The organism is Vibrio sp. 2132-1, from assembly GCF_033344315.1.
In genome coordinates this window covers 1-99590 of record NZ_JAWPON010000020.1, presented here as the reverse complement: position 1 = coordinate 99590, position 99590 = coordinate 1, and the positions used below count along the sequence as shown (strand labels likewise).

Genomic DNA, 99590 nt, shown 5'->3' with positions numbered 1-99590 from the left:
AGCGTTCAATCTGAGCCATGATCAAACTCTTCAATTTAAGATTTTGTTCGGCTCAATGAATACTGAACATTACATAAAGTAATGTTTGAATTGACTGTGCTCTTATTGGTTTTTACTTTTGAAAAAGTAAAACAAAACAGCTCAAGGCTGCTTCCCAATTCGAATGGTCACTTCGTTTCATTGAAACCTAATTTGATACCGCTTTCCGTTAAGAAAGAAATATCTAATTGGATTATCATCAACGAGTGCCCACACAGATTGATAGGTCTATATTGTTAAAGAGCTTGCTTTGCGAGAAGTTTTTCTCTCAAAGCGGAGGTGCATTCTAGCGATTTAGTTGTTAGTGTCAAACACTTTTTTAAACTAATTTTTTGTAGAAGCTTTTTACCTCTTCGACCCTGCTGAAGCCTTGTGACGTCTGCTGTGTCGATGGATGCGCATTATAGGGAGAAGATTTTCTTTGGCAATACTAAAAATGCATTTTTTCTAAAAAAACATGCCAAATGGATACTTTCCATCCAACTCTAAAATTACCCAGAAATAACACTCAGGATTTATACAATTTACCCACAAAAAGCTGTGGATAACTACTCATCACTATCAAAGAAATAAGAAATACGCGAACGCGGATTTAGATACTCTTTTACTTTATCCGGTAATTTTGACGGATGAATCGCGTTAACTATCTTTATATCTTTTGAGGCAAGATCAATGATTGGCGCTTGAGTCCGTGGTACTGATGGATCGTAAACCAAGACATTCGGGAATAATAAATGCGATGCATTCACTGAGATAACCAGGCCGACCATATTATTAGAAAGCTGAACTACGGTACCCGGAGGAAACACGCCCATAAACTTAATTAGGATGTTCAGGTTCTCTTCTTTATATAGGTGTTTACAGTTCTTATATAAATGAGAGAGTGCGGTATAAGGAATCTTTTGATCTGAGACTATCGGTGTATGACACAAGTTATCAAACGCATTGGCTACAGCAATAATTTGAGCAAACTCGTTGATCTCATCTCCTTTCAGGCCTTTAGGATAACCAGACCCATCTCTTAGCTCATGGTGCTGCGCGATCACAATTCTCGCGACTTCGGGAAAAGCCTCGATTTGACTCGCAAGATCGACGCCATATTTAGTGTGCAACTTTAAGTAGTTGGTTTCTGGCTCTGTTAGAGGTAGTTGCTTTCTTAATATTGCAGTCGGGATTTTTATTTTCCCGATATCATGGAATAGTGCGGAGAAGGAAAGCTCTTTCAACTGTGCTGCTGAGTACCCTTTAGCACGGCCAATCATCATCGAGATAACAGCCACGTTCAATGAGTGGAAATAAATATCTTCAAACTCATTTTTTCCGTTCATCAGATGTAACGTAACATTATCATCGCACATTAACTTCTCGACGATATCTTCAATAAGAAGCTTTGCTTCATCAACTGCTGCTGTCGGACGGTTACGGATTTTAGTCATGACTGAACGCATACGTGCCAGAGAGCGCTCAAACTCTTTTTCACACTGAATCACGCGTCGACGGTATGCACTTAACTTTTCTATGCGGTTCTGTTTTTCTTGCCACATTTTTTGAGTTTCATGATCTAACGACGCTTCATTTGTTACTCTGTCAGCTTGTCTTTGATCAACAGGGAGTGGAACGGCATCGCTTTGCTCTGGATTAAAGTAAACGAACTTTACTCCGAGGTGGCGGATCATCTCGACTTGCTCTTGGTCTTTAATCTTAAAGCTATTGAGTAGAAAGGGGTGATCGTTCCACTTTAGCGGAAGACGGATATGTAATCCGGGTTGAATACGGTCGACCGTTAGTTTAATGGCTGCCACTTATTCACTACTGATTTATATTTCTTAAGAGAGTTAGAATACTAGTAAATTTTGTGAATAAATTCATCAGTAACTAGCAAAACATCAAACCGTTATTTCTAAGCGACTCACTTAATTAGATAGAAGTAAGCTACTTTAAGGAGCGATCTGCTTTGCGTATTTTAAGCTTGGCCTCGAACACTGGCTTGTCTATTACTTCTTGCTCTTTGACTAGCCCCATTAACGTTTGTACCGCTACACGGGCCATGTCACTGATAGGAAAGTGCACTGCTGATACTGTAGGGTAAAGACTTTCACAAAGATCAACACTGTCAAAGCTAGTTAATGAGATTTGCTCTGGTACAGAAATACTGTGCTCGTGTAAGTATTGCATTGCGCCAACCGTCATTTCTTCACTGCATGAAAAGACAGCCGTCACATCAGGGTGTCGTTGTAAAATTGCAGCCATTGCATCATAACCACTTTGCCGGCCATAATTCCCTTCTTCACACCAGCTTTCATCAATATCTATACCAGCATCCTTCATTGCATCAATATACCCAAGCTTTCTCAATACACTGTTATGACGTTGGGATGGACCGGCAATACAAGCAATCTTTCGATGACCACCAGCTAAAAGGTGCTCAACGGCAATACGGCTTGCATGATGATGGTTAAAGGTAACACAACGCTCTTCTATTCCTTCCACGTAGCGATCCAGGAGAACGAAAGGTGTTGGCTGTTTAGCTAATTCACGTAAGTCATCATCTGACAAATAACGACTATGAAGTACATAGCCGTCACAACGTAAATCATTAAAACGCTGAATTGCCTCTTTTTCACCTTGTGCAGAATGATGGCCTTGAGCTGTAATCAAAAACTTCTTATGAATATCCAGCTCGGTCTGAACCTGCTCCATCATCTCGCCAAAGAAGCCCCCCGTATAGTAAGTCACCAATAACCCAACCATATTACTGGATGAGGTTGCGAGTGAACGAGCAATTGCACTAGGACGATAATTCAATTGCGCCATAGCTTGCTCTACTTTTTTTCGAGTTTCCTCGCGAAATTTCCCCTCTCCATTAATAATTCGAGAAACGGTAGAGCGATTTACACCGGCGAGTTCGGCTACATCTTTAATCCTTGCCATAATGCTATTGGGTCCAACTGCAATTGTTATTAAATATTCGTTTGTGTAGAACGGCTGCCAGCAATTCGTAAGGTGCTATAGGGGGCGAAGCTGGCAGCCTTTAATCATACACCGACCATTTGATTGGTAGAAACAAGCTCAGAGTAATCCGTAACAGTTATACCATGATGAGCTAACTGTTCTTTTAAAATGGGAGAGGTAAGAACTTGTAACTCTAGCTCTCGCTGAAGCGCATAGCCACTCTTTAAGATAAGCGCCTGATCGGCCTCTGCCGGGTGGCACATCACCTCAACCAAGTCATAGTCAGCTTTTAAGCTCAATAGATGTGCCATTAAGCCATCCAAGCTCACTTTTTGATCATAAAACTCATCAGTAAAGATATACCTGATTGTCATCGATTCTTGACACAAGCCACTGCCCCGCAGTGGCACTCGGTATTCATTCGCTACTTCTTTAATAACGGGCAAAATTTGAGGGTGAGTATGCGCGTGATGATGGCTATCTAAGTGGCTTAGCTCTAACCCAAGCGATAGAAAATGTTCCACCTGAGCTTTTGCTTCATCATAAACGACCTGAGTTTCGAAGTCCTGCTTACTCCAAAGTTCGTCATAATTGATAAAGTGCGCTCGGCCGTTGGTCAAGTTAGGATGCTTCGTTATAGGCACACCTGCTGTAAACCTAAGATGAACGCCAATTTTCAAGTCTGGATTATGGCGAGCTAGTTCTAAGGCATGTTGCTCAGCATCCATACCCACCATCATGGTGGTTGAATGAACCACACCTTGCTGATGAGCTTTAACGATGCCGCTATTTACACCTCTCGTTAAACCAAAATCATCAGCATTAAAAATGACTTTCATCGGCGCCCTTCCTTAGTCTTACAACGTCGTTAGTTTAAATTGAGGTAAATACGGAGCGTTCACCGCCAGAATATCATCCAGGATTGACTTGGCGCGGCCAATGTCAGGCACCAATGGGTTATTGGTTAATGCCATAAGCGCCTTGTCATAATTACCTTCGACAGCAGCTTCTATTGTTAGCTGCTCATACGCTTTAACTTGATGGAGTAATCCTTTGATATTGTTTGACAACTCGCCAACCGCAAGAGGTTTCGCCCCCCAGCTACCAATCACGGCACTACATTCAATCACAGCATCGTCAGGTAGGCCGTTGATCGCTCCATTATTTAAAACGTTAACAACATGAATACTATTACGATTGTTATAAATTGAATCAACTAGGTTCAGTGATGCATCAGAATAATAAGCACCACCCCGCTCCTCTAACTCTTTCGGCTTATGATCGAGGGTAGGATCTTGATAGAGCTTAAATAGCGCATTTTCTGTTTCCATTACCTGCTCAGCACGAGTGCCTTTTTCATCGGCACTTTGTTTCTCTTCAGCAAGCATGGCATCAGTTTGGTAGAAGTAACGATGATAAGGACATGGTATCGCCCCCAGTGCTTTTAGAAATGCCGGATCCCACGGCTCTTCCCAGATATTCTTCATACTGAAGTTGGCACCATCACCGACTTTCTCTAATACCGTTTGAGTAATATCTTCCCCATTGAACCATGCTTTGTGTACCCACACGAGATGGTTTAACCCAGCAAACTCAAGTTGCAGCTCTTTTGGCTCGCACTCCATCATTTCTGCAATCATCATTTCCATTGAAACGGGCACATTGCATAAACCAATACTCTTTACTTTGGTGTACTTACTGACCGCTTCGGAAACTAAACCCGCTGGGTTGGTGAAATTGAGCATCCATGCGTTTGGAGCCAACTCTTCAATGTCTTTACAGATATCAAGAATGACCGGAATGGTTCGCAGTGCTTTAGCAAAACCACCAGGGCCCGTTGTTTCTTGGCCGATGACGTCGTACTTGATTGGGATTCGCTCATCGTTAGCGCGTGCAGCAAGGCCACCAACACGAAACTGCGTCATCACAAAATCCGCATCTTTTATCGCAGCACGGCGATCGAAACCGGCTTTTATCTCAATTTTTGCTCCGGCTTTATCGACCATTCGCTGAGCCAATCCTTTGATGATCTCAAGCTTCTCAGCTCCTGACTCAATGTCCACAAAATGGATTTTCTTAACGGGTAAATATTCTAAGCGCTTAATAACCCCTTCAACCAATTCCGGGGTATAGCTACTACCACCGCCAATAATGGCAAGTTTGATCGCCTCTCTAGACATTTTCATCCCCCTTTATTTGTTCGAGATTTTTTTGTTCAGTGCGACGATTTCTACAGCCATCTCTTGAGCCAAAATCGTAGTCATCAGGTGATCTTGAGCATGCACCATCACTAACGTCATCGGGACTTTCCCTTCTCCCTGATCTTCTTCAATAAGCTGAGTCTGTATTAAGTGGGCTTTATTAATGCACTCTCTTGCTTGAGAGAGCCTCTCATCAGCCGCTTCAAAATCTTGTTCTCGAGATAAACGCAATGCCTCGTAGCTTAAACTTCTGGCTTCACCAGCATTGCAAATGATCTCCATTACAACCAATTCTTGTTCCATCATTTTCTCTCCGAAAATCGGGCCGCGGTAATTGCGGCCCATTAAGCACAGTTAAGCAGTAACGCCTTCGCCTGACGGCTGCGTATCACCTTTAGTTTCCTTCGTCGTTGGTAGTTCTTGCTCCAACATTTGCTTCTCAAACATTTTGAAGAATGGGAAGTAGATGATTAGATCAAGAATTAATAAACCAATGACGAGCAATACTGGCGCAGAGGTCCAACCGCTACCCCACGAAGCACCTATCAGTGCCGGTGTTGTCCAAGGTGTTGTAGCGACACCCATACCCACAAAGCCGACATGCACAGCAAAATACGCAATCGTAGCGTTGATGACTGGAGCGAAGACGAACGGGATAAACAAGGTCGGGTTCATCACAACTGGGCTACCGAAGATCACTGGTTCGTTGATTTGGAAAAAGCCAGGCACCGAACTCATTCGACCAATGCTCTTAAGGTGAACAGAACGGCTAAACGACATCAGCATAACAAGAGCAAGTGTTGCACCAGAGCCGCCAATAAAGATGTAAAAATCCCAGAACGGTTGAGTAAATACATTTGGAATCGGTTCACCTGCAACAAAGGCTTCAATGTTGGCACCAATGTTGGTCAAAAAGATTGGAGAAAGCAGTCCAACAACAATTGCAGCACCATGAATACCCGCAAACCAAAGCAGCTGGCAAAGCAATAAAGCGCCAATAATGGCAGGCAATGAGTTAGACGCACTAATTAGCGGTTTAAAGATAGCCATAACAGCATCTGGAATCAGCATGTCGTACTGGGTTTGTACGAAAAGGCTAAGTGGATATAAGGTAATGAATATCGCTAAGACTGGTAGCAATACTTCAAATGATCGCGCAATCGCCGGTGGCACCTGCTCTGGCATGCGAATCGTAATATTGTGCTTTTTCATAAAACGGTAGAGCTCCACCGAGAAAAATGCACACATCACTGCGGTGAAGATCCCGGTTCCGCCCATGTGAGACATAGACAACGCGCCATCTTTAGCTGGGGCCGCAATGAGTAAAAAAGACATTAGTGACAATACAGCACTCGTGATCCCATCCATCTTGTAAGCCTTCGCTAAACTATAAGCAACGCCCAGCGAAACAAAAATGGTCATGATCCCCATCGACATGTTGTAGGGCATCATTATGGTATCAAAATGTGTAGTGGCGAAATCGAGCCAAATTCGACCAAAAGTAAAGGTTGTATCTTCGGCAAATGGGGGGAATGCAAAAATCAAAATGAAACTACCGACAATAATAAACGGCATTGCGACAATAAAACCGTCTCTCATTGCGCGAACATGGGGCTGATTCCCCACTTTAGCTGCTATAGGGGCTATATGCTTTTCGACTGCGCCTATAATTGCGTCATAAAGCTTCATAGAATCCATCCTTATTTTAGGCAAAAGAATCCCGCATCAAATATTTATATTTGATGTACAGTTATCTTTTTAATTTAAAACTATAGTTTAGTTAATTAATTCTAATGCTTGCTCTAGTACTTCTTCTCCCTTCATCATTCCATAATGCTGAGGAGAAATAGCATCAATGTTTTTACCATGCTCTTGCGCCGTTTTTCTTAGCTCTTCTAGCTGAAAACGTACTTGAGGCCCGAGAAGACAAACATCGTACTCTTTAATTACATCTTCAAACGCATTCACTGACATTGCATCAATTTTGCACTCAATTCCTTTATTTTCAGCAGCTTGCTCCATTTTCTTAACAAGCATACTGGTTGACATCCCTGCGCTACAGCATAAAAGGATCTTTTTCATAGCCTTACTCCCGTTGTGTAAATTTCAACCTGTAAAAACTGTAGCAAAAATAACCAAGACAAAAAAGCGCAACCGGTTGCATTATTCGTGAACACAATCCCAATTTAGAAAATACCACCTATTTTTTTGTAATTATTTAGGTCTAGGATAAAAGTCATAAAATAATTTAAGACATCACATTAAGTTTCAAATTATCAATATTTTACTACTGACAACGTCGTTATTAATTTCTTAAAAGGAATAGAGAATGAAATTTAATAAATTGGCTATTGCAGCGCTTGTAAGTGCCGCACTATCACAGCACTCATTTGCTCAAACCGACTCTAAAGGCACCATTTATCTAACGTTTGATGATGGACCAATCAATGCATCTATTGACGTTATTCAAGTACTTAACCAGGAAGATATCAAAGCGACGTTTTACTTTAATGCTTGGCATTTAGATGGAATTGGTGATGAGAATGAAGACCGTTCGCTAGAAGCCTTAAAGCTCGCATTAGACACTGGTCATATTGTCGCGAACCATAGTTACGATCATATGGTTCATAATTGCGTTGATGAGTTTGGACCGAACAGTGCTGCGGAGTGTAATGCGACCGGGGACCACCAGCTTAACTCGTATCAAGACCCTGTTTACGATGCCTCAATGTTTACGGAAAACTTATCTGTGTTAGCAAAGTATTTGCCGAACATTACAAGCTACCCGAACTACAAGGCAACAGAGTTTGCTAGACTGCCCTACACCAACGGTTGGCGCGTGACGAAAGACTTCAAAGCAGATGGGTTATGTGCCACGTCTGATGACCTGAAACCTTGGGAACCAGGATATGTATGCGATACATCCAACCCATCCAACAGTGTAAAAGCAGCTATCGAGGTTCAAAATATCCTAGCGAATAACGGCTATCAAACTCACGGTTGGGATGTGGACTGGGCACCTGAAAATTGGGGCATTGAAATGCCAGCAAACAGCCTTACAGAAGCAGAAGCATTTCTTGGATATGTGGATTCCGCGTTAAACACTTGTGCACCAACAACGATTAACCCGATCAACTCCAAAGCTCAAGAGTTCCCATGTGGTACACCTTTACACGCCGATAAAGTTATCGTTTTAACTCACGAGTTCCTATTTGAAGATGGTAAGCGTGGCATGGGGGCAACGCAAAACTTACCTAAGCTCGCTAAGTTTATACAGTTAGCAAAACAAGCGGGTTATGACTTCGACACAATGGATAACTACACACCGAACTGGCAAGTTGGTCATAACTACGACGCTGGCGATTACGTCTTACACCTAGGTACTGTATACCAGGCTGTAACAAACCATACTGCACAACAAGATTGGGCACCGTCTCCAACCTCTAGCCTCTGGACAAATGCAGACCCAGCCACTAACTGGACTCAGAATGTTTCCTATAAACAAGGTGATGTGGTCACTTATCAAGGTTTGCGTTATCTAGTTGATGTACCGCACGTGTCCCAAGCAGACTGGACTCCGAACACTCAAAATACCTTGTTCACAGCTCTATAGGCTGTTCTTACTATCACCATGTAGTAGTTTGCGCGAGGCATACCCCTCGCGCTTTTTTTGTTTTGAAGATCCAGATACAACAAAGCCCCGACTTCCATCGAGGCTCTGTCTTAAAATATGGTACCTACGAGTGACTTGACTGGCAGGCACTCCTGACGCCACCGGGAAGGCAACGCTAACTTTCTTTTGATATTTACGAACACCTAAAACGACGAAAGGCCGCTATAAAAGCGACCTTTCTAATATGGTACCGGTGGGCGGACTTGAACCGCCACGCCCGAAGGCAACGGATTTTGAATCCGTCGTGTATACCAATTTCACCACACCGGCATCTTTGGGCTATTGCCCTTTGATGGTTGGCATTATACGTAAGCTTTTGACCTGCGCAAGCAGAAATACCTTAAATAACTATCGTTTGCTGATAATTTCGCCACAAAGTGTGACAAAGCTGTACTCATAAGAAACGTACGCTCCATTTTCTACTACTCTTCCAGATGAAAGTGAGTATACGAAACTCTTTTTAAATTCTATTCACTGTAATATCAGAAACATAACCATTCCCAATGCTCGACAACGCATTATGGAGCATCTCTGCGGCATCTTCTGCTTGCATGAAGTAACTCGTGTCCATCGTATTGCCGCTTGTTTTCCAGAATTCCGTATCCATTCCACCAGGATAAACCGCGATAATTTTCATAGGTTTTCCTTTTAGCTCCAAACGAACCGACTCAATTAATCCTTTGACGGCCCATTTCACTGCACAATACGTAGACTCTTGCGCTTTAGGTTGTTGCGCGGCTGTGGACATGATCATGACCACTTTTATTGGATGATCTTTGTAACGCTTTACTAACTCTCTTAACACATGAATCGCAGAATTCAGGTTGTTATCAATCAACTTTTGAATCTCTTTCGGCTCCTGCTCTTCCAGTAAGCCAAAATAACCACTTCCTGCACTATGAATGACCATTTCAGGCGGCTGTTTCATCCCATCAAAGAGCTGTTTCACACCTTGATGTAATGAGAGGTTGCAAGCTTGATAGCCGACGTTATGAGAGAGTTGTTTTGCTAGTGCGGATAGTTTTTCTGTATTTCTTCCTATTACATACGTCTCTTTGCCTTCCGCATCATAACGCTTTGCTAGTTCCGCCCCTAAGCCGCTACTTGCACCTGTAATTACAATCATGCGCTACCTCTTTTCAATCACATACTTTTAATTCATCTATCAATTAAGGTAACAGAATCGTGGTAATTCACACCTCAAGAGCACCATTCTTTGAAGCAAGCAGCTTTCTTACTTTCGTGATGCATGAAATATCAAGCAGAACGACGGGCATTTAACCTATGCTTAAGCAAGAATAACTTTCTGAATTTTCTATCGACTTTCTAGTGAGAACTGAATAGGAGCAAAGAATGACTGGGTCAAAATGGCAGTGGTTACTGAAACAGATGACACGAAAACTGTGGGTCCGGACGTCACTCTACGCATTACTAGCTGTTGCTACCGCCTTAATGTCGATTGTTTTAAACCAGTTCATTACTCTGCCCCCTGCCATCAACGTCAGCAAGGATTTGTTGAACAACATATTAAATATCCTCGCAACCTCCATGCTTGCAGTGACTACATTCTCTCTCAATATTATGGTCTCAGCGTACAGTGCCGCTAGTGCAGGGGTAACGCCGCGAGCGACAAAACTGTTGATGGAAGACAGCACAACACAAAATGCCTTAGCAACCTTTCTTGGCTCTTTTCTATTTAGTTTGGTAGGAATTATCGCGCTAGGTATTGGGGCCTATCATCAACAAGCACAAATTTATCTATTCATCGTGACTATCGCCGTAATCGTGATGATCATACTCACTCTGTTACGTTGGATTCAGCACCTTTCCGTACTAGGAAGGGTCAGTGAAACCACTTCATACGTAGAGCAAGCCTTGTTAGATGCGATAAGAAAACGGGGTAAAGAGCGCTGGCTAGGTGCTCACCCGTGGAGCCACCCAGAACATAAACCCAGAGGAAGTAAACCTATTTTGAGCCAAGAAATTGGCTACTTACAGCATGTTGATATGCATCATCTCGATAGTATTGCTGAAGCAAACCAATGCACCATCTACCTTGAGCGACAACCGGGAAGTTTTGTGTACGTAGGTCAACCATTGGCTTGGGTTTGTGGAGAATTGCCAGACGAAAGCGAAGTAACGGCAGCCTTCACGATTCGAACGGAGCGTTCATATGATCAGGACCCTCGCTTTGGTTTAGTCGTTATGGCGGAAATCGCCTCACGAGCACTATCTCCGGCTGTAAATGATAATGGCACCGCGATTGACGTTCTTGGGCGTTCTGTACGAGCACTTTCATTATGGGGAGACCTACTCAGTGAGCCGCCAGCCAAAACTCGATATCCTAGACTATTTGTGCCCGCATTGAGCTACCAGGATTTGTTTGATGATGTCTTTTTGCCGATAGCACACGATGGTGCAGCGCAACTCCAAATACAGATTCGCCTACAAAAGGCCTTGCTAGCTCTCTCTAGTATGCACCCTAAGTTATTTTTGTCACCAGCAATCAAGCTGTCAGAAAAAGCTTTAGAGCTTTCATTAAGCCAACATTATACCGAAGATGAGAAACACCAACTCTCTCAGCTATCTAATCTGGTCACAGACCAAAAAGCCAATGGTTAAGAGAGTCGAATTCAGTTGAAACATATTGCTGCACGGCCTCGTGTATCATGACATGTGCTGATAACGTAGGGCAGAAAAGTCTCTTCGTTTATACACAATTAAAGACTCTGTGCGTTAGGTCTCTTTTCTCTTAGTGAGGGAATCTATATTCTGACGCACAATTTTTAAGGTAAGTGATGGAATAATGACAACGTCTACAACTCTTCCACCTGCTGGTCTCTTTCGTCGACTTGCAGCGTTGATTTACGACACATTGATTATTATCGCAATTGAAATGATGGCCGCTGGTATTGTTATGGCCGTTGTGTTTGCACTAAATGCAGCAGGATTGTTGAGCTATGGCGAGTACGCTGATGCCGCAGATATGCTCGGAAAGCACCCTGTATTGAGCCCTCTATTTACACTTTATCTTGCGGGTGTGTGGATATATTTCTTTGTGTTCTTCTGGACGCGAGCAGGACAAACTCTTGGGATGCGCGCTTGGAAGCTTCGAGTTCGCAATGCCAAAGACGGTGCACCAATTACGGTAACTCAAGCTCTAATTCGTATTTCGACATCTGGCTTTGGCTTGGCAAATCTGACTGTACCGATTGATCCGAAGAAACGTGGTTTCCACGACATTTGGGCCAAAACAGAGGTTGTTGTATTACCGAAGGCAAACTAACTTGTCTAGGAACACAAAAAAGGAAGGCGTAATGCCTTCCTTTTACATTTGGTTCGGTAAAACTTGGTTTATTCGATGATGCTTCAGTTATAGCTTTCTTCGTAGCAGTGCAATCGCAATAGCTAAGAACACCAAACTCGGGGCCAAAGCACCAAACACTGGGGATATGCCATACACCAAGCTTAATGGGCCAAAGAACTCACTGGATATGTAAAAAGTAAACCCGGCAACCACGCCCGACAATACCCTTGCCCCCATGGTCACGCTTCTGAGTGGACCGAAAACAAAAGATAGCGCCATTAACATCATCACAGCAATTGAAAGCGGCTGAATCAACTTACGCCAAAACGCCAACTCATAGCGAGATGCATCTTGTTCCGATGCTTTTAGGTAAGTCACATAATCATACAAACCGCTCAGTGACAGTTCTTCTGGCTTCACGGTCACCACAGCTAGCTTATCTGGTGCCAAAGAGGTGTGCCACTCCATCTGTTCGATGTCTTGCTTTGAAATTACGTTTTCATTTTCCATGTCCGTAATTTGTACGTAGCGCATCAGCCAGTTGTTATCTTGTTGGTAGTCGACTTCTTCGGCGAAAATAACTTTTTGTAGATTCTTATCATCATCAAAACGCCACATATTTAAAGCATAAAGCTTGTCGTCTTCGACTTTACCTATAAAGATAAAGTCGTTTGCGTCACGAGCCCACACACCTGAGCGCACAGACACAATGCTACCACCTGATATCGCAAACGCACGTAAGTCACGGGCCATCTTCTGGGCCTCAGGAGCGCCCCATTGACCTAACGCCATAACGACAATCATGAGCGGGACGGCCGTTTTTAGTACCGATAACCCGATATCCAGCTTAGAGAAACCAGCAGCTTGCATCACCACCAGCTCAGAGCTTGAAGCCAACATACCTAAGCCGATCAGGGCACCGAGTAATGCCGCCATTGGAAAGAACATTTCGATATCACGCGGCACACTGAGTAACACAAAGTACAACGCATGAGTGAGGTCGTACACACCTCGCCCTACTTTACGTAGCTGTTCTACATATTTGATGATGCCCGATAAGCCAACAAACGTCGCTAAAACCAAGGCAGTGGTAGAGATGATGGTTCTACCGATGTAAAGGTCTAAGATTTTGAACACAGCTTACGCGAGCCTCTTCTTGCGGAATTTGTCTTTTATTCGTCTAGCAGCAACGCTGTCCATCATATTCGCCATGATAGCAACAATCAGCAACATCGCATTGATTGGCCACATACCAATAGCAGCCGGGATGTCACCATCTTCTAATGCAGATTTGGTTGCACTGATCGCCAAGAAATACGCTAGATAGATCAGAATCGCAGGCCCCATTTTGGCAAACCGTCCCTGACGCGGATTCACCGAAGACAAAGGAATAACGAGCATTGTTAAGAGTGGAATACACACAAATAACGAAATTCGCCATTGTAGCTCCGCTTGCGCCTCTGGATCTGGGTGACCTATCAAGTCAACCGTTGGGTATGCTTCCCAGTCTCGCCCTTTCTTTTTGACCTCACGTTGGCCGATAACACCTTCGTATTCATCGAATTTCGTGATCATATATTCAACGCGAGTAGGCACACCTTCATAACGCGTACCTTCTTTCATAGTGATGATCTGACGACCGTCCGAAAGCTCTTTTACTTCACCAGAAGATGAGAACATCACACTCGGTAACACTGAATCTCGAGGGCGCATCTGCGCAACAAAAACGTTGCTCAAGGTATTATCTTTAATGTCATCGATGAACACAACCGATGAACCGTCTGGTGTACCTTGGAACTGACCTTTTTTAAGTAGGTCAACGCTGTTTTCTGACGCTACCTGCTCATAAAGCTGCTCAACGCGGTCTTGAGACCACGGCGATAGCCACAACGCATTGAAAGCCGCCACCGCTGAAGTAATCAACGCTAGGTATAAGGCCGCTTGAACCAAGAATTTATTACCAATACCTGTCGCGTTCATTACGACAATTTCGCTCTCTGCATACAGACGACCAAATGTGATCAATATGCCGATATACAGACTTAAAGGCAGCATTAACAGACCCATTGCTGGCATGTTCAAACCAACAATCGAGAAAATCAATCCAGCAGGAATATCCCCATCAGAAGCATCAGCAAGAACACTTATGAATTTCTGGCTTACAAACACCAAAAAAAGCACGAAAAAAATCGCAAATTGGCTCTTGAGTGTTTCGCGGATCAAATATCTAACAATAATCACGCTGAAATTACCTATACAAAACTTGTTTTTTTGGTCGAATCACTATAGTTTCCCGTTGAACCATTTATTTTTTTAAAAATTATAAACTAGATGTTAGTCGCTTAATCAGCTCTGCATGTAAGCCTGGAGCTAAAATTCAACAAGTAAGCGATCATTATCTAACATTTAGAGCAATTTGTCTTCAGGATGTAGGAGTACGCATGGAGTTCAGTGTAAAAAGTGGCAGTCCAGAGAAACAACGTAGCGCATGTATCGTTGTTGGTGTGTTTGAACCACGTCGCCTTTCTCCAGTAGCCGAACAACTTGATAAAATCAGTGACGGTTACATCAGTTCACTACTTCGCCGTGGTGATCTAGAGGGTAAACCTGGTCAGATGCTGCTACTGCATCAAGTACCAGGTGTTTTGTCAGAGCGCGTTTTACTTGTCGGTTGCGGCAAAGAGCGTGAACTTGGCGAGCGCCAGTACAAGGAAATCATTCAAAAGACGATCAGCACACTTAACGAGACAGGCTCAATGGAAGCGGTATGTTTCCTAACTGAACTGCATGTTAAGGGTCGTGATACATACTGGAAAGTGCGCCAGGCTGTAGAAGCGACTAAAGATGGTCTATACACATTTAATCAATTCAAGAGCGTGAAGCCTGAGACTCGCCGCCCACTGCGCAAGCTTGTTTTCAACGTACCAACGCGTCGTGAATTGAACTTGGGTGAAAAAGCAATCACTCATGGTCTTGCTATTGCATCAGGTGTCAAAGCCTCAAAAGACCTTGGCAACATGCCGCCAAACGTAGCTAATCCAGCTTACCTTGCTTCTCAAGCTCGTCGTCTAGCGGACGATTACGAAACCGTAACCACCAAAATCATTGGTGAGCAAGAGATGGAAAAACTGGGTATGACCTCTTACCTAGCAGTAGGCCGTGGTTCTAAAAACGAATCTATGATGTCTATCATCGAGTACAAAGGTAACCCTGACTCAGATGCAAAACCGATTGTGCTCGTAGGTAAAGGTCTAACCTTCGACTCAGGCGGTATCTCTCTAAAGCCGGGCGAAGGTATGGATGAGATGAAGTACGACATGTGTGGTGCGGCATCGGTATTCGGTACAATGAAAGCGCTGGCGAAGCTAAACCTACCAATCAACGTTATTGGTGTTCTAGCAGGTTGTGAAAACATGCCTGGCAGCAACGCTTACCGTCCAGGTGACATCCTAACGACCATGTCTGGTCAAACTGTAGAAGTTCTGAACACGGATGCTGAAGGCCGTCTTGTTCTTTGTGACGCACTGACTTACGTAGAGCGTTTCGAACCAGACTGCGTGGTTGACGTTGCAACGCTAACTGGTGCTTGTGTTATCGCACTAGGCCACCATATCAGCGGCGTAATCTCTAACCACAACCCTCTTTCTCATGAGCTAGTAAACGCTTCTGAGCAAGCGAGTGACCGTGCATGGCGTCTACCAATGGCAGACGAGTACCACGAACAGTTGAAAAGCCCGTTTGCGGATATGGCAAACATTGGTGGTCGCCCTGGTGGCACAATTACTGCGGGTTGCTTCTTATCTAAGTTCGCGAAGAAGTACAACTGGGCACACGTCGATATCGCAGGTACCGCGTGGAAATCAGGCGCAGCGAAAGGCTCAACGGGCCGTCCTGTCTCAATGCTTGTCCAATTCCTTTTGAACCGCAGCGGCCAAGAGACAGAAGAGTAATTTCTGAACAACATCTAAAAGGGCCGCAAGGCCCTTTTTTATTATCCTAATTTTCTAAAATGAAAGTGGGACTTAAGATGGTCTTAGGAAGAGACCCAAGGCAAGTGAGAGAATGATGCAAACTGCAACCTTCTACATCATTAACGAAGAGAGCCCGCAAGCAACGGTGGCTGGCTTTGAAGAATACATCGTGTTTTTGGCTCAGCACTTTGCTCGCCAAGGCGCTAAAGTGTATTTAAACTGCCAAGACAAACCACACGCCGAGCAGCTCGCTGAAGCCTTTTGGCAAGTTGATGCAGACAAGTTCATGGCACATAACCTCGTAGGCGAGGGACCGAAATACGCCACCAACATTGAAATCGGCCATGAAGGTGTAAAACCTAATTGGAACCGTCAGCTGGTAATTAATTTGGCGGAAAATGAGACAACCTTTGCGAACAAGTTTGCTCAAGTGGTAGACTTCGTGCCCTGCGAAGAAAAAGCTAAACAACTCGCAAGAGAAAGATATAAAATTTACCGTCAAGCAGGTTACCAGCTGCAAACGATCGAAATTCAATATCCTTAACGGTCAATCCTTATAGTTAAGGCGATCTTGTTAAGATCCCTCACTTATAAAGATTGACTAAGATTCAACCATCAACGTATCCATTAAAAGAGCGCTATGGAAAAGACATACAACCCAACTTCAATCGAACAAGCTCTGTATCAGACTTGGGAAGAGAAAGGCTACTTTAAGCCACACGGTGACACTACTAAAGAATCATACAGCATCATGATCCCGCCACCGAACGTCACTGGTAGCCTACACATGGGCCACGCGTTCCAAGATACGATCATGGATACGCTTATCCGTTGTGAACGTATGAAGGGTAAAAACACCCTTTGGCAAGTAGGTACTGACCACGCTGGTATCGCAACTCAGATGGTTGTTGAGCGTAAGATCGCTGCAGAAGAAGGCAAAACAAAACACGATTACGGTCGTGAAGCTTTCATCGACAAAATCTGGGAATGGAAAGGCGAATCTGGCGGCACTATCACTAAGCAGCTTCGTCGTCTTGGCGCATCTGTAGACTGGGATCGTGAACGCTTCACGATGGACGATGGTCTATCTAACGCCGTTCAAGAAGTGTTCGTACGTCTATACGAAGACGATCTAATCTACCGCGGTAAGCGTCTAGTTAACTGGGATCCAAAGCTACACACAGCGATTTCAGATCTAGAAGTAGAGAACAAAGACACTAAAGGCAACATGTGGCACTTCCGCTACCCACTAGCAGATGGCGCAAAAACAGCGGATGGCAAAGACTACATCGTTGTTGCAACGACTCGTCCAGAGACCGTGCTAGGCGATACAGGTGTTGCAGTTAACCCAGAAGATCCACGTTACAAAGATCTTATCGGTAAAGAAATCATCCTTCCTATCGTTGATCGTCGCATCCCAATCGTGGGCGATGAGCACGCAGATATGGAAAAAGGTACTGGCTGTGTGAAAATCACACCTGCGCACGACTTCAACGACTACGAAGTAGGTAAGCGCCACCAGCTACCAATGATCAACATTCTGACTTTCGACGCGAACATCCGCGACTCAGCAGAAGTATTCAACACTAACGGCGAAGCAAGCGAAGCTTACAGCACTGAACTACCAGCTAAATACCACGGTATGGAGCGTTTTGCCGCTCGTAAAGCTATCGTTGCTGAATTCGACGAGCTAGGTCTACTTGAAGAAGTGAAAGATCACGATCTACAAGTTCCTTACGGCGACCGTGGTGGCGTGGTTATCGAACCAATGCTAACTGACCAATGGTACGTGCGTACTGCGCCTCTAGCGAAAACTGCAGTTGAAGCAGTAGAAAACGGCGACATCCAATTCGTTCCTAAGCAATACGAAAACATGTACTTCTCTTGGATGCGTGACGTTCAAGACTGGTGTATCTCTCGTCAGCTATGGTGGGGTCACCGCATCCCAGCTTGGTACGACAACCAAGGTAATGTTTACGTAGGTCGCACTGAAGAAGAAGTTCGTAAGAACAACAACCTAGAGTCAGTCATTGAACTGCACCAAGACGAAGACGTACTGGATACATGGTTCTCTTCTGCACTATGGACGTTCGGTACTCAAGGTTGGCCAGAGCAAACTGACGATCTGAAAGTATTCCACCCTTCAGACGTACTAGTAACTGGTTTCGACATTATCTTCTTCTGGGTTGCGCGCATGATCATGATGACCATGCACTTCGTGAAAGACGAAAACGGCAAACCACAAGTACCATTTAAGACAGTTTACGTTACTGGTCTAATCCGTGACGAAAACGGCGACAAGATGTCTAAGTCGAAAGGTAACGTCCTTGATCCAATCGACATGATCGATGGTATCGACCTAGAGTCTCTCGTAGAGAAGCGTTGTGGCAACATGATGCAGCCTCAACTAGCGAAGAAGATCGAGAAGAACACTCGTAAGACGTTTGAAAACGGTATCGAAGCATACGGTACAGACGCACTGCGTTTCACTCTTGCAGCAATGGCATCGACAGGTCGTGATATCAACTGGGATATGAAGCGTCTTGAGGGTTACCGTAACTTCTGTAACAAGCTATGGAACGCAAGCCGTTACGTAATGATGAACACAGAAGAGCAAGATTGTGGCTTCAACGGTGGTGAGATTGAATACTCACTAGCAGACAAGTGGATCGAGTCTCAGTTTGAACTAGCAGCGAAAGCGTTCAACAACCATATCGACAACTTCCGTCTAGATATGGCTGCGAACACGCTTTACGAATTCATCTGGAACCAATTCTGTGACTGGTACCTAGAGCTTACTAAGCCAGTTCTATGGAAAGGTACTGAAGCACAACAGCGTGGTACTCGTCGTACATTAATCACGGTTCTTGAGAAGACTCTACGTCTAGCTCACCCAGTGATTCCTTACATCACTGAAACTATCTGGCAAAGCATCAAGCCATTAGTTGAAGGTGTAGAAGGCGAGACAATCATGCTGCAAGCACTGCCTCAATTCGACGAAGCAAACTTCAACCAAGAAGCGCTAGACGACATTGAATGGGTGAAAGCGTTCATTACCAGCATCCGTAACCTACGTGCTGAATACGACATCAACCCTGGTAAGCCGCTTGACGTTATGCTGAAAGCAGCAAATGCAGAAGATGCCTCTCGTCTAGAAGCAAGCAAGCAAGTACTGATGTCACTAGCGAAGCTAGAAGCAGTACGCGTGCTTGAAGCTGGCGAACAAACTCCAGCGTGTGCAACGGCACTGGTTGGCAAGTCTGAGCTGATGATCCCAATGGCAGGTCTGATCGACAAAGATGCTGAGCTTGCTCGTCTAGATGGCGAAATCAAGAAGACTCACGGCGAAATCAAGCGTATCGAAGGCAAACTAGGTAACGAAGGCTTCGTAGCGAAAGCACCTGAAGCAGTTGTTGCTAAAGAGCGTGAGAAGCTTGAAGGCTACAAAGAAACGCTAGCTAAGCTAGAAGAGCAGAAGACAACGATCGCTGCGCTTTAAGCCTCAGTGAAAGAGAAGAATTAGCACTTCTCACTTTTTGGTTCAAAAGGTTGGTCATCATGGCCAACCTTTTTTGTATACATTTCACCAAAACCATCATCAATAGCTTCCCCCTATCACAACAATACTCATTACCCATTAGCATTAATGAGAATTATTATCGATAATAAGCTCATCGAAACAAACACGATTGAGTAATTATCATGAAAAAGACACTAACTTTCGCAGCACTGCATTTTACTATCGCATTTAGTGTCGCTTACGTACTCACAGGCGACATTCTAATTGGTAGTTTAATTGCCATGATTGAGCCTTCAGTGAACACCGTAGCCTTCTACTTTCATGAAAAGGCATGGGCAAAAGTCCCAGCACTTAAAGCTCGTCAGTGGATGACCAAATTAAAAACCGCAAGCTTTGCGACCGTGCACTTCAGCGTCGCTTTTACCGTGGTTTACTTACTAACAGGTGATGCATTCGTCGGCGGCGTAATGGCAATGCTAGAGCCGAGTTTGAACACGGTGGCTTACTACTTCCACGAGAAAGTATGGATGCGTAAATCATCAGAAAAAGCTCCAGCACCGCAGTTTTGTTTACATCACCACGCTTAAATATGGAGGCTCACTACGTCTCCTAACGAGAAAAATGACATTTACCATTGACAAGGTTGCGCACCGCAATTAATTTAATTGCGGTGCGCAACTTTATTTTTAGAGGTAAGTGATAATGAACGCTCGTCAACTTCGACACTACTCCCGTCAAGCCGTCCGATTGCTTGGTATGCTTGATAAACAATGCGGCGATGTCGCTCTCACTCCAGTGCAAGCGCACGCATTGGGTGAAATCCAATTGCAGCCATTGACCATCAATCAGCTGGCACAGCAGCTTAATGTCGACAAGTCCAACGCGAGCCGAACCGTTACTGGTTTGATTAAATTAGGTTTGGTCGAGAGCATCGAAAACCCAAAAGACAAACGTAGTCAACTCGTAGCGATTACAGAGCAAGGCCAACAGGCGTTATCACAACTGGACCAACAGCAAAACCACTTCTTTGAACAACTGCTTACCCAACTCGATGACAGCGAGCAAGAGCAACTCAAACTTGGTCTAGAGACTTACCTAAAAGGGCTAACAAAAGTGTGTCAGGCTGAGGAATACGTTCTTCGACCTCTTACTAAAGCAGACAACCCGCAAGTCGCAGATGTGATTCGTAAAGTCTCTGCAGAATACGGCTTAACCGCAGACAAAGGTTATGGTGTGGCCGATCCAACGCTTGATGATATGTATTCGGTGTACAATCAAAACAGGGCCGCCTATTGGGTCATTGAACATCGCGGAGAGATCGTTGGTGGCGGTGGCTTTGCCCCTTTAGCTGGCGAGCCAAATGTGTGTGAACTACAAAAGATGTACTTCTTACCTCAAACACGAGGACACGGTTTAGCCAAACGCATCGTCGCATTGAGCTTACAATTGGCGAAACAATTTGGGTATCAGCAGTGCTATTTAGAGACAACTGAATGTCTGAGAGAAGCGGTAAGCTTGTATGAAAAGCTAGGCTTTGAGCATCTCGATGCCCCGCTTGGACAAACAGGGCATGATGCATGTGAAGTCGTAATGCTTAAGATGCTGTAATAGATAATATTATTAGACGTTAAAGCACAACATGGGTAACACAAAGCTCCTGGCTCAAGGCAACAGTGAAGTTTTGGTGCTGCCCATCCAACTCAACAGACAACTGGTAGAGATCACTTGGATCAGGATCAGTAAGATCGGCATACTTTGGCGCTTCGATCTGGAATAAAGCGCTCGCATGCTCCGCTCGGACATCAATAGGAATATGGTAAGTCATGCCATTGAACTTAACCGATGCCGATACTAAACCCGGCGCAAAAGTTTGGTAGTACAAATCCACCTTAAACTCACAACCACCACCGTGGTGCCAAATCTGCTCGGTTGCCACGCGGTCTAAACGTACATTGCGAATGAACTGCAGATACGGTTCTTGCCATACCCCTAAGCGCTCATCACTTTTTTTATATTCATGATCGGACAGAGAGCACAGCTCAGGTTTATCTTCATCAAACAGAAGATCCTCTTCTTCCTCTAAGAACAAAATTTCAAAGCGGTTACGCCCCATTTGCATGAACGGACGAATGTCTTTCTTGTAGACATTTTGAGAACCGTCACAGTCGAACAATGCTACTCCGTTCAAACGCACTTCTGCATGGTAATCCACACCACCCAACACCATTTCTACCGCTGGGAATGCCATCATGGATTCGTCCACTTCAATGTCATGCATCAGGTGCCACTCTTGCTGACGAATTGCTTCTTCTGTCAGTTCAGCTGGCAATACCTGACTCAAAGGAGCAGGGAAAGTAATGTCATCCTGTGGGATAGAAAGGTCCGTCAGTGGAGAGACTTGCCATAAACCGGCGAGTGAGAGTTGCATATACACCTTGAGCTAGATCAATTTTCACGCATTATAGGGAGAAATCCCCTATAAACTCAATGTGAATTATTTATCGTCTCCACATTCGTCAGTTTTTCAAGGTATAAAAAAACCAGCGTTAAACGCTGGTTTTTCCAAAAGTAGTGAGCTTTGATTACTCGCCGTCTTCATCTTCTTCAGGGTAAAGCGCATCTTCGCCTTCGTAGTACGTACCCCAACCGTCATAGATGATGTCGTATTTTTCTGCCAAGTGAATCAATTTTTCAACTTGCGCATCAATCGCTTCTGCGTCTAGTGCGGACTCCATAGTCGCATCACAGCAAAGCAACTTGTTACCATCTTCATCTTCAGTTTCTTCTGCTTCAAGAACTTCAAAGCCCATCTTGAATGCTTCAACTACCGCTTTTTCTAGCGTGTCAAAATCTTCGGCAAACAGGTGGTGCTCAATTTCGTATAGCGAATCTGGATCGCTGCCATCTTCTAGCAATGCTGCAATGATATCGCGAGTCTCTTCCTTTTGAATCTCAATTAATTCTTCTACTGATAGATATTCATCTTCGTGAGACATGTTTTGGCTCCAGATTAGTTACTTGATGGAAACACAATACCCGATACTGAGTATGCTGATCCGGTGAAATATGGCATGGATTGCGATGAAAAGCCACAAACAAACATCATACCACTGCGATTCTTATCGGTTATTTGAATCTAAATATTAAACCGACCACACAAAGAAACAAAAAATTAACAAAAAATGGCATTTTTTAATATTCAGAACATCCTAATTGACACTTAATGTGGTTATTTTCTCTTTCTATGCGTGTTTATGATGCTTTCTTGAATACACTCACGTGTAAAACGAAGAAGTATAACGAATAAATTCACTTTAATAATGCATAATTTAGAATAAAAATGCACGTTTTATGCACTGTGCGTGTATTCTTTCTCAACGGGAAAATTAGAATAAAAACGCACGCACTCTAATTTTAGTAAAATAGCATTTATATCTAATAACAAATTTCATAAGAATCAAAATAAAAATAAAAAACTCACAAAACCAAAAACACCAGAATATAAACAAAGCTTGATAACTTGCATCTTTCTAGGAAGCTTGTCATAACTAATGGCTGGAAAATTTGTAAGGATACAAAATGAGCAAGCTGTACGTTGGATCAGAAGTTGGTCAACTTCGACGAGTTCTATTAAATCGCCCTGAACGCGCCCTAACCCACTTAACTCCGTCAAACTGTCATGAGTTGCTATTTGATGACGTTCTTGCTGTAGAAGCGGCAGGTGAAGAGCACGATGCATTCGCACGTACGCTGCGCGAGCAAGACGTTGAAGTGCTTCTCCTCCACGATTTACTGGTCGAAACCCTCGCTGTTCCAGAAGCAAAACAATGGCTGCTGAACACTCAGATTTCTGACTTTCGTTACGGGCCAACATTTGCGCGAGACCTACGCCAATACTTTTCAGAAATGGATGATGAACATCTTGCCTGCATATTTTTAGGTGGCTTAGCTTACTCAGAGCTACCGATCTCCTCATCTTCTATGCTGCCAAAAATGAAGCGTCCTCTCGACTTTGTTATTGAGCCACTGCCTAATCACCTCTTTACTCGTGATACCTCATGTTGGGTTTATGGCGGCGTTTCTCTTAACCCGATGATGATGCCTGCACGTCAACGTGAAACAAACCACCTACGTGCGATTTATCGTTGGCACCCAATTTTTGCTGGCCAAGATTTTATCAAATACTTCGGTGACGATGATCTGCATTATGATAATGCGAATGTCGAAGGCGGTGATGTGTTGGTTATTGGTAAAGGTGCAGTTCTTATCGGTATGTCTGAGCGTACGACTGCACAAGGTGTAGAGAACCTTGCAGCGAGCCTATTTAAAGCAGGCCAAGCGACCGAGGTTATTGCAATTGATCTGCCTAAACACCGCTCATGTATGCATTTAGACACTGTGATGACCCATATGGATGTAGATACTTTCTCTGTCTACCCAGAGATCATGCGCAAAGATCTCGACACATGGCGCTTAACACCAAAAGGCAACGGTGAAATGCATGTTGAAGCCTCACATAACTATCTGCACGCGATTGAGTCCGCTCTTGGCTTAGATCAGCTGAAAATCATCACCACTGGTGGCGACAGCTATGAAGCGGAACGCGAACAATGGAATGACGCCAATAACGTTCTAACTGTAAAACCGGGCGTAGTAATTGGTTACGAACGCAACGTATACACCAACGAAAAATACGATAAAGCTGGCATCAAAGTACTGACAGTACCTGGTAACGAGCTTGGTCGTGGTCGCGGTGGCGCTCGCTGTATGAGCTGTCCAATAGAACGAGACGATATATAACTTACTCGTCCCTTTACATTAGGTGAATCAAAACTAAGGTTGATGTGAATACATCAACCTTTTTTAGCTTTATTTAAAAATAATTATTCACAATAAAAGCATTTATATGTTTTAATAAATTCTATTAATCTAATCACATGTACTAAGGGACGAGCTATGGCTTTCAATTTACGTAACCGCAACTTTTTGAAGCTATTGGACTTCTCAACCAAAGAAATCCAGTTTTTGCTCGAACTGTCTGCAGAGCTGAAAAAAGCTCAATATGCAGGAACAGAGCAGAAGACACTTCAAGGTAAAAACATCGCACTAATCTTTGAGAAATCTTCGACTCGTACCCGATGTGCGTTTGAAGTCGCTGCCTTTGACCAAGGTGCTCAAGTCTCTTACATCGGCCCTTCTGGCTCGCAGATCGGTCATAAGGAATCTATGAAAGACACCGCTCGTGTTCTTGGTCGTATGTACGACGGGATTGAATACCGAGGCTTTGGCCAATCCATTGTTGAAGAGCTTGGTACTTATGCTGGTGTTCCAGTGTGGAATGGTTTAACGGATGAGTTCCACCCAACCCAGATCCTTGCTGACTTCCTGACCATGCAAGAGCACGGCCGTGGTAAACAGCTACATGAAATAACCTTCGCTTACCTAGGTGATGCACGCAACAACATGGGTAACTCACTTATGGTGGGCGCAGCGAAAATGGGCATGGATATTCGCCTTGTCGCGCCAAAAGCGTTCTGGCCTGAAGAACAGCTCGTGGCAACTTGTCAAACTATCGCGCAACAAACCGGAGCAAAAATCACGTTAACAGAAAGCGTTGAGGAAGGTGTGAAAGGTTGTGACTTCCTATACACCGACGTTTGGGTGTCTATGGGTGAGTCTGCCGAGGCATGGGATGAACGTGTAGCGTTAATGACACCTTATCAAATCAATATGGACGTGATTAAGCAAACGGGTAATCCACATGTGAAATTCATGCACTGCCTTCCAGCTTTCCACAATGATGAAACCACCGTCGGCAAAGAAGTCGCTGAAAAATACGGTATGAAAGGCCTTGAAGTAACAGAAGAGGTATTTGAATCGGAATACTCCATCGTATTCGACGAAGCTGAAAACCGTATGCATACCATCAAAGCCGTGATGGTTGCGACGCTAGGAAGCTAAACCAGTGCGCAAAAACAGCCGATAAAAACCATGATGTAATCGCTTGCGCTCACGAAAGTTAAGCGTATAATGCTCGGCAATTTGTCTGAGGATTAAGAAATGACCACGCTGATTGCTGACGTAAAAACGCGATTTGCTCTCGCTAAGCGACTACGCTTACGTGGTGTTATTTTCGTTAATTCTATTGAATTTTAAAACCTCCCCATTGGGGAGGTTTTTTTATGTCCAAAATTCCTTTCGGTTATTTGGATGTAGTCATCAATGTTATAGGGAAGAAGATCATGGCGAACTCGCTTTACCAGAAGCACATCATCTCTATTCCAGAGCTTTCACGCGAAGAACTGGAACTTATCGTAGAAACAGCAGGTAGCCTTAAAAAAGCACCTCGACCAGAACTGATTAAAAACAAAGTCGTTGCAAGTTGTTTCTTTGAACCATCAACACGTACACGTTTATCGTTTGAAACAGCGATTCAGCGCATTGGTGGTGACGTGATTGGCTTTGATAATGATGGTAATACCTCTCTGGCGAAAAAAGGCGAAACACTCGCAGATTCAGTACAAGTCATCTCTTCTTACGTCGATGCCTTTGTGATGCGTCATCCACAAGAAGGCGCCGCTCGCTTGGCCTCTGAATTTTCAAATGGCGTGCCAGTGATCAACGCGGGCGACGGTGCAAACCAACACCCAACTCAAACGCTACTCGACCTATACACCATCGCGGAAACACAAGGGCGTCTAGACAACCTGAACGTCGCATTCGTAGGTGACCTAAAATATGGCCGCACAGTGCACTCACTGACTCAAGCCTTAGCAAAGTTTAACAACATCCGCTTCTTCTTTGTTGCACCAGATGCGCTGGCAATGCCAGATTACATCTGCGAAGAACTAGACGAAGCTGGCATTCAATATAGCCTACACACAGACATGGAAAGTGTGATTCCTGAACTGGATATTCTGTACATGACACGCGTACAGAAAGAACGTTTTGACGAATCGGAATACGCACATATTAAGTCGGCTTACATCCTAACGGCGGCACTACTAGAAGGCGCGCGTGAGAACTTGAAAGTGCTGCACCCACTACCACGTGTGGATGAAATTACAACTGATGTTGATAAAACGCCTCATGCTTACTTCTTCCAGCAAGCTCAAAATGGCGTGTATGCTCGCCAAGCACTGCTGGCGCTTGTTCTAAACGAAACACTGTAATCGAGGGGAAAAATCATGGCTAAAGAAACTCAATTGCAGGTAGAAGCAATCAAAAATGGTACGGTCATCGACCACATCCCTGCGCAAATCGGCATCAAAGTATTAAGACTGTTCGATATGCACAATTCATCACAACGCGTAACGATTGGACTGAACTTGCCATCATCAGCACTCGGTCATAAAGATCTACTCAAAATCGAAAATGTGTTTATCAATGAAGAGCAAGCGAGCAAGCTAGCGTTGTATGCTCCTCACGCGACCGTGAATCAAATCGAGAATTATGAAGTGGTGAAAAAGCTCGCGTTAGAGCTTCCTGAGCGCATCAATGATGTATTTGAATGCCCGAATTCAAACTGTATTTCTCATAATGAACCAGTAGAAAGCAGCTTTAGCGTGTTCGAGAAGAAACAAGAAATCCGCCTAAAGTGTAAATACTGCGAGAAAGTGTTCTCACGCGAGATCGTAACCGAGCGATAAACACGCCGCACGACTAGGCTGTGTGTCAGGGTATTTTGCTCTTTACCTACCGAGGGTTTAGAGGCAAACTGAGAATCTTTATTCCCTACAACTGATGGAAAAAATCAAATGACGAAAGTACTTCACACTGAGTCTGCACCAGCAGCAATCGGTCCTTACGTTCAAGGCGTAGATCTAGGTAACATGGTTCTTACTTCAGGCCAAATCCCAGTAAACCCAGCGACAGGTGAAGTGTCTGCTGATATCGCAGAACAAGCTCGTCAGTCTCTAGAAAACGTAAAGGCTGTAGTTGAATCTTCAGGTCTTAAAGTATCTGATATTGTAAAGCTAACGGTTTTTGTTAAAGACCTAAATGACTTTGGCACAGTGAACGAAGTTTACGGCAAGTTCTTTGATGAACACGGCGTAGCAAACTACCCTGCACGCTCTTGTGTAGAAGTGGCTCGCCTACCAAAAGATGTTGGCATCGAGATTGAAGCAATTGCAGTTCGCAAATAATTGTACTTGCTGACAAACATAAAAAACGGGTAGCTCAGGCTACCCGTTTTTTATTGTCTTTTCGTGATGATATCGCAGTAAAACTTAAGCAGCATTACGCTGTTTGACTTCTTCATCTAACGATTCAAGCTTCTCTTTCATCTGTTCACGACAGATATTCGCTAACTCGCGAATGCCCTCTTTACCATAGCCTTCAGTGCTGATTGGAGGTAGCATTTCAACAATCACATGACCATTGTTCCAACGGTTCAGCTTAATTTTATTCGTCGAGCTACATACGATAGGAATGATTGGCACACCTGCTCCAATTGCCGCATGAAAAGCACCTGTTTTGAATGGCAGCAAACCACGCCCACGAGAACGCGTGCCTTCTGGGAACATCCACACCGAAACATCACTTTCTTTCATGCTGCTCACGACCTGATCGATAGTACCTTTTGCTTTAGAGCGATTCGCTCGGTCAATCAGAATGTTACCCGTAAGCCAGTAAAGCTGACCAAACAGTGGCATCCAAGCCAAGCTCTTTTTACCTACTGTCACAACTTTCGGAGTCACAGCCGCAGAAACAGTAAACATGTCCCAGTTGTTCTGGTGGTTAGCAATGTAAACATGTTGGCCGCGTGAATACGCATCTTCAGGGATACGCAACTCTAACTTAATCCCAAACACACGAGACATCTTGGCAAACAAACGGCCAAAAGTGAAAACGTGCTTAGGGTTTCTAGGGCTTAATAGGCAGTAACCACAACCACCAATAAACATAACAATCGCAAAGATAGCGACAGCAAATACACGTAACAGTGCAATCATTCTTGTTCTCCAGGAACCGGCTTTTGCCAGATACAGCTATTAATATCTCTCTTTCCATAAAGGGAAAATATGGTCATGAGAGTGATATAAAAAAGCCGAAACTCAGGTTTCGGCTCTCTTGATATCCAAGTTACCTGCGGTGCAGTTTAACTTGCCTAGCTCACTCGCTCAATATTTGCGCCAAGTGCAGCCAGTTTATTTTCGATTTTGTCGTAACCACGGTCGATATGGTAAATACGATCAACGACGGTTTCGCCTTTAGCAATGCAACCTGCAATAACCAAACTAGCCGAAGCTCGTAGATCGGTTGCCATCACTTGCGCACCGCTGAGTGACTCAACATCACCACAGATAACCGTATTGCCTTCGATCTCAGCTTTAGCGCCCATACGCATGAGTTCTGGTACGTGCATAAAGCGGTTTTCAAAGATAGTCTCTGTGATCACGCCGCCACCTTTCGCCATCATGTTCAGAAGCGTAAATTGAGCTTGCATATCCGTCGGGAAACCAGGATGTGGCGCAGTACGTACACTTACCGCTTTTAGCTCGCGGTCGGTCATATCAACGGAGATCCAATCTTCACCCGTTTCGACAAGCGCGCCAGCTTCTTCCAGCTTGGCGAGAACCGCTTCAAGCAAATGAGCATTAGTGTTGCGACATACCACTTTACCGCCAGATACTGCTGCTGCGACAAGGAATGTTCCCGTCTCAATACGGTCAGCAACCACGTTGTGTTTACAACCGCCTAGGCGCTCAACACCTTCAATCGTAATGGTATCTGTGCCAGCGCCAGAGATTTTTGCGCCAAGCTTATTTAGGAAATCAGCGGTATCGACGATTTCAGGCTCACGCGCAGCGTTATCTAGTGTTGTTGTGCCTTCCGCCAGCGCTGCGGCACACATGATGGTGATCGTCGCGCCTACGCTGACTTTATCCATCACGATGTGCGCGCCTTTTAGACGACCATCCACTTCTGCTTTCACATAACCATCTTCTAATGTAATGGTTGCGCCAAGCTGCTCTAAACCAGAAATATGCAGATCCACAGGACGGGCACCAATGGCACAACCGCCTGGTAAAGAAACCTGACCTTGACCAAAGCGCGCCACCAAAGGACCTAAAGCCCAAATAGAAGCACGCATGGTTTTCACTAAATCATAAGGCGCGCAGTATTCTGTAATACTGCTTGGATCAACATGAACAGAGCCATTGCGGCTTACTTTCGCGCCTAAACGCTTAAGCAATTCCATGGTTGTGTCGATATCACGAAGGTGTGGTACGTTTGCCACTTCTACTGGCTCTTCCGCCAAGATAGACGCAAATAAAATCGGCAGTGCTGCGTTTTTTGCACCTGAAATGGTCACTTCACCAACTAGTGGTTTATCTGACCCAATAACTCGAAACTTTTCCATCAATAAACCTTAAAGCGACATCAATTTCTTATCACGAGCCCACTCTTCTGGTGTGAACGCTTTGATTGATAATGCGTGAATGTCGTTACGCTGGATGTATTCCATCAGAGGAGCATAAATTAGCTGCTGCTTCTTAACGCGGCTCATTCCATCGAAACAAGCATCAACAGCAACCACTTCATAGTGGCTACCTTCACCTTTCACATGCACTTCTTGAAGGTTTAGTGCTTCTTCTAATAACTGTTGTACTTTTGCGCTATCCACAATTTACCCCTGATAATTCTGTATGTGTTTGGCCACTAAAGATTCAACATTGCTCAGTTGAAACAAAGTGCGCAGTTGCGCCGGCACGAAACTGAGCATTATATGACAGTTTTGCTTTTTTGCATGCTCTAATAAGTGGATTAACATCACCATTCCTGCAGAGTCGACTCGCTCTATCTCTTTTAGCGAGCATTCCAGCTCCGATTGAGCAGGTTGCCATTGCTGTGCATACGCCCACAATGAAGGCACTGTATCTCTATCAAGTGCCCCTGTTAGCTTAAGAATGTTTTGATCCAATTGCCACTGAGCGGGAGTCTGGGCCATTATTTCTTCGCCTCGAAGCGGATCGGTTCTGCGGCCAATTTTTCTAAGTCTTTAGCAACAGATAGAATGCCTTCTTGACGAATTTTACTGTTCCATTCGGATTGTTTACTAGAAAGCAAACTAATGCCCTCTGCAATCATATCGAATGCTTCCCACTCACCAGACTGGTTGTCTTTACGCAGTTTAAACTCAAGTTTGATGTTTGGACGCGGAGTATCGATGATATCAACTTTAATGCTTGTAATACGCTTAGAGTCATCAATGCTAGGCTCAGGACCAAACTCAATTTTTTGGTCAGAGTATTGCGTCAACACTTGTGCATAAGACGCAATCAGGTAAGCACGAAATGCATCGATAAACTCAAGTACATGTTCACGCTTAGCACCTTTTAAGTTTGGACCAAGAAGTTTTAACCCTGCATAGCGGTAGTTGACGTAAGGCATTAGCTCTTCTTCAACGATCACTTTAAGTAAATTTGGATCTTGTTTGATTTTCGGCTGTTCGGCTTTCAATCTTTCGAACGTGACTTCAGCTACCTGCTTCATCATCTTATAAGGTTCAGTTTTATCCACCTCTGCTGCTGTTGTTCCAAAGACGCTAAACACAGCACAAACTGAAAGTAGTAATCTCGCTAACATAGTTATTCCTTACTTGAGTCGTCTGAACCACCTACGCTGTATAGTACTTGACCAATTAAGTCTTCAAGCACAAGCGCCGATTTGGTGTCTTCGATGGTATCACCATCCACCAGCATGACTTCATCATCAAAAACGAAGCCAGGTACTAAACCAATGTATTGCTCACCAATCAGGCCAGATGTCAAAATTTGTACGCTCGACGTTTCTGGGAACTGATTGTATTTGCTATTGATAGATAGTGTTACAACTGGCAATAAGTTGTCTGGGTTAAGCGAAATACTACTTACTCGACCAATCACAACGCCCCCCACTTTTACGGGCGAACGAACTTTTAAACTGCCAATATTATCGAACTCGGCTTTGAGGGTATAAGTATCACCAGAGCCAATGCTTTTTACGTCAGCAACTTGAAAAATCATCACAAGAATCGCGCAAATTCCCGCTAATACAAAGCTGCCAACCCATAATTCAGTTTTACGTGTTTGTTGCATGATTAATTCCCAAACATCAATGCGGTCAGTACAAAGTCTAATCCTAGTACTGCTAAAGAAGAATGCACAACAGTGCGCGTAGTTGCTCGGCTGATCCCTTCCGATGTTGGAATAGCATCATAACCGTTAAATAGAGCGACCCAAGTAACCGTAATTGCAAACGCAAAACATTTGATCATACTGTTACCAATGTCTTGTCCTAGCTCAACAGAGGACTGCATCGCTGACCAAAAACTGCCGTGATCAACGCCTTTCCAGTCAACACCAACAAGCTGAGCGCCCCAAATTCCCACAGCCATGAAAATCATAGCCAGTAAAGGCATTGAGATAACCCCAGCCCAAAACCGTGGTGCAATCACTCGTTTCAATGGGTCTACCGCCATCATTTCAAGGCTAGACAGTTGTTCCGTTGCTTTCATTAGACCTATCTCTGCGGTTAACGCAGAACCGGCACGACCAGCAAACAAAAGTGCAGTAACAACAGGTCCTAATTCACGGAGTAAAGAAAGCGCCACCATTTGCCCCAAACTGCCTTCTGCGCCGTAATCCACCAACACAACATAGCCTTGTAGACTCAAAACCATTCCAATGAACAGACCAGATACGACGATGATCGCCAGCGACTGAACACCAACAGAATAAAGTTGCTTAACAAGCAGAGGAAAGCTTCTGATCGGTTGTGGCTTAGAAAATAGCGCCCCAATCAACATGAAAGTCGCACGACCAAATGCTCCGCAAATAGAAAGCGTGCGTCGACCCAGCGAGGCGACAAAGTGAATGAAGTTATCGACCATCAAATAAGTCCTTTTCGATACTTTGAGAAGGGAAACGAAACGGTACAGGACCGTCGGCATCACCTTGTAAGAACTGCTGGACACGAGGATCAGAGTTTTGAGTCAGCTCTTCTGGCGTACCATAGGCGATGATTTTTCCATCGGCCATCAGGTATACCCAGTCAGCAATACTCATGACTTCAGGTACGTCGTGAGAAACCACAATAGAGGTCAAACCTAACGCTTGGTTTAGATTGCTAATTAGCTCAACCAAAACGCCCATAGTAATTGGGTCTTGCCCCACAAACGGCTCATCGTACATGATCAAGTCAGGGTCAAGTGCGATTGCACGAGCCAAAGCAGCGCGTCTTGCCATACCACCTGAAAGCTCACTCGGCATTAATTGCGCCGCGCCGCGCAGACCGACAGCTTCGAGCTTGAGTAACACCATGGTGCGAATCAAATCTTCCGATAAATCGGTATGCTCTCTCAATGGAAAGGCGACATTATCAAAAACATTCAAATCAGTGAATAAAGCCCCTGACTGGAACAACATGCTCATTTTCTTTCGAGCATGGTAGAGTTTTTTACGCGAGAGAGAGGGAATATTGTCGCCATCAAACCAGATCTCTCCTTGCTCGGGATACAACTGACCACCAATCAAACGCAGCAGTGTTGTTTTACCAATTCCCGATGGTCCCATAATGGCCGTCACTTTGCCTTCAGGAACATGCAGATCAATATCATCAAAGATCATGCGTTCTCCCCGTGAAAAAGTGAGGTTGTTCACGGTGACTAAATCGTTGTTCGACATATCATCTCTTCTACTGTAGGAGCGTTGCAACTCACGGAATCATCAAGCAGATACTCATCGGAGTTGAATTCTACGTTTAATAAAGTAACGTCGGTACATTTATTAGGCTGCAATCATAAGCACATTGGCGTTGAATTTAAAGCACTGTTCAATTAAATAAAGTCGAGTATATCCCTGCAATTTCTCATGGTTTATGACCTAATTAGCACGAAGTGTTTAAATCCTAGACCAGAATTGCTCATTTAAATGAGTGAGATTTACATACATTTTCGTTACTAACCTTTAATTTATTCTTCGTTTATCTTCCATTTTAGGCCGCAAAAGGTCAAAATTAGCGGTTATTCATTTTACTTATTTAATACTTAGGAATTCTCATGCTCGAAGCCGTTGCGTTGCTTATAGTCGGTCTTGTTTTGCTTGTTTGGAGTGCAGATAAACTTGTTTTTGGCTCTGCAGCGATAGCCCGCAACGTCGGCATTTCCCCGCTTGTCATCGGCATGACAATCCTTGCGATGGGCTCATCCGCCCCTGAGATGATGGTATCTGCAACCGCTGCTTGGGATGGCAAAACAGATACAGCGGTGGGTAACGTATTAGGCTCAAACATAGCAAACATTGCGTTAATCCTAGGTATTACAGCGCTGATCAAGCCTTTGTCGATTAGCTCCGCCGTCATCCGCCGAGAACTTCCACTCATGATAGCCGTAACCGTACTCGCTGGTATTCTGCTTTGGAATAGCCATCTCGGTTTTTATGAGGGTGTCTTATTGTTTGTACTCTTTGGGGCATTTTTATTTGCTATGTTGCAAATCAGCCGCAAAGAGCAAAAATCAGGTGATGTTTTTCTTGATGACCAAGAGTCAGAGATCCCTGAAGGCGTCAGTAACCCTAAAGCAATCATGTGGGTGGTTATTGGCTTGATACTGCTTCCTTTGGCAGCCAGCATGCTGGTTGATAACGCGGTAATTATTGCTAAACACTTTGGTATGAGCGACCTTGTTATCGGTCTAACTATTATCGCCATTGGCACTAGCCTGCCTGAACTGGCCGCATCACTTGCGGGAGTTTTAAAGGGTGAAGACGACATGGCTGTCGGTAACATTATCGGTTCGAATGTGTTTAACATTCTGGCGGTAATGGGGATTCCTGGCATCATTAATCCATCGGTGCTCAGTGAGTACGCGATGGGACGTGACTTCTGGGTCATGTTAGGCGTTTCATTGTTACTTGTCGCGATGTGTTTGGGTAAATCACGCAGTATTAACCGTATTGAAGGTGCCATCTTGTTTGTGTGCTTCTTAGGTTACCAAGTGTACTTATTCGCAAACATGACCGCTTAATTACCACGATCAATAAGTAGAGATCTGATATGTCCAATCAATTTGATTTTCGCGCTGCTGCTAAACAAGTTCTTGATATCGAAGTTGCTGCTCTGCAAGAGCTAGATACCTACTTTGATGATCAATTTGAAAAAGCGTGTGAACTTATCCTTTCCAACAACGGCAAAGTTGTCGTTATGGGTATTGGCAAGTCAGGCCATATTGGTAACAAGATTGCCGCCACTCTGGCAAGCACTGGGACTTCGGCGTTTTTCGTTCATCCAGGCGAAGCCGCACATGGTGACTTGGGTATGATTAGCCCTGGTGACATTGTGCTGGCAATTTCTAACTCTGGTGAATCAAACGAAATTCTGTCTCTATTTCCAGTATTAAAGCGCCTGAATATTAAGATCATCAGCATGACAGGTAAGCCAGAATCAAATATGGCCAAGCTGTCTGACTTACACCTGCAAATTACGGTACCTCAAGAAGCTTGTCCGTTAGGCCTGGCGCCAACTAGCAGTACGACTGCCACATTAGTGATGGGAGATGCATTAGCCGTAGCTCTGCTTCAAGCTCGTGGTTTTTCTGCCGAAGATTTTGCCCTATCTCACCCAGGTGGTGCACTGGGGAGAAAACTGCTACTTAAGTTGTCTGATATTATGCACTTTGGAGAAGCGTTACCTAAAGTTTCTCCTGACGCATTAATTCGCGATGCCCTGCTTGAAATTTCAGAAAAGGGGTTAGGCATGACAGCCATCGTCGATGAGCACGATGCTATGCTTGGTATATTCACCGATGGTGATTTACGTCGTACCTTAGACAAGCGTATCGATATTCATACGACGGCAATTGGCGAGTTCATGACGACAAACCCAACCACAGCACACCCTGATATGCTGGCGGTTGAAGGTTTGAACTTGATGCAGAATAAAAACATTAACGCTCTGATTTTATGTAAAGACGAAAAAATTGTGGGTGCACTGAACATGCACGATTTACTAAAAGCTGGCGTGATGTAATATCAGCACAAACATTTAAATCATTTATTAGACGAATAAAGGCAATGGTCAGGGAAGTACTGAGCTAAACGATAGGCCTTCATTATATGAGTTTTACTCGCCTTATTTATTTGCTCTTGATCTTCGTTGTAGCGTGGTGCGGTTATTACCTACTAACCCCTAAAGGCAACGACGCAATTCAAGTAGCACCAGATTCTGAACTGCCCATGTTCAGTGGTTCTGGATTAGAAAATATCACCTACGGTGAAGATGGTGTCCGCAGTTACATCATTCGCTCCACTAACTTAGACCATTATGCTAAGAGTGGAGATACTATTTTTAATAACCCGACTTTGATGGTTTACCGTGAAGGTAGCGTCATTGAATGGAAGGTGACTGCCACAAGAGCAGTGTTAGATGAAGACCAAGTTTTGACTTTATATGACAAAGTCTTAATGCAAAACCTTCTGCCTGGTGCGAGTTTTGATACCATGGCAACAGACAAATTGGTCATTAATCTAACCAATCGTGATTTTAAAGCTGACCAACAAGTAATGTTGGTTGGACCACAATTTGAAACTACTGGAGGCGCAATGCAAGGTAACTTAAAACAGCATACTGCGACTCTGACAGATGAAGTTCAAGGTCGATATGAAACCGTTACACCTTAGCCTACTGGCACTGGTATTGGCGGCGCCTCAAGCGCTGGCACTCAAGTCGGATACTCAACAGCCGGTTTACATAAACTCTGACACCCAACAGGTGGATATGAAGAGTAACCAGGTTGTTTTTGAAGGCGATGTATCTCTTAAGCAAGGGAGCATCAATATCGATGCTGATAGAATCGTGGTAACTCGCGATCCTAAAACCGAAGCAATTAAACAGATTCAAGCATTTGGTAAACCTGCGAAGTTTTCTCAGCTGATGGACGATGGTAAAACACTTAGTGGTCAAGCTACGGAGCTGGATTACCGTATTTCTACAGACGAACTGACCATGAAAGGTCAAGCGCAGCTGGCGCAAGACAACAACACCATCAAAGGTTCTTCGATTCGTTACCAAATTGGTAAACAAAAGCTAGTCGCAGATAGCTCTAAGGAAGAGCGCGTTACGACCATTTTGCAACCCAATCAGATAGAGAACTAATATGGCAGTACTGAGTGCGAAAAACTTGGCGAAAAGCTACAAAAAACGCAAAGTCGTCACTGATGTTAGCTTAGAAGTTGAATCTGGTCAGATTGTTGGGCTACTCGGTCCAAACGGCGCGGGTAAAACCACCTCGTTTTACATGATTGTCGGCTTAGTACCTCGTGATGAGGGCACCATTACCATTGACGACAATGACATCAGTATTTTACCGATGCATAGCCGTTCACGCCTTGGCATTGGCTATCTTCCGCAAGAAGCGTCGATTTTCCGTAAGCTTTCAGTAGAAGATAACATCATGGCCGTACTTGAAACTCGTCAAGAAATGACGAGGGAAGAGCGCCAAGATAAACTGGAAGATTTGTTGGAAGAATTCCACATCCAGCACATCAGAACCAGTGCTGGTATGGCACTATCAGGGGGTGAGCGACGCAGGGTGGAAATCGCTCGAGCTTTAGCGGCCAACCCTCAGTTCATTTTATTGGATGAACCTTTCGCTGGTGTTGACCCAATTTCGGTTAATGACATCAAGAAAATCATTGAGCATCTGCGCGATCGTGGTCTCGGAGTGTTAATCACTGACCATAATGTACGTGAAACACTGGACGTATGTGAAAAAGCCTATATCGTGAGCCAAGGGCACCTAATTGCATCGGGAACTCCGGCAGAAGTTCTCAATAATGAACAGGTGAAACAAGTTTATCTCGGCGAACAATTCCGTCTATGATTATATTAGGAACGGTAAGATTCTGAGCATTACAAGGTAAGTAACACTGAATGAAACCTTCATTACAACTCAAGCTAGGTCAGCAGTTAGCCATGACGCCACAGTTGCAGCAAGCGATTCGCTTATTGCAATTGTCGACACTCGATCTTCAACAAGAAATCCAAGAAGCGTTGGACTCAAACCCATTATTGGAAGTTGAAGAAGGCCAAGACGAGCCTCTAGCAAACGGTGAAGATAAGTCAGCGGTCGAGGCTGCTGATAGCAACAGTGCTAGCGAACCAACAGAAATTGACGTTCCAGATAGCTCCGATGTGATAGAGAAATCAGAAATTAGCTCTGAACTTGAAATCGACACGACTTGGGATGACGTCTACAGCGCTAATACTGGTAGCACTGGCTTAGCTCTTGATGATGATATGCCCGTCTACCAAGGCGAAACCACTGAATCGTTACATGATTACCTCATGTGGCAGCTTGACCTAACACCATTCAGTGAAACCGACCGCACGATTGCATTAGCGATTATTGACGCTGTTGACGACTACGGCTATTTAACTTTGTCGCCTGAAGAGATTCATGAGAGCTTCGATAATGAAGAGATAGAGTTAGACGAAGTAGAAGCCGTTCGTAAACGCATTCAACAATTCGATCCTCTTGGAGTTGCATCACGTAACTTACAAGAATGTTTGTTACTGCAACTGACGACCTTCCCAGAAGACACGCCGTGGCTTGCTGAAGCCAAAATGATACTTGCGGATCATATTGATCACCTAGGCAACCGAGACTACAAGCTCGTCATCAAAGAGACTAAGCTGAAAGAAGCCGATCTTCGTGAAGTCTTAAAGCTTATCCAACAGTTAGATCCTCGTCCAGGTAGTCGCATCACTCCTGATGATACCGAGTACGTAATTCCAGACGTATCCGTTTTTAAAGACAATGGCAAATGGACCGTTTCTATAAACCCGGATAGCGTGCCAAAATTAAAAGTAAATCAACAATATGCTCAATTAGGCAAAGGTAATAGCGCGGATAGCCAGTACATCCGCAGCAATTTGCAAGAGGCAAAATGGTTAATTAAGAGCTTAGAGAGTAGAAACGAGACGCTACTCAAAGTTGCAAGATGTATTGTTGAACATCAACAAGATTTCTTCGAGTATGGTGAGGAAGCCATGAAGCCAATGGTACTCAATGATGTCGCTTTGGCTGTGGACATGCATGAATCCACGATTTCTCGTGTAACAACGCAAAAGTTTATGCATACACCACGTGGTATTTTTGAATTGAAGTACTTCTTCTCTAGCCATGTTAGTACTGACAACGGCGGAGAATGTTCGTCAACAGCAATTCGTGCACTCATTAAAAAACTGGTCGCAGCAGAGAATACTGCCAAACCACTGAGTGATAGCAAGATTGCTGCTCTTCTGGCTGACCAAGGGATTCAGGTCGCAAGACGTACGATAGCCAAATATCGCGAATCCTTGGGAATTGCCCCTTCAAGTCAGCGTAAACGCCTATTATAAGGCACTAACTGAAAAGGAAAGTCTATGCAAATCAATATTCAAGGCCATCACGTTGATCTTACCGATTCAATGCAAGACTATGTAAATTCTAAGTTTCAGAAGCTCGAAAGGTTCTTCGACCATATCAATCAAGTGCATGTTGTACTAAAAGTTGAAAAAATTACTCAAATCGCGGAAGCTACGCTTCACATAAATCAAGGCGAAATCCACGCATCAGCCGATGACGAAAATATGTATGCCGCGATCGATTCGCTGGTAGATAAATTGGTTCGCCAACTTAATAAGCACAAAGAAAAACTAAACAGTCATTAATCATGCAACTGAGCGAAATACTGTCATTGGACTGCACCAAAAGTGCGGTCCACTGCACGAGTAAAAAACGCGCCCTTGAAATGATCAGCCGTATCGTGGCTGATCAAACGGGCCAAGATTCTACCGAGCTGTTCGAATGCATGCTCAATAGAGAAAAAATGGGCAGTACCGGTATCGGAAACGGTATTGCGATCCCTCACGCGAGAATGCAATCAAGCGACAAGGCCATTGCTGTCTTACTGCAATGTGATGAAGCAATCGAATTTGATGCGATTGACAATCGACCTGTCGATCTTCTTTTTGCGCTCCTTGTACCAGAAGAACAGTGCAAAGAGCACCTCAAGACTCTATCCTCTATGGCAGAACGTCTGAGCGATAAGCAAGTATTAAAACTACTGCGTAATGCTCAGAGTGATGAAGAACTTTACGACATCATGATTCACCAATAAGCAGGACTAACTCCATGCGACTAATCGTTGTTAGCGGGCACTCAGGTGCCGGTAAAAGTATTGCGCTTCGTGTACTGGAAGACTTAGGTTACTACTGTGTTGATAACCTGCCAGTTAACTTGCTGGACGCATTTGTTCATTCTGTTGCTGACAGCAAACAGAATGTTGCAGTCAGCATTGATATTCGTAATATTCCTAAAAAGCTAAAAGAACTGACGAGTACACTAGAACAGTTAAAAACTGAGCTTGATGTGACCGTGCTTTTCTTGGACGCTAATAAAGAAACGCTACTCAAACGCTACAGCGAAACACGCCGAATTCACCCGTTATCTTTAGGTGGCACCTCCCTCTCGCTCGATCAAGCCATCGAGCGTGAGAAGCAAATTTTGACGCCACTCAAAGCGCATGCAGATCTGGTCCTAAATAGTAGTGGGCAGTCTTTGCATGAATTGAGTGAAACCGTGCGTATGCGCGTTGAAGGCAGAGATCGCAAAGGGCTCGTTATGGTATTTGAGTCTTTTGGTTTTAAATACGGCCTGCCTTCCGATGCCGATTACGTATTCGACGTTCGCTTCTTACCTAACCCACATTGGGAACCAGCACTACGCCCGCTTACAGGTCTGGATGCTCCTATCGCCGCATTTTTAGAGCAACACCAATCGGTGTTAAGTTTGAAATATCAAATTGAAAGCTTTATAGAGAATTGGTTACCTCTGCTTGAGAAAAACAACCGCAGCTACCTGACCGTTGCAATCGGTTGTACTGGTGGTAAGCACCGCTCGGTGTACTTAACTCAGCAAATCGGTGAATACTTCTCCAACAAAGGACACCAAGTACAAATTCGCCATACCTCACTAGAGAAAAACGCTAAGGAGTAGCCGTGGAGTTAAGTCGTAAAGTATTGATTCAAAACCGCCTTGGCTTACATGCTCGTGCAGCAGTCAAACTGGTCGAACTGGCACAGAGCTTTGAAGCGGTCATCACCATCGACAATGAAGAAGACAAAACCGCCACAGCAGACAGCGTAATGGGCCTGTTAATGCTAGAGTCCGCTCAAGGACAATACGTCACGATCCACGCAACGGGTGGGCAAGCGGAAGAAGCACTGGATGCCATTTGCCATTTGATCGAAGATAAATTTGATGAAGGCGAGTAGTTTACTCGCTTTTTTCTTACCTCCCATTATCTTTCTCTTCCCTGACCTAATAAATAAATTTGCTTAGTATCATAAGTTGTTATTAAAAGGCGCCTAGAATTAAGTTATTATTCAACGCATTGTAAATATCAGGAATTGGGAGGAATGAATGGCAGAGCAAATTGAATTCGACCAAGCTCACCAAGCCCTCCAAGAAGTCACAGAAGCGCTAGAAAATGGCCGCTTCGTCCATGTTCGTCGTCAATTGCAGGACATGGAACCTGAGGATATCGCTCACCTTTTAGAAGCCTCCCCACGTAAGAGCCGTGAAGTTCTTTGGCAACTCACCGACCCTGAAGATTATGGTGAAATCCTTGACGAGCTGAACGAAGACGTCAAAGACAGCCTCGTATCCAAAATGGCACCAGAAGCGCTTGCAGAAGCGACAGAAGGCATGGATACCGATGACGTGGCTTACGTACTGCGTAGCTTGCCTGACAACCTGTCACGCGAAGTCCTGTCGCAAATGGACTCCTCTGACCGTCTACGGGTCGAAACCGCCCTATCCTACCCAGAAGACACTGCGGGTGGACTGATGAACACCGACGTCATCACAATTCGTGGTGACGTCGATGTGGACGTAGTTTTGCGTTATCTACGTATGAAAGGCGAGCTTCCAGAAGCTACGGATGCCCTGTATGTGATCGATGAAGAGAGTAAGCTCATCGGTGAACTGCCGATCACGACGCTTATTACCACTCAGCCAGACGTAAAAATCATTGATGTAATGGAAGACGCGGACGAGGCCATCACCGTCGATACTAGCGACTCAGATGTTGCGAGTCTGTTCGAGCGCCGTAATTGGGTATCTGCACCTGTTGTTGATGAAAACTTGCATTTGGTCGGTCGTATCACCATCGATGACGTGGTTGACGTTATTCGTGAAGACGCGGAACACTCGATGATGAGTATGGCGGGTATGGACGATGACGAAGATACTTTCGCGCCTGTTGTAAAATCAGCTCGCAAACGCAGTATCTGGCTTGGCGCTAACGTATTAGCCGCCCTTGCTGCTGCTTCCGTTTCTAATATGTTTGAGGCCACATTAGATCAAATGGCGGCCATTGCAGTATTGATGACGATTGTTCCGTCCATGGGTGGTGTCGCTGGTAACCAAACCGTCGCACTAGTGATTCGTGGTCTTGCTCTTGGTCATATCGGTGACTCAAACAAACGCGAACTGTTAATGAAAGAAGCTTCGATCGGCTTACTCAACGGTATCATGTGGGCGCTGATTATTGGTGGTATTGTTGTTGCTTGGAAAGGTAACTGGATGCTCGGAGGAATCATTTCCGCCGCCATGCTGACCAACTTATTGGTCGCAGGTATTGCAGGAGTAACGATTCCAATCCTATTGAAAAAAATGAACATCGATCCTGCTTTAGCTGGTGGTATGGCATTAACGACGGTGACGGATGTGATTGGTTTATCTGTCTTCTTAGGGCTTGCCACAATACTGATTACCTAACAGAAAAAACGAAAAAGCCTGATGAACACATCAGGCTTTTTTGATTCTGAATTGCTAGAAAAGCTTATTCACCCGCCACTTTCATGGTATCCAGTAGGATAGAGCCCGTTTGGATTTGTGAGCGCGTTTCAATATCACTACCAACCGCCACAATCTTGGTGAACATGTCTTTTAGATTACCTGCGATGGTAATTTCTGATACTGGGTATTGGATTTCACCATTCTCAACCCAGAAGCCTGCGGCACCGCGAGAGTAATCCCCCGTTACCACGTTCACACCTTGTCCCATGACTTCTGTCACTAGAAGACCAGTACCGAGCTCTTTAAGCATTTGTTCGAAGTTTTGGCCTGTCGACTTCACGTACCAGTTATGAATCCCACCAGCGTGACCTGTCGGCGTCATCTTCATTTTACGTGCGGCATAACTGGTTAACAGATAAGTTGCTAGCACACCGTCGGTAATGATCTCACGGTCTTGAGTGTACACACCTTCACTATCGAATGGACTTGATGCCAAACCACGCAATACATGCGGACGTTCTGAGATATTGAACCATTCAGGAAGCACTTGTTTGCCTAGATGGTCAAGTAAGAAAGAAGATTTTCGGTACAGGTTACCACCGCTAATCGCCATAACGAGATGGCCAATCAAGCCTGTCGCAACATCAGCCGCAAACATGATTGGGTATTGACCAGTTTTTAGACGCTGCGCATCTAAGCGGTTAACCGTATTCTCTGCCGCCTTACGACCCACCGTTTCTGGGGTCCATAAGTCATCACGATGACGTGCCACGGTGTAGCTGTAATCACGTTCCATCTCGCCGTTTTGACCAACGCCAATTACACAACAGCTAGTACTATGGCGGCTAGACGCATAACTAGCTAATAAGCCATGGCTATTGCCATACACTTTCACGCCGTAATGACTATCATAACTCGCGCCATCACTTTGCTTGATTGCACTGTCATAACTTAGCGCCTCTTTTTCTGCTGCAATCGCCACATTGGCAGCATAGTCTGGATCGGGTGCGTCAGGGTGGAAAAGATCAAGCTCAGGGATCTCTTGCACCATGTATTCTTTTGTTGCAGGGCCTGCAAATGGGTCTTCAGATGTGTAATGTGCAATATCTAGCGCCGCTATAACGGTTTGCTCGATTGCCGCTTCACTTAAATCAGACGTGGAAGCACTGCCTTTGCGTTGACCTCGGTAAACGGTAATGCCCAGCGCACCATCGCTGTTGAACTCGACATTCTCTACTTCACCCATACGAGTTGAAACACTTAAACCAGTGCTTTTAGTAATTGCGACTTCGGCGGCGTCAGATTTTGCCGATGCAAGCTTTAAGGCTCTTGCGACGGCTTGCTCTAGCTCGGTACGTTGCTCAGCAACCTGCTGTTTAATATCCATTGTCTTTCACATCTTGTCTTTGATGAACAATAGGATAACAAGAATTTCGCTTTCTCCCCATGATTCTTGTTAAAATAGTCATAATATTAATCAAAACACAGGCAACTGAAATGGCACGTAAGAATCAAAAAGCGCCATGGGAACCAGAAGAAGAGATCATCTGGGTAAGTAAATCCGAGATGAAGCGAGACATGGAAGAACTGCAAAAGCTAGGTGAGGAGCTTGTCGGCCTCAAACCTTCAGTTCTAGAAAAGTTTCCATTGAGTGAAGATTTGCGAGAAGCAATTGCTGACGCGCAACGTTTTAAAAATGAAGCGCGTCGTCGCCAATTACAACGTATTGGTAAATTGATGCGTTACGAAGATCCAGAGCCAATCCAAGCCGCACTGGATAAAATTCGTAATAAGCACTCTCAATTAACGGCGGTATTCCACAAACTTGAAGCGTTGCGTGATCGCGTAGTGGAAGAAGGTGACAAAGCCATTGATGACGTAATGGAAATGTACCCAGAAGCGGATCGTCAGCGTCTACGCCAACTTGCTCGCCAAGCAGCGAAAGAGAAAAAATCTGGGAAACCAGCAAAAGCGTACCGCGAAATCTTTCAGCTCCTTAAAGGTCTAAACGAAGAAGAGTTTTAATTCGAGGGCTCACGCAATGAGCATTCGATTTAAACGCAAAAAGCAGACGTAAATGTCTGCTTTTTTTATCTTTGGTTTTACAGTCAGCGTTACACTAAGCGATTAACGCGGTCTCCGCGCTCGAAAGCGTTAATGTTCTCAATCAGGATTTCCGCTAAACGTTGGATAGATGAGTCGCTGCCCCATGCAACATGCGGTGTCAATAACAAATTAGGTAAACTCATATTGGCAATCAGCGGATTGCTCTCATCAGCCGGTTCTTGTGTAAAAACATCAAAACCAGCCGCTGCAATTTCTTGCTGTTTTAAGGCATCCACCAGTGCGCTCTCATCCACCAAACCTCCACGCCCTGTATTAATCAAAATGGCGTTGGACTTCATTTGTTTCAACTCTGCTTGACCAATTAAATTCTGAGTATGATCGTTGAGCGGGCAATGCAAAGTCAGCGCATCGGAGCGTTTTAATACTTCCTCAAACGACACATAACCTTGTCTACATTCTGCCGCCCCTTTACGCTCAGAAAACAACACGGTCATTCCTAACGCTTGAGCCAGATTCGCCGTCGCTTGCCCTAGTGCCCCACTACCAACAACACCTAACGTGCTACCACCAATATCCCCGATTGGGTGAGTAAAAAAACAAAACTGCTGGTTACGCTGCCACTCACCTGCGGCAATATCTTGGTGGTACCCAAATAAATTCCGTCTTAAAGCGAATAACATTGCCATCACGTGCTCGGGCACCGAACGCGTCGCGTAACCACGTACATTAGCAACCGCAATATCATGATTAGCACAGTAGTTCACATCGACGTTGTTAAAACCAGTTGCGGCAACCGCGATCATCCGTAATTTTGGTAGTTGCTCTAATACATGTTGGTCAAGCAGGACTTTATTGCTAATCACGATATCGGCATCTGCTAACCTTTCTATTACCTGCCCAGGCGCAGTTAGGTCGTACTCACGCCAGTGGTGCGGAAAGCCAGGTCGTGGGATCTCAATATGTTCTGGGATGGTCGCTCGATCTAAAAATACGATGCTTGGCAAAGACATAACAACTCCTTGTTCACGGCTGAAAGACAGGATACATCAACCACAGTAACGAAATAGCCAAAAATAGCGAACTAGAAAGAACCGCTGTTGAGTGCAATTGGCATTAAGGGTGTGGCAACGTTTTATAATCAGGCAATGTACGCTCTGGCGAAAAATAGTTAAAGATCATCGCCTCGGCTTCAGAATAAAAGTCACAGGGTACAAAAATACTGCTCAGCTGATCCGTAGCTGGATGATAAAAACTTAGCTCCGCAGCGTGCAACTCTAAACGTTCTGAAAACTGATACGCCTCTTCGCTTGCATAAAACTCATCACCCACAATCGCATGACCAATCGCCATCAAATGCACGCGTAACTGATGCGATCGACCAGTAATGGGCAGTAGTCGCACAACGGTCGTATGGGTGCCATCAGGGTGCACTTCACGCTTCACTACTTGGAATAAAGTTTGAGATGGTTTGCCGTCGTCAAAACATACTTTTTGTCGTGGACGATTTGGCCAATCACAAATTAATGGAAGATCAATATTCCCTTCTTGCGACTCAACATGCCCCCAAACACGTGCGTAATACACCTTGTGAGTGAGGCGATATTGGAACTGCTTTTTTAATGCTCGCTCCGCGGGTTTGTTTTTCGCCAGCAGCATCAACCCTGATGTCGACATATCCAAGCGATGCACAACTTGAATTTCTGGATGCAACTCTTTGAGGCGGCTCCACATGCTGTCGTAATGCTCTGCAAGGCGACCAGGGACAGACAGCAGCCCTGATGGCTTATTCACTGCCAGAATGTCGTCATCCTCAAAAACGATATCAACCCAAGGGTCGGTGGGAGGGGTATATTCAAGCATTGCCATGGGAGATCTCTACAAAATAAAAACGCCGCGATTATATACCCAAATAGCACCCAGATGCAGGATTCTGAAGAAAAGTTCAACCCAATAAAACAAAGTCAATCCTTTAGCATAAAAACTAAAAATAGCACGTTGTAAATTTAGTTTGACAACAAGACGCATAACTGAATAGAGTGCTAGATGCACACAGCATGGTATTCGCAAAGAATACTTAAAATAAATACACCAAAACACAGCATTTAAAAGACATTACCGTTGCGCAGTATAGGGCGAGCGCTCAGCTTGTCATGTACTGCGGTATGTATCTCTTTAGAAAGATACATAAGATAAAAAGGACAATAAGCAATGGACTCCGCCGTTATAGATAAACCCCAATCCAAACTTTCCTTATTTTTTCGTTCGCTAGGCCCCGGCATATTAATGGCATCTGCTGCGGTCGGTGGCTCTCACCTCGTGGCATCAACCAAGGCTGGTGCGATTTATGGTTGGCAATTGGCTGCACTGATTCTGCTCGTAAACCTGTTTAAATACCCTTTTTTCCGAGCGGGCGTACAGTACACCATGGGGACAGGGCTGACCTTGGTTGAGGGCTACGCGAAATTAGGTCGGCCTTATCTATGGCTATTTCTATTTCTGAGCGTGGTATCGGCCGTCATCAATACCGCCGCTTTGTTGATGTTTAGCGCTAGCTTGCTGGGCTACTTCATTCCGTTTTCACTATCAATGGCATCACTCAGCATCATTGTGATTGTCACCTGCCTGATCATATTATTTGCTGGCCATTACAAAGCGCTCGATACGCTATCTAAAGTGATCATGTCGGTGTTAACTATCGCGACTTTACTCGCTGTTTCTATAGCCTTTGGTAACCCTGTTGAACAAGTGGCCAACTTCGAGCCGCCGTCACCTTGGTCTATTGCGGCTATTGGTTTTATCGTCGTGACAATGGGGTGGATGCCTGCACCGATAGAGATCTCCTGTTTAACCTCAGCATGGCTAAAACGCCAATCAAGCCAGCAAGAAGTAACATACCGCTCTGCTCTATTTGACTTTAATGTCGGTTATATTGGCACGGCGTTTCTTGCCATTATCTTTGTATCGCTAGGCTCTTTGATGCTTTATGGATCTGGCGTTGCGCTTGAAAGCTCTGGCGTTGGCTTCTCCCACCAATTGGTTGGCTTATATGCGGCAACGATTGGCGAATGGTCTCGTTACTTGATCGCGGTAATTGCGTTTTTCTGTATCTTTGGCAGCACGATTACCGTTATTGATGGCTACTCGCGCGTTATTTCGGATTCTCAACGCCTACTGCGCTCGCAACCAGACACTAACCCTAAAACCACTTCAGCGATCATGCTGGTAGTCTCCTTACTTGCATTGGGTATTGTGGTTTTCTGGGCTTCTGCGTTATTGCCTATGCTGAACTTTGCGATGATCCTCGCCTTTATGACCACGCCATTCTTTGCTCTGCTAAATTACACCTTAGTGAGCAAAACTGAGTTACCTGAGCCTTTGGCTGTTGGACCTAAACTAAAGTGGTTGTCGATTGCAGGCCTGATTTACTTGTTTGGCTTCTTGGCTGTATTTATCTGGTGGAAGTGGTTGATGTAAATGAGATAGCTATCAGTGATTAATGCATTCCGCATAAAGAAACTAAACCGTAAATAAAGAAAAAGGTCTTCAACTGAAGACCTTTTTTTAATGAGCAATAAATACTTACTTAGTTGTGGCTCACCACAATCAAACGCAGCGAGTCGAGCTGAACCTGAGCTTGGTTGATATAACCAGTAAGCTCTTTAATTTGTGCGTCGATAGCTTCAATTTCTTCGTCACGAATATTTGGGTTCACCGCTTTCAGTGCTTGCAAACGCTCAAGCTCTGCATTCAAACTGTGCTGCATATCTTGATGAGCTTGTTTGCGTACTTCTTCGACCTTCTCTTCAATAAGAACATCACCGGCTTCAATTAAGCGGTGTACGTCTTTCTGTACCGACGTAACCAACTTGCTACCTAAGTGACGGTTTACAGGGCTGAGCTGGCGGTTAAAGCTTTCAAACTCCACTTGAGCAGACAAATCATTACCACGCGAGTCCATCATTAAACGGATTGGCGTTTTCGGTAAGAAGCGCGCGATACCACTGCGTTTTGGCGCTTGCGCATCTACCGCGTAAATCAACTCAAGAAGAATAGTCCCGACTGGTAACGCTTTGTTTTTCAATAGAGATACCGCAGACGTCCCCACCCCTTCACTCATAAGAAGATCGATACCACCCTGGATCATTGGGTGTTCCCAACTGATAAAGTGCATATCTTCACGAGATAAAGCCGTATCACGATCAAACGTGATCGTCGCTCCTTCGTATGGCAGACCTGGATAGCTTGGCACCATCATGTGCTCAGATGGGGTCACAATCAGGGCGTTTTCACCTTTATCGTCTTGATTCAAGCCAATCGTGTCAAAAAGAGAAAGTGCGAAGGTGACCAGATTGGTATCGCCGTCAGTTGATTCAATTTTCTCAACGATTTGTTGTGCTTTTTCCCCGCCATTTGAATGCATTTCTAATAGGCGATCACGGCCTTGCTCCAATTGGGATTTCAGCTCTTTATTCATTTTTGCTGACGCTTCAATGATCTCATCTAGCGTGCTGGTATCACCAGAGGCAAGAATTTCAATCAGATCATCGGAGTACTTATCGTAAACAGCACGGCCTGTTGGGCAGGTTTCCGCAAAAGCGTTCAGGCCTTCATCGAACCAACGTGCTAGGATCGCTTGCGATGTGCCTTTCAGGTAAGGAACATGAATGTCGATATCGCGATTTTGACCGATACGGTCCAAACGACCAATACGTTGCTCAAGCAAGTCTGGGTTAAATGGCAAGTCGAACATGACAAGTTGGTTGGCAAACTGGAAGTTACGACCTTCAGAGCCGATTTCGCTACAGATAAGAACTTGTGCTCCACCTTCTTCTTGCGCAAAGTAAGCCGCCGCTTTGTCACGTTCAAGAATCGACATACCTTCGTGGAAAACGGTGGCGCGGATACCTTCACGCTCACGCAGTGCTTGCTCCAATTGCAGTGCGGTACTCGCACGAGAAGCAATCACGAGGATTTTCTCGCTGCGCTTCTCTTTTACTTTTTCAAGCAACCAATTCACACGCGAGTCAAACTGCCACCAGCTCGCGTCATCGCCTTCAAATTCTTGGAAAATTTCTTCCGGGTAAAGGTTCTTCATCGCACGTGCTTCAGAACTCATCTTACCGCCAATCATTCCAGCAACACGCATTGATGTAGTGTATTGCGGTGGAATATCCATTGGCATCAGATGCACGTTACGCGTAGGGAAGCCTTTGATGGCCGCGCGCGTGTTACGGAACAAAACACGCCCTGTACCATGACGATCCATCAAGTTATCGATCAGCTCTTGGCGTGCCGACGCTTTAGCTTCTTCGTCCGCTTCACTTTCAATAATACGGAAAAGTGGTTCTACGTCTTGCTCAGAAAGCAGTTCAGTAATTTGGTTTTTTGCTTCATTAGGTAGCTTTTCACCGGAAAAGAGTGAAGTAATCGCATCTGCTACGGGCGCGTATTGCTCTTCTTCCTCAACGAATGCTTCGTAAGCATAGAAGCGGTCTGGATCCAACAAACGCAGACGAGCAAAGTGACTCTCACGACCAAGCTGCTCTGGCGTTGCAGTCAGTAGCAACACACCTGGAGTACGTTCAGCCAAGCCTTCTACCACTTGGTATTCACGGCTCGGTTTATCTTGGCTCCATTCAAGGTGATGCGCTTCATCGACAACCAGTAGGTCCCATTCACCTTCCAGTGCTTGTTCAAAACGCTTGCGGCTCTTGCGTAGGAAATCCAAAGAACACAGCACATATTGCTGAGTATCAAATGGGTTTTCTGCATCCGCAAACGCTTCGATACAGCGCTCTTCGTCAAAGATAGAGAAATGCAGATTGAAACGACGCATCATCTCAACCAGCCATTGATGCTGCAGTGTTTCAGGCACCACAATCAAAATGCGTTCGGCACGACCAGACAGAACTTGTTGGTGGATGATCATGCCCGCTTCGATGGTTTTACCCAAACCTACCTCATCCGCCAATAAGACGCGTGGCGCGTGACGACGGCCAACTTCGTGCGCGATGTAAAGCTGATGAGGGATCAAACCTGCACGCATACCACATAGGCCACGCATTGGGCTCTTATGCTGCTCAAACTGGTTGGTTAGCGCACGGTAACGCAGAACAAAGTTGTCCATACGGTCGATTTGACCGGCGTACAACTTATCTTGAGGTTTGTTAAAACGAATTTGGTTGCTAAGGAAAATCTCACGCAGAACAACAGCGGTTTCTTGCGTGTCTTCACGAGTACCGAAATAGGTGTAAAGACCTTCATCTTCCAGTACTTCTTCTACTTTTAGAGACCAACCTTCTTGGCAATCGATGACATCCCCAACATTAAAGGTGACTCGGGTAACAGGTGCATCGTTACGTGCGTAAACTCGGTTTTCCTCTGACGCTGCAAACATCAATGTCACAGTACGAGCATCCATTGCTACAACGGTACCTAAACCTAAATCGCTTTCCGTATCGCTAATCCAGCGCTGCCCCAAAGCAAATGTCATGAATTGACTACCTCGTTATTAGTTCTTGATTCGTATTTCTTGTTGGTCTACTCATGCCCGTGGGCATGGATAATAGTTTAGATCTGATTCTGGCTTCTGCTATGCCGATAGCATTCGTCATTTCAGTATGAACTGAGTATTTTTTAAGCCAGCTCAACATGATAAATCGGACGTAGCCTATACGCAGAAAAAGGTCGCTAATCTTACTTGAAGCTGTGATTTAGGTCACGCCGAAACCGCACCAAGCAGAAACTTTTTTTCCCAAACTCTAAATGCAATCAAATTGTAAAATACTCATGCCAATTATTAAGTTGTAGAACGTAAATATTACGTATACTTCTAATGAGGGGCGTTTAAAACCATTGCATATGATTTAAGCGCGTTAGTACACGATTAGGATCAACACGGGTTTGCAGTAAGTTGTCTTGCTACTCGGTTGCACACTAGCCGACATCAGCCCGACAACCTCTATTGCAAGCAATCAGAGTTAGGTCACTTCACACCTATTTGGAAACGACCTAACAACTCGCATGCAGAGCCGTACTACGGCAAGGAGACGCTATGGGCGATACCGATCGGAAACTGTTTGTACTCGATACCAACATTCTTCTTCATGAACCCTTTGCCATCTTCTCTTTCCAAGAACACGATGTCGTTATCCCCATGACCGTGTTGGAAGAACTCGACCGAATCAAAGACAGTAAGCGCGACGTTGCAAGAGATGCGCGCGTGGCTATTCGCACCTTGGAAGATTTGTTTAAAGAAGCAACGCCAGATGAAATCTCTGAAGGCATTCCTGTTTCTAAAGACAACCCCGACCAAGGTACTATTTCCATTTTGGCGGATTTTGAACTGCAGGAAACCGTCAAAGCCTTCGCCGACAAAGCCGGTGACAACCGTATTCTCAACGCGGTGCTTTATCTGCAAAATAAACGTGCACCACGCGAAGTGGTACTGATCACGAAAGACATCAACATGCGTCTGCGAGCCAAAGGGGCTGGTGTACGCTTTGTTGAGGATTATAGAACCGACCAACTGATTGACGACATTCAATACCTAACCAAGGGCTTTCAATTGCGTGAAGGTGATTTCTGGAGCGGTATTGAGGAAGTAGAAAGCTATGCACTGGGTGGAAAAACTTACCATAAACTCAGTCGCGAACCCTTCGACCCAACCTTTATCAACCAATACGTTATTGATGAAGACAGTGACTTTGCTGGTCGCGTAGAAACCATCAATGAAGACAAGTTAACGCTTCTCGACCTGAGCCGCGAACGCCTAATGCATCGCAAGGCTTGGGACATCACACCTAAAAATATCTACCAGGGAATGGCGTTAGATGCCTTACTCGATCCAGAAATTGACTTGGTGATTCTAACGGGTGCGGCGGGTAGTGGTAAGACATTACTGGCAATGGCTGCAGCATTGGAACAAACCATTGAAAAAAGCATGTTCGATAAAATTATCGTAACACGTAACACGCCAGATATCGGTGAATCCATCGGCTTCTTACCCGGATCCGAAGAGGAGAAAATGATGCCGTGGTTAGCGGCGGTGACCGATACCTTGGAAGCACTACATAAACACGATCACTGCACTGAAGGCTCATTGAAGTACATCTGCGATAAAGCCAACATTCAATTTAAATCGATCAACTTTATGCGTGGCCGTTCGATTCAAAATGCGTTTGTACTGCTTGATGAGTGTCAAAACCTCACTGCATCACAAATCAAAACCATCATTACCCGCTGTGGTGAAGGAACCAAAATCGTCTGCTCCGGTAACTTGGCGCAGATTGACTCTCATTACCTCACCCCAGTGACATCAGGATTGACGTACATGGTTGAGCGCTTCAAGAACTTTGAAGGCAGCGCAAATATTCACCTCAACGGCGTGGTTCGTAGCCGCTTGGCGGAATTTGCTGAAGAAAACCTGTAATTGACACCGACTCGCAAAGCAAAAGAGCGCTCTAATGAGCGCTCTTTTTATAACGATTCGACTGAGTTACTCAGTGCCACCCACTGTCAGTGAGTCCAGCTTCAAGGTCGGCTGACCAACACCAACTGGCACACTTTGACCTGCTTTACCACATACGCCAACGCCCTTGTCGATACTTAGGTCGTTACCGACCATAGAGACTTGCTGCATTGCTTCGATACCTGAGCCAATCAACGTCGCACCTTTAACAGGGCGCGTAATTTTACCGTTTTCAATCAAGTATGCTTCGGATGCAGAGAACACAAACTTACCCGAAGTAATGTCCACCTGGCCGCCACCAAAGTTTGGCGCATACAACCCTTTCTCGACCGTCGAGATTATTTCTTCTGGCGTATGTTCACCTGGTAGCATGTAGGTGTTGGTCATACGCGGCATTGGTAAATGTGCATAAGACTCACGACGACCGTTACCTGTTGGGTTCACACCCATTAACCGCGCGTTTAGCTTGTCTTGCATGTAACCTTTCAGCACACCATTTTCGATAAGCGTGTTGTACTGACCGTTTACCCCTTCATCATCCACATTCAGTGAACCACGAAGGTCTTTTAACGTGCCGTCATCGACGATGGTACACAGCGAAGACGTCACTTGTTGACCCATTTTGCCAGAGAAAACCGAAGATTCCTTCCGGTTAAAATCACCTTCTAGGCCATGACCTACCGCTTCGTGTAGCAACACGCCAGGCCAGCCAGAACCCAATACCACTGGCATCATGCCAGCTGGTGCTGCTTCTGCTTCAAGGTTGATTAACGCCATGCGAATCGCTTCGTCTGCGTAATGAAAAGCTTGTTTCACACCATTGCTTTCCGTTAAAAAGAAATCGTAACCGAAACGGCCGCCGCCACCAGCACTACCGCGTTCACGTCGTTCACCTTTTTGTGCGAGCACGCTAATAGACAAACGCACCAAAGGACGAATATCGCCTGCATAAGTACCGTCTGTTGCCGCAACAAGCATCTGCTCATGCACACCGCTGATGCTGATCGAAACTTCTTTAATCAATGGTTCTTTAGTGCGGATGTAAGCATCTAGAGATTTGAGTAATTCTGTTTTTTGCTGCTTTTCCCATTCAGCTAGTGGATTCACAGCCGCGTAGTACGCTTGGTTTTCGGTGCGTTTAAACGCTTGGACTTTGCCATTTTGCCCTTGCTGAGCAATACCGCGCGCCGCCATTGCACTCTGCTTCAGGCCTTCAGGCTGGATTTGATCAGAGTAGGCAAAGCCTGTTTTCTCGCCAGTTACTGCACGGACACCAACACCACAATCAATGTTAAAAGAGCCATCTTTGATGATGCTGTCTTCTAGAACCAGAGACTCATGCCAGCTGGACTGAAAGTAAATGTCCGCATAATCGATCTGGCGCGTCGCAATGCTGGCAAGCGTGTCAGCAATGTCTTGTTCTGTCAGACCATTTGGGGCAAGGAGTGCCTGTTCTATTTGGTTTGTGCTCATAGTTAGCTCTTTTATTTCCGTCTCAATTCATTTTGAAAGCGACTGTGTTGAGTCAGCGGCATATTCTGCCTTACTTGTTGGCTTTGTGACAAATCTATCTCAGTCACCAATAAACCTACTTCATCCTGAAGCTGTTTATGGATACGTCCCCAAGGGTCAACGACCATTGAGTGTCCCCATGTTTTTCGTCCACATGGATGCGTTCCAGTTTGTCCGCTTGCCAAAATCCAACATTGTGTCTCAATCGCTCTAGCTCGCAATAATACTTCCCAGTGAGCTTGCCCCGTCACAGCGGTAAACGCAGCGGGCACCACAATGATATCCGCCCCTTCTTGACGCAATACTTTATAAAGTTCTGGGAAACGTAAATCATAACAAATACTCAATCCAACACTGCCGATATCAGTTTCCGCAACGACTATTTGATTACCCGCCATAAACGTATCCGACTCACGATAACTACCATAACCATCGGCTACGTCGACATCAAACATATGCAGTTTGTCATAGTGAGCAATGCATTTACCGTGCGGCGGAAATACAAGTGTTGTGGTGGTGACACCTTTTGCGGTTTGAATGGGCATGCTTCCGACAATTAGCGTTAACTGGTTCTTTCTAGCGATTTCACAGAGCCGCTGTTGAATCATGCCACTGCCAAGTGGCTCTGCATGTTGATGATAAGCTTCGCGACTGGAAAATAGCACTGTATTTTCAGGAGTAAGAACAAGTTTGGCACCTTGCTTGCTCGCTAAAGCACACTGTTTTTCAATGAAGTCCAAATTCGCGTTAATATCCGGACCCGAAGTCATTTGAATAATGCCAACACGCTCCATGTGTTTCCTCCCTATTCCATTATATTCGGTGAGTTATTTGGCCTGCTCACGCAGTTTTTCTGGCAGCTTATATTCACCTTTACTTCGCGAAATTTCTTTCACCGTTGGTGAATCTAGTGGGCCTTTCACTTCATAATTGACTTGAGTGAAGACCTCAACCACCGGAGATATCACCGTAGAGATGGCCAAGACATACAAAGCAGTTTGAGGCGCAACGGCAAACGCGGTCAGCATTGGTAGGCCTGATGTGATGTCTGGTGTGAATTTCACTTCCGCATCAACCATTCTGCTGTTCATATTAGCGATGCCGCGGATTTGCATTTCCCCTGCTAACGCATCCATTACGATATCATTGGTGATAAACACACCGTCTTGGATTTTGCCCGTTCCCGTGATCGAGTTGAATGCCATGCCTTTATCGAATACGTCGGTAAAGTCGAGCTGCATCTTACGGATGATAGAATCCAAGCTAAACAAGCCTAACAAGCGTGCCGCACCACTAACTTCACTGATCACGCCTTTACCAAATTCCGTTGAGACGTTTCCTTGCAAGGTTTGTGTCTTCATTGACCAAGGTGCGCCGTCCCATTCCATATTGGCATTGATCTCAAATGGTGCTTGTTGAATGCCTGATGTAATACCAAAGCGCTCCATAAGATCGGTGTTGTTATCACCTTTCATTTTCATGGTTAAGTTGGAATGACTACTCTCTTTCGTCAGGTCCCACCAACCACTCATATCAATGCGGTTTTTGCCGCTACTAAAGGTGATATTTTTCCACTCCAAGCGGTTCTGGCGACGCTGCAAATCAACATTCACTTTGCCCACTTTGTAGCCTTGCAGCCAAAAATCATCAATGTTCAAAGTTAAGTTTGGCATCTCAGCGTGAAACTTGCGGTCAAAATTGGTAATCAAAGGTGCGTTTTGATCTTCACTCGCAAAGATTGAACTGCGCTCTTTGGTCATCTCTTCAAACCCTGGGATGTACAGATGCAAGTGCTCTAGAGAGACCGATAGATCATAGGGTTTCAGATAGTTAGCTTTCCCTTTAACCTCTTGACTGTCCACATCGAGTTGCCAACTCAAATTTTTCTTGCTTGCTGAAAAATCCACATCATGAAACTCAATCCCACCGAGCTGTAAGTTTGGCGTTTCAACTTCAATGCGTGTCGGCAATGGAATGGTCGGCGTTTTCATGCTTGCCAAAACAGACGATGAAGGCTTGCTCTCAGAGACCTGCGCAAGCTCAGCCCATTGGTCTAAATTCAGTTCTTCGACACGCACCGAAGCATCGTGCCCGACAATAGGACTAATCCGGAAGCCACCTTTGCCAACCATTAAATGAGTCGCAGTCAGAACCGGGACATCGCCAGCGATATCTATCTCAGTTTGATACTTCACATTTGGGATCTGTAGTCTTGCTGAAATACTCTCTTGGTTGCCGGATGCTTGCAGTTTCGCTTGCCCAGACTCACCAATTTTTTTCGCTAAAGGATAAGGATATTGACTAGCCAGACGATTTAGCTGCGCCAGCACTTCAAGCTGATAAGTGAAACCAACATCATTGAGTTGCAAGTCAATGTCCATTTGCCACGGCGCATGGCCAGAAACAAGGTTTAACCAACGCTCACCGACATAGGGTTTGAGAGGCTCGACATCCCAATCTCCTAATGTATTAATTGTCACGTTGTAGCCTTGCTCCGCACTCTCTCCATGGAAATCAAGAGAGATAGGCTGTTGTAATAATTCGGCCGACAAACCCGATGTGGTAACCACATCATTGTCGAAGGTGATGCGCCCTGTGGCGTTTTCAAGCGTCATTGGCGGCGCTTCAATATCAACACGATTTTCTGTTAAATCTGCATAACCCCAAGCGCGAGACTCTTTCTCAAAATCAAACGGTATGTTGAGTTGAAACTCAGAGTAAACGGGCCCACTCACTTGCAGCGCTGTCAATGCGGCACCGACTGAATCCACTAATGGCGTCGCCATCATGTAGTCACGGACTTCATTACCCGGCGCGCTTGCTTTCGCTTCAATCTCGATGTGTCCACCTTCTGCCAACTCAGGGATTCGCCCAGTGATACGCTTGGCATGAACGCCATTTAGTGTGGCTGATTTTGAATCCAAATACATGGCATCATTTTCAAACAGCAAGTCTAGCTGCAAATCCGTGATGGTTGGCCATGCCGTATCAAAGCTAAATTTCGCGTCTTTTAATCCAACCCAAGCTTGGAACATGCCATTATGTTCTTTGTAAGGAAAATCACCTAACTCGCCATACCACAACAATTTCGCTGTGTTCACTTTACCGCCCTGAATCGCGGTCGAAAGATAGTCGGTCAAGTCTTGTCCAAGTGCCAGAGTCGGTAGATAGCGCCATGTCTCACCCGCGTTGTAGAGATCCGCTTCGGCATAGAACGATAAAAATGGGCTTTGTTCTTTTGGAAAATCAAGACGGAATGCCCCCAAGACTTGAAGATCAGGCGTTGCTGCCGTCACTTTATCCGCCCACAAACGCCAACCCGCATCATCTTGCTGCCAGATAATATCGACTTCACCTTGTTTGATATTCAGCGGAGCTTGGAATACATCGCCGTACGGAAAGACATCATCAATGACGGTGACTCTTGCTTTAGCTTGATTCACATCCCCCGATACGCTGCCCTGTACGTGATGAAACCCGGGTAGGAGCTCCCATTGTGTCATCGCGAGTTCATCCAGTTCAGCCGAGTAGCGTAAGGTGTCTAAACCACCGTTCATTGACAATCGGACATCTTCGACCCGACCTTTCGGTGCTAGTTTGTTAATAAGGTCACTGGTCGACTCTGACTCTGGAGCCAGCTTAATGAGCGGAATGAGTGCTTCAATGTCGAGTTGAGAGAGATTAAGCATCCAGCCGTTTGGTTGCCAATCAAACGCGACGTCTAGCTCTGGCCAAGGGGTATTATCGGTTCTGATCTGAAGTGAGTGGCCATTTACTTTCCAGCCTTGTTTATCTGGTCGAAGATTGAAAATTCCAGACTCAATAAACAGCTCATGATGTCCATCTTCATTCCACACCAACTCGGAAGGCAGCAATTCAACATAAGCATCATGCGGTTGGCTATGTTTGAGCGTTAGCCAAGTATTTAAGCTGACTTTACCCGACTCTGCTCCTGACTCTTCTTGCATGTAAGTGGTCAGCCAAGGTGTGACCGAGACATCTTGAGCACTCACGTAAAACTCACCAGATACATCGCGCAACGAGCCATGATCTTTAAAGTTAGCGCTTACTAACAATGAGTTCATGCGAACATCGGCAATGCTAACCGTGCCTTCGGCTACGTGACGTTTCCCTTGATTGCTCCAACGAAGCTGCTCAATATCTAAACGGCGAGTTTCACCAGACACCGACTTATACCAAATCCGTGAATCGCTAATAGTGAAGTCTTCGAACTGACGTAAAAGAAGTGAGTCGAGTTGGTCAATGAGTTTCACTTCGCTCTTATCCACTTCAGGCTTCGGATCTTGACGATGAGAAGTCGGCAGAATGTCTACCGTGTGAATGTCTAAAGCGAGGTTATGAATGGTAAGGTCTGCAACTACAGGTTTAAGTTGAAAAAGAGATTGAACAAGGTCGAACTCAATTTGGACTTCTTCAACAGCGAAGCGTGCATCTTGCACGTTTGGTAGATTTGCCTCTAAACCCAGTAACGCGATTGAGGGATGATTATTGCGCCACGTCCCTGCGACATTGGCAATAGAAACGTCAAAACCTGTGCCTTGTTTGACCCAGGTTTTGATCTCATCTTGGAAGTGGTTAAGTTGCGGCAGTGTGACGCGAAGCGTGGTTACTAATATGGCTAATAACACCAATACAGTAACTAAACTCCACGCACAAAAACGCCCAAAACGGTTAACACCAGAATTCACAAATGTTCCAAATTACATCATTACGACGTCAAACTGTTCCTGAATGTACAGGGGTTCAGCCTGAACTCGCACTTGCTTGCCAATAAATACTTCGAGCTCAGCCAACGCATGAGACTCATCGCCCAATAGCGCTTCAGCAACAAACGGCGATGCGTACACGACAAAATTATCGGCGTCGTAAGCACGGTTCACACGAGTAATCTCGCGTAATATCTCAAAGCATACGGTTTCGACTGTTTTCACGCTGCCACGGCCTTCACAAGTAGGACAACCAGAACACAAGATATGTTCAATACTTTCTCGCGTGCGCTTACGCGTCATTTCAACTAAGCCAAGCTGGGTAAAACCGTTGATGTTGGTTTTTACTCGGTCTTTCGCCAGCGCCGTTTCCAGTGAGGTAAGTACTCGCTGACGATGCTCTTCGGATGCCATATCGATAAAATCAATAATGATGATACCGCCGAGGTTACGTAAACGTAGCTGACGCGCAATAGCTTGCGTTGCCTCTATATTGGTATTGAAGATAGTCTCTTCGAGATTACGACGACCAACAAATGCACCCGTGTTGATGTCGATGGTGGTCATGGCTTCGGTTTGATCGATGATCAAATAGCCGCCCGATTTTAGCTCGACCTTGCGCTCTAAAGAACGCTGAATTTCGTTTTCGGTGTCGTACATGTCAAAGATTGGCTTGTCACCTTCGTAAAGCTCAAGCTTATCTGTTAACTCCGGTACATACTCAGAAGTGAATTCTTTCAGGTTCTCGTATTCAAGGCGGGAGTCGACCATGATCTTATCGAGCTCTGTGCCAACAAAGTCACGCAGAATGCGTTGAGCTAAGCCGAGTTCACCGTAAAGTGTTGAACGCGTTTTGTATTTTGAGCGACGCTCCATGACTTTTAGCCACAAACGCTTTAGAAATGCCGCATCTTGAGATAGCTCTTTTTCATCAGCGCCTTCTGCCGCGGTACGAATGATAAAACCACCGTGCTCATCGCAGTAATGGTTCACCACCTTTTTCAAACGCTCGCGCTCTTTTTCACTTTCAATACGCTGCGAAACACCGACATGGCTGGCCCCCGGCATAAAAACAAGATAACGCGAAGGTAAGGTGATATCCGTCGTTAAACGCGCACCTTTTGTGCCGAGCGGATCTTTGACCACTTGCACAACAATGTCTTGTCCCTGGCGTACCAGCTCAGAGATATCACGGACTTGAAACTGCTGTTTTTCGTTTTCTGCCACACATTCGGTATGAGGAACAATATCTGACGCATGTAAAAATGCCGCTTTATCTAAACCAATGTCGACGAAAGCCGCCTGCATACCTGGTAACACTCGGCTTACTTTGCCTTTGTATATATTGCCCACAATACCGCGACGCGATTCGCGCTCGATATGTATTTCTTGTAGTACTCCACCTTCAATCATGGCCACACGAGTTTCACTCGGGGTCACGTTAAGCAGCAATTCTGCACTCATGTGCACACCTCAAAACAATTATAAAAATTCTTGAATTAGCTGATCGGTTTCGAACAAAGGTAAGCCTACTACAGCGTGATAACTGCCTTCGATTCGGGTGACAAATCGCCCTCCGAGTCCCTGAATACCATAACTTCCAGCTTTATCGCATGGCTCTCCTGACTGCCAATATTGTTCGATTTCTTCGTGAGTCAGTGGTTTGAACCACACGTCAGTGGTAACGACCACTGAATGTTGTTGTTCCGATGATACAACGCTCACCGCAGTCATCACTTGATGACGACGACCCGATAAGTCAGTAAGCATACGCTTTGAATCTTCAAAACTTTTTGGTTTTTCTAGCACACGGTCATCGCATACTACGACCGTATCAGAGCCCAATACAACGGAATCAGGCTTAGCCAACGCTAAGCCTGCCTGAGCTTTTTCCAAAGAAAGACGCAACACGTAATCTCGTGCTTGCTCATGAGCCTGTTTGGCTTCCTCAATATCAGGCAATACGATCTCAAAATCATAACCCAGTTGAGCAAGCAGCTCTTTTCTTCTCGGAGAACCCGATGCGAGAACGAGAGATAAGCTTTTCTTCACCGCTTTACCTTACGTGCCATGCACGACGAACTCGTCGCATTAATAAAAACATCCATGGCCAAAGTATACAGTTTATTGCCGCCGTCCACAGAGATAATGGATTAAATACTACGTCCTGGTTCAAATATTCCCCACAGAATATCAAAACTTCCAACAACGCAGTAAAAAAGGCAATTAAAATCGACTGTTGCCACAATGCCATGTTGCGAATCAATAGGAAATTCAGCGCCACAAGGTAGATAACGATCGACATCATCATGCCACGAATTCCAAGCGTTGAGCCGATCAAGATATCCCACAATAAGCCCAACACTAGCGCAGTTCCGACGTTCACTCGGTGCGGTAGTGCCAACACCCAATAACACGTAACAAGGAACAACCATGACGGACGTAACACATCTAACACACCTGGCCATGGAATGGTTTGCAGTACCAGCGCAACGAAGAAACTGACGCCAATCACCATTCGGCTGCTCAATACATTATTGGCCATCGGTTACCTCTTGTTCTTGCTCTAACCCTTCATCTACATTGGACCGCAGTACTTTGTGTTGACGGTCTTCATTCGGCCAAATCAGCAGTAGGTAGCGTAAGCGATCAAACTCCACAACCGGCCCAGCCTTGATTGAAGCGAACTCTTGACGCGTATCGTGATCCACATTGGTAACCGTCGCGACTGGGTATCCCTCAGGGTAAATACCACCTAAACCGGATGTCACCAATAAATCACCAACCTGAATATCTGTGCTGGTTGGAATGTGCTCCAGTTGGATTTCATCCATTTCACCATTGCCCGATGCGATCACTCGGATATCATTGCGGATCACCTGGACAGGAATTGCATTTTTCGCGTCCGTTAGCAGCAGAACACGTGCGTTGTGCGCTGCGACAAACGTAACCTGACCAACGATGCCTTTCTCGTTGATAACAGGCTGACCAACGTAAACACCATCAATACGGCCTTTATCGATCACCACTTGATGACGATAAGGTGAAGTATCCACCGCCATTACTTCTGTCACGACTTTCTTTTCATCACGGACAAATGAAGATCCCAACAACTTACGTAGGCGTTGGTTTTCTTCTTTATATTGGTCGAGCAAGATAAGCTCGCTTTTCAGGCGTAACACTTCTCGCTTTAAGCTGCGATTGCCTTCAACTAATGCCTGATGAGAATTAAAACGTTCAAATACGCCATCGAACATACTACGAGGCAAATTCGCTGCGTACTGAATCGGTGCAACCATACTGTTTAGTAGGTATCGAACGTTGGAAAACGTATCTAGACGACTATCGGCCAGCATTAAGCTCGCCGACACGATGACAGCAAAAAACAGACGTAATTGCAGAGACGGACCTCTGCCGAAAATCGGTTTCATCTTGTTTTTGACCTGATTGCTTCCATGATTATTGAGCCTTACTTGGCACCTAAAAATACTTAACTAAATACTTTTAGGTATGGAGCATGTTTGAATTACAGAGAGAGCAGAAATGAAGGTGAAGCCCGACATGAGCTTCACCTAAACCTTTATTCTTCAGAGAACAGATCGCCACCGTGCATGTCGATCATTTCTAGTGCTTTACCGCCACCACGCGCAACACACGTTAGTGGATCTTCCGCGATAACCACAGGAATACCAGTTTCTTCCATTAGTAGACGATCGAGATCTTTCAGTAGTGCACCACCACCGGTTAGTACCATACCGTTTTCAGAAATGTCTGAAGCAAGCTCTGGAGGACACTGTTCTAGTGCAACCATGACTGCTGATACGATGCCAGATAGCGGCTCTTGAAGCGCTTCTAGGATCTCGTTTGAGTTCAAGCTAAAGCTGCGTGGTACACCCTCTGCAAGGTTACGACCGCGAACTTCAATCTCTTGAACTTCATCACCAGGGTAAGCAGAACCGATTTCGTGTTTGATCTTTTCAGCCGTTGCTTCACCAATCAAGCTGCCGTAGTTACGACGTACGTAGTTGATCACAGCTTCATCAAAGCGGTCACCACCGATACGTACAGACGATGAGTAAACCACACCGTTTAGAGAGATAACGGCAACTTCAGTTGTACCACCACCGATATCGACCACCATTGAACCTGTCGGCTCAGATACACGTAAACCAGCACCAATTGCCGCCGCCATTGGCTCGTCGATTAGGTAAACTTCACGCGCACCAGCACCAAGTGCTGATTCACGAATTGCGCGACGCTCAACTTGGGTAGAACCACAAGGAACACAAACAAGAACACGTGGGCTTGGCTTTAGGATGCTGTTATCGTGCACTTGCTTGATAAAGTGCTGAAGCATTTTTTCGGTTACGTAGAAATCAGCAATTACGCCGTCTTTCATTGGGCGAATAGCGGAAATGTTGCCAGGTGTACGACCAAGCATCTGTTTTGCTGCGTGACCGACTGCAGCAACGCTTTTTGCAGAACCTACACGATCTTGACGAATAGCAACTACAGAAGGTTCATCAAGGACAATTCCTTGCCCTTTTACGTAAATTAGAGTGTTGGCTGTACCTAAATCGATAGATAGATCGTTAGAAAACATGCCACGAAGTTTCTTAAACATACTCTTCGCTCATCCTGCAAAAATATAGAAGACAAAAATTGCTCTAAATGTACCAATGCCTCGCTGTCACAGCAAGGTATTGGTACACAAACATGAGCAGAAAGCCTCAATTTCTTGCAGTTTCCTAACTTAAGGGCAAAAACCTAAGTTGTTACTGTCCGGTTAACCCTGGCTCACCACGGTAAATCACGCGATCGTTACCACGATGAATACCAAAGGTGACGACGGATGATGGGTCTTCATCTCCTTTCCCTCTCCAGTTATATTGGAGCCAAGGTTGACTCATGTAGCTACTTCCACAAGTAACATAATCAGTTTCCAACGTTTGCGGAGATGTCGTACTAGTATCATCCATTCTCAGCCAGAAGCGTAATTGTTGGCGTATTGAGCTACTATAATCTTCGGAATATGGAGTAGCATAAAGTTCGTCGTTGACACCTGAATCAACTGTCTTTGTTACTCCATTCAACGAACCGTCTGAACCAGAAGCTTCAGACCACACCTCTTGATAACAAACATAGTCTTCATCAGAAGAATAATCAGAAGCAGAGTCATCAGTATTAGTGATAAAGCGAGAACCATTCCAGTATTCTGTACGCAGAGGAATATTGATGGTACTGACAGAAGTACCACCGACATCATCCATTGCCATTCGGCCATAGCGAATATCTGGTTGAGTTGGAAAAGACTTACCAATATCGTCATTTAATTCGAGGTTGGTATCTTCTGAAGTAAGAAAGTCGACATCATCCACTTTATCTGCCACTAGTAATCCAAATCCATTTGTAAATGGCCCATCTGCTTCAGTCGTTAACGGAGAACTATTGGTTTCTGATTTATTAAATTGGAAAGACTGGTTTGATACTGACAGCTGTGATCCTGACCATGAGTCACTGCCATCCCAGTAGTTTAGATAATAATTTTCCACCCGATCGCTAATGTCTTCGTTATCATCCGTGTCCACAGCCAGCAGTTGGACATCAGCAATTAAATCAGAGCTGAAACTACTGTAATTGGTAGTAGCTTCGCCATCCATATTTTGTGCTTCGACCACAAAGTCATAACTGATAGGCTGACTCATGTACATGAAGCCATCATGGTCAGACGCATAATCCCAGTTATTGCTTACTAAGCTCAACCAGGCAGGATAAAAACGTCCGATATCACGATAGCCGGGGTTAACATTCATACCCAAATAATTTGCCTGAGTATCTGCGGTTACTTTCAATACCCCTACTTCGCTCCATGAAAGCCTACTGTACAACAGATAGGTATTATTGGTTCCCGCGCTATTGCTATAGACCAAAGTGCCAGAAAGAGAACCATCATCTCCACCATCAGGCTCAGCGACTGAATGCGTCAATCCGACCGTTGATGTGATCGCACTACCCGCAATAAAGAAATTCTGAGTGACGGGTGAACTACAATAGCCGGATATTTCTATTTCTGTTGTTCCATCTTCGGGATCACTGTCATCACCATCTGACACCCAGCGCAATGGACGGACAGAGAGTTCAAAAGAGTTCCCTGCTGCGGTAAATGCTGCACTACTGGAATCCGTAATACTGCCATCCATATTCGTATCATCCGGAGAACAAATCGCAAATGTCCAAGGACGTGAATAGACGGTGAACTGGCCTTTTAGTGTCTTCGTATTTCCGTCACCTTCAATCGGACAATCATCACCACTACAAGTGAAGTTATCATCAGTCAGAGTAACTAACATTTCACCTGAATCTTCCAGAGTTAAACCTTTAGAAGATTTTCCACTGGAAAATGATGGGGAGTAAGTTAAAGAGCCAACAGCACCTGATGCAGGGCGTACCCATTGATATAAAACATCCGGCTTACCGTCATAGTCAATATCGTCAACTTCATTATCGTCATTGCATGCCTGAGCCTTTACTTCAACCTCTTTCAGCTTTCCTGCGATTACATACTGGTCGTCAGCTGAAAATTTAAATGGCACAAACTTGAAAGTTGATGTCTGCGTTTTTGATGAGTCATTGTCCACTGTAACTTTTAACGTATATTCTTCATCAAGATCAATACTACTTTGATCTTTAACGCTCACTTGCAGTTTCAACTTACCAAGTTTCGAAGACACATTGCTTGTCGTAAAGCTAGGATAAGAGCCAGTACCAGTGCTTTCTACAACATCTATAGAAAAATTATCTGCATCAGGGTAAACCTGCACAGTAACGCCAGTGCTTTCCGCATAGCCATTGTTCTTGGTTTCTATTGCAAAACTAGGTTGTTCTGTTCCGCACATCAACGCATATTGTGCTGCTGGTGATAGCGTTACTTCATAATCATCTGAAGGTGTAAAACAGTGGTTGTCTGTAGCAATGATACTTGCCGAGTTATCCATCGAAATACTTCGAGCAGTAACCGCACCATAAACTACTGCATTGTTTTTTAACTCTACACTTGCTTCTGTATAGAGCAGTCCTGTCAATTCAGCACTGTTATCAAGAGTAATTTTATCGTTACCATGACCAATGATTATCAGCTCGGCTTTTCCGACTGTATAAAATTTCGCATTGTTTTTCAGCTCCAGCTTTTTCACATGAATTTGCACTTTTTGTGAGTCTGGAATATTTATTTGTGCGCTGTTATCAACCTTTAGCTCTTCTATCCAGTAAGTTCCCGTTTTAAATGTAACTTTAGCATTGTTTTTCACTTCTAGTTTTTCCAGTACCTCATAACTAGAAAATGTTTTACTCTCCTGATGATCGACAACAACCTCTTTAGAGCTAGTCTTAAAACTCTCTAATTCCAACCGTTTAATCATCAGTCCTTCATTACCAAAACAACCTTCATCGTCACATGATGCATTATTTTCTAAAGTAATTTTCGACTGAGGAAAACCAACGTAACGCTTACCGTTCACATAAGGGGCCCCTGAAATCCGAGCATTATTTTTCATCTTTAGAAGCGCATTAGAATTGCCAGTCCAAGTTTGAACTGGAGATGGAAACAACTCACAAATTTCACTTGTAGGAGGCTTATCGAATAAGAAGTATGAAAACGGCTCAACAACGTGACCACGTTCAGCATCTCTATCCATATCTTCTTCATTAATCAAAGCAACGCTGGTTTTAGTCACAGAACAACGCCTTAGCCAACCACCGTTATTACCATTTCGAGTACGCTTAGACGCCAATAAAACCGGAGCAGATTTGAAGCCAGTAACCGGGAAGTAGCTAAGCTGCTTACAGCCCTCAGTAACTGGTTTAATGACATTATCATTCAGAGCGCTAAGCGTATTACGGGTTGAACCATTACCTAGCCAAAATTTTCGCCCTTGAGTAAAACCTTCACCATAGCCTGCCACAAACGCCACTTCTTCAGGTTGATCAAGTACCGCATTTTTTGTCACTTCAGAGCGGTCAATGATTAATGAAAAGCCTGTACGAGTAGGATCTAGAGCGATCGTATTTAGCCAAAGTGGTTGGCTACCAACCATATTGTTTCGAGTTTGAATTTGAACCAAAACACCTGGTGGCTTTGAAAAAGCAGTGTTCAAACCAAAGTTAATAAAATTAACCTGCTTGCTGATGTTATTTGTCCCATCAGGCTTATTAGAAAATGTATGTTTAGAGCTCACTTTGCCTGCAACAAGCATGGCACCACTATCAAACTTAATAACGCCTGGTTCCATTACCAAGTAGTCAATATCATTCATAGGTGCATCAACATAAGTTATTCTCTCGCCAGTGTTTTTACATTGCCATTTATCGTTTTTACGATTGTATTTTAGATAGCGGCAAGCGGCTCTGTGAGGAGGTAATAACTGCTTTATTGTTGCTTTGGATGAACTGATAGACCAGATTTTCAAATCTGAAGGGTATTCTGTGGTCTTGCTATCAAAGTTAGAGCGACTCGCATCGATCGTCGGCATAACAAAAACCAGAGGAGGTTGTGAGTAAGAATTCTGAAACTCGATGTCACAAGTCACACTTGGCCCTGCTACAGTACATTTATCTGCTGGCACAGTGCCAAATTCAAACTGAGGGTTGTTATTTACTGCAGCAAAACTGATTGACGAAAAAAGGAAGAGAGCTACCGCAAGTAACGATGATATTATTTTTTTCATTGTAATTTACTCCCTCACCCAAACTTCTTGCTGTCGTTGAACTTGTGATAAACCTGAACCACAAATGGCCACGCTTTTGATTACATAAAGGCCAACACTCTTACCATTATCGGTTAATACCCCAGTATTTTGGCAATCCAACTGAGTAATTTGGCATCCCTTGTCGAATAAACCGCTGTCCGGTGCTCGCGAGCCATCTTTAATACCGTTACACACACTCACTACGGCAGCCGATCGATTAACAGGGAAAAACTGCGTTAACAGCCAGTCATTACTCGACTGAGCGGTAAACCATGCTTTAGTCCCCAAAAATTCCCGCGTTACTCCGCTTTGGTTCGACCAACTCACCTTCATCAAAGATGCCGCTAAATAGCCCATCACAAGAATGACAAACAGAGTCACGATTAGTACATTGCCTTTTTGACGATTACGGAACATTTAACACCTGCACATCTTGTTGGTACACACTACTTTCACCGGACTGTTCAAACACGAACCTCAGATGCACGAGCCCGCCTCGATGAAGCGATGTATCGTCATATTTGAAATAACTCTGAGATTGATCATCAACATAAACAAGATTGTCGGCAATTATTTCGCCGTTACGCTGTATCTGTGGGCCTACAAAGCAATATTTCACTGACTTAGATGGATCATAGAGATAGTGTCGATTAGAAACGGAGCGACTGGTTACTAAACTAGCGCCATCAATAATCTTATATGCTTTATCCGAATCTGGAGAAAGCGCTCCAACATCAACACTATGAGTGGATGAGGTTAAATCACTTAGCCGTGTTGGGTTAATCACCATTTTCAAGCCACTATCAAATTCGGGAGCATTAGTACCAAAAAAACCCACCACAAACTGTATATCATTTCCAGAAATTGCATAAAAACCAGAATGCTCTATCGGCATAAACATCAGACAGTTTTTCTCTTTCTCATTGATAAAAAAACTATTCGGCACCGCATGACGAATTTCTCGAGACATTTTCTCAATAACGAACTGAGCCTGAGTTTGTAGTTTCTGCCTATCGATAGTGTCGGCATAGCCCTTTGCTCCTAACTGCAAATAGCCAGCAATTCCAAGCATGATAAAACTACCAACCACAATAGTGATGACCATTTCTATTAAAGTGAAACCACGATTTTTCATTAGTAGTTTCCCCTTATCGCAGACAGTGTTAAAGGCTGTGTTTGTCCGGCGTAAATAGTCATAGTGACTCGTTTATACGCCGTGATATCTTCCAGTGAAGGATTATTTACACCCGTACCGTCTGATTCAACGTATTGCACTTTCACTTCTACTCGAAAGTTCTTGTAATCATTTTCCATAGACGTACCAAGAACGTTACTCAGCTCATATAAGGGCGAAGAGTTACATTTAGCCTTTGTGCTTTTCGTATACCAGCAACCGATATAGTCATCGACATCATTAAAACTAGTTGGATTGGATTCACCACTATCCGCCCCGAGGCTTGTGGAACACTCCGTACCACCAAGGACAGTCTCACCACAGCGTACCAAACCACCATCAAAATCACTGTTTTCATCAAAGCCTCGCGCCAATATCTGAGACATGAAACCTTGGCCTAATGCGGCCGCGCGGGTTTGATAATGAGGGATGGCGGAATCTCGAATTTGAGGGACAAGAAAAGAAGTAAACGCCACCATCGCAATGCCCATTAAAACAATCGCGATGATCATTTCTATCAAAGTCATGCCACTAGATTTCTTCATGAGCATGTACCTTTTGAAACATAACCTTGAGTATTAATTTCAACTTGGCAGCGGCTTCGACCGTGCTTATCTTCAATTAAGATGTTTACAGCACCACTTACAGGATTGCCGAGAAGGTTAAAATTAATTGTATTTGCGGCACCGCTGATAACGGAAAACCTTGCGGACTTATCGATAACCACGTCACTACGAGCATCTCGTGCACTGCCTGCTAGTACACAGGCAGCAACCGAACCAACACATGAGCTAGAAACTTGTAAACGAAAGTTGTTATCAGGACTTGTAGCATTCGACTGCATACGATTCACCTGCACTTGGCGAATCACAGAAATCACACGTTCTTGTAATGCATATGCAGAGAAACTGCCAGAGTCCATAAAACGGCTGGCTGCAAAAAGTGAAAGGATAGAGAGGAGAACAATCACGAGGATTAACTCCATTAACGTGAACCCTAATGCAGAGCTGCGAATTTTCATAACCCAACCTTAGGCTTAGAACAAGCGAGATAAGTATACGATGAAATTATGAGATTAATGATAGGTTTATAATTTTTCGATTCGAAGTGTGAACAGACGAACAAATAACCAATAGCTAGTTATTTTGCCCTTTTGAACGACCAATCTCTTCTTCAATTCGATCATACGTTTCTTTGTTGCTTAGCGTCTCAGAAACGTGCTCTGCGGTCTGCTTAGTTTGCTCCCACTTAGCCTCATAAGTTTCTGATTCAAAGCTGATAAATCTTGGTAATACCACATAACCAATCACACCCAAGATAATTAGCACAACCACAAACTCTATTGCACTAAGACCCGATGATTTACGCATATGAACTATTCCGAGATTAATCAAAGTAAAGAGATAAAGGCCAGACTAGCTGGCCTTTGAAACTTTAGAATTCGTTACAAATTGTAGTTGTACCATCAACTACTGTTACAACTGCAGCAGAAGTACCGCTATTTGCGGCATCAACATAGCGAACACACTTGTTTTTGTAACCTTCATAACCAAAGAAGATTGTACCAGTTGTTGATGTGCTACCAACTTTCCAATCTTCACTTAGGCCATCGACCACCAAACCTAGAGCTTGTGATGTAGCAGCAGGGTAACCGTATACAAGGTTCAAAGTGTTGTTACCAACACTGATAGAGCCTGGGTTTTTAGACTCAACACCCTCAATTGCTGCTTTACCGTAAGTAATACCAGCAGCACCAGTGATAGCGCCTTTCAGACCTTCAAGAGCAGAGTTACGAGCATCATCTTGCAGGTTAAGGAAACGTGGTGCTGCAGTGACCGCTAGAATACCTAGGATTACAATTACCACTACCAATTCGATAAGGGTGAAACCACCTTGTCTTTTCATTGTTTACTCTCTCTATGTAAGCATGCAGTACAACTGCAAAGTTTTGTTTAGGTCACGCGACCATTTTGGATATTGTCAAAACGGTTTGGGGCAGCAACGTTCACTAAAACTGACCGTGAAGTGGATACTGTATCTACCGCTTGAGCAGAATGACGATTCGCCATTATTCAGTTCATGCTGCAATGAGAAAAACACATTATTGTTTACCCACTATTACAGCCTGTTACTTATGGTAATGATTGCATTATACCGACTTTCATTACCAATTATAGTGATTAGGTGTCAAAAAATTCACTCTGCCGACATTTCGACGTCTATTTTCAGTTGATTAGCAGTTAAGATAACTACAATCGACTGACCATTTTCATAAGTGTAGTGACAGACATAACGATCAGTTTTGATGGCTCCACTGATATCTATTAACTTGTTGGTCATTATTTTACGTTGGGGGTAATGCACCGCTAGCCAATAACCACAATCTAATACACCTTGCTGAGTAAAGGGAGACACTAACCCGTCCTCAGTCATAGTAAGGTTAAAACCATCCATCAGCATATGCTCTGGCTCGCCTTGTACTAGCCAAGCTTGACGATAACGCTGAACACTATCTTGCATCCAAACTCTCGCCAACTTAGCCCCTGTTACTTGTGCTTGCTCGGTCACAGGACGTAATTTGACCGCCAAACCCACCGCCATAATCGTAGCAATAACCCCAAACACAATAAGCGTTGCTCGGCTTTGATTTTCAACCACTATTAGCCGCCTTTGATGATGTCGAGCATTCCCCACATTGGTAGGAAGATACCCAATGCCAGCACCATGACCATGCCTGCGACAATCACCAAAAGTAATGGTTCTATTCTTGCGGTCAGCGTTTTTAGATCGTAATCGACTTCTCGATCGTAAAAGTCCGACACCTCCAGCAGCAACTCATCAATACGACCAGTTTCTTCACCTACTGCAATCATCTGAATCACCAATGGGGTGAATATTTTACTGTTGATGGCCGTCACTGAAATGGTGCTACCCGCTTCAATTGCGGACTTCATCTCAAGAATTCGGTTTTCTAAAAAACGGTTCCCTAAGGCTTCCCCGGCCAAAGCCAAAGACTGGTTAAGTGGCACCCCTGATTTCAGCATCAACGAAAAGGTTCTGGCAAAACGAGAAAGCTGCGCACGATTAACGATATCGCCTACAATTGGCAGCCGAAGCCGAAACTTATCGAACTTCTCCCGACCATCAGCCGTCGCCACCCACGCTCTGAACACCGTAAACGCGCCAATCATTGCCACAACCAGCAACACCCAATAATTAACAAAGAAATTAGAAGTCGCGATCAAAATACGCGTCGGCAGTGGTAGCTCAACCCCAAAGCGCGTGAACATCGATGCAAACTCAGGGATCACCAAGATATTCAATACAAACATGGCAATGGTGATAAAGATAATGACAAACGTCGGATAACGCATCGCCGCTTTAATGCGTTTGCGAGTCTCAAGTTCCTGTTCGTAGTAATTCGCCAGTTGCAATAGCGCTTGGTCAAGCCGACCCGTATTCTCACCGACGTTGATCATAGAAACGAACAGAGGGCTGAATACTTTACTGTGTTGCTGCATCGCAGAAGACAAACCTCGGCCATTACTCAGTTCAGAAACGACATCTTCTAGCGCCTCTTTGAGCTGTTTGTTTTCGCAATTTTGCAACAAGCCACGCATAGAGCGCAGCAAAGGTACGCCAGCTTTAGTCAAACTAAACAACTGGCGAGAGAAAAGAATAATTACTTCCAACGGAATAGCAGGCACAAACAGCTTAGATAAGCTCACTTGGCTTTTTGCCGACTCTTTCTCTAAACGTACATTGAGCGGGATGACCCCTTTATTCATCAATGCTTCCGCTGCAGCTTCAGAGTTCACTGCTTCGATTTTGCCGTTAGTGGATGAGCCGTCTAGCGTGCGGCCTTGATAACGAAAAGTTGGCATTCACTTACCTATATGAAAATGGGATCAGTCTTACCAGAAGCATCGCCCTCACCTAGGGTCATCACTTCGTCCAAACTGACGGTGCCTTGTAGCGCCAGTTCCATTGCAGAAGCAAGCAGTGGCTTATAGTTTTCTGAGCGGCGCGCGGCTTGCGCAAAGCCAACCGCATCATTAGCGCGCAACTTATCCATCATCTCTTGCTCAAGTTCGAGCATTTCAAACACACCGATTCGGCCTCGATAACCAGTCAAATTACAGTTTTGGCAACCTGCGCCTTTATAAAAAATGGTGCTAACTTGATTTGGGAAACGCCCAGCTAACCACTGCTGGCGAGACTCATCTAAGTGGTCTTCTGTTTTACAATCAGGGCAAACTCGGCGCACAAGACGCTGCGCCACCACAGCTCTGACTGCACTAGCAACCAAGTAACCCGGCGCACCCATGTCGATCATACGTAACGCACTGTCGACAGCATCGTTGGTGTGGAGAGTGCTCAATACTAAGTGACCCGTTAGTGCAGCTCGCAGACCAATTTCTACCGTCTCTTGGTCACGCATCTCACCAACAAGAATGATGTCTGGATCTTGACGTAAAAAGGTTCTAAGAACACGCGAGAAAGTTAGATCGATCTTGCTGTTAACCTGTACCTGAGTGATGCGAGGCAGACGATATTCAACCGGGTCCTCTGCTGTAATGATCTTTTTCCCAGGTTCGTTGAGCTCACTCAATGCGCCGTAAAGCGTGGTGGTTTTACCGGAACCTGTCGGCCCGGTAACCAAAATCATGCCATGCGGACGCGCCAACTGTCGACGTAAGCGAGCAAGCAAGTCTGGCGGCAAGCCCGACTCTTCTAACGGACGCAAACCAGCGGACTGGTTAAGCAGGCGCATTACTACAGATTCTCCGTACTGCGTTGGTAACGTCGACATACGAATATCAATTGATTGGCCACGAACTTTGATATTGAATCGGCCATCTTGCGGCAAGCGCTTTTCAGAAATATCTAGGTGTGCCATCAACTTCAGTCGAAGAACCAAAGCCGATGCAATATTCACTTCATTTAAGAGCGTTTCATGCAATACGCCATCAATACGCTGGCGCAAACGCAATACTTGATCGTCTGGCTCAATATGAATATCCGAAGCTCCAACCTGTACCGCATCCTCAAACATGGAATTAACCAGCTTTACAACGGTAACCTCTTCACTGTCGGCCTCATCAATACCGTAATCAAAGCTTTGTACATCTTTATGCTCTTCATGCAGCTGCTCAGCAAAGGAGGCGATCTCTTTAGTACGGCGGTAATAACGGTCAAAGCTTGAAATAAGCTGACGCTCTGAAGCCACAATGAACTCAAGGTTGTATTGACCTAACAAGTTCATCAATGATTCTTGGATGAACAAGTCCGCTGGGTCGCTCATAGCAACGCGCAGTGTGTCCCCATTTCGAGCAACGACCATCGCACGTAAGCGACGTGCGTGTACCTCAGGTAAAATCTGCACGGCTTCGGCATCCACAGGCGCACGACCAAGATCGATCAGTGGCAAACCAAGCTGCTGAGACAAGAAGTCCAACATTTGCTTTTCAGTAATAAAGCCAAGGTCAATTAACGCATCCCCTAACTTCTGCCCGGTACTGCGTTGTGCGTTTAGTGCTTGCTGGATTTGTTCTTCAGAGACGATACCTTCCTCAACCAGAAGATCGCCCAAGCGTTTTCTCAACTGAATTTTCATTGTGCGCTCTCCAACTCTTTCAAGATGTTCAAACGGTCACGGATAAATGCTTGCGATTGATTCGAAATGCCAACTTTACCCAGAGCTTGGTTGTAAGAGTTAATCGCGGCAGTAAAAGCCAGGGCGCGCTCTTGTTGAATAGCCAAACCTAACCACCAGCGCGCGTTTTCCGGCTCACGCTGAGTGAGGAGTTGATAGCTCTCAAGCGCAATGTCATTTTGCTTGTGTTTTTGTGCCAATGCCGCACGCATCGCCAAGTAATCTCGACTTGGTACTGGAGGCAAATGAACAAGCGGGCTCAGCGCCGCTTCAGGTTGATTAGCTTTCACTAACAACTTAGACAAGGCCAAGCGGAGTACTTGGTTGTTCGTATCTAGGTTGATACCTTCTTGAATAATCTCATATGCTTTACGCGTGTCACCTTTACCAAAGTACAACGCTGATAACTTTTGACGCGTGTCTGCATTCATTGGCTCATAACGCAACGCCTCGGCATAAGCCGATAACGCCGTTTGCATATCGTTAGCATCCAGTGCTTTTTCCGCTCGGCTAACCGCTTTAAGAGATAATTGGCGGTGAGTAAGCTCAACCTGCTCAATGCGCATTGAACTGTTTTCTGATGTTGTGTGGGTTACGTGATTAGATTGTTCCTCGCTCGGCATCGTTGCTAACTGCGCGAGTAAAACTGCATCATCTGAGGCGATATTTATCTCAGATTTTGGCGTGAACCTATCAGTCTCTTGCATGTGAGGCTGTTGCGCTACCGGCTGCGTGGCTGGTTTGGTGTAAACCACATGAGTTGTATCGGGCGTCTTTTTACTCGTTGGCGAGTGAGTGCGCTCCGATGAAACAATTGGTGAGACATTCACAGACGACAATGGCATAGCGTCGGTTTGAAATTGTGATAGCTCGCCTGAAGGGACAGGACCGCGAGAGACCGCCCAGCTACCAACCGCAAGGCTTAACGAAAAACCGGCGACAAGCCAAAGCCAAGGTTTACTGCGTGAGACACTTGGAATCTCCGCACGAGTAAGCTCTGACGGCGATGTTTTTTCAGCAAGTTCTGATAATGCTTTATTGATGGCACTCAAGGTTGACTCCATCCCCAAAATACGGGTGTTTTAAACTTAGGTTTACGGGCATCAAACGTATCGTGCATAGCGGCATAAACGTGATGATTTTTCAATAGTGTGCAACGATCATTAAATGCAGCAAGCAACGACTTGTGACTAATTTGGTTTATCAAGCGCGGAATCCCCATGGATGAACGCCAAATCGCTTTTTTCTGTTCAATAGAAAAAATGTGCGCCCCATTGCCTGCTTTATCTAAACGATTATTGATGTAAGCCACGCCTTCATCGATAGAGAGAGGACGTAACTGGCAACTAAACGTAATGCGTTGACGAAATTGCCTTAGCTCATGATTAGCTAATCTGTCATCCAACTCAGGTTGTCCGAATAACACCAATTGAATGAGCTTATCTTGTTCCGTTTCTAAGTTGCCAAATAGACGTAATGTTTCTAAAGCTTGTGGGGAAAGAGCTTGCGCTTCATCAACGATCAAGACGGTTTTCTTTCCCAAGTAATGTACTTGAATCAAGTGCTCTTGAATGAGGGAAACGATACGCAGCGGATCATCGTTCTCGATACCCAACTCTCTGGCGACAGCAAACTGCAACTGTTCCCCATTCAACACTGGATTGGGTAAGTAAATAAGCTCAACTTCAGATTCAATCTGCTCGATCAGCTTACGGCATACCATGGTTTTTCCAGTGCCTACTTCTCCCGTCACCTTAATCACCCCTTCTCCCATTTGCACGGCAGCTAGGATGGTTTGGATCGCCTCATAGTGAGGGACTAACCCCAAGAACATTTCTGTATTTGGGGTTAACGAAAAAGGCTGAACTCGGAATCCAAAGTGTGACAAGTACATACTCGAATCACAAACCTATTGAAAAACAGAACCTTTCCCAGCGCTTATTGCGCATCTGGGAACCACTCTTGCAGCAGATCACGAGAGCGCTCTAGCTCTTTCTGCCAAGAGTTCACGCCAACTACGGTCGGTTTTAGCAAGATGACCAATTCTGTTTTCTCAGTTACGTTATTCACGTTGCGGAACAAATGCCCCAATGCTGGTACATCGCCCAAAAATGGGACTTTAGAAACAAGCTCACGATTTTGCTGTTTCATCAACCCGCCGATAACCACAACATCGCCATCTTTAGCACGAATAACCGAGTCTGATTCACGAATAGAGCTTTTCGCTAATGGCAGTTGGATGTTTTGGAAATCTCCGCCCAAGTTCAATTGCTTCACTTCTTCTGTAACTTCAATAACTGCGGGGTGAACATGCAGGAACACATTGCCTTTGTTATCAATTTGCGGAGTCACATCGAGGGAAATACCCGAGAAGAATGGCGTCAGTTCCACTTCAGGAACTGCATTTGAGTTTTCACCGTTGCCTGCATTACTCGATAGCTCGGTAACAAAGTACTCATCGGTACCGACTTTGATGACAGATTTTTGGTTGTTGGCAGCGGTAATACGAGGGCTCGAAAGGACGTTCAAGTCACCTTGCGTAGACATAAAGCTCAACACTGCATTGAAGTTACCATCCGAAATAGTCACGTTGGTTTGACCGCCCAAGAGCGTGCCAATCGCATCCAATGGTGGTAATGCCGATGCAGGGCGGTTGACTACGATACTACCCGAGTTACCAATTGACGCCGATAAGTTTGACCAGTTGATGCCTTGTTGGTAGCCATCATTCAACGTCACTTCTAGGATTTTAGCTTCAAGAATGACCTGGCGCTGCATGCGCTCCTGCGATACACCTAAGAACTCGCGTACTTCGCGAATATCATCTGGAAATGCTCGAACCGTAATAACTCCCGCTTGTGGCGTTACAACCACACTTTGCCCTTTGCCTGAACCAATTAGATTCGCAACAGCTTGCTGCAGCATAGGCCAGAAGTCACTCTCAGTGATGGTTTCAATGCGTGTACCACCCGTAGATGTGGTCGAGCTATCGTTGTTGTTTCCATTGTTAGAGTCTGACGAGTCAGAACTGTCTGAGCTACCACCAGAATTAGACGTACCAGCCGAGGTTACAGAGCCCGTAACAATGCTGGTTAATGAGCGACCAGAACGCTTGAACTGCAGGTAATCGACTGGAATGGTCACAGTACGCATACCTGCTGGGTAGATTTGAATAACTTTGCCAGACTTCACCACGTCATAGCCATACATATTCTGTACGACATTCAGAACTTCATCCAATGTCACATCTGACAAGTTGACGGTGATATTACCTTGTACCGATGGGTGAATCGCCACGCTGTACTCAGTGCCTTTCACTAATGAGGCGAAAAAGCTTCTTGCATCGACCGCATTCGCCTGAATACGAAAACGCTTCGAGGTGCCTTGCTCTGATGCAACGTTCGAGTCTAAATTTGGCATCAAGTCTGCCTCAACAGAAGAAGGGATTTCTTCCAATGTGCGGCTGTTCGCTTGATTGATCGATTCATTGAGCGCTTCTTTAACTTCCACTGGATTCCGATGACCCATTGAACATCCCATTAAAGAAGCAATCGTTATTCCTACAACTAATTTGCGCATATCTGATCGGGCTCTGGTTATTATTGTTTTACGTTTAAATCAAAAAGCTCTAGGTCCCACTGACGGTTACCACGCTTTAAAGTTACAAATTCACTATTAATGCTCGCGACGCGATAACCCTTAAATAGCTCGCCTTTTTCGACAAGTTTGTTATCCATAATCGCGATACAATCAGTACTTGGCTTACACACAATACTGTTGAGCTTAGGCAGTCGGTACCGTTTAACTTTTGGTTTCGCTGACGTTTCAACCGCTGGCTTTTCCCAACCAAGTGGGGCCGTTGGGTCCTGGTTTGCCCAAGCGGTTCCTGCCGCTGCCATAACAAGCAATGAGATGATGAGTTTGTTAACCACCAATAAACTCCTCTCTAGATCCTAGTGTGTAGACTTCTAACACAAGCTTCGCTTTCGGGTACTCTTCGACTTTATAACTAAAGCTGCGCCAGTAATAACTCGCAGGAAGGCTCTCCAATTTATTCAGATAATTAGCAATAGAAAAATAGTCACCAGTCAGTTCCATACGAACAGGATGCACGTAGTAACCAGAGTATTGCGATGCTTCTTTATCTTCCGTTATTGGCTCAGATGGCAAGGTTTGCAGAGACAAAAGGTGAATGCCACTTTGCTGCTCCAACACATTTTCAAGCAGCTCAGCCATTTGCGAAGGTGTAATAAGATGCTCGATGATCTCCGCTAATTGCATCGAAAGATGCTGACTCTCAGCTAACAGATTAGATATCGCGCGATCAATCTCAGCATTTGGATCTTTCTTAAGTTGCGCCTGAATACGTAGCGTATCGATTTCAATCTTTTGATTGGCTTGCTTTAAATTACTTAGTTGCCTCTCATTACTGATGATCTCGTTAAGCTTTGGCTCCAATACCAGCGTAAAGAGCAACATGATCACGACAACTAAACCGCACAATGCGGTGAGCACTTTTTCACGCGTACTCATTTCGCCAAAGCGCCCTTCTAATGAGAGCCAGAATTCGTTCATTTCTCTTTATCCTCGCGCGTTTTTAGTTCAAACGTCACAATATCCTTATCATTTCGACCTATTTTGACGTCATCAAACGTTCGGCCAACCAAGCTAATTTCATTTTTAAATTGGCTGACCCAATTGGGCACTGAGCTCGGTTTTTTCGCTAGTCCCTTCAGGTCTAAGGTATGGGTATTGATTCGAATTTCGGACAAAGAAATTTCTTGGTTTCCTAGCTTCGCTAATGATTGCATCACGCCAGAGTAACCCGTGCGTTGCGAGTCATCGTATTTCCCGACAGCTTTAAGCGAGTCTCGCTTCGCCTTGACTTCACGCTCTAAGCGGGCTTTAGCTGCCAGCTTATTATTGTCAGGTTGATGCTTACGTAGCTTGACTTGATAACGTTCAAGCTCTGACTTCATGATATCGCCTTTACTTTTTACAATAGCAATCTCATCTTTCAAACCGCTGCTCTGCCAAGTGACATAACCGTAAGAAAATAGAATTGCAGCCGCCGCAACGCCCCAAGATAACGCGATATTTTTTAGCGTCAGGAGCTCTTTTTTCGGCTTTAAGTAATCGGGATATAAGTTGACGCGTCGAGTATTTGAAGTAGCCGCAGTGTCAGCCAAAACATGTCCTGATAGCTCATGTTCTGGTGGTAATAACGGTGAAACCTTAGTACTTAAACGGTAGTTCAGAGCCTGAACAAGCTCGCTCTCATCCTCTTCATCACAGCACACTTTCAATTGATGTAATTGCACGTGGCGTAACTGAGATGAAAGATAGTCAATCGAACGTTGCAGTTCTAACGACAGACTGTCCATCTGTAAATCGCTAGACGGAACCCCCGTTAACGGTGGCGTCACACTGCGAATAGAGCGGTGGAACGCAATAGTATTTTCGACAAAAGCGCTTATACGGAAATGACCACGCACACTGCGTTGTAATAATAGGAAGTTTCCTAGTTCACCCGCAGTCTCTCCCCAAATATCGTCTTCAGGAAGAATGGCTTCTAATGGTAACTGGGCTCGACTGGCCAGTAACACAATCTTATCCAATATTTTTCGCGATAAGACGTATGCTTGCACTTTGGTTGAATTCGGTAACTCGACCGCATCGGCAATAATGTCGATGGCACGCTCAGAGATCAGTTCTTTCAACAAAAACGGTAATGCGGCTGGCCATTCTTGACGCGGCATGACCGGTTTGTCGATTTGGTACATCTGGTAATAGTTATGAGAAAGAACAACCGTTAATGAATCATACGCACTCGCTGCAACGCTCAATGCTTGCTCAACGGCTTTTTCCCAATTGGACTCAGAAATATCAAATTGGTATGGACGACTACTTTTGATTGAAGATGATAAATAAACGGCGTCTGGCTGAATAACCAAAAAGCAGGAGCGACCACCACTAGATGATCGCTTAAGCTTGTCGAATAGTGCTTTGAAATCCATGATTATTATCTTTATTTTTTCCGCCAGCGATTTCGTCTTCCCAATTTAACTTGGGATTCTGATTGAGAATTCGGCAACGCTTGGGGACGAGGAAGAAACTGCTGCTCCGCAGAAAAGTAACGCCCTTGCCCACCATAAACCCCGAGCTCAATTAATGTGTTGAGCTCGTTCTGATTCTCAATTCCCACTGCTATAATTTTAGTTTTACTGTTTGCCGCCGCACCTAGCATACTGCGAACAAATAGCTGGTTTTCATGACGTTGGTCGATTTTTGCTACTAAACTGCGATGAAGTTTAAGGTAACGAATGTCCACTTCTTTTAAATAGTGAGTGCTGACAATGGTACGCCCAGCCTGCCCAACCATTAAGTGGCACCCTAAACCGGCCAGCATTTTAGCGACTGGTCGCATAAAGTCTAAGTGTCTTACAAATTGTGCTTCAACAAACTCAAAACTGAGACACTTTCTCTGCTCACGTGACAACTGTAAGAGTTCATCACGAAACCATTTAAAGTACTCTCGGTTAGAAAATGGCGTTACATTCAAATTGAGCACATACGATCTTGAGTTATCAAAATTATCCTTAAACTCTCTTAAGAATTTATTAATAACCGACTTATCCATTTGCGCTTCATAACCAACCTGTCTGATCGCAGAAATGAACCGAGACGCTTTAACAATCCCATTCTCAGGATCGCGAATCCGACATGTTAACTCTTCATATAATGATTTTTTATGCGTCGCGTCACTTATTGGGTGCGCAGATTGTGCGTAGAGTATCACACTTTCAGGTGTAAGTGCTGTGTCAAATAACGTTCTCCACCTCACACTTCCGCGAGCTTCTTCATCGTGGTTCCATTTTTTGAAGCGACTCCAATTATTGTTATTTTGTAGTTGCGCACTACGCAAAGCAGTCTCGGCTTCATCAATGATTTGGCTGTGTCGCTCACCTTCTTTATAAGTGGTGATGCCAATATGGCACCAGTTGTCTGGATCAAGTGGCTCTGGCGGCATTAACTTTTCTAACTGGCGAATGCATTGCGAGGCAAGGTTAGCCACATCTTTCGCACTTTGGTGCGGTAGAAAAAGCGCAAAATCAGCATCGTAATAACGGGAAAATACAACATCTGGGTATCGTTGAACTAAATTGGACAATAAACTCCCAACTTCAACAATAAACTCATCCGTAATTTGCTTATCTTGCTCTTCTTCAACCAGTTTCCAGTCTTGAATACGCACTAGCAACACGGCGCCGCGAGCCCCACTTTCTAGTAACGCCGATTCCAACTTGCTATCAAATAACACTCGGTTAGCGGTACCGGTTAGCTTATCAAGGAAGGTTTGAGTTCGAATAAAGGTATCAAATCGGCTTCGCTCTTGACGCGCATCTTGTAACTCTTCGATTAATACATCGAGCGCTTCACTGGCGGTGTAAGGCCATTCTTTTTTGTCACCTTTGGCATACTGCTCCACCCTACCAGCCAGGATCATTCTGCCTCGCTCTTCGAGCATTTCGGAGCCTTCTAATTGCTCTTTAAGCCATGCCACGCCGCGCATTAAGCAGAAGATGATCAATACAACGGCAAGCGTGATCGACCAAAGCGCCTGCATTGAGTAGCTGTAACCTAAGTAAGGGGGAATTGCTTTAAAGTGAATCGTGTAATCTTGATTGTGAGTCAACTGGTACTCAGCCTCAAACAAGACTGACGCTTCCATTTGATGAGAAGTATCTTTGAAGCGATAAACAACGGCGTTGTTGGTCGACAACGTCATTTCGACAATATTGGAAGCCTGCAGCATTTTCGGCATCCAGCGCTGCATAGAATAAGCGGCGCCAGGATCTTCCATCTCCTTGTCGACCACCTCTACGATCCCTTCTAAATAATGGGTGAGATATTCCTGCCCAAGACGTTTAAAAGAGAGGGTGCCACCGACAAACAAGATAAACATGGCGCAGATAACGATCATGGTGACAAAGGCCACCAGCCGTGTGCTTAACTTAAGAGTTGGGGTATACCTCATGAATACCAAATTCCTTTTTTATTCATCATATACCTTATTGAAATATTTATACTTGATAAGAGTTCATCAAACAATCGGATTAGTCTGATAGTGAGAGGCTGGAGCATAAAGAAAATCACACTCATTGATAAGTTTTATTGTTACGCCTAACCTTGCCAAGAGAAGCCTGTGAAATCATTAGATTGCGACAATAAAAAGGCCGCGATATTCGCGGCCTTTTCGATTCAAGCATAAGCAGAATTTAGAACGGGATATCGTCGTCAAAATCCATTGGTGGCTCATTGTACTGCTGCTGTGGTTGCTGCGGAGCCTGTTGTTGTGGTTGCTGTTGCTGAGGCGCATTGTACTGCTGCTGAGCTGGCTGTTGAGGCTGACCCCATCCACCTTGCTGCTGCTGTTGACCGCCCATAGGTGCGCCGCCACCTTGAGCACGACCGCCAAGCATTTGCATCACACCATTGAAGCCTTGAACAACTACCTCAGTTGAGTAGCGATCTTGGCCACTTTGATCTTGCCATTTGCGAGTTTGCAGTTGCCCTTCAATGTAAACTTGAGAGCCTTTACGCAAGTACTCACCTGCTACTTCCGCAAGTTTGCCGAACAACACAACACGGTGCCATTCCGTTTTTTCGCGCTGTTCGCCAGTCGCTTTATCACGCCATGAATCAGAAGTCGCAATAGTAATGTTTGCTACTGCACCGCCATTCGGCATGTAACGAATTTCAGGGTCGTTACCTAGATTCCCCACCAAAATAACTTTGTTAATTCCACGGCTGGCCATGATGTGCTCCGTTTCACTCTGGATATATAAAATTTTAGCGCATTAGAATAGCACGCTTTAATGTTTTGATTAAAGTCTAATACCATTGTGATCTATTGAGTCATCCTCTAGAACCCAAATCGTATTTCAACTTACGTGTGTAGCATTTTTGATTCGCGTTGCAGACATCGTTTCGTGAAGCTTTGAATTCGAACGCATTTATTCAGTAAAGCGATGGTTATGGCCTCTCTTTAATGCCAGTTTATGGCTTCTATTGAACCCAGGGAGATTGGAACACGTGAGAAAGTCGGCTTACGCAAGAAAGCTATTTCTGATCAGTATGGAAGATAATGCGCAAAAAAAAGTGGCGGCACTCGAAAAGTACGTTGATATGAGCATCCCGGTGATTTCAACCGCAGCACTCATGGAAGCCAAGCCACAACACCGTAATAAAATTCTACTGATCGACTTCAGTGAACATAAATCACTTGTTCAATCGATCAAAAACTTGCCTCTTGTATGGAAAAACTTTGAAACCGTTGTCTTCAACGTGCCTAAAAGACTAACCACAGATGAACTTCTTTCATTTGGTCAATTAAAAGGTGTGTTTTATTCTGAAGATACGCTAGAGCAAATTGGAGAAGGGTTAAAAGGCATTGTTAACGGTCAAAACTGGCTGCCGCGTAATGTAACCAGTCAACTTTTACACTATTACCGCAATGTCATTAATACTCATACTGCACCAGCTACGGTAGACCTAACCATTCGTGAGCTACAAGTACTGCGTTGCCTACAAGCTGGCGCCTCGAACAGTCAGATGGCCGAGGAGTTATTCGTCAGTGAATTCACCATCAAATCGCACTTGTATCAGATATTCAAAAAGCTATCCGTAAAGAACCGAGTACAGGCAATCGCCTGGGCAGACCAAAACTTAATGTCATGATGCAATGTGAGCGGCTCTGATAACTGAAATGACGAGTCGCTCATCTTTTTTCCGCACCGAGTCTCACATTTTTTCCTACTTTATTCATGATTCATTGATACCTCTCGTGTTAAAGTTATGCGCAGATTCTTGATAAAAACGAGATAGGATATTCCCCCAATGATAAAAAAATGTCTGTTCCCTGCTGCAGGCTATGGCACACGCTTCCTACCGGCAACGAAATCTATGCCAAAAGAGATGATGCCAGTCGTGAACAAACCGCTTATTGAATACGGTGTCGAAGAAGCAATCCAAGCTGGTATGAACGGCATGTGTATTGTGACAGGTCGTGGCAAGCACTCGATCATGGACCACTTTGATAAGAACTACGAACTGGAACATCAGATTAGCGGTACCAACAAAGAAGAGCTGTTGGTAGATATCCGTGAAATCATTGAATCTGCAAACTTCACTTATATACGTCAACGCGAAATGAAAGGCTTGGGCCACGCGATTCTAACTGGACGAGAATTGGTAGGCGATGAGCCATTTGCTGTTGTTCTTGCTGATGACCTTTGTGTGAACGAGCAAGAGGGCGTACTGGCTCAGATGGTGGCACTATTTAAGCAGTTCCGCTGTTCTATCGTTGCAGTGCAAGAAGTACCAGCCGAAGAAACGCACAAATACGGCGTTATCTCTGGTGAAATGATCAAAGACGACATCTATCGCGTAGACGACATGGTAGAAAAACCAGAGAAAGGCACGGCACCTAGCAACCTTGCTATCATTGGCCGCTACATCCTGACTCCCGATATTTTTGAACTGATTGAAAACACCGAACCAGGTAAAGGTGGTGAAATTCAAATCACTGACGCGCTGCTAAAACAAGCAAAAGCGGGCTGTGTATTGGCTTACAAATTCAAGGGCAAACGCTTTGACTGTGGTAGCGTTGAAGGTTACATCGAAGCAACTAACTATTGTTTTGAAAACCTGTATCTAAAAGATGAAAAAACCTCTGAGCTAGGTAAGCACGCAACACAAAAAGCAGTATAAAGCATCGTTATAGTACGAAATTACTGTATCGAAAGCCCAGCACAACGCTGGGCTTTTTACTTTACTGTTTTTTTATCCAGTAATTTTCTTTGCACATTTCTCACACTATGTAATACTTGCCCCACTTGGTTATACATAGAGCAAAAACGATGGATAAAATAGAAGTTCGCGGTGCCCGAACCCATAACCTTAAAGACATTAATCTTACAATCCCTCGCGATAAACTGATTGTCATTACTGGACTAAGTGGCTCCGGTAAATCCTCTCTCGCTTTCGATACATTGTATGCAGAAGGCCAACGACGCTACGTAGAGTCTCTCTCTGCCTACGCTCGTCAGTTTTTGTCTCTGATGGAAAAACCCGATGTCGACCACATTGAAGGGTTATCACCTGCGATTTCTATTGAACAGAAATCTACTTCTCATAACCCGCGTTCAACCGTCGGTACAATTACCGAAGTCTACGACTACTTACGTCTATTGTATGCTCGTGTGGGCGAACCCCGCTGTCCAACGCACCATGCCCCTCTTGCTGCGCAAACCATCAGCCAAATGGTGGACAAAGTCCTAGAGATGCCGGAAGGCAGCAAAATGATGCTATTGGCACCTATTGTCAAAGAACGTAAAGGTGAGCATGTTAAAACGCTTGAGAACTTAGCGGCTCAAGGCTTTATTCGTGCGCGTATTGATGGAGAAACTTGCGATCTTTCCGATCCTCCAACCCTTGAGCTACATAAAAAGCACACCATTGAAGTGGTGGTAGACCGCTTTAAAGTTCGTCCAGACTTACAACAGCGCTTGGCCGAATCTTTCGAGACAACACTCGAATTATCAGGCGGAATTGCGGTTGTCGCGCCAATGGATGGTGACGGTGAAGAGATTATTTTCTCCGCCAACTTCGCTTGTCCACAATGTGGTTACAGCATGCAAGAGTTAGAGCCGCGACTTTTCTCATTCAACAACCCTGCTGGTGCATGTGGCACTTGTGATGGTTTGGGTGTGCAGCAATACTTCGATCCAAGCCGAGTCATTCAAGATGATTCATTAAGCTTGGCACAAGGTGCGATTCGCGGTTGGGATCAAAAGAACTACTACTACTTCCAAATGCTCACCTCATTGGCCGATCATTATGGTTTTGACCTCCATGCCCCTTTTAATTCTCTGCCAAAGAAAACGCAAGATGTCATTCTAAAGGGCTCAGGTCGTACTGAGATTGAGTTTAAATACATCAACGATCGTGGCGATATTCGCGTTAAACGCCATCCATTCGAAGGTATTCTGAATACCCTAGAACGTCGCTATCGTGATACAGAATCCAACTCTGTCCGTGAAGAGCTTGCAAAATACATCTCCACTAAATCTTGTTCAAGCTGTGGCGGTACTCGTCTACGCCTTGAAGCACGTAACGTGTTTATTGCTGATACGACACTACCTGAGATTGTTGAACTCAGCATTGCTGATGCATTGGAATTCTTCCATTCCTTGAAACTGGAAGGTCAACGCGCCCAAATCGCTGAAAAAGTGATGAAGGAAATCAACGACCGCCTGCAATTCTTAGTTAACGTCGGTTTGAACTACCTAAACTTATCACGCAGTGCAGAAACCTTATCAGGCGGTGAAGCTCAACGTATTCGTTTAGCAAGCCAAATTGGTGCAGGTCTTGTTGGTGTCATGTACGTCTTAGATGAACCGTCGATTGGCCTCCACCAGCGTGATAACGAACGACTCCTAAAAACACTGACTCATTTGCGCGATTTAGGTAATACCGTACTTGTGGTAGAACACGATGAAGATGCGATTCGCTGTGCAGATCATGTCATAGATATTGGTCCTGGTGCTGGCGTACATGGTGGTAATGTTGTTGCGGAAGGCACCATGGAAGAGATAGTCGCGAATCCGAATTCTCTGACAGGTCAGTACTTAAGTGGTGTTAAAGAAATCGCAGTACCGAAAGATCGCACGCCGCGAAATCCGAAAAAAACGGTTGAGCTATTAGGCGCTACAGGTAATAACCTTAAAAACGTTAATCTTTCAATTCCTGTTGGGTTATTCAGCTGTATTACAGGAGTATCTGGCTCAGGTAAATCAACGCTGATTAATGATACTTTCTTTAAAATTGCGCATACCCAACTTAACGGAGCGACAACGGCTCAGCCTTCACCTTATAAATCGATTAAAGGTCTAGAGCACTTCGATAAAGTCATCGATATCGATCAAAGCCCAATTGGCCGTACACCTCGCTCTAACCCTGCAACCTATACGGGGATCTTTACACCAATCCGTGAACTGTTTGCAGGCACACAGGAGTCGCGTTCTCGCGGTTACAAGCCGGGCCGTTTTAGTTTTAACGTACGCGGTGGTCGTTGTGAGGCCTGTCAGGGTGACGGTGTTATCAAAGTAGAAATGCATTTCCTACCAGATGTTTATGTGCCATGTGATGTGTGTAAAGGTAAACGCTACAACCGTGAAACGCTCGAAGTACGTTACAAAGGTAAAACTATTGATGAAGTACTAGAAATGACGGTCGAAGATGCACGCACCTTCTTCGATCCAGTTCCTGCCATCGCTCGCAAACTACAAACACTGATGGATGTCGGTTTGTCGTACATACGATTGGGTCAAGCGGCAACAACACTCTCCGGTGGTGAAGCACAGCGTGTGAAACTGGCGCGAGAGCTATCCAAACGTGATACAGGAAAAACCTTGTACATTTTGGATGAACCAACAACCGGCCTTCACTTCCATGATATCCAGCAGTTGCTCACTGTACTGCACAGACTTCGCGACCACGGAAATACTGTCGTGGTGATCGAGCATAACCTGGACGTCATTAAGACTGCGGACTGGATTATCGATCTTGGTCCTGAAGGGGGTCAGGGTGGCGGCGAGATAATCGCTCAAGGCACTCCGGAAGATGTGTCGCAAATCGAGGGTTCGCACACAGCTCACTTCCTTAAGCCTATGTTGAAGTAGAAAAAACAGGTAAAGTATCGAGACCAGCAAGTGCTGGTCTTTTTTCATTCAAAACAACGCAATAACTATGGCTACTATACATGTAAGTGGAACAAAGCTTTCTCCCGAAAAAGTACAGGTTCCCCTCAATCGCAAGTTTCTCATTGCCTTGGCAACACTATTTGTGTTGGCAATGCACTTTTTCATGCCCAACCCCGGCGGTTCGGGGCTTTCGCTTTCGTTCAATGCGACAACTTGGATTGCTTTTAGCTTTGCATTAGGCATTGGGTGTTACCAACTTGCGAATAATCGAGTACTACGTTACTCAAAACTAACCATCGGCTTGTTCATTAGTGCTCTTATCATGACAGTGCCCATTCTGTACCCAAATGCGAATAGCAGCTTGGCAGCCAATAAGCTCATAGGCCTGTGGTGTGGTGTCCTGTTCTTTATTGTTTTACAACAATTTCATTTCAGTAATAAACATCGCCAACGCCTATTATGGTTCATTGTCCTTGCGGTTGTTATCGAAGCCATTTTTGGTCTGACACAATATCTGTATCTCAAACCAGGCAATCCGTTTGGTTACGACACGGTGGCCAATCGTCCTTATGGTATTTTCCAACAGCCCAATGTAATGGCCAGCTTTCTTGCGACAGGGTTGGTGATTGCAAGTTATTTACTTGCACGTCAGCCCTACAAATACGATCGTAAGTTAAGCGATGTTTACCTTCTCTATGCCGTGCCAGTTTTAACCTTACCACTAATTGTCGCGTTGGCTTCACGCACTGGTTGGTTAGCCTCGGTCATCGCCGTGTTGTTGGTCATTCCATACATGTACCGCTTTGCAACCAAAGGGCGCTTTATCCGCTGGGTTGTGTCACTTGTAAGTGGGCTCTTACTCTCTGTCGTTGTCATGCATCTTGCCTTTCCTGATGGAGGTGGGTTAGCCGCAGAAAAAGTAAATATGGAGTCTCCTCGAGCGTATACTTTTCCGCAAACATTAGACATGGTGATTGAAAAGCCTTTTACTGGTTATGGATATGGCAAGTTTGAATCTGAGTACATGCTGTATACGGCTCGTCAACATGCCCTAAATGAGAATTACCCAGCAGGTTTGCCAGCCATGGATCATCCGCATAATGAGCTACTTTACTGGGGAGTCGAAGGTGGCTTGCTGCCAATAATCGGCATCTTCTTAGCGATGGCACTGGTACTGTATCGAATCTATCAAGCCAAACGCGGAACTCGTCTTGCGTTGCTGGCCTTGTTTATACCTATCGTATTGCACTCACAACTGGAATACCCTTTCTACCACTCTCTCGTGCATTGGTTGATCTTCGTTATCCTACTATACTGGGTCGATCAGCGCGTCTCTCGTTATCGACAAGTCGGCTTTAGTAATGTGACCAAAAGCTTGCTGCGTGTTTTTAGTTTGGTACTTCCCGTTGCGTTTACGTTTTACATGGTAAGCGCATTACATACGAACTATGTATTGACGAAGTTTGAGACCACTAGACCAACTAACCCTGATATTCTGAATCAAGTCAGTAACCCTGTGGTTTGGAAAGACAGGTTTGATTGGGATGTCTATAGCACGTTTTTAAACCTTGGGCTGTACCAACAAGACGCAACCTTGATTCAGCCTTATATCGATTGGTCGCTAAAAATCATCAAAGATAAGCCTCGCCCTGCATTTTATAATAATTTGATTTTGGCCTACCAAGGCTTAGATGACTCAAGTAAAGCGGAGCAAATTAGAGCTGAAGCGCAGTTTTTGTTCCCGAAGATTGATTTCAGTGACGTCAATTACCAACCACCTTCTCAAGCAATCTCTGCCTCACCAGCCCCCACTTCAGGTGCAGAGTAATAAGTACCAAAAAGCGAAGGGATGACCTTCGCTTTTCTTTATCTCATTGCTGTATGATTTTATTCAGTGAGTGACTCTTCTAACGCTTTTAAGCACAGCGCAACGTTTTCAGATCGAGCGCCGTAACCCATTAAGCCAATACGCCACGCTTTACCAGCTAATGCCCCAAGGCCTGCACCAATTTCTAGGTTATAGGTTTCTAGCAAGTGAGCACGAACTTTTGCTTCATCAATTCCTTCAGGCACGTAAATCGCATTTAATTGTGGCAACCGATGGGCTTCGTCCACAACAAATTCAAATCCTAACTTTTGTAAGCCATTTTTGAGTTTTTCATGCATCAGTTGGTGACGAGCCCAAGCGTTTTCTAATCCTTCATTTTTCAGTATCAATAAAGCTTCATGAAGCGCATACAAGCTATTAACTGGCGCCGTATGATGGTAACTACGCTTGCCTTCTCCACTCCAATACCCCAAAACTAAACTCTGATCGAGGAACCAACTCTGTACTGGTGTTGTTCTTGCTTGAATCTTTTCAATCGCGGCAGGAGAAAACGTCACTGGTGAGAGTCCAGGTACACATGACAAACATTTTTGACTACCAGAGTAAACCGCATCCAGTTGCCATTCATCCACTTTTAACGGCACACCACCAAGCGATGTCACCGCATCAACAATAGATAATGCATTATGCTGTTTCGCGAGCTTACCCAATGCTTGAGCATCACTGACTGCACCAGTTGAGGTTTCCGCATGCACAAAAGCAAGAATTTTTGTATCTGGGTGCTGTTCGAGTGCTTGCTCGACTTTATCAATGGAAACAGGCGTCCCCCATTCATCATCGACGATAACAACTTCACCACCAGCACGGACGACATTTTCGCGCATGCGTTCACCAAATACACCATTACGGCAAACGATCACTTTATCGCCTTTCTCGATCAAGTTTACAAAGCAGGTTTCCATCCCTGCACTACCTGGCGCTGAAACCGCAATAGTGAACTCATTGTCAGTTTGAAAGGCATACTTCAATAGCTGCTTGAGCTCATCCATCATACCGATAAACAGAGGATCAAGGTGACCTACCGTAGGACGGCTTAGTGCTTGTAACACTTGAGGATAAATATCAGAAGGACCAGGTCCCATTAAAATACGGTGAGGCGGAATAAAGCTTTGGATCGACATGTCAGCTCCTTGATTATCTTTTATCCTGAGCATTCTAAAAGTTCTATTCAATAACATGGCTCAGGTGTAGGGTTCTTCACCCTAATAGATTTTTCCTCTATCAGCAATTAGCCGTAAGTATGGAGGTCAAACCAGTGTCACAAAATCGTTAATAAAAAACACCATAAAGGTTGAAATATTGATTGACATTAAGGCCTCAAAACCGTTCAATGTTTGAGCTTTATGTAGAAGAGGAGCGCTACCCAGGTAGATGATTTGTGGAACCGCAATTCCAACACCAATCATTGAGGGGGAGTAGTGCCGAGGTAAGTCAAAGTTGCAGGATTTGACTTGTCGGTTGAATTGGGCTGAATCCCATCAACTGTCATCAGCGCAGTCTGATGAAGGGCTTCTGAGGGTAAATTTTTCAAATAGCATTCTAAATACCTCTCTTTTTGCTCTGTTCCTTTTCTCACTAAACATTGGATGTACAATTTTTTAGGAAGCCGTGGGAGAACGCAGTGAGCGCATTTAACGTAGCTAAATTCGGTGGAACCAGTGTTGCCAACTTTGAGGCAATGAGTCGTTGCGCCACCATTATCGAAAACAATCCAAATACTCGCCTGGTCGTGAGCAGCGCTTGCTCTGGCGTCACCAACCTATTGGTAGAACTCGCCAACGGTGTTCAGGATCAAACGCACCGTACTGAGCTGCTACAAAATTTGGCCAACATTCATGACGCCATTTTAACTCAGCTCGAAGACAGCACGAAAACTGCTGCCGAGGTGTATGGCATATTAGATACCGTAACCAGCCTGGCCGAGGCTGCATCTATCCAAGCTAGTGCGAAGTTAACCGATCATTTAGTCGCATGTGGTGAACTCATGTCGACGCACATTCTAACTCAGTTAATGTGTGAGCGAGGCATTCAAGCAGTGCGCTTTGATATCCGCGATGTGTTGCGTACTGATGACAACTTTGGTCGCGCGGAGCCAAACATTGAAGCAATTTCGACGCTTGCGCAAGATAAACTCGTACCACTTTGCCAACAATCCGTTGTTGTTACTCAAGGCTTCATAGGATCTGACGAAGCCGGTAATACAACAACATTAGGTCGAGGGGGCAGCGATTACAGCGCCGCCTTAATTGCTGAGAGCGTTAAAGCGGCAGGGCTAGAAATCTGGACTGATGTTCCGGGAATCTACACAACAGACCCGCGAATTGCACCAAAAGCCTCACCAATTCCTGAGATCAGCTTTAGTGAAGCTTCAGAAATGGCTAACTTTGGCGCTAAAATCCTTCACCCTTCTACGCTAGTACCTGCATTGCGCCACGACATTCCGGTATTTGTAGGGTCATCGAAAGAGCCAGAAAAAGGGGGAACTTGGATTCGCCACCAAGTCGAAAGCTCACCGTTATTCCGTGCGCTAGCTTTGCGTTGTAACCAAACCATGGTAACGCTACGCAGCGCCAATATGTTCCACGCATACGGTTTTTTAGCAAAGGTCTTTGAGATCCTTGCAAAGCATAAGATCTCTGTCGATTTGATCACGACATCTGAAATCAGTGTATCGTTAACACTTGATCAAACTGATACCTCTGGCGGAGCACCACAGCTGCCGCAAGCTGCACGAGAAGAGTTAGAAGAGTTATGTAAGGTAGAAGTTGAACATGACCTATGCCTCGTTGCTCTCATTGGAAACAACATGAGTGAGAGTAAAGGCTACGCGAAACAGGTTTTTGGCACGCTAGAAGATTTTAACCTACGCATGATTTGTTATGGCGCTAGCCCTCACAACTTATGCTTCTTGCTCCATGAATCGGTATCGAAACAAGCCATACAAAAACTCCACACTGAGTTGTTTGAGAAGTAAGTTCAACTCAATAAAACAAAGGGCTGCGTATTTGCAGCCCTTTGTCGTTTCATTAGTTGTTACATTTGGACGAGGTAAACATCAATTTAACCGTTAATGTTTGGCCCTAACCATTTTTCAGCCTCGATCCTATCCCACCCCTTACGATCGGCGTAACTCTCTAGCTGATCTTCTTGGATCTGTGCGATCGCAAAGTAACGTGAGTCAGGATGAGAGAAATACCAACCAGAGACTGACGCGCCCGGATACATTGCATAGCTGGAGGTTAGAGTCATACCAATGTTCTCTTCCACATTAAGTAACTCCCAAAGCGGTCCTTTTTCAGTATGTTCAGGACACGCGGGATAACCCGGCGCAGGGCGAATACCTTGGTATTTTTCACGAATGAGATCATCGTTAGATAAATCTTCATCAGCTGCATAACCCCAAATTTCTTTACGGACACGCTCATGCAAATACTCAGCAAACGCTTCGGCTAGGCGATCCGCCACCGCTTGAATCATAATTGCGTTGTAATCATCTCCCTGTGCTTTGTATTCATCAGCAAGCTCTCGTTCACCAATACCACCAGTGACAGCAAATGCCCCTATCCAATCATGTTTACCCGACTCTTTAGGTGCGATGTAGTCGGATAAACAATAGTTGAATCCTTTTGGTTTCTCGGTCTGTTGTCGCAAGTTACGTAATACTTTCACAACGTCGGTACGAGTTTCATCAGCATAAACTTCAATGTCGTCCCCCACGCTCGCAGCAGGGAATAAGCCACACATTCCACGCGCTTTTAACAGGCCTTCTCGCTCAACTCGATCAAGTAACTCGTTGGCATCTTCGAATAAACGTTTTGCTTCTTCACCAACTTCTTCATGTTGGAAAATTGTTGGATACTTACCCACAAGTGACCAAGTCATAAAGAATGGTGTCCAATCGATGTATTGACGTAATATAGCCACATCAAAATCATCGAAGATATGAATGCCAGGCTTAACAGGCACTGGAGGGGTGTAAGCTTCCCAATCGATAGCAACTTTATTCGCTCGAGCCGCTTCTAATGTCACTGGTTTGGTTCTCGGTTTCTTTCGATTATGTTGATCACGTACTCGTTCGTAATCAGCTTCAAGTTTTTCAACAAACTCAGGGCGACGTTCATCTGACAGAAGAGAAGTACATACGCCCACTGCACGTGAGGCGTTGTTCACGTAAACCACTGGATGCTTGTAATTTTGCTCAATCTTAACTGCTGTATGGGCTTTTGACGTTGTTGCGCCACCGATGAGAAGAGGTAAGTTAAAGTCGAGACGCTCCATCTCTTTTGCAACATGCACCATTTCGTCTAATGAAGGCGTGATCAACCCTGATAAACCAATAATATCGACGTTTTCTTCTTGCGCTACTTTTAAGATCTTTTCGCAAGGAACCATGACACCAAGATCAATAATTTCATAATTATTGCACTGCAATACAACGCCAACGATATTTTTCCCGATATCATGTACATCACCTTTGACCGTCGCTAGCAAAATCTTACCGTTTGTTTGTCCCACCTGCTTTTCTGCATTGATGTAGGGCTCCAGATGCGCGACTGCTTGCTTCATCACTCGTGCAGATTTTACGACCTGAGGAAGGAACATTTTACCTTCACCAAACAAGTCTCCGACGACGTTCATCCCATCCATTAGTGGGCCTTCAATCACCTCTAATGGCTTTGAAGCGTTGACACGAGCCTCTTCGGTATCATCAACGATGAACTCAGTTATTCCTTTCACTAACGCGTGCTCTAAACGCTTTTCAACAGGCCAAGTTCTCCACTCAAGTGCAGAGGCATCCTCCTCTTTACCTACCCCTTTGCCTGCATATTCCGCCGCGATATCTAACAATCTCTCAGTGGCGTCATCACGACGGTTAAGAACGACATCTTCCACAGCCTCACGCAATTTTTCAGGCACGTTATCGTAGATTTCTAACTGACCCGCATTCACAATCCCCATATCCATACCATTTTTAAAACAGTGGTAGAGGAACACCGCGTGAATCGCTTCACGTACATAGTTATTGCCACGGAAAGAGAATGAGACGTTAGAAACACCACCAGATATCATCGCATGTGGTAAATCACGTTTGATATCGCCAACGGCTTCAATGAAATCCACCGCGTAGTTATTATGCTCCTCGATCCCCGTAGCAATGGCAAAAATGTTGGGGTCAAAAATGATGTCTTCTGGTGGAAAGCCCACTTCATCAACAAGAATTCGGTAAGCGTTGGTACAAATTTCTACTTTGCGCTCACGTGTATCTGCTTGCCCAATCTCATCAAACGCCATCACAATCACAGCCGCACCGTAACGGCGGATCAACTTAGCTTGTTCAACGAATTTCTCTTTGCCTTCTTTGAGAGAGATCGAGTTAACAATGCCTTTGCCTTGGATGCACTTAAGACCGGCTTCAATAACCTCCCACTTGGAAGAGTCAACCATGATTGGTACTTTTGAGATTTCAGGTTCTGACGCACAAAGGTTTAAAAAGCGAACCATACAAGCTTGTGCATCCAACATGCCTTCATCCATGTTGATATCGATAATTTGAGCGCCATTTTCAACTTGTTGACGAGCCACATCGAGCGCTTCATCGTACAGCTCTTCTTTAATTAAGCGCTTAAAACGCGCAGAACCGGTTACATTCGTACGCTCACCGACATTGATAAATAAAGAGTCTTTATCAATAGCGAGTGGCTCCAGGCCAGACAAGCGACAAGCAACGGGAAGTTCAGGTAATTGACGAGGGGCGATATTTTCAACCGCGAGTGCCATTTGGCGAATGTGCTCAGGAGTTGTACCACAACACCCACCAATCAAGTTTAAAAAGCCACTTTGAGCCCACTCTTTAACATGCTTAGCCATATCTTCTGGCGACAAATCGTATTCGCCGAATGCATTCGGAAGCCCAGCATTTGGGTGAGCGGAAACAAAAGATTCTGATATACGAGAGAGCTCTTCAACATAAGGACGCAGCTCATCTGGACCAAGTGCACAGTTCAAACCAAACGAAATCGGTTTAACATGACGTAATGAGTTGTAAAACGCTTCTGTGGTTTGACCGGATAATGTCCGACCGGAAGCATCAGTAATAGTCCCCGAGATCATCACAGGTAACTCAATCCCCATCTCTTCAAACACACTTTCAACAGCAAATGAACAAGCCTTAGCGTTAAGCGTATCGAAGATGGTCTCGATAAGAATAAGGTCTGAACCACCTTTAATTAGAGCACGAGTCGATTCAGAGTAAGCCTCAACTAACTCGTCGAAAGAAACATTTCGATATCCAGGGTCGTTTACATCAGGAGAGATAGAACAAGTGCGGTTCGTCGGCCCTAAAACCCCTGCGACATAACGCGGTTTATCGGGTGTTTTTTCGGTCCATTCGTCTGCAACTTCACGTGCAAGCTTGGCAGCTGCAAAGTTAATTTCTTCACTTAGGCTTTCCATCTCGTAGTCAGCCATCGCAATGGTTGTTGCGTTAAACGTGTTGGTTTCGAGAATATCTGCACCCGCTTCTAAATATGCAGCGTGAATTTCCTTGATAAGTTGAGGCTGACTTAGAACCAACAGGTCGTTGTTACCTTTTAGATCACAATGCCAATCCGCAAAGCGCGTTCCTCGATAGTCTTGCTCTTCAAGTTTGTATCCCTGAATCATGGTTCCCATACCACCATCAATCAAAAGAATACGTTGCTTCAATTGAGCTTCAATCTGTTGTCTTACGTTACTTCCCACAGTACAGCCTCATTCCTTTAGTTATCTTTCCATCCTATCACACAAATTTCAGGAGTCTAGACGTCTAAACGTGGAATTAATGATTATTTTATCTCCTTCTTAACTTACAAAATAATCACGAAAAAATGTTTGCTATTTAAGCAGCATCAGCCGAGAATTCCATTCATAAAATGTTACAAATAGAGAGCTCTATGTCGGTCTATCATACTTTATGTTTTCTATCCGCAGCTGCGATGCTAATTGCTTTTGTAAACAGCAAGATAGGAAAGATGCAAACCACCATTGCGATTACCGCAGGTTCAATGGTGCTTTCACTTCTAATCTTAATTGCGGGTCAAAACAACTGGTTCCATCTCACCGAAATTGCAACGGAGACGGTCACAAGGATTAACTTCGAAGATTTCTTGCTCAAAGGCATTCTTGGCTTCTTACTATTTGCTGGTGGACTAGGCATCAAACTCCCGAACCTTAAAGATCAAAAGTGGGAGATCACTGTTTTAGCCCTTGGAGCCACACTGTTTTCTACGTTCTTTATTGGATTTGCGCTGTATGGGTTTTGTCAGTTAATTGGCATCCAATTTGATTTGGTCTACTGCTTACTATTTGGTGCTCTAATATCGCCAACTGACCCAATCGCTGTATTGGCTATTGTGAAAAAACTAGATGCTCCTAAACGTATCTCCACTCAGATTGAAGGAGAATCGCTCTTCAATGATGGCTTCGGTTTGGTTATCTTCGTCACTCTATTTACGATTGCATTTGGCACTGAGGCACCAACTGTAGGTAGTGTCACCTTACTCTTCATCCAAGAAGCTATCGGTGGTATCACATATGGTTTCGTCCTCGGTTTGCTATTCCACTACTTGATCAGTGCCACCGATGATCACTCAATGGAATTGTTACTTACCATTGGTGTCCCAACAGCAGGTTACGCATTTGCTGAATACATCCATGTATCAGGCCCACTAGCAATGGTTGTATCCGGTATTATGATTGGCAACTGGACACGCTTTATTGGCTTTTCAAAAGAGAGTGAAGATCACCTTGACCATTTTTGGGAGCTTGTTGATGAGTTCTTGAATGGCGTGTTATTCCTACTGATCGGCATGTCGATGCTGCTGTTTGAATTCCACAAAGAAGACTGGATCATGATGGCTATTTCAGTCCCTCTTGTACTAGCAGCTCGCTATTTAAGCGTATTTCTCTCGTACATTGGCTTTAAGCGTTACAGAAAATATAACCCGTGGTCAGTACGTATTTTGACGTGGGGCGGCTTACGCGGGGGCCTTGCATTGGCAATGGCACTTTCCATTCCATCTGGTATTTGGGTGATTCAAGATAAGTTAATCGATGTAAAAGAGATTATTCTTGTAATGACCTACTCCGTCGTTGTTTTCTCTATCCTCATTCAAGGCTCAACAATCACTCCAATGATTGAAAAAGCAAAAGCAGAAGAGAAGAAGATGGAAGAGAACAACCAAGCAATAACCACTCCGGAACATACGGAGACAGTGGACTCTTAAAGACACGTAACTTAATAAATAAAAAGCAGCTACCTAGCTGCTTTTTTCATAACTAATTTTCAGACTCCCCTTCAAGGACGAAGGCTCCTTATTCTTTGATATACCATCAAATATACGAAGAATCGCTACGCTACATTTTCATAGATACTAACTATTGCTGATAGATAGTATTCATAGACGAGCCTTTTAATTTACCCATTTTCATCTGTATCACTTCTCTTACCTTGGCAATATAGGCTCCTCGTAAACATCAAAGCTAAACTTCCACAATACTTAGCAATGAGCGAGTTTGTATTTTTATGAGAAAGAGGCATTTAGGGTAATTGCGTTCAGAACCCAAACAGGTTAGCAACCTCACCAAGATAAAACTGAGCTAGCATTCAGGTAGATCAAAGCCTTAACAGAAATGTAGCCCCCCTCCTTCTTGATCTCAGTGAGACTAAACTTGTATTCAAAGTCGTCCTGTTTTCAAATTAGAAACAAGCGACACTTCAAACAATTAAACTCTGTCACATAACTAGATTTTCTAATATCGAATAAAAGGAGCTTTGGTGAATGAAGAGGCTCAAAACTAGCGCTCGAGACTGCAGGAACCACACAAAACTGCGTTCCACTTCACTCAAACAGGGCTTAGAAAGCATCGCCAGAGGGAAGCCTGCCTCTCGATGCAAGGTTTCAATATGAAAGTGGATTTAAGGTAAGTCGGTTAACCAAAACGAAAAAAGCCCCAGTCTTTCGACTGAGGCTTAATATAAGTGGCGGAGTGGACGGGACTCGAACCCGCGACCCCCGGCGTGACAGGCCGGTATTCTAACCAACTGAACTACC

At 44.7% G+C, this 99590-nt stretch carries 86 protein-coding genes, 1 tRNA gene and 1 riboswitch; of the genes, 34 read left to right on the top strand and 53 right to left on the bottom strand.

All coding sequences use genetic code 11. The features are described from left to right. Positions 1-587: 587 nt before the first annotated feature. The 7 genes from R8N47_RS19955 to R8N47_RS19925 all read right to left on the bottom strand — a co-directional run bounded on the left by R8N47_RS19955 (position 588) and on the right by R8N47_RS19925 (position 7274). Positions 588-1841, bottom strand: coding sequence for an HD-GYP domain-containing protein (locus R8N47_RS19955; RefSeq protein WP_005381029.1), 1254 nt, complete (start codon positions 1839-1841; stop codon positions 588-590). Between the two features lie 130 nt (positions 1842-1971). Then, on the bottom strand, positions 1972-2970 hold the full coding sequence (locus tag R8N47_RS19950) for a LacI family DNA-binding transcriptional regulator (RefSeq protein ID WP_064354315.1): 999 nt from the start codon (positions 2968-2970) through the stop codon (positions 1972-1974). A 104-nt stretch (positions 2971-3074) separates the two neighbouring features. Further along, on the bottom strand, positions 3075-3830 hold the full coding sequence (gene chbG / locus R8N47_RS19945) for a chitin disaccharide deacetylase (protein WP_025767647.1): 756 nt from the start codon (positions 3828-3830) through the stop codon (positions 3075-3077). Positions 3831-3848: 18 nt separating this feature from the next. Beyond that, positions 3849-5171 (bottom strand): 6-phospho-beta-glucosidase, encoded by a 1323-nt coding sequence (locus R8N47_RS19940; RefSeq protein ID WP_064354316.1) that lies wholly within the window; start codon positions 5169-5171, stop codon positions 3849-3851. Positions 5172-5183: 12 nt separating this feature from the next. Continuing rightward, positions 5184-5495, bottom strand: a complete 312-nt coding sequence (locus R8N47_RS19935; RefSeq protein WP_025767646.1) for a PTS lactose/cellobiose transporter subunit IIA — start codon at positions 5493-5495, stop codon at positions 5184-5186. A 51-nt stretch (positions 5496-5546) separates the two neighbouring features. Beyond that, complete coding sequence (locus R8N47_RS19930; protein ID WP_318070383.1) at positions 5547-6881, bottom strand: PTS sugar transporter subunit IIC; 1335 nt, start codon at positions 6879-6881, stop codon at positions 5547-5549. An 87-nt stretch (positions 6882-6968) separates the two neighbouring features. Next, entirely contained in the window at positions 6969-7274 is a 306-nt protein-coding gene (locus R8N47_RS19925; protein WP_020480920.1) for a PTS sugar transporter subunit IIB, read from the bottom strand. 247 nt (positions 7275-7521) lie between these two features. Between R8N47_RS19925 and R8N47_RS19920 the strand changes: the two genes are divergently transcribed. Further along, positions 7522-8805: a carbohydrate-binding protein gene (locus R8N47_RS19920; RefSeq protein ID WP_017821842.1), complete on the top strand. Its 1284-nt coding sequence runs from the start codon at positions 7522-7524 to the stop codon at positions 8803-8805. Between the two features lie 245 nt (positions 8806-9050). Here R8N47_RS19920 and R8N47_RS19915 read toward each other — a convergent pair. Next, positions 9051-9135, bottom strand: a tRNA-Leu gene (locus R8N47_RS19915). Positions 9136-9325: 190 nt separating this feature from the next. Beyond that, positions 9326-9991 carry an SDR family NAD(P)-dependent oxidoreductase gene (locus R8N47_RS19910; RefSeq protein WP_042523470.1) on the bottom strand — a complete coding sequence of 222 codons (666 nt, stop codon included), beginning with the start codon at positions 9989-9991 and terminating at the stop codon, positions 9326-9328. A 227-nt stretch (positions 9992-10218) separates the two neighbouring features. On the opposite strand from R8N47_RS19910, the gene R8N47_RS19905 reads away from it, so the two are divergent. Both R8N47_RS19905 and R8N47_RS19900 read left to right on the top strand, forming a co-directional pair. Beyond that, entirely contained in the window at positions 10219-11487 is a 1269-nt protein-coding gene (locus tag R8N47_RS19905; RefSeq protein ID WP_053303445.1) for a DUF2254 domain-containing protein, read from the top strand. Positions 11488-11671: 184 nt separating this feature from the next. Continuing rightward, a complete protein-coding gene (locus R8N47_RS19900; protein ID WP_005381070.1) occupies positions 11672-12151 on the top strand; it encodes an RDD family protein in 480 nt (159 codons plus the stop codon). 87 nt (positions 12152-12238) lie between these two features. On the opposite strand, the gene lptG is transcribed toward R8N47_RS19900, so the two are convergent. Both lptG and lptF read right to left on the bottom strand, forming a co-directional pair. Continuing rightward, positions 12239-13309 (bottom strand): LPS export ABC transporter permease LptG, encoded by a 1071-nt coding sequence (gene lptG, locus R8N47_RS19895; RefSeq protein WP_213913917.1) that lies wholly within the window; start codon positions 13307-13309, stop codon positions 12239-12241. 3 nt (positions 13310-13312) lie between these two features. After that, complete coding sequence (lptF, locus tag R8N47_RS19890) at positions 13313-14413, bottom strand: LPS export ABC transporter permease LptF (protein WP_064354317.1); 1101 nt, start codon at positions 14411-14413, stop codon at positions 13313-13315. Between the two features lie 200 nt (positions 14414-14613). Here lptF and pepA point away from each other — a divergent pair, with 200 nt between their 5' ends. From pepA to R8N47_RS19865, 5 genes are all read left to right on the top strand, one after another. After that, the gene (gene pepA, locus R8N47_RS19885) at positions 14614-16122 is read left to right on the top strand and encodes a leucyl aminopeptidase (protein WP_005381073.1); all 1509 of its coding nucleotides are present in this window, start codon (positions 14614-14616) and stop codon (positions 16120-16122) included. A 115-nt stretch (positions 16123-16237) separates the two neighbouring features. Then, positions 16238-16687 (top strand): DNA polymerase III subunit chi, encoded by a 450-nt coding sequence (locus tag R8N47_RS19880; protein WP_031777270.1) that lies wholly within the window; start codon positions 16238-16240, stop codon positions 16685-16687. Between the two features lie 96 nt (positions 16688-16783). Further along, complete coding sequence (locus tag R8N47_RS19875; RefSeq protein ID WP_213913915.1) at positions 16784-19642, top strand: valine--tRNA ligase; 2859 nt, start codon at positions 16784-16786, stop codon at positions 19640-19642. Between the two features lie 203 nt (positions 19643-19845). Beyond that, positions 19846-20250 carry a DUF2061 domain-containing protein gene (locus R8N47_RS19870; protein WP_005381078.1) on the top strand — a complete coding sequence of 135 codons (405 nt, stop codon included), beginning with the start codon at positions 19846-19848 and terminating at the stop codon, positions 20248-20250. 115 nt (positions 20251-20365) lie between these two features. Next, positions 20366-21271 carry a bifunctional helix-turn-helix transcriptional regulator/GNAT family N-acetyltransferase gene (locus R8N47_RS19865; protein ID WP_017636182.1) on the top strand — a complete coding sequence of 302 codons (906 nt, stop codon included), beginning with the start codon at positions 20366-20368 and terminating at the stop codon, positions 21269-21271. Positions 21272-21290: 19 nt separating this feature from the next. Here R8N47_RS19865 and R8N47_RS19860 read toward each other — a convergent pair whose 3' ends face one another. Beyond that, positions 21291-22091 (bottom strand): glycosyl hydrolase 2 galactose-binding domain-containing protein, encoded by an 801-nt coding sequence (locus tag R8N47_RS19860; RefSeq protein WP_033906208.1) that lies wholly within the window; start codon positions 22089-22091, stop codon positions 21291-21293. Between the two features lie 154 nt (positions 22092-22245). Continuing rightward, positions 22246-22659 carry a ribonuclease E inhibitor RraB gene (gene rraB, locus R8N47_RS19855; protein ID WP_005385523.1) on the bottom strand — a complete coding sequence of 138 codons (414 nt, stop codon included), beginning with the start codon at positions 22657-22659 and terminating at the stop codon, positions 22246-22248. A gap of 583 nt (positions 22660-23242) precedes the next feature. On the opposite strand from rraB, the gene arcA reads away from it, so the two are divergent. From arcA to R8N47_RS19825, 6 genes are all read left to right on the top strand, one after another. Then, positions 23243-24463 carry an arginine deiminase gene (arcA, locus tag R8N47_RS19850; protein WP_005381082.1) on the top strand — a complete coding sequence of 407 codons (1221 nt, stop codon included), beginning with the start codon at positions 23243-23245 and terminating at the stop codon, positions 24461-24463. Between the two features lie 156 nt (positions 24464-24619). Further along, positions 24620-25624 (top strand): ornithine carbamoyltransferase, encoded by a 1005-nt coding sequence (locus R8N47_RS19845; RefSeq protein WP_318070384.1) that lies wholly within the window; start codon positions 24620-24622, stop codon positions 25622-25624. A gap of 99 nt (positions 25625-25723) precedes the next feature. Then, a complete protein-coding gene (locus tag R8N47_RS19840; protein WP_005381084.1) occupies positions 25724-25819 on the top strand; it encodes a hypothetical protein in 96 nt (31 codons plus the stop codon). An 86-nt stretch (positions 25820-25905) separates the two neighbouring features. After that, positions 25906-26835, top strand: coding sequence for an aspartate carbamoyltransferase (pyrB, locus tag R8N47_RS19835; protein ID WP_005381085.1), 930 nt, complete (start codon positions 25906-25908; stop codon positions 26833-26835). A 15-nt stretch (positions 26836-26850) separates the two neighbouring features. After that, positions 26851-27312, top strand: a complete 462-nt coding sequence (gene pyrI, locus R8N47_RS19830; RefSeq protein WP_005381086.1) for an aspartate carbamoyltransferase regulatory subunit — start codon at positions 26851-26853, stop codon at positions 27310-27312. A gap of 108 nt (positions 27313-27420) precedes the next feature. Next, the gene (locus R8N47_RS19825; RefSeq protein ID WP_005381087.1) at positions 27421-27810 is read left to right on the top strand and encodes a RidA family protein; all 390 of its coding nucleotides are present in this window, start codon (positions 27421-27423) and stop codon (positions 27808-27810) included. An 84-nt stretch (positions 27811-27894) separates the two neighbouring features. Here R8N47_RS19825 and R8N47_RS19820 read toward each other — a convergent pair whose 3' ends face one another. The 8 genes from R8N47_RS19820 to mlaF form a co-directional block, all read right to left on the bottom strand. Further along, positions 27895-28620 (bottom strand): 1-acylglycerol-3-phosphate O-acyltransferase, encoded by a 726-nt coding sequence (locus R8N47_RS19820; protein WP_005381088.1) that lies wholly within the window; start codon positions 28618-28620, stop codon positions 27895-27897. A gap of 155 nt (positions 28621-28775) precedes the next feature. Next, the gene (gene murA, locus R8N47_RS19815; protein WP_005388419.1) at positions 28776-30032 is read right to left on the bottom strand and encodes a UDP-N-acetylglucosamine 1-carboxyvinyltransferase; all 1257 of its coding nucleotides are present in this window, start codon (positions 30030-30032) and stop codon (positions 28776-28778) included. A gap of 9 nt (positions 30033-30041) precedes the next feature. Then, positions 30042-30296 (bottom strand): BolA family iron metabolism protein IbaG, encoded by a 255-nt coding sequence (gene ibaG, locus R8N47_RS19810; RefSeq protein WP_005381092.1) that lies wholly within the window; start codon positions 30294-30296, stop codon positions 30042-30044. A 3-nt stretch (positions 30297-30299) separates the two neighbouring features. Next, the gene (locus R8N47_RS19805) at positions 30300-30620 is read right to left on the bottom strand and encodes a lipid asymmetry maintenance protein MlaB (protein WP_005381093.1); all 321 of its coding nucleotides are present in this window, start codon (positions 30618-30620) and stop codon (positions 30300-30302) included. Further along, complete coding sequence (mlaC, locus tag R8N47_RS19800; RefSeq protein WP_054579419.1) at positions 30620-31258, bottom strand: phospholipid-binding protein MlaC; 639 nt, start codon at positions 31256-31258, stop codon at positions 30620-30622. Before mlaC ends, R8N47_RS19805 begins: the two co-directional genes overlap by 1 nt. A 2-nt stretch (positions 31259-31260) precedes the next feature. After that, positions 31261-31749 (bottom strand): outer membrane lipid asymmetry maintenance protein MlaD, encoded by a 489-nt coding sequence (gene mlaD, locus R8N47_RS19795; protein WP_005381099.1) that lies wholly within the window; start codon positions 31747-31749, stop codon positions 31261-31263. A 2-nt stretch (positions 31750-31751) separates the two neighbouring features. Then, entirely contained in the window at positions 31752-32543 is a 792-nt protein-coding gene (gene mlaE, locus R8N47_RS19790; RefSeq protein WP_005381100.1) for a lipid asymmetry maintenance ABC transporter permease subunit MlaE, read from the bottom strand. Continuing rightward, complete coding sequence (gene mlaF, locus R8N47_RS19785; RefSeq protein ID WP_005388422.1) at positions 32533-33336, bottom strand: phospholipid ABC transporter ATP-binding protein MlaF; 804 nt, start codon at positions 33334-33336, stop codon at positions 32533-32535. Before mlaF ends, mlaE begins: the two co-directional genes overlap by 11 nt. Before the next feature lie 374 nt (positions 33337-33710). Here mlaF and R8N47_RS19780 point away from each other — a divergent pair, with 374 nt between their 5' ends. The 11 genes from R8N47_RS19780 to mgtE all read left to right on the top strand — a co-directional run bounded on the left by R8N47_RS19780 (position 33711) and on the right by mgtE (position 42473). After that, positions 33711-34676, top strand: a complete 966-nt coding sequence (locus R8N47_RS19780; protein WP_005381102.1) for a calcium/sodium antiporter — start codon at positions 33711-33713, stop codon at positions 34674-34676. A gap of 29 nt (positions 34677-34705) precedes the next feature. Further along, positions 34706-35677, top strand: a complete 972-nt coding sequence (kdsD, locus tag R8N47_RS19775; protein ID WP_213913913.1) for an arabinose-5-phosphate isomerase KdsD — start codon at positions 34706-34708, stop codon at positions 35675-35677. Between the two features lie 86 nt (positions 35678-35763). Next, positions 35764-36327 (top strand): LPS export ABC transporter periplasmic protein LptC, encoded by a 564-nt coding sequence (gene lptC / locus R8N47_RS19770; RefSeq protein WP_005381106.1) that lies wholly within the window; start codon positions 35764-35766, stop codon positions 36325-36327. After that, entirely contained in the window at positions 36308-36802 is a 495-nt protein-coding gene (gene lptA, locus R8N47_RS19765; RefSeq protein WP_005381109.1) for a lipopolysaccharide transport periplasmic protein LptA, read from the top strand. The genes lptC and lptA overlap by 20 nt, the downstream gene beginning before the upstream one ends. A 1-nt stretch (position 36803) precedes the next feature. Next, positions 36804-37529, top strand: coding sequence for an LPS export ABC transporter ATP-binding protein (lptB, locus tag R8N47_RS19760; protein ID WP_005381111.1), 726 nt, complete (start codon positions 36804-36806; stop codon positions 37527-37529). A 50-nt stretch (positions 37530-37579) separates the two neighbouring features. Further along, a complete protein-coding gene (locus tag R8N47_RS19755) occupies positions 37580-39049 on the top strand; it encodes an RNA polymerase factor sigma-54 (protein ID WP_005381112.1) in 1470 nt (489 codons plus the stop codon). 24 nt (positions 39050-39073) lie between these two features. Continuing rightward, entirely contained in the window at positions 39074-39361 is a 288-nt protein-coding gene (hpf, locus tag R8N47_RS19750) for a ribosome hibernation promoting factor (RefSeq protein ID WP_005381114.1), read from the top strand. A 2-nt stretch (positions 39362-39363) separates the two neighbouring features. After that, the gene (gene ptsN / locus R8N47_RS19745) at positions 39364-39810 is read left to right on the top strand and encodes a PTS IIA-like nitrogen regulatory protein PtsN (protein ID WP_005381116.1); all 447 of its coding nucleotides are present in this window, start codon (positions 39364-39366) and stop codon (positions 39808-39810) included. Positions 39811-39824: 14 nt separating this feature from the next. Continuing rightward, the gene (gene rapZ / locus R8N47_RS19740) at positions 39825-40688 is read left to right on the top strand and encodes an RNase adapter RapZ (protein WP_054577138.1); all 864 of its coding nucleotides are present in this window, start codon (positions 39825-39827) and stop codon (positions 40686-40688) included. Positions 40689-40690: 2 nt separating this feature from the next. Further along, complete coding sequence (locus tag R8N47_RS19735) at positions 40691-40966, top strand: HPr family phosphocarrier protein (protein WP_064354320.1); 276 nt, start codon at positions 40691-40693, stop codon at positions 40964-40966. 148 nt (positions 40967-41114) lie between these two features. After that, positions 41115-42473, top strand: coding sequence for a magnesium transporter (gene mgtE / locus R8N47_RS19730; protein WP_005381121.1), 1359 nt, complete (start codon positions 41115-41117; stop codon positions 42471-42473). Positions 42474-42537: 64 nt separating this feature from the next. Here mgtE and pmbA read toward each other — a convergent pair whose 3' ends face one another. Continuing rightward, positions 42538-43881 (bottom strand): metalloprotease PmbA, encoded by a 1344-nt coding sequence (gene pmbA, locus R8N47_RS19725; protein ID WP_064354321.1) that lies wholly within the window; start codon positions 43879-43881, stop codon positions 42538-42540. Between the two features lie 110 nt (positions 43882-43991). On the opposite strand from pmbA, the gene yjgA reads away from it, so the two are divergent. Further along, positions 43992-44519 carry a ribosome biogenesis factor YjgA gene (yjgA, locus tag R8N47_RS19720; protein ID WP_033907410.1) on the top strand — a complete coding sequence of 176 codons (528 nt, stop codon included), beginning with the start codon at positions 43992-43994 and terminating at the stop codon, positions 44517-44519. Positions 44520-44608: 89 nt separating this feature from the next. On the opposite strand, the gene R8N47_RS19715 is transcribed toward yjgA, so the two are convergent. Together R8N47_RS19715 and R8N47_RS19710 are read right to left on the bottom strand one after the other, a co-directional pair. Beyond that, positions 44609-45571 (bottom strand): D-2-hydroxyacid dehydrogenase, encoded by a 963-nt coding sequence (locus R8N47_RS19715; protein WP_064354322.1) that lies wholly within the window; start codon positions 45569-45571, stop codon positions 44609-44611. Positions 45572-45674: 103 nt separating this feature from the next. Then, a complete protein-coding gene (locus R8N47_RS19710; RefSeq protein WP_005381128.1) occupies positions 45675-46427 on the bottom strand; it encodes a pseudouridine synthase in 753 nt (250 codons plus the stop codon). 342 nt (positions 46428-46769) lie between these two features. Here R8N47_RS19710 and R8N47_RS19705 point away from each other — a divergent pair, with 342 nt between their 5' ends. After that, positions 46770-48035: an NRAMP family divalent metal transporter gene (locus R8N47_RS19705; protein ID WP_005381130.1), complete on the top strand. Its 1266-nt coding sequence runs from the start codon at positions 46770-46772 to the stop codon at positions 48033-48035. Positions 48036-48144: 109 nt separating this feature from the next. Here the strand turns inward: R8N47_RS19705 and rapA are convergent, their stop codons facing one another. Further along, positions 48145-51054: an RNA polymerase-associated protein RapA gene (gene rapA, locus R8N47_RS19700; RefSeq protein ID WP_033907411.1), complete on the bottom strand. Its 2910-nt coding sequence runs from the start codon at positions 51052-51054 to the stop codon at positions 48145-48147. Positions 51055-51615: 561 nt separating this feature from the next. On the opposite strand from rapA, the gene R8N47_RS19695 reads away from it, so the two are divergent. Continuing rightward, positions 51616-52992, top strand: a complete 1377-nt coding sequence (locus R8N47_RS19695) for a PhoH family protein (RefSeq protein WP_005381133.1) — start codon at positions 51616-51618, stop codon at positions 52990-52992. Positions 52993-53058: 66 nt separating this feature from the next. Here the strand turns inward: R8N47_RS19695 and tldD are convergent, their stop codons facing one another. From tldD to R8N47_RS19565, 26 genes are all read right to left on the bottom strand, one after another. After that, complete coding sequence (tldD, locus tag R8N47_RS19690; RefSeq protein WP_005381134.1) at positions 53059-54504, bottom strand: metalloprotease TldD; 1446 nt, start codon at positions 54502-54504, stop codon at positions 53059-53061. A gap of 11 nt (positions 54505-54515) precedes the next feature. Next, positions 54516-55337, bottom strand: coding sequence for a carbon-nitrogen hydrolase family protein (locus R8N47_RS19685; RefSeq protein WP_005381136.1), 822 nt, complete (start codon positions 55335-55337; stop codon positions 54516-54518). Between the two features lie 33 nt (positions 55338-55370). Continuing rightward, a complete protein-coding gene (locus tag R8N47_RS19680; RefSeq protein WP_064354323.1) occupies positions 55371-59252 on the bottom strand; it encodes a YhdP family protein in 3882 nt (1293 codons plus the stop codon). A 12-nt stretch (positions 59253-59264) separates the two neighbouring features. Then, on the bottom strand, positions 59265-60734 hold the full coding sequence (gene rng, locus R8N47_RS19675) for a ribonuclease G (RefSeq protein WP_005381138.1): 1470 nt from the start codon (positions 60732-60734) through the stop codon (positions 59265-59267). 18 nt (positions 60735-60752) lie between these two features. After that, entirely contained in the window at positions 60753-61322 is a 570-nt protein-coding gene (locus R8N47_RS19670) for a Maf family protein (protein WP_005381139.1), read from the bottom strand. Positions 61323-61326: 4 nt separating this feature from the next. Beyond that, positions 61327-61815 (bottom strand): rod shape-determining protein MreD, encoded by a 489-nt coding sequence (gene mreD, locus R8N47_RS19665; RefSeq protein WP_005381141.1) that lies wholly within the window; start codon positions 61813-61815, stop codon positions 61327-61329. Next, the gene (mreC, locus tag R8N47_RS19660; RefSeq protein WP_064354324.1) at positions 61805-62701 is read right to left on the bottom strand and encodes a rod shape-determining protein MreC; all 897 of its coding nucleotides are present in this window, start codon (positions 62699-62701) and stop codon (positions 61805-61807) included. Before mreC ends, mreD begins: the two co-directional genes overlap by 11 nt. Before the next feature lie 149 nt (positions 62702-62850). Next, the gene (locus R8N47_RS19655; protein WP_005381144.1) at positions 62851-63894 is read right to left on the bottom strand and encodes a rod shape-determining protein; all 1044 of its coding nucleotides are present in this window, start codon (positions 63892-63894) and stop codon (positions 62851-62853) included. Positions 63895-64045: 151 nt separating this feature from the next. Next, positions 64046-67993: a DUF6701 domain-containing protein gene (locus R8N47_RS19650; protein WP_064354325.1), complete on the bottom strand. Its 3948-nt coding sequence runs from the start codon at positions 67991-67993 to the stop codon at positions 64046-64048. Positions 67994-67999: 6 nt separating this feature from the next. Continuing rightward, on the bottom strand, positions 68000-68431 hold the full coding sequence (locus tag R8N47_RS19645; protein WP_064354326.1) for a hypothetical protein: 432 nt from the start codon (positions 68429-68431) through the stop codon (positions 68000-68002). Next, the gene (locus R8N47_RS19640; protein WP_053303456.1) at positions 68421-69149 is read right to left on the bottom strand and encodes a PilW family protein; all 729 of its coding nucleotides are present in this window, start codon (positions 69147-69149) and stop codon (positions 68421-68423) included. Before R8N47_RS19640 ends, R8N47_RS19645 begins: the two co-directional genes overlap by 11 nt. Continuing rightward, complete coding sequence (locus tag R8N47_RS19635) at positions 69149-69733, bottom strand: prepilin-type N-terminal cleavage/methylation domain-containing protein (protein ID WP_064354327.1); 585 nt, start codon at positions 69731-69733, stop codon at positions 69149-69151. Before R8N47_RS19635 ends, R8N47_RS19640 begins: the two co-directional genes overlap by 1 nt. After that, positions 69730-70209: a type II secretion system protein gene (locus tag R8N47_RS19630; RefSeq protein WP_064354328.1), complete on the bottom strand. Its 480-nt coding sequence runs from the start codon at positions 70207-70209 to the stop codon at positions 69730-69732. The genes R8N47_RS19635 and R8N47_RS19630 overlap by 4 nt, the downstream gene beginning before the upstream one ends. 115 nt (positions 70210-70324) lie before the next feature. Further along, complete coding sequence (locus R8N47_RS19625; protein ID WP_025589594.1) at positions 70325-70558, bottom strand: type II secretion system protein; 234 nt, start codon at positions 70556-70558, stop codon at positions 70325-70327. Between the two features lie 64 nt (positions 70559-70622). Continuing rightward, on the bottom strand, positions 70623-71093 hold the full coding sequence (locus R8N47_RS19620; protein WP_054579425.1) for a prepilin-type N-terminal cleavage/methylation domain-containing protein: 471 nt from the start codon (positions 71091-71093) through the stop codon (positions 70623-70625). 291 nt (positions 71094-71384) lie between these two features. Further along, the gene (locus tag R8N47_RS19615) at positions 71385-71846 is read right to left on the bottom strand and encodes a hypothetical protein (protein ID WP_017821318.1); all 462 of its coding nucleotides are present in this window, start codon (positions 71844-71846) and stop codon (positions 71385-71387) included. A gap of 2 nt (positions 71847-71848) precedes the next feature. Then, a complete protein-coding gene (locus tag R8N47_RS19610) occupies positions 71849-73072 on the bottom strand; it encodes a type II secretion system F family protein (protein WP_005381186.1) in 1224 nt (407 codons plus the stop codon). Positions 73073-73080: 8 nt separating this feature from the next. After that, positions 73081-74805, bottom strand: coding sequence for a GspE/PulE family protein (locus R8N47_RS19605; protein ID WP_005381188.1), 1725 nt, complete (start codon positions 74803-74805; stop codon positions 73081-73083). Continuing rightward, positions 74802-75896, bottom strand: coding sequence for a tetratricopeptide repeat protein (locus R8N47_RS19600; RefSeq protein ID WP_198039115.1), 1095 nt, complete (start codon positions 75894-75896; stop codon positions 74802-74804). Before R8N47_RS19600 ends, R8N47_RS19605 begins: the two co-directional genes overlap by 4 nt. After that, positions 75893-76738 carry an ExeA family protein gene (locus R8N47_RS19595; protein ID WP_064354330.1) on the bottom strand — a complete coding sequence of 282 codons (846 nt, stop codon included), beginning with the start codon at positions 76736-76738 and terminating at the stop codon, positions 75893-75895. The genes R8N47_RS19600 and R8N47_RS19595 overlap by 4 nt, the downstream gene beginning before the upstream one ends. A gap of 44 nt (positions 76739-76782) precedes the next feature. After that, positions 76783-78423, bottom strand: coding sequence for a pilus (MSHA type) biogenesis protein MshL (mshL, locus tag R8N47_RS19590; protein ID WP_033907420.1), 1641 nt, complete (start codon positions 78421-78423; stop codon positions 76783-76785). A 20-nt stretch (positions 78424-78443) separates the two neighbouring features. Continuing rightward, positions 78444-78776, bottom strand: a complete 333-nt coding sequence (locus R8N47_RS19585; protein ID WP_005381196.1) for a hypothetical protein — start codon at positions 78774-78776, stop codon at positions 78444-78446. Further along, a complete protein-coding gene (gene gspM, locus R8N47_RS19580; protein WP_005381197.1) occupies positions 78769-79419 on the bottom strand; it encodes a type II secretion system protein GspM in 651 nt (216 codons plus the stop codon). Before gspM ends, R8N47_RS19585 begins: the two co-directional genes overlap by 8 nt. After that, entirely contained in the window at positions 79416-80861 is a 1446-nt protein-coding gene (locus R8N47_RS19575; protein ID WP_064354331.1) for a hypothetical protein, read from the bottom strand. The genes gspM and R8N47_RS19575 overlap by 4 nt, the downstream gene beginning before the upstream one ends. A gap of 11 nt (positions 80862-80872) precedes the next feature. Beyond that, a complete protein-coding gene (csrD, locus tag R8N47_RS19570; RefSeq protein ID WP_064354332.1) occupies positions 80873-82882 on the bottom strand; it encodes an RNase E specificity factor CsrD in 2010 nt (669 codons plus the stop codon). Between the two features lie 241 nt (positions 82883-83123). Then, positions 83124-83663, bottom strand: coding sequence for a single-stranded DNA-binding protein (locus R8N47_RS19565; RefSeq protein WP_005387798.1), 540 nt, complete (start codon positions 83661-83663; stop codon positions 83124-83126). A 277-nt stretch (positions 83664-83940) separates the two neighbouring features. Between R8N47_RS19565 and R8N47_RS19560 the strand changes: the two genes are divergently transcribed. The 4 genes from R8N47_RS19560 (at position 83941) to R8N47_RS19545 (ending at position 90438) form a co-directional block, all read left to right on the top strand. After that, a complete protein-coding gene (locus R8N47_RS19560) occupies positions 83941-84585 on the top strand; it encodes a LuxR C-terminal-related transcriptional regulator (protein ID WP_005381237.1) in 645 nt (214 codons plus the stop codon). Positions 84586-84744: 159 nt separating this feature from the next. Next, entirely contained in the window at positions 84745-85617 is an 873-nt protein-coding gene (gene galU / locus R8N47_RS19555; RefSeq protein ID WP_005381239.1) for a UTP--glucose-1-phosphate uridylyltransferase GalU, read from the top strand. Between the two features lie 149 nt (positions 85618-85766). Next, the gene (gene uvrA / locus R8N47_RS19550) at positions 85767-88589 is read left to right on the top strand and encodes an excinuclease ABC subunit UvrA (RefSeq protein ID WP_064354333.1); all 2823 of its coding nucleotides are present in this window, start codon (positions 85767-85769) and stop codon (positions 88587-88589) included. A 67-nt stretch (positions 88590-88656) separates the two neighbouring features. Beyond that, positions 88657-90438 carry a PglL family O-oligosaccharyltransferase gene (locus R8N47_RS19545; RefSeq protein ID WP_025767593.1) on the top strand — a complete coding sequence of 594 codons (1782 nt, stop codon included), beginning with the start codon at positions 88657-88659 and terminating at the stop codon, positions 90436-90438. A gap of 59 nt (positions 90439-90497) precedes the next feature. Here R8N47_RS19545 and R8N47_RS19540 read toward each other — a convergent pair whose 3' ends face one another. Continuing rightward, positions 90498-91619, bottom strand: coding sequence for a pyridoxal-phosphate-dependent aminotransferase family protein (locus R8N47_RS19540; RefSeq protein ID WP_017821323.1), 1122 nt, complete (start codon positions 91617-91619; stop codon positions 90498-90500). A 220-nt stretch (positions 91620-91839) separates the two neighbouring features. Beyond that, positions 91840-92018: riboswitch (Lysine riboswitch) on the top strand. A 101-nt stretch (positions 92019-92119) separates the two neighbouring features. Here R8N47_RS19540 and lysC point away from each other — a divergent pair. Then, complete coding sequence (gene lysC / locus R8N47_RS19535; protein WP_017821324.1) at positions 92120-93472, top strand: lysine-sensitive aspartokinase 3; 1353 nt, start codon at positions 92120-92122, stop codon at positions 93470-93472. Between the two features lie 86 nt (positions 93473-93558). On the opposite strand, the gene metH is transcribed toward lysC, so the two are convergent. Further along, the gene (gene metH / locus R8N47_RS19530) at positions 93559-97239 is read right to left on the bottom strand and encodes a methionine synthase (protein WP_064354334.1); all 3681 of its coding nucleotides are present in this window, start codon (positions 97237-97239) and stop codon (positions 93559-93561) included. A gap of 191 nt (positions 97240-97430) precedes the next feature. Between metH and R8N47_RS19525 the strand changes: the two genes are divergently transcribed. Continuing rightward, positions 97431-98762 carry a cation:proton antiporter gene (locus tag R8N47_RS19525; RefSeq protein WP_064354335.1) on the top strand — a complete coding sequence of 444 codons (1332 nt, stop codon included), beginning with the start codon at positions 97431-97433 and terminating at the stop codon, positions 98760-98762. The last annotated feature ends 828 nt before the right edge of the window (positions 98763-99590 follow it).

Excerpts from the sequence above, each read along its gene's own strand:
- R8N47_RS19950 (WP_064354315.1), bottom strand. The coding sequence starts at position 2,970 with ATGGCAAGGATTAAAGATGTAGCCGAACTCGCCGGTGTAAATCGCTCT.
- chbG (WP_025767647.1), bottom strand. The coding sequence starts at position 3,830 with ATGAAAGTCATTTTTAATGCTGATGATTTTGGTTTAACGAGAGGTGTA.
- R8N47_RS19940 (WP_064354316.1), bottom strand. The coding sequence starts at position 5,171 with ATGTCTAGAGAGGCGATCAAACTTGCCATTATTGGCGGTGGTAGTAGC.
- R8N47_RS19935 (WP_025767646.1), bottom strand. The coding sequence starts at position 5,495 with ATGGAACAAGAATTGGTTGTAATGGAGATCATTTGCAATGCTGGTGAA.
- R8N47_RS19930 (WP_318070383.1), bottom strand. The coding sequence starts at position 6,881 with ATGAAGCTTTATGACGCAATTATAGGCGCAGTCGAAAAGCATATAGCC.
- R8N47_RS19925 (WP_020480920.1), bottom strand. The coding sequence starts at position 7,274 with ATGAAAAAGATCCTTTTATGCTGTAGCGCAGGGATGTCAACCAGTATG.
- R8N47_RS19920 (WP_017821842.1), top strand. The coding sequence starts at position 7,522 with ATGAAATTTAATAAATTGGCTATTGCAGCGCTTGTAAGTGCCGCACTA.
- R8N47_RS19910 (WP_042523470.1), bottom strand. The coding sequence starts at position 9,991 with ATGATTGTAATTACAGGTGCAAGTAGCGGCTTAGGGGCGGAACTAGCA.
- R8N47_RS19905 (WP_053303445.1), top strand. The coding sequence starts at position 10,219 with ATGACTGGGTCAAAATGGCAGTGGTTACTGAAACAGATGACACGAAAA.
- R8N47_RS19900 (WP_005381070.1), top strand. The coding sequence starts at position 11,672 with ATGACAACGTCTACAACTCTTCCACCTGCTGGTCTCTTTCGTCGACTT.
- pepA (WP_005381073.1), top strand. The coding sequence starts at position 14,614 with ATGGAGTTCAGTGTAAAAAGTGGCAGTCCAGAGAAACAACGTAGCGCA.
- R8N47_RS19880 (WP_031777270.1), top strand. The coding sequence starts at position 16,238 with ATGCAAACTGCAACCTTCTACATCATTAACGAAGAGAGCCCGCAAGCA.
- R8N47_RS19875 (WP_213913915.1), top strand. The coding sequence starts at position 16,784 with ATGGAAAAGACATACAACCCAACTTCAATCGAACAAGCTCTGTATCAG.
- R8N47_RS19870 (WP_005381078.1), top strand. The coding sequence starts at position 19,846 with ATGAAAAAGACACTAACTTTCGCAGCACTGCATTTTACTATCGCATTT.
- R8N47_RS19865 (WP_017636182.1), top strand. The coding sequence starts at position 20,366 with ATGAACGCTCGTCAACTTCGACACTACTCCCGTCAAGCCGTCCGATTG.
- R8N47_RS19860 (WP_033906208.1), bottom strand. The coding sequence starts at position 22,091 with ATGCAACTCTCACTCGCCGGTTTATGGCAAGTCTCTCCACTGACGGAC.
- rraB (WP_005385523.1), bottom strand. The coding sequence starts at position 22,659 with ATGTCTCACGAAGATGAATATCTATCAGTAGAAGAATTAATTGAGATT.
- arcA (WP_005381082.1), top strand. The coding sequence starts at position 23,243 with ATGAGCAAGCTGTACGTTGGATCAGAAGTTGGTCAACTTCGACGAGTT.
- R8N47_RS19845 (WP_318070384.1), top strand. The coding sequence starts at position 24,620 with ATGGCTTTCAATTTACGTAACCGCAACTTTTTGAAGCTATTGGACTTC.
- R8N47_RS19840 (WP_005381084.1), top strand. The coding sequence starts at position 25,724 with ATGACCACGCTGATTGCTGACGTAAAAACGCGATTTGCTCTCGCTAAG.
- pyrB (WP_005381085.1), top strand. The coding sequence starts at position 25,906 with ATGGCGAACTCGCTTTACCAGAAGCACATCATCTCTATTCCAGAGCTT.
- pyrI (WP_005381086.1), top strand. The coding sequence starts at position 26,851 with ATGGCTAAAGAAACTCAATTGCAGGTAGAAGCAATCAAAAATGGTACG.
- R8N47_RS19825 (WP_005381087.1), top strand. The coding sequence starts at position 27,421 with ATGACGAAAGTACTTCACACTGAGTCTGCACCAGCAGCAATCGGTCCT.
- R8N47_RS19820 (WP_005381088.1), bottom strand. The coding sequence starts at position 28,620 with ATGATTGCACTGTTACGTGTATTTGCTGTCGCTATCTTTGCGATTGTT.
- murA (WP_005388419.1), bottom strand. The coding sequence starts at position 30,032 with ATGGAAAAGTTTCGAGTTATTGGGTCAGATAAACCACTAGTTGGTGAA.
- R8N47_RS19805 (WP_005381093.1), bottom strand. The coding sequence starts at position 30,620 with ATGGCCCAGACTCCCGCTCAGTGGCAATTGGATCAAAACATTCTTAAG.
- mlaC (WP_054579419.1), bottom strand. The coding sequence starts at position 31,258 with ATGTTAGCGAGATTACTACTTTCAGTTTGTGCTGTGTTTAGCGTCTTT.
- mlaD (WP_005381099.1), bottom strand. The coding sequence starts at position 31,749 with ATGCAACAAACACGTAAAACTGAATTATGGGTTGGCAGCTTTGTATTA.
- mlaE (WP_005381100.1), bottom strand. The coding sequence starts at position 32,543 with ATGGTCGATAACTTCATTCACTTTGTCGCCTCGCTGGGTCGACGCACG.
- mlaF (WP_005388422.1), bottom strand. The coding sequence starts at position 33,336 with ATGTCGAACAACGATTTAGTCACCGTGAACAACCTCACTTTTTCACGG.
- R8N47_RS19780 (WP_005381102.1), top strand. The coding sequence starts at position 33,711 with ATGCTCGAAGCCGTTGCGTTGCTTATAGTCGGTCTTGTTTTGCTTGTT.
- kdsD (WP_213913913.1), top strand. The coding sequence starts at position 34,706 with ATGTCCAATCAATTTGATTTTCGCGCTGCTGCTAAACAAGTTCTTGAT.
- lptC (WP_005381106.1), top strand. The coding sequence starts at position 35,764 with ATGAGTTTTACTCGCCTTATTTATTTGCTCTTGATCTTCGTTGTAGCG.
- lptA (WP_005381109.1), top strand. The coding sequence starts at position 36,308 with ATGAAACCGTTACACCTTAGCCTACTGGCACTGGTATTGGCGGCGCCT.
- lptB (WP_005381111.1), top strand. The coding sequence starts at position 36,804 with ATGGCAGTACTGAGTGCGAAAAACTTGGCGAAAAGCTACAAAAAACGC.
- R8N47_RS19755 (WP_005381112.1), top strand. The coding sequence starts at position 37,580 with ATGAAACCTTCATTACAACTCAAGCTAGGTCAGCAGTTAGCCATGACG.
- hpf (WP_005381114.1), top strand. The coding sequence starts at position 39,074 with ATGCAAATCAATATTCAAGGCCATCACGTTGATCTTACCGATTCAATG.
- ptsN (WP_005381116.1), top strand. The coding sequence starts at position 39,364 with ATGCAACTGAGCGAAATACTGTCATTGGACTGCACCAAAAGTGCGGTC.
- rapZ (WP_054577138.1), top strand. The coding sequence starts at position 39,825 with ATGCGACTAATCGTTGTTAGCGGGCACTCAGGTGCCGGTAAAAGTATT.
- mgtE (WP_005381121.1), top strand. The coding sequence starts at position 41,115 with ATGGCAGAGCAAATTGAATTCGACCAAGCTCACCAAGCCCTCCAAGAA.
- pmbA (WP_064354321.1), bottom strand. The coding sequence starts at position 43,881 with ATGGATATTAAACAGCAGGTTGCTGAGCAACGTACCGAGCTAGAGCAA.
- yjgA (WP_033907410.1), top strand. The coding sequence starts at position 43,992 with ATGGCACGTAAGAATCAAAAAGCGCCATGGGAACCAGAAGAAGAGATC.
- R8N47_RS19715 (WP_064354322.1), bottom strand. The coding sequence starts at position 45,571 with ATGTCTTTGCCAAGCATCGTATTTTTAGATCGAGCGACCATCCCAGAA.
- R8N47_RS19710 (WP_005381128.1), bottom strand. The coding sequence starts at position 46,427 with ATGGCAATGCTTGAATATACCCCTCCCACCGACCCTTGGGTTGATATC.
- R8N47_RS19705 (WP_005381130.1), top strand. The coding sequence starts at position 46,770 with ATGGACTCCGCCGTTATAGATAAACCCCAATCCAAACTTTCCTTATTT.
- rapA (WP_033907411.1), bottom strand. The coding sequence starts at position 51,054 with ATGACATTTGCTTTGGGGCAGCGCTGGATTAGCGATACGGAAAGCGAT.
- R8N47_RS19695 (WP_005381133.1), top strand. The coding sequence starts at position 51,616 with ATGGGCGATACCGATCGGAAACTGTTTGTACTCGATACCAACATTCTT.
- tldD (WP_005381134.1), bottom strand. The coding sequence starts at position 54,504 with ATGAGCACAAACCAAATAGAACAGGCACTCCTTGCCCCAAATGGTCTG.
- R8N47_RS19685 (WP_005381136.1), bottom strand. The coding sequence starts at position 55,337 with ATGGAGCGTGTTGGCATTATTCAAATGACTTCGGGTCCGGATATTAAC.
- rng (WP_005381138.1), bottom strand. The coding sequence starts at position 60,734 with ATGAGTGCAGAATTGCTGCTTAACGTGACCCCGAGTGAAACTCGTGTG.
- mreD (WP_005381141.1), bottom strand. The coding sequence starts at position 61,815 with ATGGCCAATAATGTATTGAGCAGCCGAATGGTGATTGGCGTCAGTTTC.
- mreC (WP_064354324.1), bottom strand. The coding sequence starts at position 62,701 with ATGAAACCGATTTTCGGCAGAGGTCCGTCTCTGCAATTACGTCTGTTT.
- R8N47_RS19655 (WP_005381144.1), bottom strand. The coding sequence starts at position 63,894 with ATGTTTAAGAAACTTCGTGGCATGTTTTCTAACGATCTATCTATCGAT.
- R8N47_RS19650 (WP_064354325.1), bottom strand. The coding sequence starts at position 67,993 with ATGAAAAAAATAATATCATCGTTACTTGCGGTAGCTCTCTTCCTTTTT.
- R8N47_RS19645 (WP_064354326.1), bottom strand. The coding sequence starts at position 68,431 with ATGTTCCGTAATCGTCAAAAAGGCAATGTACTAATCGTGACTCTGTTT.
- R8N47_RS19640 (WP_053303456.1), bottom strand. The coding sequence starts at position 69,149 with ATGAAAAATCGTGGTTTCACTTTAATAGAAATGGTCATCACTATTGTG.
- R8N47_RS19635 (WP_064354327.1), bottom strand. The coding sequence starts at position 69,733 with ATGAAGAAATCTAGTGGCATGACTTTGATAGAAATGATCATCGCGATT.
- R8N47_RS19630 (WP_064354328.1), bottom strand. The coding sequence starts at position 70,209 with ATGAAAATTCGCAGCTCTGCATTAGGGTTCACGTTAATGGAGTTAATC.
- R8N47_RS19625 (WP_025589594.1), bottom strand. The coding sequence starts at position 70,558 with ATGCGTAAATCATCGGGTCTTAGTGCAATAGAGTTTGTGGTTGTGCTA.
- R8N47_RS19620 (WP_054579425.1), bottom strand. The coding sequence starts at position 71,093 with ATGAAAAGACAAGGTGGTTTCACCCTTATCGAATTGGTAGTGGTAATT.
- R8N47_RS19610 (WP_005381186.1), bottom strand. The coding sequence starts at position 73,072 with ATGCCAACTTTTCGTTATCAAGGCCGCACGCTAGACGGCTCATCCACT.
- R8N47_RS19605 (WP_005381188.1), bottom strand. The coding sequence starts at position 74,805 with ATGAAAATTCAGTTGAGAAAACGCTTGGGCGATCTTCTGGTTGAGGAA.
- R8N47_RS19595 (WP_064354330.1), bottom strand. The coding sequence starts at position 76,738 with ATGTACTTGTCACACTTTGGATTCCGAGTTCAGCCTTTTTCGTTAACC.
- mshL (WP_033907420.1), bottom strand. The coding sequence starts at position 78,423 with ATGCGCAAATTAGTTGTAGGAATAACGATTGCTTCTTTAATGGGATGT.
- gspM (WP_005381197.1), bottom strand. The coding sequence starts at position 79,419 with ATGAACGAATTCTGGCTCTCATTAGAAGGGCGCTTTGGCGAAATGAGT.
- R8N47_RS19575 (WP_064354331.1), bottom strand. The coding sequence starts at position 80,861 with ATGGATTTCAAAGCACTATTCGACAAGCTTAAGCGATCATCTAGTGGT.
- csrD (WP_064354332.1), bottom strand. The coding sequence starts at position 82,882 with ATGAGGTATACCCCAACTCTTAAGTTAAGCACACGGCTGGTGGCCTTT.
- R8N47_RS19565 (WP_005387798.1), bottom strand. The coding sequence starts at position 83,663 with ATGGCCAGCCGTGGAATTAACAAAGTTATTTTGGTGGGGAATCTAGGT.
- galU (WP_005381239.1), top strand. The coding sequence starts at position 84,745 with ATGATAAAAAAATGTCTGTTCCCTGCTGCAGGCTATGGCACACGCTTC.
- uvrA (WP_064354333.1), top strand. The coding sequence starts at position 85,767 with ATGGATAAAATAGAAGTTCGCGGTGCCCGAACCCATAACCTTAAAGAC.
- R8N47_RS19545 (WP_025767593.1), top strand. The coding sequence starts at position 88,657 with ATGGCTACTATACATGTAAGTGGAACAAAGCTTTCTCCCGAAAAAGTA.
- R8N47_RS19540 (WP_017821323.1), bottom strand. The coding sequence starts at position 91,619 with ATGTCGATCCAAAGCTTTATTCCGCCTCACCGTATTTTAATGGGACCT.
- R8N47_RS19525 (WP_064354335.1), top strand. The coding sequence starts at position 97,431 with ATGTCGGTCTATCATACTTTATGTTTTCTATCCGCAGCTGCGATGCTA.